Here is a 115,343-nt window from a genome sequence, read left to right as displayed (position 1 = left end):
ACCTGGAGGTCCGAGGCTTCGTGGTGAGCGAGTGGACGAACTACCCGCTCACCTGCGTCGTCGTCCCGGGCCGGGAGCTGGAGCTGAAGCTGCTGCATGACGTGGGCCGCTTTGCGCCGGAGTCCGCGGACGCGATGCTGCGGCACCTGGCCACGCTGCTGGAGTCCTTCGTGTCGCACGCGGAGGCGCGGCTGGACGCGCTGCCCATGCTGTCCGCCGCGGAGCGCCAGCAGGTGCTCGCCTGGGGCCAGCCCCGGGCCCCGGCGTTCGAGCACGCGCCGAACGTGCACCAGCGCTTCGAGTCCTGGGCCGCGAAGACCCCGGACGCCGTGGCGGTGACGTACGAGGGGGAGTCGCTGACATATGGCGAGCTGAACCGGCGGGCGAACCAGCTCGCGCACCACCTGCGCAAGCAGGGCGTGGGGCCCGAGGTTCGCGTGGGCCTGTGCGTGGAGCGCTCACTGGAGATGCTGGTGGGCCTGCTCGCCATCCTCAAAGCGGGTGGCACGTACGTCCCGCTGGATCCCTCCTATCCCCCGGAGCGCCTCGCCTTCCTGTTGGAGGACGCGGACGTGCCGCTGCTGCTCACGCAGGCGCGGCTGGTCCCGACGCTGCCGGCGGACCGTCCCGTGTTCCGGCTGGACTCGGACTGGGACCAGGTTGCCAGAGCGCCCACGCATGATCTGGCGCCCACGGCGACGCCAGAGCACGGCTGCTACGTCATCTACACCTCGGGCTCGACGGGCAGGCCCAAGGGCATGCAGATCGATCACGCCCGGGTGACGCGGCTCTTCACCGCGACAGCGCCGTGGTTCTCCTTCGGCCCGGACGAGGTGTGGACGCTGTTCCACTCGTACGCGTTCGACTTCTCCGTCTGGGAGATCTGGGGCGCGCTCATCCATGGCGCGCGGCTGGTCATCGTCCCGTACCTGGTGAGCCGGTCGCCGGAGTCCTTCCGCGCGCTGGTCCATGACGAAGGCGTGACGGTGCTCAACCAGACGCCGTCCGCGTTCCTCCAGTTCGTGCAGGCGGACGCGGCCCGGGCCTCGGGGGCGTCGAGCCTGCGGTGGATCATCTTCGGTGGCGAGACGCTGGAGTTCTCCAGCCTCCGGGCCTGGTTCGAGCGGCACGGCGACGCGCGGCCGAAGCTTGTGAACATGTACGGCATCACGGAGACGACGGTCCACGTGACCTACCGTCCGTTGACGGCCCAGGACGCTGCCGGCGCGCAGCCCAGCAGCGTGGGCGTGCCCATCCCGGACCTCCAGGTGTACGTGCTGGACGCGCGCGGCGAACTGGCGCCCGCGGGCGTCCCGGGCGAGCTGTTCGTGGGCGGTGAAGGTCCCGGCCGGGGCTACCTGAAGCGGCCCGCGCTGACCGCGGAGCGCTTCGTGCCGGATCCGTTCTCCGGCCGCTCCGGTGCGCGGCTGTACCGCACGGGCGACCTGGGCCGCTGGCGCTCCACGGGCGAGCTGGAGCACCTGGGCCGCATCGACCAGCAGGTGAAGCTGCGCGGCTTCCGCATCGAGCTGGGAGAGATCGAAGCCGCGCTGCGTGCCCAGCCGAGCGTGCGCGACGCGGTGGTGCTGGTGCGGACGGTGTCCGGCGACGCGCGGCTCGTGGGTTACGTGACGGCGCGGGAGGGAGCGCGCGTGGACCCGTGGGAGCTGCGGCGCGTGCTGCGCGACCGGCTGCCCGACTACATGGTGCCGCAGGCGATCGTTCCCCTGGCGTCGTTCCCCCTCACGTCTCACGGCAAGCTGGCGCGGGAGGCCCTGCCGCTGCCGGAGACGGTGGAGGCGGGCGAATCCTCGTCCACGGACACCGCGCCGAGGACGCCCACCGAGGAGCTGCTGGCGGGCATCTGGGCGTCGGTGCTCGGCGTGGCCCGGGTGGGCCGCGACGACGACTTCTTCGAGCTGGGAGGCCACTCGCTGCTGGCGACGCAGGTGGTGTCGCGGCTGCACACGGTGTTCCCGGTGAAGGTGCCGCTGCGGGAGCTCTTCGAGCACCCCACGGTGGCCATGCTGGGGCAGTGGCTGGACGCGGCGCTCGGCGCGCGGACGGGAGCCGAGGCCCTGGCCCGCATTCCGCCGCGTTCCCGCAGCGAAGGGGAGCCCCTGCCGCTGTCCTTCGCGCAGCAGCGTCTTTGGTTCCTGGACCGGCTCATGCCGGGAAGCGCCGCCTACAACATCCAGGCCGCGCTGCGGCTGAAGGGGCCGCTGGACGTGGTCGCGCTGGAGCAGGCGTTCACGTTCGCCGTCCAGCGACATGAAGCGCTCCGAACGACCTTCGGATCCGTGGACGGCCGTCCGTTCCAGCGCATCGCCACCGATGCATCCTTCGCGCTGCGGACGGTGGACGTGAGCGGGAGGGAAGACCGTGCGCGGGAGACCGCGCGGGTCGCGGAGGAGGAGGCGCAACGGCCGTTCGACCTGGAGAAGGGGCCGCTGCTGCGGGCGTTGGTGGTGAAGGAGGGGGAAGGGGAGCACGTGCTGGTGGTGGTGATGCACCACATCGTGTCGGACGGCTGGTCGATGGGCGTGATGGTGCGTGAGGTCGGGAGGGCGTACGAGGCGAAGGTGAAGGGGGCCGAGGGGCGAGAGGAAGCGCTGGAGGTGCAGTACGCGGACTGGGCGGCGTGGCAGCGGGAGTGGCTGGAAGGCGGAGCGCTGGAGGAGCAGTTGGGGTGGTGGAGAGAGCGGCTGGCGGGAGCGCCCGCGGCGCTGGAGCTACCCACCGACAAGCCCCGGCCCGTCGTGCCTTCTGCCGCGGGTGCGAGCCTGGACGTGCGTCTGCCGCGGCCGTTGTCGGAGGCAGTGAAGGCGCTGGCGCGCAAGGAAGGCGTGACGCCATTCATGGTGCTGCTGGCGGCGTGGCAGGTGGTGCTGTCGAGGCACGCGGGGCAGGACGACGTGAGCGTGGGAACGCCGATCGCGGGGAGGCAGCGAGCGGAGACGGAGGGGCTGATCGGCTTCTTCGTGAACACGCTGGTGCTGCGGACGAGGGTGGAGGGAGGAGGGAGCTTCCGGGAGCTGCTGGGGCAGGTGAGGGAGACGACGCTGGGAGCGTACGCGCACCAGGACGTGCCGTTCGAGAAGCTGGTGGAGGCGTTGCAGCCGGCGCGGGATCTCTCACGGCACCCGCTGTTCCAGGTCCTGTTCACGCTCCAGAACACGCCCGTGACGCCGTGGGCGGTGCCGGACCTTTCGGCGGAGCCGTATGCGCTGTCGCGTCAGGCGTCGAAGTTCGATCTCGCGCTTTCCCTCACGGATCAGGAGGACGGCTTCGCGGGCTCGGTGGAGTACAGCACGGACCTGTACGAGGAGCGGACGGTCCGCCGGTGGATGGAGAGCTACGAGCGAGTGGTGAAGGCGCTGGTGGAGAAGCCCGAGCAGCGGGTGGGGGAGGTGGAATGGATGGGGTTGGAGGAGCGCCGGCGTGTGGTGGAGGAGTGGAACCGGACGGAGAAGGCGTACGGCGGGAAGGAGCAGTGCGGGCACGAAGTCTTCGAGGCGGTGGTGGACGCGACGCCAGAAGCGGAGGCGGTGAGGACGAGGGAAGGAGGGGTGAGGTACCGGGAGGTGGAGGAGAGGGCGAACCAACTGGCGCACCAGCTGAGGGGGCTGGGAGTGGGGCCGGAGGTGAGGGTGGGGCTGCTGGTGGAGCGGTCGGTGGAGTGGGTGGTGGGGATGATGGCGGTGCTGAAGGCGGGAGGAGCCTTCGTGCCGGTGGACGTGACGCTGCCGGCGCTGCGGGTGGGCGAGCTACTGGAAGAGTCCGGCGTCGCGCTGGTGCTGACGTCGCAGCGCCACGCGGCGCTCATTCCCAATCCGCACACGCCCGTGGTCCTCATGGATACGGACGCGGTGCAGCTGGCGAAGCAGTCCAAGACACGCCCCACGAAGACCGTTTCGCCGCAGTCGCTGGCGTACGTGCTGTACACGTCGGGAAGCACGGGGAAGCCGAAGGGCGTGATGGTGCGGCACGGAGGCCTGGCGAACATGGCGCACGCGGTGGCCGAAGCGCATGGCGTGAAGCCGGAGGACCGGGTGCTGCAATTCGCCTCGCCGGGCTTCGACGCGTCGGTGGCGGAGGTCTTCTCGACGCTGGCGGCCGGGGCGAGCGTGTGCGTGGCGCCGCGCGAAGCGCTGATGCCGGGAGGGGCGCTGGAAGCGACGGTGAAGGAGTTGGGCGCGACGGTGGCGACGCTGACGCCCTCGGTGCTGGGGCAGGTGGAGGACGGAGGGCTGGAAGGGCTGCGCACGCTCATCTCCGCGGGGGAGGCGGTGTCGCCCGGGTTGGTGCGCAAGTGGAGCGAAGGGCGGCGGATGCTCAACGGGTATGGCCCGACGGAGGTGACGGTGTGCGCGAGCGTGGCGGCGTCACTGAAGGCGGAGCGGGTAACGGTGGGCAGGCCGCTGGGGAACGTGCGGCTGTACGTGCTGGACGAGGCGCAGCGGCCGGTGGGGGTGGGGGTGGTGGGAGAGTTGTACGTGGGAGGCGCGGGGCTGGCGCGGGGCTACCTGGGGCAGCCCGGGCTGACAGCGGAGCGCTTCGTCCCGGATGGCTTCAGCGGTGAGGCGGGAGGCCGGCTGTACCGGACGGGGGATTTGGTGCGGTGGGGCGAGGAGGGGGAGGTGGAGTACGTGGGCCGGCGAGACGGGCAGGTGAAGGTGCGGGGGATGAGGTTGGAGGTGGGGGAGGTGGAGGGAGTGCTGGGGACGCACCCCGGGGTGAAGCAGGTGGCGGTGGTGGCGAGGAAGGAGGCCGGGGGGACGAAGCTGTGGGCGTACGTGGTGGGGGAGGTGGAGGCGGGCGCGCTGAGAGAATGGCTGCGCGAGCGGGTGCCGGAGCACATGGTGCCGGTGGCGTACGGGAGGCTGGAGGCGCTGCCGCTGACGGCGAGCGGGAAGGTGGACCGGGCGAAGCTGCCCGCGCTGACGGCGGAGGCCACGCCGCGCGCGCAAGCCTTCGTACCTCCGACGACGGAGCTGGAGCGGAGCCTCACGGCCCTCTGGCAGGAAGTGCTCGGCGTCGAGCGTGTCGGCCTGGAGGACCGGTTCTTCGACCTCGGCGGCAACTCGCTGACGCTGGTGCAACTGCACAGCCGGATGCGCGGGCTCCTGAAGGTCGAGGTGCCGCTCGCGGAGCTGTTCCAGTACTCGAGCATCGCGGCGCTGGTGGCGCGTGTCCGGGATCGCTCGGAGCCAGCGGATGCGCCGGATGAGGCCGCCACGGTGGAGGAGTTCGCGCAGCGCCGGGCGCGCGCCGGTCAGCGCCGGCGGGTCCGGCAGCAGCTCGAAGTGATGACGCAGGAGGATGCCGATGAGTGAGCAGGCCGAAGCCTCGGAGGAAGCCGTCGCCATCGTCGGCATGAGTGGCCGTTTCCCTGGCGCGGCGAGCGTGGACGCGCTCTGGCGCAACGTGCGGGACGGCGTGGAGTCCTTCGTCGCGCTCGACGACAGCGACCTGGAGGCGGCTGGCGTGGACCCGGCGCTCTCCTCCCGGCAGGGCTACGTCCGCGCGGCCTATCCGCTGGAGGGCGTGGACACGTTTGACGCGGCCTTCTTCGGCATGAGTCCGCGCGCGGCGGAGCTCCTCGACCCGCAGCATCGGCTCTTCCTCGAGTGCGCCTGGGAGGCGCTGGAGCATGCGGGCTATGACGCCGAGTCCTGGCCCAAGGCGGTGGCCCTGTTCGCCGGCACCGGCGCGCCCGCGTACCTCTACTCGCAGCTGATCCCCCAGCGGGAGCTGCTCGGGGCGGTCGGCACGTACCAGGTGGGCATCAGCAACGAGAAGGACTTCCTTCCCACTCGCGTCGCGCACAAGCTGGGCCTGCGGGGGCCGTGTGTCGCCGTGCAGACCGCGTGCTCTTCGTCGCTCGTGGCCGTCCACCTGGCCTGCCAGTCCCTGCTGTCGGGCGAGTCCAGCCTGGCGCTCGCGGGCGGGGTGTCCCTCTCGCTTCCGCAGCGCGCCGGCTACCTGGCCCAGGAGGGAGACATCCTTTCCCCGGACGGGCACTGCCGCGCCTTCGACGCCCGGGCCCAGGGCACCGTGCGCGGCTCGGGCGCGGGCATCGTCGTCCTCAAGCGGCTGTCGGACGCCCTTGCGCAAGGGGACACCATCCACGCCGTCATCCGCGGCTCCGCGGTCAACAACGACGGCGCGGGGCGCGCGGGCTACACAGCGCCGAGCGCGGAGGGCCAGGCCGCCGTCATCTCCGAGGCGCTCGGTGTGGCCGGCGTGAAGCCCGGGGACATCCAGTACGTCGAGGCCCACGGGACGGCGACGCCGCTGGGCGACCCCATCGAGGTCTCCGCCCTCAACCAGGCCTTCCGCGCGCAGGCGAACGCGCCGGGCACCATCGCGTTGGGCTCGCTGAAGACGAACATCGGCCACCTGGACACCGCCGCGGGCGTCGCCGGGTTGATCAAGGTCGTGATGGCGCTGCGCCACCATCAGCTTCCCCCCAGCCTGCACTTCGAACGCCCCAACCCGGTCATCGACTTCGCGGCCGGCCCGTTCTTCGTCAACGCCGCGCTGCGCCCCTGGGAGTCGCGCGGCACGACGCGGCGGGCAGGCGTCAGCTCCTTTGGCATCGGCGGCACCAACGCGCACGTCATCCTGGAGGAGGCGCCCGCCAACGCGACCGCGCCCACCGCGCGGACGTCGCACCTGCTGCTGCTTTCGGCGCGCAGCGAAGCAGCGCTGGACGCGGCGACAGGACAGCTCGCGTCCCATCTGGAGCAGCATCCGGACCTGGAGCTGGCGGATGTGGCGCACACGCTGATGGTGGGCCGCCGCCGCTTCGAACACCGGCGTGCGCTGGTCTGCCGCGACGGTGAGGACGCGCGGCGGGTGCTCGCCTCGCGCGATGAGTCCCGGCTGCTCACCTGTCACGAGACCGCCGTGGAGCGTCAAGCGGCCTTCCTGTTCCCGGGACAGGGCGCCCAGTTCGCGGGCATGGCGCGCGGCCTCCACGAACAGCTCCCGGTGTTCCGCAAGCACCTGGACACGTGCTGTGACCTCCTGGCGCCAATGCTCAAGCTGGACCTGCGTCAGCTCCTGCTGGCTCGGACCGGGGACGTGGAGGCGGAGCGCCAGTTGCGCCGGACGGCGCTCACCCAGCCCGCGCTCTTCGTCGTGTCCCATGCGCTGGCCCGCACCTGGATGGCCTGGGGCGTGAAACCCCGGGCGATGCTGGGACACAGCGTGGGGGAGTACGTCGCGGCCTGCCTGGCGGGAGCGCTCCGGCTGGAGGACGCGTTGTCGCTCATCGCCGCTCGCGGAGCGCTCATCGAACAGCTCCCCCCGGGCGCCATGCTCTCCGTGTCGCTGCCGGAGGCCGACGTCCAGGACCTGCTGGCGCCAGACCTGTCGCTGGCGGCTGTCAACGCGCCTTCGATGTGCGTGGTATCGGGGCCACTGGAGTCCGTGGACCGCCTGGCCGCGCGCCTGGAACAGCGTGGCGTCGCGTGCCGGCGGCTGCACACGTCGCACGCCTTCCACTCGTCGATGATGGAGCCCATCCTGGGCGCCTTCGCGGAGCGCCTCCGCGCGGTGCGCTGGTCCGAGCCCACGCTCCCGTGGGTGTCCAACGTCACCGGATCGTGGATCACCCCCGCGCAGGCATGCAGCCCGGAGTACTGGGTGGAGCATCTGCGCCGTCCGGTGCGCTTCGCGCAAGGAATGCGGACGCTGTTGGAGGAGCCGTCGCGCGCGCTGCTGGAGGTCGGGCCGGGCAACACGCTCGCGACGCTGGCGCGGCGGGCCTCTCCGCCGCCGGAGGTGGTGGTCGCGTCCATGCGCCACGCCCACGAGTCCTGCTCGGACCTGGACGCCCTGCTGAGCGCCGCGGGGCGGCTGTGGTTGTCCGGGGTGCGTCTGGACGGGACGAAGCTGTATGCGTCCGAAGCCCGGCGGCGCGTGCCCCTGCCCACCTATCCTTTCGAGCGCCACCGCTACTGGGTGGAGGCGGTATCCGCGAAGGACGCGCCCGACGCGCGCGGCAGGGTGACCAAGCGGCCGGAGTCCGCGGGCTGGTTCCACACGCCTGCCTGGAAGCAGGCCCGGCGCCAGGAGCCCGCGAGCGCGAACGGCGGATGGTTGCTTTTCGTGGACGGGCCGGGAGCGGCGGTCGCGGAGCGGCTGCGCCGCGGCGGCGCCTCCGTGGTGGAGGTCGTGCCCGGGAGCGACTTCCTGCCGCTGGGGCCTGGCCGCTTCGCGCTGGATGGCACCCGGCCAGAGCACCACGCGTGGTTGCTGGAGGCGCTGGGAGAGACACGGCCGGAGCGCGTGGCGTTCCTGGATGGGTGGGCGCTCGCGGACCACGCCCCAGGGAGCGCGGCGCGCGTGGAGGCGGCGCTTGCTCGGGGCTTCTATCCGCCTCTGTATCTGGCGCGCGCGATGGAGGCCCGTTGGCCCGGAGCGGTCACGTCGCTGACCGTCGTGACCGCTGGCGCTCACGACGTCACTGGCGAGGAGTCGTTGGATCCGGCGCAGGCCCTGGCGTTGGGGCCGTGCCGCGTCCTGCCCCAGGAACTGGGGCCTGGCTGGCGCTGCCGCGCGGTGGACATCCCGGTGCCTCCGAAGGAGGGCGGACCCGGCGCGCGCCTGTGGCTGGACGCGCTGGTGGCGGAGCTGGAGTCGGACCCGCGCGACGCGGTGGTGGCGCTGCGAGGCCGTCATCGCTGGGTGGAGGACTTCGCGCCGGTGTCCCTGCCGGACGTGTCCACCCGCGGACTGCTGCGCGACGGCGGCGTCTACCTCATCACCGGAGGCCTGGGCCGCATGGGCCTGGCGCTCGCGTCGCGGCTGGTCACGCAGGCGCGGGCGCGGCTGGTGCTGGTGGGACGCACCCGGCTGCCGGCGCGTGACGCCTGGGCCGCGTGGCAGGCCGAGCACGGCCCCGACGACGCCACGTCGCGCAAGCTGTGCGCCCTGGAGGACCTGGAGCGGCAGGGGGCCGAGGTGCTGCTCGTGTCGGCGGACGTGACCCGCGACGAGGACTGCCAGCGCATGGTGGCCCAGGCTCGCGAGCGCTTCGGCGCCCTGCACGGCGTCATCCACGCCGCGGGTGTGGTCGGCACGCCGGCGAACGTGCTCGTCTCCGAGGTGGCGCCGTCGCGGTGCGGACTGTTGTTCGAGGCCAAGGTCCACGGCCTCCTCGCGCTGTCGCGCGCGCTCAAGTCCGAAGCGCTGGACTTCGTGATGCTCCAGTCGTCGCTGTCCACGGTGCTGGGGGGGCTGGGCTTCGCGGCCTATGCGTCCGCCAACCACTTCCTGGATGCCTTCGCCGCGGAGCAGGCGCGCCAGGGCGGCACGCCGTGGCTGGCGGTCGATTGGGACGGCTGGACCGAGGAGGCGGGGCGGCTGGGCCTCACGCTGGAGGAAGGGGCGCGCGCGTTCCAGCGCATCCTCGGGTTGGGAGAAGCCGGCCGCATCCTCGTCTCCACGGGAGACCTGTCGGCGCGAAGGTCGCGGGGCAACGTGCCCGCGGAGCCTGGAGCGGCGGCGGAGGGCACCGGCGGTACGTCGCGGGCCCGTCCCTCGTCGGCGCATGCGCGGCCCGCGCTGGGGACCCCGTACGTGGCTCCGGAGGATGCCATCCAGCGGCAGATCGCGGAGCTCTGGCAGGAGCTCCTGGGGGTGGACCGGGTGGGCATCCACGACGACTTCTTCGAACTGGGCGGCCACTCGCTGCTGGGCATGCAGGTGGTGTCGCGGCTGCGGGAGCTGTTCTCCGTGGAGGTGTCCATCCGGGGCCTGTTTGAAACGCCCACGGTGATGGGAGTGGTGAACGCGGTCCTCGAGGCCCAGGCATCCCAGGTGGACGCGGGCCGGCTCGAAGCACTGCTGGCGGAGATGGAGAAGGCACCATGAGCGGGCTGGTCCAGCGGTTTGGCAACCTCTCCCCGGAGAAGCGCGAAGAGCTGATGCGCCGGTTGAAGCAGGAGGCGGCGGGGGCATCCGCGCCCGACGCCATCCCCGCGCGCGACAGGTCCACGCCGCCGCCGCTGTCGTTCGCTCAGCAGCGGCTGTGGTTCATCGATCAGCTCCAGCCGGGCCTCGCGCTCTACAACCTGCCCATCGTCCTGCGCGCGAACGGGCCGCTGAACGTCGATGCCTTCCAGCGCGCCCTCCAGGCGCTGGTCGACCGCCACGAGGTGCTGCGCACGACGTTCGTGCAGGAGCGTGGACAGCCCGTGCAGCGCATCGCCCCGGCGCAGGAGTTGCGGGTGTCCGCGGTGGACCTGCGGGCCCTGCCCGGCGAGGAGCGGGACGCGGAGGCGTTGCGGCTGGCGAAGGCGGAGATGCTGCTCCCGTTCAATCTGGAGCTCGGGCCCCTCTTGCGTGCGACGTGGATCCGGCTGGATGCGAACGACCACGTGCTGGTGCTGATGCTGCACCACATCGTCTTCGACATCTGGTCCATGGGTGTGCTGGTGCGCGAGGTGATCGCGCTCTACGACGCCTTCAGCCACGGACGCCCGGCCGCGCTCCCGGCGCTGAAGCTCCAGTACGCCGATTGGGCGACCTGGCAGCGAGGGAGCGCGCAGCAGGCGGTGCTGGAGAAGCAGCTCGCGTACTGGCGGGAACGGCTCGAGGGACTGGAGATGCTGGATCTCCCGGCGGACCGTCCCCGGGGAGGGGCCGGCGTGCGAGGCGGGGCGCTCCCGTTCCGGATGCCGCAGGGCCCATGGGAGGGGCTGAAGGGCCTGGCGCGCAAGGAGGGTTTGACGCCCTTCATGGTGCTGCTGGCGGCGCTGGAGGTCGTGCTCGCGCGCGAGTCCGGACAGCATGACGTGGCGGTGGGAACGCCCGTCGCTGGCCGCAACCGCCGCGAGGTGGAAGGCCTGATCGGCTTCTTCGTCAACACGGTGGTGATGCGCACGGACTTGTCGGGCAACCCGACGCTGCGGGAGCTGCTCGCGCGCGTCCGCGAGACGTGCGTGGAAGCCTACGCGCGGCAGGACATTCCGTTGGAGCAGATCGTCGCGGCGCTCCAGCCGGGACGCGAGGCCGGGCAGACGCCGTTCTACCGGGTCTCGTTCAACTTCCAGAACGCGCCGCTGGCGGAGGTCCGCATCCCCGGGCTCGCGCTGCGTCCGATCATGATGGAGAGCGGGCTCGCGAAGCTCGACCTGAGCCTCCAACTCACGGAGGGAGCGGAAGGACTGACGGGCGTGTGGGAGTACAGCACGGACCTGTACGAGGAGCGGACGGTCCGCCGGTGGATGGAGAGCTACGAGCGAGTGGTGAAGGCGCTGGTGGAGAAGCCCGAGCAGCGGGTGGGGGAGGTGGAGTGGATGGGGTTGGAGGAGCGCCGGCGTGTGGTGGAGGAGTGGAACCGGACGGAGAAGGCGTACGGCGGGAAGGAGCAGTGCGGGCACGAAGTCTTCGAGGCGGTGGTGGACGCGACGCCGGAAGCGGAGGCGGTGAGGACGGGGGAAGGAGGGGTGAGGTACCGGGAGGTGGAGGAGAGGGCGAACCAACTGGCGCACCAGTTGAGGGGGCTGGGAGTGGGGCCGGAGGTGAGGGTGGGGCTGCTGGTGGAGCGGTCGGTGGAGTGGGTGGTGGGGATGATGGCGGTGCTGAAGGCGGGAGGAGCCTTCGTGCCGGTGGACGTGACGCTGCCGGCGCTGCGGGTGGGCGAGCTGCTGGAGGAGTCCGGCGCCGCCGTGGTGCTGACGCACGAAGCGATCGCGGACGAACTGCCCACCGGAAGCGCCGTGCTGGTCCTGTTGGATGGGGACCGTGAGCGAATTGCCCGTCAGCCGAAGACGCGGCCCGTGAAGCGAGTGGGTGCGGAGTCGCTGGCGTACGTGCTGTACACGTCGGGAAGCACGGGGAAGCCGAAGGGGGTGATGGTGCGGCACGGGGGCCTGGCGAACATGGCGCACGCGGTGGCCGAAGCGCACGGCGTGAAGCCGGAGGACCGGGTGCTGCAATTCGCCTCGCCGGGCTTCGACGCGTCGGTGGCGGAGGTCTTCTCGACGCTGGCGGCCGGGGCGAGCGTGTGCGTGGCGCCGCGCGAAGCGCTGATGCCGGGAGGGGCGCTGGAAGCGACGGTGAAGGAGTTGGGCGCGACGGTGGCGACGCTGACGCCCTCGGTGCTGGGGCAGGTGGAGGACGGAGGGCTGGAAGGGCTGCGCACGCTCATCTCCGCGGGGGAGGCGGTGTCGCCCGGGCTGGTGCGCAAGTGGAGCGAAGGGCGGCGGATGCTCAACGGGTACGGCCCGACGGAGGTGACGGTGTGCGCGAGCGTGGCGGCGTCACTGAAGGCGGAGCGGGTGACGGTGGGCAGGCCACTGGGGAACGTGCGGCTGTACGTGCTGGACGAGGCGCAGCGGCCGGTGGGGGTGGGGGTGGTGGGCGAGTTGTACGTGGGAGGCGCGGGGCTGGCGCGGGGTTACCTGGGGCAGCCCGGGCTGACAGCGGAGCGCTTCGTCCCGGACGGCTTCAGCGGTGAGGCGGGGAGCCGGCTGTACCGGACGGGGGATTTGGTGCGGTGGGGCGAGGAGGGGGAGGTGGAGTACGTGGGCCGGCGAGACGGGCAGGTGAAGGTGCGGGGGATGAGGTTGGAGGTGGGGGAGGTGGAGGGAGTGCTGGGGACGCATCCCGGGGTGAAGCAGGTGGCGGTGGTGGCGAGGAAGGAGGCCGGGGGGACGAAGCTGTGGGCGTACGTGGTGGGGGAGGTGGAGGCGGGCGCGCTGAGAGAATGGCTGCGCGAGCGGGTGCCGGAGCACATGGTGCCGGTGGTGTACGGGAGGCTGGAGGCGCTGCCGCTGACGGCGAGCGGGAAGGTGGACCGGGCGAAGCTGCCCGCGCTGACGGCGGAGGCCACGCCGCGCGCGCAAGCCTTCACCGCGCCGCGCACTCCCGTGGAGCAGCTCATCGCGGACCAGTGGGCGGAGCTGCTGAAGGTGGAGCGCGTCGGATTGACCGACAACTTCTTCGACCTTGGTGGCCACTCCCTCATTGGCACCCAGGTGGTCTCACGGCTGCGTGAACTCTTCGGCGTGGAGCTGCCGCTCCAGCAGGTCTTCGATGCGCCCACGGTCGAGCTGCTCGCGGCCCGAGTGGAGACGCTCCGTGCGCGAAGCGAAGGTGCGTCGGCGATGCCGCCGGTGGTTTCCGTCAGTCGAGCGGGAGAGCTGCCGCTGTCCTTCGCGCAGCAGCGCCTGTGGTTCCTGGATCGACTGGAGCCGGGCAGCCCGCTCTACAACGTGCCCGCAGCGGTGCGGATGTCGGGCGCTCTCGACGTAGGGGGACTGGAGCGGTGCTTCGCGGAGATCCTCCGCCGGCACGAAGTGCTGCGCACCACGTTCCCCGTGTCAGGGCAGACGCCCGTGCAGGAGATCCACGCCAAGGGACACCTTCCGTTGGAGGTGCGCGACCTGACCTCGCTGGATGAGTCACAGCGTCAACCGGAAGTGCTGCGTCTGGCCGAGGCGGAGGCCCGGAAGCCGTTCAATCTGTCGCAGGGGCCCCTGGTCCGCGCGGTGCTGTTGAGGCTCGGCGAAACGGAGCATGTGTTGCTCTTGACGATGCACCACATCATCTCCGACGCCTGGTCTACGGGGCTCCTTCTGCGGGAGCTGGGGGAACTCTATCCGGCGTATCTCACGGGTGAGCAGCCCTCGCTCCCGGAGCTGACGGTGCAGTACGCGGACTATGCCGCGTGGCAGCGGAGCTGGCTGAACGAGGAGCACCTGGCGTCGGAGCTGGGCTGGTGGAAGGCGCGGCTGGACGGGGCACCCGCGCTGCTGGAGCTGCCCGCGGATCACCCGCGTCCCGCGGTGAAGACGTACCGGGGTACGCACCGGGTCCAGCGCATGCCCGTGGAGCTCCAGGCGGGCGTCCGGCGTCTGGCCCGGAGCGAAGGCGCCACGCCGTTCATGGTGCTGCTGGCGGCCTTCAACGCCCTGCTGTCCCACCTGGCTGGCCGCGAAGACATCGTGATTGGCACGGACGTCGCGGGCCGCGATCACCGCGAGGTGGAGGGGCTGATCGGCTTCTTCATCAACCAGCTCGTGCTGCGCACCCGCGTGGAGCGGAGCGCGAGCTTCCGGGAACTGCTCGGCAGGGTGCGTGAGACGACGCTCTCGGCATACGCGCATCAACACGTGCCCTTCGAGAAGCTGGTGGAGGCGATCAACCCGGAGCGCAGCCTGGGCCACGCGCCACTCTTCCAGGTGAAGCTGTTGCTCCAGAACGCGCCGGTGCCGGAGCTGCGGCTGCCGGGGTTGAGCCTCCGGGGCGTCGACTTCGAGACCGGCACCGCGAAGCTGGACCTCATCGTCTCGTTCACGGAGGGAGCGGAAGGACTGACGGGCGTGTGGGAGTACAGCACGGACCTGTACGAGGAGCGGACGGTCCGCCGGTGGATGGAGGGCTATGAGCGGGTGGTGAAGGCGCTGGTGGAGAAGCCCGAGCAGCGGGTGGGGGAGGTGGAGTGGATGGGGTTGGAGGAGCGCCGGCGTGTGGTGGAGGAGTGGAACCGGACGGAGAAGGCGTACGGCGCGAAGGAGCAGTGTGGGCACGAAGTCTTCGAGGCGGTGGTGGACGCGACGCCGGAAGCGGAGGCGGTGAGGACGAGGGAAGGAGGGGTGAGGTACCGGGAGGTGGAGGAGAGGGCGAACCAACTGGCGCACCAGTTGAGGGGGCTGGGAGTGGGGCCGGAGGTGAGGGTGGGGCTGCTGGTGGAGCGGTCGGTGGAGTGGGTGGTGGGGATGATGGCGGTGCTGAAGGCGGGAGGAGCCTTCGTGCCGGTGGACGTGACGCTGCCGGCGCTGCGGGTGGGCGAGCTGCTGGAGGAGTCCGGCGTCGCCGTGGTGCTGACGCGTGAGGCATTGGCGGACGAACTGCCCACGGGCAACGCGGTGCTCGCGTTCGTGGATTCGGCGCGGGTCGCGAAGCAGCCGAAGACGCGGCTCGCGAAGCGAGTGGGTGCGGAGTCGCTGGCGTACGTGCTGTACACGTCGGGAAGCACGGGGAAGCCGAAGGGGGTGATGGTGCGGCACGGGGGCCTGGCGAACATGGCGCACGCGGTGGCCGAAGCGCACGGCGTGAAGCCGGAGGACCGGGTGCTGCAATTCGCCTCGCCGGGCTTCGACGCGTCGGTGGCGGAGGTCTTCTCGACGCTGGCGGCCGGGGCGAGCGTGTGCGTGGCGCCGCGCGAAGCGCTGATGCCGGGAGGGGCGCTGGAAGCGACGGTGAAGGAGTTGGGCGCGACGGTGGCGACGCTGACGCCCTCGGTGCTGGGGCAGGTGGAGGACGGAGGGCTGGAAGGACTGCGCACGCTCATCTCCGCGGGGGAAGCGGTGTCGCCCGGGCTGGTGCGCAAGTGGAGCGAAGGGCGGCGGATGCTCAACGGGTACGGCCCGACGGAGGTGACGGTGTGCGCGAGCGTGGCGGCGTCACTGAAGGCGGAGCGGGTGACGGTGGGCAGGCCGCTGGGGAACGTGCGGCTGTACGTGCTGGACGAGGCGCAGCGGCCGGTGGGGGTGGGGGTGGTGGGCGAGTTGTACGTGGGAGGCGCGGGGCTGGCGCGGGGTTACCTGGGGCAGCCCGGGCTGACGGCGGAGCGCTTCGTCCCGGATGGCTTCAGCGGTGAGGCGGGAGGCCGGCTGTACCGGACGGGGGATTTGGTGCGGTGGGGCGAGGAGGGGGAGGTGGAGTACGTGGGCCGGCGAGACGGGCAGGTGAAGGTGCGGGGGATGAGGTTGGAGGTGGGGGAGGTGGAGGGAGTGCTGGGGACGCACCCCGGGGTGAAGCAGGTGGCGGTGGTGGCGAGGAAGGAGGCCGGGGGGACGAAGCTGTGGGCGTACGTGGTGGGGGAGGTGGAGGCGGGCGCGCTGAGAGAATGGCTGCGCGAGCGGGTGCCGGAGCACATGGTGCCGGTGGCGTACGGGAGGCTGGAGGCGCTGCCGCTGACGGCGAGCGGGAAGGTGGACCGGGCGAAGCTGCCCGCGCTGACGGCGGAGGCCACGCCGCGCGCGCAAGCCTTCACCGCGCCGCGCACTCCCGTGGAGCAGCTCATCGCGGACCAGTGGGCGGAGCTGCTGAAGGTGGAGCGCGTCGGATTGACCGACAACTTCTTCGACCTTGGTGGCCACTCCCTCATCGCGACCCAGGTCGTGACGCGGATCGGTGCGCTCTTCGGCAGGGAGCTCGCGCTCGCGGATCTCTTCGAACGCCCAACGGTGTCCGCGCTGGCGGAGCTCCTCCAGGCATCCGGTACCAACCAGGGCGCGAAGCCGCTCCCGCCCGTCGAGCGCACGCCGCCCACCGACACGCTCCCGCTGTCGTTCAGCCAGGAGGTCTACTGGTCTCCGGAGCAGGGGGGCGCCGCGAGCGTGCACAACGCATCCCCGGTCGTGCTGGGCCTGGGCGGCATGCTGGACGCGGCCGCCCTGAAGCGCGGCGTCGAGGAGATCGTCCGCCGTCACGAGAGCCTGCGCACCGCGTTCCCCACCGTGGATGGAAAACCACGGCAGCACATCCTGCCGCCCGGTCCCGTCCCGTTCGAGGTGGAGGCGCTCGATGCACTGCCCGCGGCGGAGCGGGAAGCGGAGGCCCTGCGCCGCGCACGCGTGCAGATGGACCGCCCCTTCGATCTGGAGCGCGGCCCTCTGCTGCGGTGTCACCTGTACCGGCTCGACGCCGAACAGCACGTGCTGCTGGTCAACATGCACCACGCGGTGACCGACTTCGTGTCGTTCTCCGTCTTCGCGGGTGAGCTCGCGGTGCTCTACGCCGCCTTCCGGGAGGGCCGCGAGTCGCCCCTGCCGGAGCTGCCCATCCAGTACCAGGACTTCACCCGGTGGCAGCGCGCGTGGCTGAGGGACGGCGCGCTGGAGCACCTGCGGACGTACTGGGCCCGGACGCTGTCGGGGCCCCCCGAGGACGTGCGGCTCCCCCTGGACTTCCCTCGGCCGGAGAAGGCGTCGCTGCGCGGGGCGAGCCTCGACCTCGTCCTACCGCCGGAGCTGGTCGCCCGGCTGAAGCAGCTCTGCCGCGCTGAAGGCGTCACGCTCTTCATGGTGTTGCTGTCCGCGTTCCAGGTCCTGCTGTCGCGCCGCGCGAACCAGGAGGACATCCGCGTCGGCTTCGCGCACGCCCAGCGTCCGCGCCCGGAGCTGGAGCCGTTGATCGGCATGTTCGCCGGCTACCTCGTCATCCGCGCGCGGATGGAGCCAGGGCTCGCGCCGCGCGAGGCGCTGGCCCGCGTCCGCACGGCCTACCTGGAGGCATTCGCGCACCAGGGGCTGCCTCACTCGGAGCTGGTCAAGGTGCTGCCCGGGCTCTGCCGGATCGGCTTCACCTTCTCCGACCGCGAAGGGAACGCTCCCCAGGTGCCCGGCCTCGAAGTGCGGCCCCTGATGCGCAGCCGGGGCTGGACGCTCTACGACCTGAAGCTCGGCGTCTCCGACACGCCGGGCGGACTCATCGCCACGCTCGAATACAAGGTCGACCTGTTCCGTACGGACACCATCGCCGAGCTCCTGCACGCGTGGCGGCAGGTCCTCCAATCCTTCTGTGACGCCTTCCCCCCATCCACCTCGAGGAACCAGCCATGACGCAGCAGCGGGTCAACCTTTTCATGGAGTCCGAGCCGTTCCGAACCGCCGGCGGCGTCGTCAATGGCCTGATCCAGGAGGACCTCAAGGCGCAAGGGCACACGGTGACGGCCTACTTCAAGCACCGGCTGAGCAACACCGACACGCCCATGCCGGTCGCGACCGCGGACCGGCTGCGCCGCATCCTGGCGGAGCCCCCCGCGGACCTCGCTGTCTTCTGTGATCAGGGCCTGTGGATCCACCCTCCGGGCCCACGCATCGCGCGCCGCTCCGTCGTCCTCTTCCACGGGCTCGTGGGCGGACAGTCGCTCTGGCTGGGCAACCCCGCGGTGGACCTCTACACCACCTACTCCCCCTACATGCGCGAGGCGCTCATCAGCCTGCTGACACTGCCCGACGTGCAGCGTCGCACCTGCCTGGATCCATCCGGCTTCGACAAGGTCGTGGACTTCCACGCGGGGCTCCCCTGCGTCGCCAGCGCCTCCGGTGACGCCCGCATGCAGGGTTCGCAGCTCCCGTCCCAGGTCCAGGAGGCGCTCGACGCGGGTGACGTGCTGGGCCACGCGTTGCAGCCCCGCAAGCCGGACTGGTACGCCGTCCTCAACATCCTCGTGCACCTCAACCTGCAAACGCGGGAGGCGAACGGGCCGCGCTACCGGCTCATCGTCGACGCCGAGGACTTCGCGCTCATCGACTACTCGTACACGCACGGCTTCCCGTTCGACGTGAGCGCCGCCCGGTCCATGCTGGACGCGATGGGGTTCAAGCTCTCCGACCTCCTCATCCCGGTGCGCTTCCTCAACCAGGCCGCGCTCTTCAAGCTCTTCTCGCTCACGAAGTTCGGGCTGTCCTTCAACGTCTACCCGGAGCCCTTCGGCTTCTATCCGCTGGAGTCCGTGTACCAGGGGTGCCCGGTCTACACGAACGGCATTGGAAACAACCGCTTCAGCGTGCCGCCGGATCACGGCATCCGCGTCTTCGACAACGTGGACATGGCCTTCGGGGATCCGTTCTCCTTCCAGGAGGTCGCCAACGCCATCTTGGAGGACGTCCGCTCGCGCGGCCGCGTCACCCAGGAGTGCGCGCGGGGCCGCGACTTCATCGCGCGCAACTACGACCGGGACAGCTTCACGCGTACCTGGCGCAAGGCCCTGGCGCACCTGGACGCGCCGCGGCCGGCGCCCCGGCCCTTCGAGTCGCTGCGCGTGAAGATGAGCCCCATGGTGCGCCGCCTGGAGGAGGAGACAGGGCGCGTCGTCAGCGACTTCGAGCGGCAGACGCTCGAGCCCCGCGAGCTGGCCATCCTCAAGGCCTCGCGGGAGCGCTCCATGGGCCAGGTGCTCAGCGACATGAATGAGTCCGACCAGGCGCTGCTGCAAGGCCTGTTCTCCCGGGGCGTGTTGACGCTGCGTCCCGACGGCCACGTCTCCGGCTGACCCCAGGGCGAGTCACAGGGCGGCGGGCCCCGCCCATCCTCCCGGGGCCATGCCACGCCACCGTATGCCGAGCCAGAGTTGGGCGCGTACCGAGTCCGTCAAAGCGTGTCGGTGGCCCCCATGGGGCCCACCTGGCCACGGCCCGAGTCCGTGACAAGCCACCTCTTCTTGCGGTGCGTCAATGCCATGCGGCACTGCGCTTACACCGGGAGAATTGATTGGCAGGAAGTGCTGCTGATACTCCCAGTGTGCCTCCCTCGAACCGGAAAGGTACACTGCATGCCGCGTCGCTCCCGGATTGTCTCACGGTATTGGTTCTCACCCTGGCTCGCTGCCACGTCGCTCGCGCTGGCCTGCGGGCCCGTCACCGACGAGCCGCCCGCGCCCGTGGAGGCGGCGCCCGCGGAGGTGGCCCAGCCGCTCGCGGTGGGCGGCTTCGCGGAGATGCACCACCACATGTTCGCCGAGGAGGCGTTCGGCGGTGGGTGGTTCCATGGCAGCCACACCGGCACGCTCGTGAGCTGTGACGGCGGCATGCCGGAGAGTGACCACGCGCGTGTCCGCATGGACCTGCGCGACATGCTCAACCTCTGTCCCAACGCCGGCAGCGTGAACCTGAGCGGCATCCCCATCCTGTCGGACGTCTTCGGCGTGGGCGGCGCGGTGGCCTCGGAGGTCATCGGTCAGATCGAGGGCACGCAAGGGGACACCGGCCTGCACCTGGGCCGCAAGGAGACGCCCACCCAGTGGCCGCGCTGGGACACCATCGCGCATCAGCAGGCCTGGGAGGGCTGGCTCAACAAGGCCCATCAGGGCGGCATGTCCCTGGTCATGGTGTCGCTCGTCAGCAACGAGTTCCTCTGCAAGGCGCTGCCGTACCAGAACCTCAAGCGCCCCTGCGACGAGATGATGGACGTGGACGTCCAGCTCCAGATGGCCCGCGACTTCGACGCGCGCACGGACTGGGCGGAGATCGCCCTGACGCCCGCGGATGCGCGGCGGATCATCTCGCAGGGCAAGCTCGCCATGGTGCTCTCCATCGAGTCCAGCAAGCTCTTTGGCACCAAGGACTGGCGCGCGGAGTTGAACCGCGTCTATTCGCTGGGCGTGCGCTCGCTGCAGCCCGTGCACCAGCTGGACAACCGCTTTGGCGGCGCGGCCCCGCATAACGCCATCTTCCAGGTCGCCCAGTTCCTGGAGAACTGTCACATCGACACGGACTGCGGCATCACCGGCAACGGCTTCACGCTCGGCTTCGACGTGGACGCCAACTGCAAGAACACCAAGGGCCTCACCGCTGACGGCAAGGCGCTGGTCCAGGAGATGATGAACAAGGGGATGCTCATCGACATGGCCCACATGTCCGAGAAGAGCGTGCAGGACGCGTATGCCCTGTCCCAGGCCCGGACCTACTACCCGCTGTTCATCTCCCACGGCCACTTCCGCGAGGTGATGAACCCGGACCTCGCCGCCAACGAGAAGACGACCCCGTCGTGGGTCATCCGCTACGTGCGCCAGACGGGCGGCATGTTCGGCCTGCGCACCGCGCACGACGAGACGCGCGACTACACCCGCACGCCGGTGGCCAACACCTGCCAGGGCTCCACGCGCTCGCTCGCGCAGGCGTATGAGTTCGGCCGCCAGGGCCTCAAGGTCAACATGGGCTTCGGCGCGGACCTCAACGGCTTCATCCAGCAGACGCGCCCGCGCTTCGGCGACTTCGGCGCGTGCTCCGCGGGCTTCCATGCGGAGGCGGACGCGCAGGAGGAACAGCAGCGCGTCTCCGGTCCGCCGCCGCTGGGCACGGACTTCGACGTGTACGGCCTGGCCCACGTGGGCCTGCTGCCGGACGTGGTGAAGGACCTGAAGCAGCTGGGCGTCAACACCGCGGGCCTGGAGGGCTCCGCGGAGAAGTTCATCCAGATGTGGGAGCGCGCCAACAGCACCCGCACCGGCATGGCGGACGCGGCCAACGACATCGACACGGGCGGCGTGGCGGCCTACGTCCCCAAGGCCACCCGTGAGGCGGCGTACCCGAAGATCTGCGGCAAGGCCTACGCCCCCAGCACCAAGCTGGTGTCGGAGACGTGCCGCTTCGCCGCGGAGTGCAAGTCCAACCTGTGCAGCGCGATGGACGACTGCGGCAACATCCCGGGCGTCTGCACCTGCTCCACGGACTCGCACTGCGCCGCGAACCAGTTCTGCGGCTGGGGCACCAACGACGGCAAGTGCGTGAACAAGCGGGCCAAGGGTTCGCTGTGCTCGTCCGGCCGGGAGTGCCAGTCCGGCAAGTGCTCGTGGCTGATGTGCACGTAGGCCGCCCGCAATGAAACGGCCCCCGGCGTCCGCGAGGACGCCGGGGGCTGGAAGAGGTTCAACGCCGTCTCACTGGACGGCGCGGAGCGCGGGCTGATCTTCCGTCAGCGACGTCAGGAGCCGCTCACCCTCGTGCTCGTCGATGGGAACGAAGCGGCCGAGGTCGGACCGGTAGGCGTGCACCTGTGCCGCCCCGATGTCGAACCACCAGCCGTGCAGCCGCAGCGTTCCCGCCGCGAGCCGGTCCCGCACGATGGGGTAGGTCTTCAGATGCTCCAGCTGGGCGAGGACGTTCAGCTGGGAGAGGCGATCCGCCTCCGGCAGCCCCGCGCCCACCTGGGTGTCTTCCCGCAGCGACTTGAGCGACGGCGCTCCGTGCCCCAGCCACTGTCCGAGGTTCGGCGCGCCTTCAATGGCGCCTCCGGCCAGGAGCGCCTTCATCGCGCCGCAGCTGGAGTGTCCGCAGACCACGACGTCCTCGATGGGCAGGAAGCCCAGGGAGAACTCGATCGCCGCCGCCTCCGAGCGGTCCGCCGGGGTCTGTCCGTCGCGCGCGGCCGGCGGAACGAGGTTGCCCACGTTGCGCACGGTGAAGAGGTCACCGGGGTCCGTGGAGACGAGCAGGTTGGGCACCACGCGGCTGTCCGAGCAGCTGATGAAGAGGCAGTCCGGAGACTGGCCCTTCGCGAGCCTCGCGAAGGTCGCACGGTACGAGGGCAGGGTGTGACGCTGGAAGTCGAGCAGACCGCGGATGAGCTTCTTCACTGAACACCTCCGGAAGCGAGAGACGAAACGTGGACGGGGGATGAACGGGCCGGAGCTTCAACGGGCGCCGCGCGCGCACGGCGCCGGCTCCAGATGTCCTCGAGCGGCTCCATGGTCACGGTGCCGCCCGTCTTGCGGTGCGTGTCGGCCCAGCTCTCGAGCGCCTCGAAGCCGGAGTGGTCGAGCGTGTTCACCGCCACGTCCACCTCCACCCTGGAGCCCGAGGGAATCTTCGCGAGCGCCGTCGACAGCTTCGGCACTCCGACGAACGTCAACGCACCGCTGATGCAGACCTGGTGAACGCCATTGGCGGCGTGGGTCTCCACGCGCACCTGGCCGAGCTGCCACAGGAGCCGGAGGATGGCCGCGCCGAGTCCGAGGCCGATGCCCGCGAGCAGGTTGATGCCCACCACACCGGCAACGGTGATGAGGTAGACCGGCAGCTCGCCCCGGTGCCGCAGCTCGCGGATGTGGGCGAGGTTCACGAGCTTCAGGCCCACGTGCACGAGCAGGCCGGCGAGCACCGTCAGGGGCACGTAGGCCGCGAGGCTCCCCAGGAGGGTCACGAAGGCCAGCATCCACACCGCGTGCATCACCGCCGACCACCGCGTCTTCGCGCCGGCATTGATGTTCGCCGCGCTGCGCACGATGACGCCGGTGATGGGCAGACCGCCGAGCAGACCGGAGACGGTGTTCGCCACGCCCTGCGCGAGCAGCTCGCGATCGAGGTTCGCCCGCGGGCCCGTATGCAGCTTGTCGGTCGCCACCGCGCTCAAGAGCGACTCGGCGCTCGCCACGAGGGCGAGGGACAGCACGGCCACGAAGAAGGCGCCCCACATGGAGCCTTCGGGAAGGGACGGCAGCTTGATGGCGGAGAACGCATCCGCGGCCAGCTGCACCCGGGCCACCTTCGCGTTCAACACCGCCGCGACCGCGGTCCCGGCCACGACCGCCACCAGCGGGCCCGGGACCTTCTTCAGCCGCCCGTTCGGCAGGAGGTTCCACGCGATGAGGATCCCCAGCGTGAGGAGCCCCAGCAGCGTGGCCGGTCCATGCAGGTCGAGGATCTGCCCGGGCAGCTCCCGGATGTTGTTCCAGGCATTGCTCTGCGGCGAGCCGCCCAGGACGATGTGGATCTGTCCCAGCACGATGAGAATGCCGATGCCCGCGAGCATTCCGTGAATCACCGCCGGCGAGATGGCCAGCGCCGAACGCGCCACCTTCAGCCCGCCGAGCGCCACCTGCACGAGCCCCGCCGCGGCCACCGCCGCGCACGTCACGGCGAAGCCCAGCTCCTGGATGAAGCCGAAGACCATCACCGCGAGGCCCGCCGCGGGGCCGCTCACCAGCAGCGGCACACCCCCGATGAGGCCCACCACGAGGCCGCCGACGATGCCGGCGATGAGCCCCGCCATGATGGGCGCTCCAGAGGCGAGCGCGATGCCCATGCAGAGGGGCAGGGCCACCAGGAACACCACCAGCGAAGCCGGCAAATCCGAGGCGAGCACCTCCTTCAAGGAAGGCCTCGTCTCCGCAGCTTTTCCACCCAATGTCATTGCTTGCGCTCCCCTGTCACCTGCCGGGCCGCACAACGGCTCGACGTGACAGGGGGGCTCTACGCAAGCCTCGTGCCGGTCCGTCGCGGACCCTTCCCGTCAGGCGCGGGGCGGAGGCAGGACCGGGCGATTCAAGAAACTTGAATCGTGCGGCTCAGGCGATGAACGAAACTTGAATCGCCTCACTCCGAGGGAGGGGTCTCCTCCAGGCGGCGGAGGAAGGTCGGGTAGGACAGGCCCAGTGCGCGGGCCGCCTCCACCCGCCTGCCTCCGAGCTGCTCGAGCACGTGCCGGACATAGAGCCGCTCCACTTCATCGAGCGTTCGGGGCGGGCCTGACACGGAGAAGGCGTTGGGGTCGGCCCAGGCCGGCGTGCCGCCCCCCTTGGAGAGGGCTTGCAGCTCGAGCGCGGGCCCGCCCTCGAGGACGAGCGCTCGCTCGAGGACATTGCGCAGCTCCCGGACATTGCCGGGGAAGGGGTAGCTGAGCAGGCGCTCCTCCGCGGCGGGTGAGAAGGGGATTGGCCGCCGGCCAAGCTCGGAACAGAGCTCCTGCACGAGCGTCCGGGCGAGCGGCAGGACATCCTCGCGGCGCTCGCGCAAAGGGGGCACGTCCACCCGGAACACGCCGAGCCGGAAGAGGAGGTCCTCGCGAAAGCGCCCGGCGCTGACCTCTGCTTCAAGGTCCTTGTTGGTGGCCGCCACGATGCGCGCGGTGCTCGTGAGCTCCGTCATCCCACCGAGCCGACGGAAGGCCCCCCTGTCGAGGAACGTGAGCAGCTTCGCCTGGAGCGCGAGCGGCAGCTCACCCACCTCGTCGAGGAAGAGCAGCCCATCGCTCGCGAGCTCCACGAGCCCGCGCCGCGCCGTCTTCGCATCCGTGAAGGCGCCGCGCTCGTGCCCGAAGAGTTCGCTCTCCATCATCGTGTCCGGGAGCGCGGCGCAGTTGATCTGCACGAAGGCCCCCTGCTTCTGGCGCAAGGCATGGAGGTGGCGGGCGAGCACGGCCTTCCCCGTCCCGGTCTCCCCGAGCAGCAGGACGGGACTTCGCGGCGTGGTGGCGATCCGCTCCAGCATCTGGAGCGTTCGCTGCATCGCCGGCGAGCGGGACTCCACCAGCCGGTGCCGTCCTTCGAGGACGCTCTCGGCCTGGCGCAGCCGTTCCTGGAGCTGGAGGTCGCTCGCCGCGCGGCGTGCGCGCATCACCAGGTCGTCGATCTCGACCGGTTTGCTCAGGTAGTCGCGAGCCCCCGCCCGGATGGCCTCGACAGCGCTCTCGATGTCGCCGTGCGCGGTCACCATCAGCACGATGGTCGCCGGAAGCTGGGCCCGCAGCTCGGGCAGGAAGACGAGCCCATCTCCATCCGGCAGCCTGCGGTCCAGCACGACGAGGTCCGGTGCCTCGGCGGCGAGCGCAGCGCGGGTCTCATGCAGCGAGCGAGCAACCCGCACGCGAAAACCCTCCTGGCTCAGCATGGAGGCCGCGAGCGAGGAGAAGGTCCTGTCGTCATCGACGAGCAGCAGGGAGGTGCTCATGAAGCCATTTTCTCGAGCGGAAGGCGGACCGTGAAGCGGCTGCCTCCGGGGACGCGGGTGTAGGAGACGCTTCCTCCATCATGCGCACGGATGGCCGTGCGCACCATCGGAAGTCCGAGCCCGACCCCCCTCGAGCGGCCCACCGCGAAGGGCTCCCACAGCCGCGGCTCGAAGGCCAGGGGCACTCCTCCCGCGTTGTCCTCCACGATGAACACCACCTCCGCGCCGTCGCGCAGGAGCCGGACCTCGACGCGAGGCGTGGGCTGCTGGCCCGTGTCACGGGCCACGGCGCCGGCTTCGACGGCGTTGCGCATGAGGTTGTCGACAGCGGAGACCAGCAGCGTCGGATCCCCCTTCACGAAGAGCCCCTCCTGCAGCGTGGTCTCGATGGCGACATCCGCTGCTTCTGGCAGGAGCTTCACGGCTTGGAGCGCGTCCTGGACGAGCAGGTGCATCTCGCATTCGCGCCGCTGGGTGGACTGGGGAGAGGCAAAGCTCAGCAATGAGCGCGCAAGGTGGCCGAGCCGGTCCGCCTGGGAGCGCAGCGCCTGGACCGGCAGCGTCGTTTCCCCTGCCTTCGCGCGAATCATGCTGAGCGCGGCCTGCATGCTGTTGAGCGCGTTCTTCACCTCGTGGGCGATGAGCGAGGAGGCCGTGCCGAGCGCCGCCATCGTCTCCTGGCGCCGCAGTTGCTCTTCGGCCGCCATCAGCGAACGGTAGGAGCGGCGCAGGAGCACCGTGAAGAGGAGGAGCACTCCACCGAGCAGCGCGGTGTGAAGGCCGAACTGGCCGAGGTAGCGGCGCTTGAGCAGCTCACGGTCCCGCGCCTCGTCCTCGAGCACGGCGAGCAGCATGCCGGTTCCGGGAACGAGCGCCGCCGCGCCGAGGAACCGCGTGCCTCCGAGCGTGACGGCCCCGGGCTCGTCCACCAGGGGGCGAAGGCGAGCGGCGAGCTCCGGCTGGCGCAGGAGCGGCGGGGGCGTCGCTGGGAGGAGGAGCCTGCCGCGCTCGCCGAGCAGGGCGACCATGGACTCGTTCGTCCCGCGATGGAGCGGGAGCAGCTCGTTCGCCGTCGCGAGCTCGCCCATGAGGAGGCCCACGACACGATCGTCGCGCACGACGGGGACCGCGACCGCGACGAGCCCTCCGCCTTCCTCGTCCAGCAATCCGACCGAAGCGACCCGCTCTCGCACCATCCGCCGGAACCACGTGCGTGACGTGAGCGGCGCGCGCCCGAGCGGCATGTTCGCCGGGTCGCTCCAGATGCGCTCGCCGTTCGCTGACACCAGCGCGACTCCCCCCGAAAAGAGGGACGTGTGGCTGAAGGCATTCTCGAGGAGCGCGAGCTCGGGGCCCGCGGCTCCATCCTCGGGTCTGAGCGAAGGGTGCTCCGCGAGCCGTTGCAGCTCCGAACGCAGCAGTCCGAGATGTGCGCCAATCGCCTGGGCCTGGACGCCCACGCGGTCCGACAGGTGGGCGAGGAGCTGGCCCTCCGCCATCTTCACGTCCTCCTGGTAGACCAGGAAGGGGCTGACGAAGGCGGCGCCCCAGAGGAGCATCAGCCCGACCACGGCGGAGCGGCCCGCTTTTCTCTGCGTGCGAAGAAGGTCGCCCGGAGGGGGCACGAGCGAGGGAAGGGGAGACGGGGCCTGGGACGGCGGCATGCGCCCATCATCAACCCATTTCGGCTCTCGCGGCAGCCGCTCGTGACGGTCGCGTGAAAAATCGCGCGGAGGAGGGGCGGGGGATCGCTCCCTCGCCCCTCGGTTCGACACAACCGCCTGCTAGCGCACCTGGAGGAAGGAGAACGACAGGCCCTGGTGCGTCGCCACCAGCTTGCCGCTCAGGTCCGTCAGCTCGCGGTAGTTCGTGGTCTTGCCTTCGTTGGTGAACTCGCTGAACACCGTGCGTCCATCGGCCTGGTACAGGAACGAGCTGCCCGTGCTGGCCGGCAGCGTGTCCACCAGCGTCGCGTTGGTACCGGCGGCCGGGTCGATCTTCCACCACTTCCAGGCCACGGCGCTCGCCAGGGTGCGCGCGACCGTGTCCGGCTGGACCGCGTAAGCGGTCTCATCCAGCACGCGCAGGTAGCCCGTGCCGTTGGGGCCCGCGAGCAGCGAGCCGGTGGCGCCGCCGTTCGTCAGCGTGCCCAGCTCCTTGAAGAACGTCGGATCGTAGGTGTTCGTCGCCGGGTCGAACTTCAGCAGGCAGGGCGTGGGCACGCTCGAGTTGGAGCCGGACACGCGCTTCTCCGCGGCGCCGTACGCCTCCGTCGCCAGGTACACCTTGCCGTCCGTGCCCACGATGCCGTCGCGCACGTAGCCGCAGCGATCATCCGTCACCACGACCGCGCTGTCGTTCGCGGTGTCCACCACGATGATGCCCGCCTTCTTGGTGACGGCGGCGCCCGCGCGCCAGCCCAGCGGCATCAGCACCTTGGTGCCCACGCGCAGCGGGTTGGAGGCGAAGGTCGTCGTGCTCCCGGAGAGGGTCATGTCCGGCAGCGAGATGCTGTTCGTCAGCGTCATGTCCTTCGGGTTCCAGATGATGATCTGCGAGTTGCGGCCATCGAAGTAGTAGGCCTTCGTGTCGGAGACGAACTGGAACTGGTTCTGGTACTCGCCAATGGTGGTGACGGCCTTGCCCGTGAAGCTGACCTCGCCCGCCTTCTCCAGCGTGTTGCGGGCCGTCACGTTGTAGCGGGTGACGGTGCCGCCGGCGCTGCTGGAGACGAAGATGGCGCCCGACTTCGGGATGCCGGAGCCCAGCGCGCGGCCGTTGATCTCCGTGGCGTTCGTCAGCGACAGCGGCGTGTTGGGGTCCAGCTTGTCCGTCAGGACGACGTAGCTCGTGGACGCGGTGTCGGTGCTCACCTGCGCGACGAAGGCGTAGAGCGACGTCTGCGTGCCCGCGTCGGTGTTGGTGCCCGCGTCCGGGGTGTTGTTGCCGTCATCGTCGTCGCTGCAGGCCGCCGCGAAGGCGAGGGAGAGCGCCAGCAGCAGACGCGCGGAGGTGCGGGAGAAGGGTGAAGGCTTCAAGGACTTCCCTTTCAGTGGGGGTGGGATGTGCTGCGAAAAACGGAAGCGCGGTGCTCAGCGCTCCAGCGTGAACTTGGCGGCGATGATCCGTCCGGGGCGCTGGACCCCGTAGAAGTCGTAGGTCCGGGCGTCGGTGAGGTTCTGGAAGTCCAGCGTCCAGCTCAGCCGCGTCGTCATGTCGCGAATCACGTAGGTGAGCGCCAGCGCGTGCGTGAGCTGCGAGTCGATGCGCAGCTTGGAGTCCTGGCTCCCCAGGCCCTCCCAGGCGAGCAGGAAGTCATCCACGTAGCGCGTGCGCCAGGTGACGAGCAGCTCGTCCTGGAAGCGCAGCAGGTCGCTCAGGCGCCCCTGGGCGCTGGCATTGACGGTGAGGTAGGGACGGTTGGGGATGCGCTGCCCGTTGAACCCGGCGAAGCGGCCTTCGGTGGCCGTGTTGCGCAGGTCCTGCCAGGTGGCATTGCCGTCCAGGCTCAGGTAGCGGCCCTGAGACGTCCACCCCGCGGAGCCGAGCACGCCCAGCGAGCGGGCCGCGATGACGTTCTCGTAGGTGAAGTAGCTGCCCCGCGTGGTGAGGAAGATGAGCTGCTCCGTCAGCCGCGCGAACCCGCCCACGTTGAGGCGGAGGCTTCCGGCGCGGCCAGGCTCGGACGCGTAGCCCAGCCCCAGGTTGAAGTTGTGGCTGGTCTCCGGCCGGAGCTCCAGGTTGTCCTCGATGAGCAGCCCGTCACCGAAGAGCTCGTCCGGGCGAGGCATCCGCGTGGCCCACTCGTAGGAGGCCTTGGCGCTGAGCCCGTTCGTGATGCGGAAGCGCAGGCTGTCGCCCACGCCCAGTTCGTGCGCGGCGCGGCCCAGGTCCATGAACTCCGCGCTGGCCAGGAGCTTCTGCGCCCGCACGTCCTGGAGGTAGTCCTTCACGAAGGCGATGTTCTGCAGCCGCCCGTCGAAGGCATCGAGCTGGTACTCCAGGCCCGTCACCAGCGACGTCACGCCGCGGGGCGCGGTGAGCGGATCCGGGCGGTTGTTCGCCTGGAGCCGGCGGTCCTCGCCCGTTCGCGCCACCCACGTGGGTGAGACCGCGAGCCGCAGCGTGTGCGCGCCGCCGGGCACGGGCGTCCAGGCGGCGTTGAGCCGCGCGAACGCGGTGTGCTGGTTGACGTAGCGCTCGGTGCCGCCCTGGGAGATCTCCCCTGGCTGGGGCAGGGTGACGAAGCAGCGGCCATACCAGTCATAGGCGCACGAGCCGATGTCCAGGAACCGGTTGCGGCGGAGCGTGTATCCGCCCACCGCGTCCACGCTCACGCCCGGGTCATGGTTCTGGGAGTAGCGCAGCGTGGCGCCCGCGGAGCCCTCGGCGGTGGTCACCTCGCCGTACGCGGACTGCATTTCGACGTCGTTCTGGACGTCGCGGCCGGCAGCGTTGACGAAGCCGCGCACGAGCAGGCGCCGGGCCCAGGGCTTGTCCACGAAGCCCGCCTCGACGCTGGCTCCGCCCGCGCGGTAGCCGTCGTGGAAGCGCCGCACCTCCACGGGGGTGAGCTTGCCCAGGTCGTTGGCCACCTCCACGTTGACGGGGTAGTTGTTGCGCGCGTCGTCGTAGAAGCCGTGCGCGCGCACCAGCAGGCCGGTGGACTCCTGGAGGTGGCGGGCGCTCGCGGTGAAGCGGTGCGTGTCGAAGGAGGCCAGCTCATAGGAGCCCGCCACGGCCGAGCCGCGCACGTCCTGGTCGGTGACCAGCTCCACCGCGCCACCCAGCACGTCCGCGCCGAAGCGGATGGGCACCACGCCCTGGTAGACCTCCATCTGCTGCACCAGGTTCACCGGCACGTTCGCCAGGCCCGGGCCGTAGCCCGCGAACTCCAGCGGGACGCCGTCGATGAAGAAGCGCACCTGATCGTCCGAAAGGCCCGCGATGGAGATGCGCGCGGTGCTGCCCAGGCCGCCGGTGCGGCGCACGTCCACGCCCTCCGCGCGCGACAGCGCGGTGCCCAGGTCGGCGGACTCCATGCTGGCCTGCTCCAACTCGATGACCTGGACGGCTTCGGCGGACTTGCGGCGGCGCTCGGCGCGCGTCTCGCCCACGCCGGTGACCTCGACGTCCTCCTGGTATTCGGCCGGGGCCTCATCTTGGGATGGGGCCGCGGTGGCCTTCGGCGCGCTCGACAGGGCGGGCGGGGGCGTGGCGGCCACGGCCTTGGAGCGGCCGGGGAGCTGGAAGACGTAGGTGTACGTGACGCGCGCGGGGGCCACGACACCGTTGCGCTTTGCGGGCGTGAAGCGGAACTGGAGCGCGGCGGTGCGCGCGGCCTCGTCGAAGCCGTGGCCCACGGGCTCCAGCACCTCCGCCTCTGTCACCACGCCCTGCGTGTCCACGCGCAATCGCAGGCGGACGTTCGCCTCCAACCGCGCACGCTCAGCCTCCTCCGGGTATCGCGCTTCCACCGTGTGGAGCAGCTTGGGCAGCTCGATGACAGGCCCCGCCGGAGCTGCCGCGGGGGCGGGAGGCGTGGCAGCGGGTTCCTCCGTCCGCGCCGTGCCCGCGTGCGCGAGTCCACCGCCACAGAGGGAGGACAGCAGGGCTGCGCCCACCCGGGACCGCCACCTGCGTCGCGCCGCAATCATGATTATGAAAATGGTTATCATTTTCAGTTGCGCGACGTTTAGCCGCACGTCGTCCGAGCTGTCAATGCTGCACGGCAATTCAGGCTGCGCGGTCCTGGGGCGCCCTGACGGTGGTGTGCAGGCCATCCGCGACGCGGAACGCGAGCTGGAGCGATTGAGCCGCGTTGAGGCGTGGATCGCAGTGCGTGTGGTACCGGTCGGAGAGGTCATCCTCGGAGACGTCCAGCGGACCGCCCAGGCACTCGGTGACGTCCTGGCCGGTCATCTCCAGGTGGAGGCCTCCGGGGTGGACGCCCTCGGCGGCGGCGACCTGGAGGAAGCCCATCACCTCCGCGAGGATTCGCTCCAGCGAGCGCGTCTTGTAGCCGTTGCTGGCCTTGTGCGTGTTGCCGTGCATCGGGTCGATGGACCAGACGACGGGGCTGCCGTGGCGCCGGGTGGTCTCCATCAGCCGGGGCAGGCGCGCGGCGACCTGATCCGAGCCGAAGCGCCCGATGAGCGTGAGCTTCCCCGGGATGCCCTGGGGGTTGAGCGTGTCGATGAGGCGCACCAGTTCGTCCGGCTCCATCGTGGGGCCGCACTTGAGTCCGATGGGGTTCTGGATGCCGCGCATGAACTCCACGTGGCCGCCTTCCAGCTGACGGGTGCGCTCGCCAATCCAGAGCATGTGCGCGGACGTGTCGTACCAGTCGCCCGTGGCCTCATCGAAGCGCGTCATCGCCTGCTCGACGTTGAGGAGCAGGGCTTCATGGCTGGTGAAGAAATCCACGGGGCGCACCGCGCCCTCGGACTCTGGCTGGTGTCCCAGGAGCCGGGTCAGGTCCGTGTAGCCCTCGCGCGCGAAGGCCCGCACCAGCTGCATCGTCTCCGCGGACTGGTGGTAGGCGCGCAGCAGGCGCAGCGGATCCGGCGTGCGCTCGCGGGCATCGAACTCCATGCCGTTGATGATGTCGCCGCGGTAGCTGGGCAGGGTGACTCCGTTGATGGTCTCCGTGGCGTTGGAGCGCGGCTTGGCGAACTGGCCCGCGATGCGGCCCACCTTCACCACCGGGCAGCCGCCCGCGAACGTGAGCACCCCCGCCATCTGCAGCAGCAGTTGGAAGGTGCCGCGCACGTTCGCCGCGGAGAACTCCTTGAAGCTCTCCGCGCAGTCGCCGCCCTGGAGCAGGAAGGCCTTGCCCTCGGCCACCTGGCCCAGGGCCCCTCGCAGGCGGCGGGTCTCTTCGGCGTGCACCAGCGGCGGCAGCGTTGCCAGCTCCGCCTCCACTTGCGCGAGGGCCGCGAGGTCGGGGTAGTCGTCGGGGATGTAGCGGACCGGCTTCGCCCGCCAGGACGTGGGGGACCAGGGGGGATTCGTCACGGGAGCGCCGTCACTTTCGCGGGCAGGATTCCCTGCGCGACGCAGGAGTCGAGGTATCGGTGGAGGAGCGTCCGGTCCGTGGGCGGGCAGCGGACGCCCGTGCCCTCCAGCGCGGCCAGGAGCCGTTCACAGCGGATGGGGCCCAGGCCAAAGGCCGGGGTGGAGTCCCCGCTGCGCAAGTCGAAGAACGCGAGCGTGGCGTCGTGGCCGCCGGAGCCCTTCGCCACGCGGTCGCGCCATTCAGGGACAGTGCACAGGTCCAGCGGATAGCCGTAGTCGCGCACCCAGCCGAACAGCTCGGACAGGCGCACCTCCGCGGTCGGCGTCACGTTGAACACCGCTCCCGGATGTGAATCACGGGCGAGCTGGACGATGGCGCGAGCGACGAAGTCCACCGGCGTCCACACCTCGCCCACGTCCAGGAGGGGCAGGGCGCGGACCGGCAGTCCTGCGAGCACGATGCGCCACACCAGGTCCTGTGTGTTGACGAGCGCGGTGTCCGGCGCACCCACCACACGGCCCAGGCGGTACACCGTCGCGGGCAGGCCGCGGTCGGAGGCCAGTTGCACCAGGCGCTCCGCGATCCACTTGCTCTGCTGGTATCCGTCGCGCAGGCCGGGATGAGCGGGGACGAAGGACTCCGGCACGTCCGGGGACAGGTTCGCCTGCGGCGCCACCGCCAACGTGGACACGTAGTGGAAGGGCTTGGGGCGGACGGCTGCGGCCAGCTTGAGCAGCTCGCGCGTGCCGCGCACGTTGACGCCCTGGAGGCTGCCGTACTCGCGCACGACGCTGACCACCGCGGCGTTGTGGATGATGGCGTCGCACTCGGCGGCGAGCCCGTGGAAGCGCGCGGCGTCCAGGCCCAGCAGGGGCTGGGACAGGTCCGCGGGCAGCGCGAGCACTCGCGCCTCCAGGCCGTCCGTGGAGAGCTGCTGTCCGGTCAGTGAAGAGCGCAGCCGCTCCATCGCCTGGGCTTCGTCCTTCGCGCGCACGGGACAGATGACGCGCGCGCCCGTCCGGGTGAGGAGCTGGTGCAGCAGGTGCGCGCCGACGAAGCCGGTGGCGCCCGTGAGGAGGACCTGACGGAAGCCCTGGCCCCGGCGCGGCAGCTCGCGCGCCCAGGCCTCGCCCGTGGTGGAGGGGACGATGTCCTCGCCCAGCTCCGAGTCCGCGACCATCGCGGGAGTGAGGCCGCCGGCCTCCGCGCCGCCCGAGCTTCCGCCCTCGAGCGCCTGCGCGAGACCGGACACGGTGGGGTGCTTGAAGACGGTGGCCACGGGGACGTCGCGGCCCACGGCGATTCCCAGGCGGTTGGCCACCTGGATGCTCTGGAGGGACTGGCCGCCCAGCTCGAAGAAGTCGTCCTGGAGTGACGTGGCGGCGCGGCCCAGCACCTGCTCCCAGACCTCCAGCACCGTACGCTCCATGGGCGTCGCGGAGGCGAGCAGCGCGGCGCTCTCATCCGGAGGCAGCGCGTTCTGGAGGGCCTTGCGATCGATCTTCCCGGTGCTGGTACGGGGCAGCCGCTCCGCGAAGGCGAAGGCGCCGGGCACCATGGGGGCGGGGAGCGCCGTGAGCAGGTGCTTGCGCAGCTCCGCGGGAGAGGGCGCGGGCGACGCCACCAGGTGCGCGCACAGCCGACGCGATCCACCCGGCAGCACCTGACCGACGACAGCGGCCTCACGGATACCGGGGTACTTCAGCAAGACGGTTTCAACTTCGCCCGGGTCGATGCGGTGGCCGCTGATCTTGAACTCGTCGTCCACGCGGCCCACGAACACCAGCTGGCCGTCGTCGCGCACGCGCACCTTGTCGCCGGTGCGGTAGGCACGGGGCGCTCCCTCCACCGCGTCCAGACGGGTGAAGCGGGCGGCGTCCAGCTCCGGACGGCTGAGGTAGCCGCGTGCGAGTGCTCCGCCCATAAGGCACAGCTCGCCCTCCTCGCCAGGTGTTGCCAGCCGGCCCTGCGGCGTGACGACCGCGGCGACAACGCCGGGGAGCGGACGGCCGATGGGGACCTCGTCACCGGAGGGCAGGGACTCCGGCCCCGCGACCTCGGCGACAGTGGCGACGACGGTGGCCTCGGTGGGGCCGTAGGTGTTGAGCAGGTGGACGCGGTCGCCCGCGACGTCCTTCCAGCGGGCGATGCGCTCCGGCAGCGCTGCCTCGCCGCCGATGATGACGGTGCGAAGGATGTCTGGCAGGCGGGCGGCGCCGGTGGACAGGCTGTAGGCCAGCTCGTGCCAGAAGGCCGTGGGCAGGTCGAGCAGGGTGATACCGGCCTCCGCGCACGCCTCCATCAAGCGCGGCACCGACTGGAGCATCTCGTCCGTGCGCAGCACCAGCCGTGCGCCCGCACACAGCGTGACGAAGATCTCCTCCACGCTTGCATCGAAGTGGAGTGGGGCGAACTGGAGGACGCGGTCCTCGGGGCCAACGCGGTAGCGCTGCGTCGCTCCCGCGACGAAGTGGGCCAGGGCCCCGTGAGTGATCTGCACCCCGTTGGGCTGGCCGGTGGAGCCGGACGTGTAGATGACGTAGGCGAGCCGGGCCTCAAGGCTCGACGCGGGCTCCGCATCGCGAGTGACGGACTGGCGGGCAGCCAGTTCCACCGTGGTGGATTCAGCGGACGTCGCCCGCGGGCTGGCGCTCTCGGTAGAGCCAGGCGCGGGGGTGTCGCGCTGTTCCAGTTGCTGTACGACAAGCAAGCCCGGCGCGGTCGGATCCAGGTCGGGCGTGGGGCGCTCGGACACGACCATCACGGCGGGGCGCGCATCCTGGAGGATGGACGCGTTGCGAGTGGCCGGGCCGGTCGGATCGATGGGCAGGTATCCCGCGCCCGCGAACAGGATGCCCAGGCTGGACACGATGGCGTCGATGCCCCGGGGCACCTTGACCGCGACCGCCGTGTCGGGCCGCACACCCGCTTCGCTCAAGCGCGACGCCAGGGCCCGGGATGCCGTCACCAGCTCGCGGTAGGTCATCGTCCAGCGGCCATGCTCCAGCGCGACCGCCTCCGGCCGCGCGTCGGCCTGGGCGTTGATGAGGTCCAGCACCGGGTGCATCGGAGGCACCGGCCCGCCATCCAGCACGGGACCCATCGCGCCTGAAGTAGAGCGCCGCGCCGGCTGCTCAGGCCGGGCGAGCAACGACTCCAAAAGCTGGAGGAACCCGCGCTGATGCTCCTCGAGCGTGGCCTCCGTGTAGCAGGCGGGGTTCGCGTCCAGGTCCACACGCAGCGCCGTTCCGCCGGAGCGCGCATGAAAGCCGAACGACAGGTCCTCCACCGGACCCGCGGAGATGTTGTGCGCCGTGCCGGGCACGCCCGCGAAGTCCAGGGCGTAGTCGAACGGCATGATGTTGACGACGGGACCGAAGAGCTTGCGCTGGCCACCGATGAGCCGCAGGTCGCGCCGGAGCTGTTCGTAGCGGTAGCGCAGGTGCGGACGCGCGGCCTTCATCTCCGCGGCGACGTCGCGGGCCAGCGCATCCAGTCCCGCATCCGGCCGCACGGCGATGCGCAGCGGGACGATGTTCATGGCCATGCACGGCACGCGTAGCGACGCGGAGCCCAGGCGGCCCATCACCGGCAGGCCCAGCACGGCCTCCGGTGCGCCGGTGCGCTGGTGCAGGTAGATGGCCGTGACGGCCATCACCAGGTCGGACCAGCTCACGCCCGCACGCTTCGCGCCGGCCATCAGCGCCGCCATCAACTCCGGCCGCAGGTGCTCCGAGCGACGCACGAAGCGCGACGACATGGGCGCAGCCTCCGCGAGCAGTGGGGGCGCGGGCGCGTCCTCGAAGCGCCCCACCCAGAAGTCGCGGTCCTTCCGGAACTGGGGTCCGTTCCGGTACGCGAGATCCTCATCCACCACGGGCCCCCACCGGCTGAACCCCGCCTGCGCGGTCCTGCCCGACACCTCCGCTGTGTAGAGCTCCGCCACCCGCCGCGCGAGCAGCGAGAAGCCATAGCCATCCATGGCGATGTGGTGGATGCGCTGGAACCAGAAGGACCGCTCTGGCCCCACGGTGAGCAGCGCCTGACTGAACAGCGGACCCGTGGCCAGGTCCACCGTGCGGCCCAGGTCCTTCCACATCCACTCCTGCGCGGCGGCCCACGGGTCGGCCTCGCCGCTCAGGTCCACGCGCTGGAGCGTCCAGTCCGTCCCCACGTCGATGCGTTGGGCCGGCCCGCCCTCGCCCGCGATGAAGCGCGAGTGCAGTGCGTCCGCGTCCGCGACCACCTCGCGGAGCGCGGACTCGAAGCGCACCGGATCGATGGCGCCCCGGAACTCGATGCATTCACCTGCGTTGTAGACGGGGCTCCGCGGATCCAGCTGTTGCCCCACCCAGATGCCGTGCTGGGCCGCGGTGAGCGGGCGGTTGTCCTGGGATGGGCGCATGACGGGGGAACTCCGAGGGGGAAGGGGTGCCGCCCCGAGGGCGGGTCAGGAAGCGCGAGCGCCAGGGGCCATCGCGACAGGCTGCTTCGCGGCGAGCAGCGCGTACCAGTCGGTGAGCGTGGGCTTCTCCGCGAGTTCGACGAAGGACACCTCCGTTCCGCCCTGACGCCAGCGCTCCACCAGGCTCATCAGCCGGATGGAATCCATGCCGCGCTCCAGCAGGTTGTCATCCTCACCAATCGCCGAAGCGGACTCCATCAACAGTTCCGCGACAGCCGCGCGAAGCTGCTCTCGGTCCACCGCCGGAGCGGCGGCCTGCACCGGCATGGCGTCGATCATCTGTTGCGTGGTGGTGACGAACGCGACGAGCTGCGATGCGTAGTCCAGCGCCATCCGGTGCTTCTCCAGCGAGAAGTCCGCCACCGCGTCCGCGACGAGGAAGGGACGGATCTCGCTCATGGAGCCGTCGCTGGCCGTCTGGAGGCACCCGATGTGCGCATAGATGCCGCAGATGATGAGTTGGTCGCGGCCCAGGTCTCGCATCAGGTCCATCAGGCGCGTGTTGCGGAACGCGCTGTATCGCCACTTGGTGAGGACGGTGTCGCCCTCGGCCGGGGTGAGCGCTTCGATGATCTGCTGCTTCGGGCCGGCGCGGACGCCCGGGCCCCAGAACTCCAGCTGCAGGCCGCGCTGCTCCGGCGTCTGGTCGCCGGGCTGCGCCGAGTAGACGACCGGGATGCCCAGCTTCACCGCGTGCTCGCGCAGGCGCTGGATGTTGGCCACCAGGTCCGTCACCGGTGACTGGCCCTGCGTGAAGGCGTCCACGAAGTAGCGCTGCATGTCGTGGATGAGCAGGACGCAGCGCTTGGGTTCCGGCGTCCAGGCGAGCTTGTTGCGCGGCAGGTCCGCCGCGCCGGGCATGGAATAGGGGGCAATGGCAGGCAGTGCCATGGAGTGCTCCTGTTTCAGGGAGAAGGAGTGGAGAGGGACTGGCGCAGGCTGTCGCGCAGCGCCTTCTTGCTGACCTTGCCGACGCCCGTCTGGGGGAAGGACGCGACGAACTCGATGCGGTCCGGGATCTTGAAGGACGCGAGTCCCCGCGAGCGCAGGAATGCATTGAGCGCGGACGGCGCGGGTGCTTCACCCCGCGGGATGACGACGGCGCAGGTGCGCTCGCCCAGGAACTTGTCGGGGATGGCCACGACCGCCGCGTCGCTGACGGAGGGGTGCGCGAGCAGATGGTTCTCCACCTCCTCCGCCGCGACCTTGTCGCCGCCCCGGTTGATCTGATCCTTCGCGCGCCCCTCCACCACGAGGTCGCCCTCGGGCGTCAGGCGCACCAGGTCGCCCGTGCGGTAGAAGCCATCCGGGGTGAAGGCCTTGGCGTTGTGCGCGTCCGCCTTGTAGTAGCCGCGGATGGTGTACGGCCCGCGTGTGAGCAGGTGCCCCGTCTCACCGGGCGGCACCGGCACGTCGTCGTCATCCACGACGCGCAGTTCGTCCGCATCCGACATGGGGCGGCCCTGCGTGGTGCCGATGCGCGTCTCCGGGTCGTCCAGCCGCGTGTAGTTCACCAGGCCCTCGGCCATGCCGAAGACCTGCTGGAGTCCACAGCCCAGCGTGGGGCGCACGCGCGCGGCGGCCTCGTCGCTCAGCCGGGCGCCGCCCACCTGGAGGACCTTCAGGCTGGACAGGTCATGCTTCTTCGCCAGCGACGAGTCCAGCCACACCATGGTCAGGGGCGGCACCAGCGCCGTGACGGTGACGCGCTCGCGCTCGATGAGCGGGAAGGCCACATCCGGGCTGGGATTGAGCGCCATGACCGCCGTGCCTCCCGCGTAGAACGTGCCCAGCACGCCCGGGGAGGACATCGGGAAGTTGTGCGCCGCCGGCAGCGCGCACAGGTAGACCGTCTCCGGGGTGAACCGGCACACGTCCACGCTGGCGCGCAGGCTGTAGATGTAGTCGTCGTGCGTGCGCGGAATCAGCTTGGGCACGCCGGTGCTGCCACCGGAGAGCTGGAAGAACGCCACGTCCGAAGGCGACGGGCCCTCCAGCGCCATGCGCTCCGAGGGCACGGAGGTGAGCGCGGTGTGGTGCCCCGCGTCGCCCAGCACCAGCACGTGCTTCAGCGTGGGCGTCGCGGCCTTCACCTGGTCCGCGAGTCCCCGGTAGTCGAAGCCGCCAAAGCGGTCCGGGATGACGTACGCCACGGCCTCGGTGAACTCGCAGAAGTAGCCGATCTCCGACGCGCGGTGCGCCGGCAGCGCGAACACCGGCAGCGCGCCCAGGCGGAACAGCGCGAAGATGACCTCGTAGAAGTCCGGCACGTTGGGCAGCTGCACCACCACGCGGTCGCGCGAGCGGATGCCCAGCCCGTGAAAGCCCGCGGCCATGCGATCCACGCGTGCGTCCAGCTCCGCGTACGTCCAGCGGTGCGCGCCGCCCACCAGCGCGACGCGCGTCCCGAACTCGCGGGCGCGGTCGCGCAGCAGCTGTCCGAAGGTCTCCCCGCGCCAGTAGCCGGCCTCTCGATAGCGTCGGGCGAAGTCCTCCGGGTACGGGGGGCAGCCGGGCAGGTGTTCCCGTGCGGTGCTCACGGCTGCACCTCGAGGCCCAGGCCCATGGCCTGGAGCATGGTGCGGAACTTGGCCTCGGTCTCCGCGAGCTCCGCTTCCGGCGTGGAGCCCACCACGATGCCCGCGCCCGCGAACAGCCGCAGGGTGCGCTCGTCCGCCTCCGCGCAGCGGATCGTCACGGCCCACTGGCCGTCGCCGTTCGCGTCGCACCAGCCCACGGTGCCTGTGTAGTAGCCGCGGTGGAACGGCTCGATGTTCCCGATGGCCTCGTGCGCGAGCGCCGTCGGGTGGCCGCACACCGCCGGGGTGGGGTGCATGGCCAGCGCCAGCGTCAGCGACGTGATGGACGGGTCCTTCAGCTCGCCGGTGATGCGGCTGGACAGGTGCCACATCGTCTGGGTGCTCACGAGCGACGGCAGCTTGGGCACGTCCAGCGTCTTGCAGAAGGGCCGCAGCGCCTCCGCCACCGCGTCGATGACGACCGCGTGCTCGTGCAAATCCTTGGGGGACGCCATCAGGCGCGTGGCCCGGGCGTTGTCCTCCACCGGATCCGCGCTGCGCGCCGCGGAGCCCGCCAGCGGATTGGCCAGGACCTGGAGACCGGAGCGCGCCACCAGCAGCTCCGGGCTCGCGCCGATGAGCGTGCGCCGTCCCGCGCCCGGGGCCGCGTCCGCGTGCTGCGGCAGGTCCACCGCGAAGGTGTACCCATGCGGGTTGCGCCGGGCCAGGTTGTGCAGCAGCTGCCGCAGGTCCACGGGCGCCGCCGTGTCCACGTGCAGCGACCGCGACAGCACGACCTTCCGCAGCGGGCCCTCCCGCATGAGCTTCAGCGCGGCCGCCACGCCGTCCTTGTACTCGGAGGGCTCCGGCACGGGCCGCAGCGCGTACGGGCCGGCCAGGGGAGACCGCGCGGCGGAGGCACCGTCGAACACCACCGGCCCCGCGCGCTGAAGGGTCACTGGCACCACGAGGTGCGCGGCCACCTTGCCGTCGAACGGCACCGCGCCCACCGCCACGGGGATGTCATGCGCCGCGTCCCGCGAGGCATCGAGCACCGCGGCCACGCGCTCCGGCAGGCCGTCCAGCGAGCTCGCCCCGCCCGCGTCCGGCACCGTGGCGAACACGCCGCGCGCGAGCATGGTGCGCTTGGGGGACGCGAAGAAGAACGACCCCGCGTCGTAGTCGCCCAGCAGCCGCGCCGCGAGCGCCTCCTGCTCCGGCTCCCGCGCTATGGCTCCCGCGCCCACCGTCCGTGCGTCTGGCTGGCGCTCAATGATTTTGGTTTCAGGAATCATTCTCAACTCTGGGCGATGGGGGGACGGATGGGCATCCATCCCAGGAGGGAACTCAGTGGGGGGCTGACGTCGCGGGCGCGCTAGACGCCCAGCGTGGCGCCGCCGTCGATACGCAGGTCGTGCATCGTGATGTGCCGGGCCTGGTCGGAAGCGAGGAACACCACCGCGTCCGCGATGTCCTCCGGCGTGGCGATCCGGCGCAGCGGGATGCCGGTGCGGTAGCCGTCCAGCGAGCCCTGGATGACGCGCTCGCGGCCGGACTCATCCGTCCACATGCCCCGCTGCATGGCGGTGTCGGTGGAGCCGGGAGACACGATGTTGCAGCGGATGCCGTGCTGGGCCAGCTCCAATCCCAGACACTTGGTGAACATGGTGGAGGCGGCCTTGGAGGCCGCATAGGCAGCCATCTCCATGCGCGGCACGCCCGCCGCGTTGGAGCCCACCGTCACGATGGCGCCGGAGCGGCGCGGCACCATGTGCCTGGCCACCGCGCGTGAGACATGGAACACGCCGTGGGTGTTGACCGCGAAGGTGGACATCCAGTCCGCGTCGCTCTGCGTGAGCACGGAGCCCATGCGCAGGATGCCGGCCACGTTGGCCAGCACCTGGATGGGGCCCAGCTTCGCTTCGATGGACGCGATGGCATCCTCGATGCCGTCCTTGTCGCGCACGTCCACCGGGAACGCGGTGGCCTTCAGGCCCTGCTGGCGCAGCTCCGCCACCAGCAGCTCCAATCCCGAGGCGTTCTGGTCGAACGCCGCGACGGGCATGGTGCGCGCCAGCTTGCGCGCCACCGCCGCGCCAATGCCTTGCGCGGCGCCCGTCACCACCGCGTGTCCCGTCGTCGATGACATCCACCGCTCGCCTGGATTGTTTGAATGAAAATGAGAACCATTCTCATTTGCTGGCCGGGAAGTGCCATGGCCGTGAATTCCTGTCAAGGTGGCTGATGCATGGACCCGCCCGCTGTCTGGCTTCACGGACGGTGCTTGAGAGATTGTTTCAACTCAGGCGGCACTGGCCCTGGCGCGCGCGGCCGTCTCGCGGAGCACCTCGCCGGCGGCGGCGATGGTGTGATCGATCTGCTCCACGGTGTGCACCGCGCTGATGAAGTTCAGGTCACGGCGGAGGATGACGCCCCGGCGGGCCATGCCGGCCTGGAAGGGGATCATCTTCTCGATGTGCTCGGGGATGACCTTGCTGAAGCGGAAGAAGGGCACGGCGTCGTAGCCGACCACCTCCAGGGTGGAGCCCGTCTCGCGCGCGTGGGCGTTGACGCCGTCGCGCAGGCGGCGGCCCATGGCGGCGATGTGCTCGACGTGGTTGGTGCGGCGGTACTCGTTGATGACCGCCTCGCACACGGACAGGGAGAGCATCTCGCCGCCGAAGGTGGTGGACACCTGCAGCTCGCTCAGGCGGGAGAGGTACTTCTCCGGGCCCGCGATGGCGGACAGGGGCATGCCCGCGGCGATGCCTTTGGACAGGGTGACGAAGTCCGCGCGCACGTCGAAGAACTGCTGCGCGCCGCCCAGGGCCAGGCGGAAGCCGGTGACGACCTCATCCAGGACGAACATCACGCCGTGCTTCGCGCAGGTCTCCTTCACCTGGAGGAGGAACTCGCGGGTGACGGTGCGGTTGTACGGGATGGCCAGCAGCACGCAGGCCAGCTGGGCGCCGTGCTTCTCGATGTGCTCGATGAGCGCGGGCTCGTCCGGGGGCGTGAAGAGCGGCAGGCGGGTGGTGAGCTTCGCCACCGTCGGGGGCACGCCCGGGGTGTCGTACATGAAGTGGTCGTGCCAGCCGTTGTAGCCCACGGTGACGATGTGTTCGCGGCCGGTGAGGTGGCGCGACAGGCGCACGGCGGCGGAGGTGGCGTCCGCGCCCGTCTTGAAGAAGCGGGCCATCTCCGCTCCCGGGATCACCTCCACCAGCGCCTTCACGGAGGAGACCTCCACCGGCGTGGGCAGCGAGTGGATGATGCCTTCCGCCAGGTGCTTGCGGATGGTCTCCGCGACGGCCGGGTGGTTGTGGCCGAGCATGTTGGCGCCCAGCGCCTGGATGTAGTCGATGTACTCCTGACCGTCCGCGTCCTCCACCAGCGCGCCCTGTCCCCTGGTGAGGAACACAGGGAAGGCGCCGGGGGCGAAGTGGTCCGGCTTCTTCATCATCGTCTGGGTGACGCCGGGGACCCACTTGCGGGCCTCGGCGAGCAGCTCGTTGGAGCGCTCCAGCTTGAGTTCACCCACGATGGGGCGGGGCAGGGACGGGTGACGCGGTGCTGTCTGGGACATGGAAGGGTCCTGGTGAGGGTGAAGCGGAGGTCAGGGGGCAGGCGTGGCGTCCAGCCGCACGGCGCGGCCCACGTAGGTCCACAAGAGCCCGAGCGCGAGCGCGGAGATGGCCACCGCCGCCCAGCCCAATTGCGCGAAGCCGATGAGCGAGCCATCCGGCGCGGTGGTGAGCAGCAGGCCCCCCATCCACGCGGCGAGCCCGGAGGCGCCATCGCTGGCGGCCATGTTGACCGCGAGGTAGCGGCCCCGGAGGGCTGGCGGCACCTGCGACGCGACCAGGGCCATGGTGGGGATGGCGCGGCCGGAGGTGAGCGTCATGAAGAACACGAAGACGACGGCCACCACCGGCAGCGGAGATGGCGGCAGGTGGGTGAAGAGCAGGTGCGGCGCCATGGTGGCGAGGAGCAGCAAGGCCAGTGCCCGCGCGGGGCCCACGCGGTCCGCCACGCGGCCAATCCAGCGCGAGCTCACGAAGGTGGCCGCGCCGCCCGCCAGGTACACCCAAGGCAGGTCCGTGAGCGCAAGGCCCACGTTGCCCACCATGAAGGCGCCCAGGTAGGGGATAAGCAGGAAGCTGGCGAAGACCACCGTGAAGGTGAGGGCCCAGCCCAGCGCCAGCCGGGGCGTGAAGCCCGCAGCGGGTGAAGTGGCGCCGGACGCCTGGGCCAGGTGCCCGTCCACGCGATGCAGGAAGCGCAGGAGCAGCAGCCACACGATGCTCGCGAGTCCCGCGAGAACGATGAACGGCGAGCGCCACCCGCCAATGTTCGCGAGCCCCAGGCCCAGCGGCACGCCCGCCACCGCGGACAGTGCATAGGCCGTCATCACGGTGCCGATGGCCTGGCCCCGGCGCTCCGCGGGCACGGTGTCGCTGACGATGGCGATGACGACGGCGCCCATCAGCCCCGCGCAGCCGCCAGCGACGATGCGCGCGATGAGCAGGCCGGTGGTCCCGGTGGCCGCGCCGCACAGGAGCGTGGCGGCGATGAAGCCCGCGTAGAGCAGCAGCAGCGTCCGCTTGCGCTCCAGGCGATCCAGCCAGAACACCCCCATCACGCCCATGGCCGCGGACGCGAGCGTGTACGCGGACACCAGCGCTCCGAAGCGCGTCGCCGTCAGCGCCAGCCGCTGCATCAGCAGCGGCCCCAGCGGCATCAGCATCATGAAGTCGACGACGTGGGTGAACTGCACCGCCGCGAGGAGCCACAGCAGCGCGCGCTCGTGCGAGGCAGGGGATGGAGCACTCAAGACAGTCACCTGAATCCAGAGACACGACGACCCAGGCCCGGTCCGGCAACGCAAGACAAGGCTCCGCCGGGACCCGGCGCGTTTCACGCGGGGTCAGCGTCGTTTTGTTGTAACTTAGCGAATGATAATGAGAATCAACATCATAAAATTTCCGGAGTCAAATGGGAAATCGGGTTCTGTGACCCAAACGTCTCCCGGCGGGCTCGCGGCGTTCGTCCGGCTTGACGGGTTGCAGGTGGGACGAAAGGGTGGATGTCGAGCGCAGTCCATCCGCCGTTCGTTTCCATCCAAGGAGTCGCTGGTGAAGAAGCTCGTCAATGCGCCGCGCGCGGTGGTCCAGGAGATGTTGGAGGGGTTGGTGGCGCTGGCGCCGGGCCAGGCGTTGCTGGAGGGCGAGACGGTGGTGGTGCGCTCGGACGTGCCGGCGGCGCTGGGCGCGCGGAAGGTGGCGGTGTTGTCGGGTGGGGGCAGCGGGCACGAGCCGGCGCATGCGGGCTACGTGGGGACGGGGATGCTGCACGCGGCGGTGGCGGGGGATGTGTTCACGTCGCCCAGCACGGACGCGGTGCTGGCGGCGATCCGCGCGGTGGCGGGGACGGCGGGGGCGCTGCTCATCGTGAAGAACTACACGGGGGACCGGCTCAACTTCGGGCTCGCGGCGGAGCTGGCGCGGGCGGAGGGGATTCCCACGGAAGTGGTGGTGGTGGCGGACGACGTGGCGCTGCGCGACACGGTGGAGCCCGAGCGGCGCCGGGGCATCGCCGGCGTGGTGCTGGTGCACAAGGTCGCGGGCGCTGCTGCGGCGGCGGGCGCGTCGCTGGCGGAGGTGGCGCGCGAAGCCTCGGAGGCGGCGGCGGCGCTGGGCAGCATGGGCGTGGCGCTGGGGCCGTGCACGGTGCCGGCGGCGGGCAGGCCGGGCTTCACCTTGGGGGAGGGCGAGGTGGAGTTGGGGTTGGGCATCCACGGCGAGCAGGGCGTGCGCCGGGTGGCGTTGCAGCCCGCGGATGTGTTGGTGGACACGTTGCTGTCGGCCATCGTGGAGGACCGGAAGGTGGTCCGGGGTGACCGCGTGGCGTTGATGGTGAACGGGCTGGGAGGCACTCCGCCCATGGAGCTGGCCATCATGACGCGCCGGGCGCTGGCGTTCCTGGTGGAGAGGGGCGTGAAGGTGGAGCGTGCATGGCAGGGCACGTTCCTGTCGGCGCTGGAGATGCCGGGGTGTTCGCTGACGGTGTTGAAGGTGGATGACGCGCGGCTCGCGCGGTTGGACGCGCCGACGGAGGCGCCGGCATGGCCGGGACGTGGGCAGGTGGTGATGCAGCGGCGGGTGGTGTCCGCGCGCGGCGCGCTGCCGACAGTGGAGGGGCATCCGAAGCCGCAGCCGGTGATGGCGCAGGTGCGCGCGGCGGCGCTGGCGGTGGCGGATGCATGGGACGCGGCGGAGGCCCGGCTGACGGAGTTGGACAGCAAGGCGGGGGATGGAGATCTGGGCTTGAGCCTGGCGCGCGGCGCGGCGGCGATCCGCGCGTTGCCGGAGCAGGCGTGGGCGACGCCGTCCGGTGCGTTGACGGAGCTGGGGCAGGCGATGCGCCGGAGTATTGGTGGCAGCTCCGGTCCGTTCTACGCGACGGCGCTGCTGCGGGCAGCGCGATTCCTGGCGCACAAACCGGCGGACGCGCTGGCCTGGGCGAAGGCGTTCGAGGCGGGCGTGGAGGCAGTGTCTGAGCTGGGCGGGGCGAAGCCTGGGGACCGGACGATGGTGGATGCGCTGCACCCGGCGGCGACGGTGCTCGTGCGAGTCGTGCGTGAGGGAAGGACGCTGGGGGAGGCGTGGGCAGAGGCGACGCGTGCCGCGGAGCAGGGGGCGGAGGCGACCGCCAGTATGTCCCCGCGACTGGGCCGGGCCAGCTACCTGGGCGACCGCGCGAAGGGTGTTCCCGACGCGGGCGCAGTGGCGGTGGTCATCTGGATGAAGGCGCTGGCTGGGCGCGGGAGTTGACGCGGATCAGGCCTCGTCGTCTGGCAGGAGGGGCATTCCTGCTGGATGATGCATGGTCTCCCTCCCAGCCTACGCGGGAAGCCGGGCGTCCGGTTGCGGTGCAGGGACTGCCCGACGGGTGGGCCGGCGGGCCGGAAGAACGTCGATGAGGGATTGCGCTTCCTCCCAGCCCACACTGGGTAGGAGGACGTGCGAACCCGCCACGTCGATGCGCACGTGCCCGATACCGTAGCCCCGCTCCAGCGGGCCCTGTCTCGCGCGCACGGACTGGATGCGCGAGCGCTGCACCACCGTCGTGCGCCTGCGCCAGAACCCCTGGCGCACGACCACCAGCGTGTCCGTGACGGTCCATCCCTGGAAGCGCCAGTCGAACCATGCTCCCAGCAACTGCGCGGGCAGCAGGAGCCACGCCACCGCGCCCCAGGCTCCCAAGAACCAGGTCGTGGGCGCCGCCATCAGGACGCTCAGGCCCACCGCGCGGATCCGTGCTCGCAGGAGCGCCTTGGGATGTGCCCGCTGGAAGGGCAGGGTGGAGTGGGCGTCGGGCAGCTCCGGCACGAACTCCCGTAGCAGCTCCGGCATGCGCGCCGTGGGCACCACCGGCACCAGGAGCTCTGCCCGGTCCGATGCCTCCTTGCCCGTGCGCACTCCCGCTGTCTCCACCTCCACCGAACCAAAACCCAGCGTGCGGCGCAGGAGCGGTTCATCCAGCACCACCTGTTGGATGCGCGCCCTCCGCACCGTCACCTGTCGGCGTGTGATGAGCCCTCCCGCCGATCGCAGGTGCGTGCCCGTGTCCACCAGCCGGAAGCCGTGGAACTGCAACACCGCTCGCGCTCCGCTCACCAGCCACAGGCCGAACAGCCCCGCGAGCGCCGCCACCGTCGCGGCCAGCCAGCCCATGCCTGGCGCCGCCACCGCGTCCCAGTGTGCCTCCATCCACGGCAGCAACAGCTTGTGGAAGGTCTCGATGATTTCGTGCATCGCGCCCATCACGACCGCGATCACACCCACGCCCAGCGCGGTCGCGCCGTAGAGCAGCAGGCCTCCCAGACTTGCTTCGGAGAGGACGCGTTCCTCCGGGACCACTGCGCCGGGCAGGGCCGCCGGGCCTTCGCCTCGTAGCGCTTGGAGCGCCTGGATCAACGCCTGCGCATCCTCCGGTGTCAGGCCGCGCAGATGGCCGTCCGCCTTGCCCCCGGACGCCGTCTCCACCTTGACCTCCACCAACCCGAGCAGCTTCGACACGAAAGGCTGCAACACCTCTGTGTTCTGCACCCGCGCGGCTTCGATGAAGCGTGATGTCCGCGTGAAGACGCCGGAGCGGATCTCCAGCTGGGCATCCACCACGCGGTAGCTCGTCGTGGCGACCTCGTAGAGCCCGGCCGCGAGCAATGACAGGGCCATCCCTCCAACGATGATCCAGGCGCCCCATGGCAGGCCGTGCTCACCCGCGAAGTACGTGGGCAGGAGCGCGCCCAGGAACACTCGGGCGATCATCCCTGACAGGGGCACCAATGCCGCGAGCGGCGCCTTCGCGTTCAGCCGCCTCCAGGGCACTTCTTCCGGAGTGGCCATCGCCACCGGCTCAGACGACATCGTCGATCTCGCGCCGCACCAACCGCTCGCGCAGGGCATCCGCGGTTTCGCGCGTCAGGCCGGGAATCTCTCCGTCCGCGCCACTGCCCGCGGCCGTGTAGATCTGCAGGCGTGCCAGTCCCAGGGACCGTTCGATGGGCCCCTGATGAACGTCCACGTGCTGGATGCGCCCCGCTGGGATGGACACGACCTCCCGCAGAAGGACGCCGTGCGAGATGATCAGGTCGTGCTCACGCAGCGCCCAGCCCCAGCGCTCATGCGCTCGCTGCGGATACCACGCCGTCAACACGCTCAGCACCAACACCACCGCGCATGGCAGCAGGTACGGCCAGCGCTCGTTGCCCGCGAGGCTCAACCCTAGGGCCACAACAAACGCGAGCCCGCCGTAGATGCCCATTCGGAGGATCGCCCGGATGCGGAACAGCGTGAGCGCTCCGCGAGGAAGACGTTCCAGCGTCGGCAGAGGGGCAGTCATGAAGCCTCCGGGGAAGGCCCGAATCTACTCCATCCCATCCCTTTCGCTGGATCCGGGGCTCGAAAATGAACCGGGCTTCATGTTTCCGGGCTGCTAACGCGTTTGACGCAGGCCGAATGCGGCACGGTGCGGGTCCTCGCACACGGCGACGCGGGCCCCGTCCGGCATGACGTGCGTGCCGTTGGCCACGAGCCCTCCTCCTTCGGTGACCGCCGCGAGGGAGCGGTCGAGGTCGTCGACGGCGAAGTAGAAGAGCCAGTGCTGATGGATGTGTGGGCGGCGCGACGTCGATGTGGCCCAGCCAGTGACTCGGGGCGCCGCGCGCGGCGGCGGCTTCGGGCAGGTCAGAGAGCTCCTGCGTCACGTCCGTCCCCAGGACCTTCGCGTAGAAACGCCGTGCCTCCTCGGGCTTGGGGGACCGCAGCTCGTACCAGGAGAAGCCGTTCGTCATGGGTCCTGTCGTACGGGGGATGGCGCGTCCACGTCGATGCCGTCCCGGCGCAGCTCGTCCGCGTGGGCGAGCTGTGCCTGCGTTCCTGGCGGCGACGTGTACCATCCGGGATCGCCGTCTCCGTCCAGGTGGTCGCGCACCTTGAGGATCGTGAACATGCCTCCCATGGTGATCTCGTCGTGGGGGCCCTTGCCTCCCACCATGGCAATGGAGTTCGCGGGCATGGGCATGTGGTGCATGCCTCCCATGTCCCCCATGCCTGTCTGCCCCATGGTCATGTAGCCGGGCAGCAGCGGCCGCACCTTCGCGTCCAGGCCTCCGGGCTTCACTCCCAGCATGTTCGGCAGGTCGTGGCCCATCTGGTTCATCACGTGGTGGGTCATGTGGCAGTGCATCGCCCAGTCTCCGGGCTCGTCCGCCACGAACTCGATGGTGCGCGTGCTGCCCGTGGGCACCAGCACCGTCGTCTCCGGCCACTGAGCGCTCTCCGGGATGCGGCCTCCGTCCGTCTCCGTGATGCGGAACTGGAAGCCGTGCAGGTGGATGGGGTGGTGGTCCATCGCGCTCAGGTTGCCGAACCGGATCCGCACCCGCTCGCCCTTGCGCACCACCAGCGGCTCCGTGCCGGGGAACGCCTTGGCGTTCATCGTCAGGATGTTGAAGTCCGTCATCTCGTTGGGGTCCGGACGCTGTGTGCCCGGATCGATGCGCCACTCGTGCAGCATGATGGCGAAGTCCCGGTCCACGCGCGGGCCCACCGGCTTGCGCGGGTGGATGATGAACATCCCCACCATGCCCAGCGCCATCTGCGTCATCTCGTCGTGGTGCGAGTGATACATGCACGTCCCCGACTGGCGTACCGTGAACTCGTACCGGTACGTCTCTCCCGGCGCGATGGCCTTCTGGTTCAACCCACCCACGCCGTCCATGCCGCTCGGCGTGAGGACGCCGTGCCAGTGCACCGTGGTGGCCGCGGGCAGCCGGTTCGTCACATAGAAGCGCACGCGGTCGCCTTCCACCACCTCGATGGTGGGCCCGTGCACGTGGCCGTTGTAGCCCCAGCACGTCGCCTTGAGGCCGGGCGCGAACTCGTGCTCCACCTCCTCGGCCACCAGGTGGAACACCTTCACGCCGCCCACGAGCTTCCACGGCAGCTTCGCGCCATTGGGTACGACGACGGGACGGTAGCCGCGACCGGCCGGCACGGGCGCCGCCTTCGCTCCGGGCACGCTGGACTGCGCCTGGGCAACGCGGCTCTGCATCAGCAGGGCGCCCGTCGCCAGCGTGGCGCCCGTGCGCGCGAGCAGGCTCCGGCGCGTGAGCGCGGGGGATGAAGCAGACTGCGTGTCCTCGGAGGGGCCCTGGTTTTCGTCAGTGGGCATCGTGGTGCTCATGGGTGGGCTCGGGAGCAGGAGTAGGGGCGGGGGATGGGGCGGGCGCGGCGGCGGTGGAGGGCAGACGTCCTCCCACGAGGCGCTCCAGGTCGGCCCGCGCCATCCAGTAGTCGCGGACCGTCTCCAGGTAGGCCCTCCAGGCCTCCACCTGCTCGCGTCGCGCGAGGAGGAGCGCGGGAAGGCCGATCTGCATGGCGTTGTACTGGCGTTGCGACTCCTCGACGATGGTGGTGCGCAGCGGCAGCACGACCTTCTGGTAGCGCTCCGCCATGTTCCGCAGCGTCACCAGCTTCGCCCTCGTGGATCGCACCTCCGAGCGGGCGTTGACGGCAAGCTCCGTCAGCCGGTCCTCGCCCTGCCGGTGCTGCGCCTCCAGCTTCGCGATGAGCGCCTGGCGCTGATCAAAGACGGGCAGCTCCAGCGACAGCGTGGGACCGAACAGGCGCGGCCCGTTCGCGTCGCGGTGCGTGTGCACGCCCACGTCCACGCGGCCGAAGAACCGCGTGCTGCGCGCCAGCTCCAACGCGTTCCACAGGAGCGAGACCTGCGTGCGGGCCGCGTCGATGTCCAGGCGCTGCCGCATGGCGAGCGTCTCCAGGTGCTCCAGCGATGCTTCGGACGCGGGGACCTCCGGCAGCTTCTGCGTCAGCGTCCACTGCACCCTCGCGCCGTACAGGCCCATCAGGCGGTTGAGGTGCTCCCTCGCTTCGACCAGCGCCAGCTCATCCTGCGCCAGCTCCAACCGAGCCTGCTCCAACGCGGCCTGCTCGGTGGCCAGGGCCAGCACCGTGATGTTGCCCGCGGCGCGCAGCCGGTTGGACAGGTCCGCCGCCGCGTCCGCGGCCTGGAACACCTCGCGGCGCAGCGCGACCAGCTGTTGCCGGGCCTGCACCTCCGTGAACGTCTGACGGACCTCCGCCGTGGTGGCCAACGCCTCGTGCGCGACGCGCAGCGTGTCCGCCTGGAACTGCTCCTTCGCCACGCGCTTGCGCAGGGGCAGCGTGAAGAGGTCCACGAAGCTCTGGACGATGGAGAACTCATGTTCGGTGACGCCATCCGAGGACAGCGGGAAGCCGATGCTCCCGTCGAAGGACGGGTTGGTGAGCAACCCGGCCTGCACCATGTCCGCCTGGGACACGCCCAGCTCCTCGTACGTCCCCTGGAGCGCGGGGTTGTTCAGCAGGGCCACCTCCACCGCGCGATCCGACGTGAGGTCGCCGGCCAGCAGGGCGTCCAGGTGCTGTTGCACCTGCGCATCCTCGGGGGTCCCCTGATTCCAACGCGTCTTCAAACCTGTCCGCTCCTCGACGAGCGCCGCCACTTCCTGGTGGCCGCGCTCCTTCTGGACGGACGCGCAGCCACCAAGCAGCAGAACCGAGAGGAGCCAGGGGGATTTCCAATACACACGAGACCTCGAAAAAGGGCGCGTCCGTACGACAGCCAAGACACCAATGCTTCGCCTACAACACGCCGTGATGCGCGGCGCCCATGCCAGGCGACGCGAGCCGACCCACCCCAGGAACGAAGCGGCCTACACGCGCCGCGTAGTGCTGATAGGCGCCGCCGTGCAGGCGGAGCAGGTGGTCCTCCTCCAGCCGTACCTGGAGCGAGACCAACAGCACGTAATCGAGCCAGCCCATCGCCGTCCAGGCGCTTGGAGTGGCGAGCGCGATGCCTGTCACCACGACGAGCATCCCGCTGAAGATGGGATTGCGCACGACGCCGAAGAGCCCGCCCGTCACCAGCTCCGTCCGATCCGAGTCGATGCCGATGCGCCACGACGCGCCCATCTGCACCTGGGCCGTCACGGTGACGATGAACCCCACGGCGACCAGGGCCCAGCCGCTCCACCGGAGCGCCTCCGGCACGTTCCACACGCCCAGCGGTTGCTCGTCGGAGGCGAGGTACGCCGCGCTCCAGAGCACGATGGCTCCCATGAACAGCGCCATGCCCACGCCGATGACCCGTTGGAGCGGCGGCCCGGAGCGGTGCAGCACCAGCGCCGGGCGGCCTGTGCGACGACGCAGGCGCACCGAAGGCAACACCATGGCGAAGAGGAGGAAGGCGAGGGTGGCGGCGGGCAGGGCCGGCCGGGTGAAGGTGGCGACGTCCATGAGGACTCCTGTTGCGTTCTCCCACGCTGACGCTCGGCCCCGCCCGCTCTTACACCTGATCTCTTCGTGCGGGCGCGCAATCACAGTCCGTGCAGCCCTGGGCGCAGCAGTGACCACACAGCTCCACCAGCCGCTGGCCCAGCGCCTTCCGGGCGCGGTGCAGGCGCACGCCCGCGTTGCTGGCGGAGAGGCCTGCCTCCTGTGCATACGCGGCCACGGAGAGGCCTTCCAGGTCCACCCTGCGGACGGCCTCCGCGTACTCGGGCTTGAGCGTCCCCGCGAGCCCCGCCACGCAGCCGCACACCGTGGCCTCCAGGCCGGAGGCGTCCTCGGTGGACAGCGGCTGCTCGTGGGCCAGGGACTCGAGCGCCGTGGCTTCACGCCGGCCCCGGCGGTATCGGTCCACCAGCGCGTTGCGCAGGAGGCGGTAGAACCAGGCCACCGCGCTCTGGTCCTCGCGCAGGGAACCTCCCTGCTCCATGCCCTTCACGAACGCGGCCTGCAGCACCTCGCTCGCCGCTTCCGGGCTGCCCACGCGCGGCGTGAGGAACGCGAGGAACGCATGGCGATGGCGCAGCAGTGCGTCCAGCGCCTCCGGTGAAAGGCTCATGAGGCGGCCTTTCGGATGGCTCGGCGCGCCCTGAGTCGCTCCTGGAACCCGTGCACCAGCGCGTAGAACGTGGGCAGGGCCAGCAGCGTGAAGAGGGTGGATGTGACGAGCCCTCCCACCATCACCACCGCGAGCGGGCGCTCGATCTCCGTCCCATGCAGCGGCAGCACCAGCAGCGGCAGCAACCCGAGGATCGCCGTGCCCGCGGTCATCAGCTTGGGCCGCACGCGGCCGAGGCTGGCCTCTCGCACGGCTTCCGGGAAGGGCTTGCCCCGGCGCATCAGATCCTTGGTCTGCGCCACGAGCACCAGGCCGTTCTGCACCGCGATGCCGAACAGGCCGATGAGCCCCACCAGGCTGGACACGTTCCAGGTCTCTCCCGCGATGAGCAGCGCGAGGATGCCGCCCACGAACGCGTCCGGCAGGGTGGCCAGGATGACCAGCGCCTCCGCCACGGAGTCCAGCGCGAGATACAGCAGGACGAACACCGCCAGCAGCGCCAGGGTGATGGCCCCCGTCAACGCCTGCGCCGCGCGCTCCTGGCTCTCCACCTTGCCACCCACGTCCACGAAGTATCCCGTGGGCAGCTTCAGCTGCGTGGCCAGCACCTCGCGCACCTCCTTCGCCGTGCTGCCCAGGTCTCGGCCGGACACGCCCGCTTCCACGGCGATGCGCCGGCTGCCTGCTTCCCGGCGCACGCTTCCCGCGCCGGACGTCTCCTCGATGGTGGCCAGCTGGCTGAGCGGGATGCGCGTGCCGTCGTGCCCGTCCACCAGCAGGTTTCGGAGGGCGTTCACGTCGCCCCGGCGGTGATCCGCCAGCCGGAGCACCAGGTCGTAGCGGCGCTGGCCCCGCCAGATCTGCGCGAACTCCTCGCCCACGAGCCCCACGCGGATGGCCCGGATGACGTCTCCCGGCGTGAGTCCCACGCGCGCCACCGCCGCGCGGTTCACCGCGACGCGCAGCTGCGGCAGCCCGCTCAGCCGCTCCACCCGCAGGTCCTCCACGCCGTCCACCTTCGCCATCAACGCGCGCGTGCGCTCCGCGAGCTCCGCCAGCGTGTTCAGGTCCGGCCCGAAGATGCGCACGGAGAGGTCCGCGGGGCTGCCTCCCAGCCCTTCGTCGATGCGCATCCCCAGCGGCGTGGTGAAGAGCACCGACACGCCAGGGACCTTCTCCACCGCCTCGCGCATCCGCGACTCCAGCGACTCCCGGCCGGCGGCCGCGTCCTTCTTGAGGACCACCAGCACGTCGGACAGGGTGTGGGGCATCGGGTCCTCGGTGCGTTCGGCGCGGCCGGTGCGGCGCACCACGTCCTCCACCTCCGGGAACTCGCGCAGCACGTCCTCCACGCGGTGGTTGAGGCGGTCCACCTCGTCGAGTGACGCCTCCGGGGGCAGCACCGTCTGGAGCAGGAACGCGCCTTCGTCCAGCTTGGGCATGAAGTCGCTGCCCACCATGAAGGCCAGCCCCAACGCGGGCACGGTGATGGCCAGCGCCACCACGCGCACGAGGCCCGCATGGCGCATGCACTTCTCCAAAACCGGCGCGTACGCGGCCTTCACCTTGCGGATGAGCCACACGTCCTCCGGCGCATCCTCGCGCGGCGCGCGCAGCAGGAGCCCCGACACCACCGGCACCAGCGTGAGCGCCAGGGCCAGTGACGCCGCCAGGCACGCCACCACCGCCGCCGCGAGCGGCTGGTACATGCGGCCCTCGATGCCCGTCATCGCGAACAGCGGGATGAACACCGAGACCACGATGAGCGTGGCGAAGGCGATGGGGCGGCCCACCTCCAGCGCCGCCGCCAGCGCCTCGTCGCGCACCGGGCGGCGGCCCTTGCCCTCGCGCAGGTCGTGGATGACGTTCTCCACGACGATGATGGCCGCGTCCACGAGCAGGCCCACCGCGATGGCCAGGCCTCCCAGCGTCATCGTGTTGAGCCCGATGCCCGCCGCCTTGAGCAGCAGGCCCGCGAGCGCCAGCGACAAGGGCAGGGTGAGCGTGACGATGAGCGCGGCGCGCCAGTCCCCGAGCAGCAGGAAGAGCACCCCCACCACCAGCACCGCGCCCAGCAGGATGGCGCGGCCCACGCCTCCCAGCGCGGAGCCCACCAGCTCCGATTGATCATAGACGACGCGCAGCTGCACGCCCGGCGGCAGCGAGCGGCGCAGCTCGTCGATGGCCGCGCGCACGCCTGCGGCCACGCGCACGGTGTCCGCGCCGAACTGCTTGCTCACGCGGCAGCTCACCACCTCGCCCTGGAGCCGGTGCGCCAGCCCCCGGCGCACCGCGGGGGCTTCTCGCACGTCCGCCACGTCTCCCAGCAGCACCGGCGTTCCGTCCCGCAGCGCGACCACGGTGTTGTTCAGGTCCTCCACCGTCTCCGCGCGCCCTACCGCGCGCACGGTCCACTCCATGGGGCCCTGCGTGACGAAGCCTCCGGACGCGTTGACGCTGGCGCCCTCCAGGCCGTGTTGCACTTCGTCCAGGGTGATGCCTCGCGCCACCAGTTGATCCGGATCCAACAGCACCTGGAACTGGCGCAGGTAGCCGCCCAGCCGCTCCACGCCCGAGACGCCGGGCACCGCGAGCAGCCGGTTCTTGATGTCGAAGTCCGCCAGGTCGCGCAGCGCCATCAGGTCCGCGCTTCCGGGCTCCGCTTCCAGCGTGAATTCGAAGACCTCGTTGAGCCGGCCGGTGAGGCTGGACACGAGCGGCGCGTCGGTGCCGGGCGGCAGCTCGCCCTCCGCCTGCGCCACGCGCTCCGCGACGTACTGGCGGCTGCGGAAGTAGTCCGCGTCCGGTTCGAACTCCACCGTCACCTGCGTGACGCCCAGCTGCGAGGTGGAGCGGATGCGGCGCACCTCCGGCAGGCCCGCCAGCGCCACCTCCATGGGGATGGCCACCGCCGTCTCCAACTCCTCGGCGCCCATGGCCGGGTTCTGCACGATGACGTTGAAGATGGGCGCGGACAGGTCCGGGAACACGTCCTGGCGCAGGTTGCGCAGCGACACCGCGCCGAAGGCCGCCAGCGCGAGGACGACGAGCACCGTGAGGCCGGGCCGGGTGAACGATGCGCGGAGGATGCGCCCCGGCAGGGTGTCGCGCGGATCAGTGTCCATGTTCGTCGCCTCCGCCCCGGGACTTCTCCACCTCGGCCTTGAGCAGGAACGCGCCCTCGACCACCACCTCGTCACCCACCGCGAGCCCCGACAGGACCTCCACCTGTGTGCCCAGGCTGCGGCCCCGGCCCACCTCGCGCTGTTCGAAGACGCCAGCCTCGGGGGTGGGCAGGAACACCACCCAGCCGTTCTCCAGCCGCTGGAGTGCTGCCGCGGGCACGGCCGTGAGCGTGGCGCCCGGCTCTCCCAAGGGGATGGACGCGGACGCGGACATGCCCGGCCGCAAGAGCCCCTTGCTGTTGTCCAGCTCCAGGCGCACGGGGATGGTGCGGCTGCGCGGATCCACCTGCTGCCCCACGTGGCCCACCTTCGCGGCGAACTCCTGGCCGGGGAACGCGGCGAGCGTGACGCGCGCCTCCGCTCCGGGCTTCAGGCGCACGGCGTCCCGTTCGAATGCGTGCACGACGAGCCACAGCGATGACAGGTCTCCGATGCGGAAGAGCGGCTGCGCTGGATCCGCCATCTGCCCCAGCCGCGCGGTGCGCTCCACGATGGCGCCGTCGATGGGCGCCTTGAGCACGAAGCCCGAGGCTCCGTCTCCTCCGCTGCCCGCGCCCAACGCCGTGAGCGCGGCCTTCGCGGCGGCGACGTCCGCCTCCGCGGCGGCGGCGTCCGCTTCCGCCGCCTGCGCGTCCTTGCGCGCGACGATGCGCTCCTCGGCCAGCGCGCGCTTGCGGTCCGCGGCCTGCCGCGCGGCGGTGGCGCGGGCCTGGGCGGCCTGGAGGTTCGCTCGGGCGCGGCCCAGCTCCGGACTCTGGAGCTCCGCCAGCCGCTGTCCCTGCTTCACCGCCTGGCCCGTCGTCACGGCGACGGCGGCGACCCTCGCGGACACCGGCGTGGAGACCTCCGCGTATGCATCCTCGCTGAAGGTCAGCTCCCCCAGCGCGGTGACGCTCTCTCCGCCCGGGCGGGCCTCCACCCTGGCGGTGGTGACTCGCAGGTCGCGGAGCATCTCCTTCGGGACGTGCACGTGGATGACGTCCCCGGACTCGATGTGGAGCTTCTCCTCGGCCCCTTCGTCGCGGCCGTGTCCGTGAGCGTCGTCGTGCTCCGCCTTGGAGGACTTGCAGGCGGTGAGGCCCACGAGGGCCGCCATCAGCAGCAGGGTGGGCTTCATGGCAGGACTCCGTTTTCCACTTCGAGCTGTACCCGGGTGAGGGCCAATCGCAGCAGGCCTTCGAGCCACGCGGCCCGCGCCTCCAGCGTGTCGCGGCGCACGAGGAGGAAGGCCGCGAGGTCCATCTCCCCGGCGTCGTACGAGCGCTGCGCCAGCGCCTCGTTGTCGTCCAACAGCGGCAGCACCTGCTCCAGGGCTCCGAGCGCATCGCGACTCGCGCGGTAGCGGTACTCCGCGGCCTGGACCTGGGCGGGCACGACGGTGCGCGCGGCGCGGAGCTCCGCTTCGGCGCGGCTTGCGTCCGCTTCCCCCACGAGGCGCGCCTCCTGGCCTCGGGCGAAGAGGGGCAGGGGCACGCTGAGCGTCCCCAGGAACACCGTCTCGTCCGCCTCCTTCTGGTAGCGCAAGCCCACCGCCACGTCCGGCAGCACGAGCCGCCGGCCCAGCGTCGCGATGGCCTTCGCCTGGACCTGCTCCTGCTCCAGCGCCACCAGGTCCGCGCGCTTCTCCGCGCCGTCCGGCGAAGTGCGGACAGGTGCCAGCGCGAGGGTGCGCAGGTCATCCTCGTAGGGGACCTGGGGGCTCGCGCGGTAGCCCACGCATGCCTCCAGCTCCTCCCGCAGCGCGTGGACCTCGCCCGACGCGACCTGGACCTCCGCGCGGGCTCGGGCTTGCGCCACCTTCGCCACGTTGAGGTCCACCGCGGGCACGTCCCCGGCCGCGTAGCGTTTCTCCGTGGCCTGGACGGTGCGCGCCGCCGCCTCCTCCGCGGCGTTCACCAGCTTCTGCCGCTCCCGGGCCAGCAGCAGGCGCAGGTACGCGGCGGCCACGTCGCCCAGCACCCGACGTTCCGCGTCGCGCAGGCGGGCCTCTTCCATGGACAGGCCGGCGCGCGCGGCCTCCCGTCGCAGGCCCTGCTTGCCGCCCAGTTCGATGGGCTGCGCCAGGCCCACCGCGACATCGACTCCACGGTCGCCGTTGGTGAGCCGTCGCGGGCCCATCTGGAAGTCCAACTGCGGGTTCTCGCGCAGCAGCGGCGCGGCGCTCGCCAGCGGGCCCTGCGCGGCGCGCACGCGGGCCCGGGCCTCTATGAGCGCCGGGGCATGCTCGCGCGCCAGGGCAAAAGCGTCCTGGAGCGTAAGACGGGAAGGAGCCGCGCCACCCGGGCGCGGCCATAGCAGGGCGGCGGCCAGCCCGAGGGCGGCCGTCGCGGAACGGATGGACACGGTGGAAGACCTCTTCGGAAAGGCGGGCCACGCGCGCCAGCGCACCCGGGCAAGAGCCGGGCACACCGGTGGCGGGGCGCGTGCGGACGACGGACGACGCGGGCCTTACGCGAGAGGGAATCTGGGGACGTGCAGGATGTCATCCGCTTCGGCGGACGACGGCTCGGCGGCTTCGAGTGTGATGGGGGGCTCCCGGAACGGGGAGTCCCCGAGCCCCGGCAGCGGCGTGGCGACGGCCAGCGGCCTCACATGGGTGCAGCACGCGCAGTCCACACAGGTGGGAGCGCACTTGCCCTGCGCGTCGTCATCCGCGCAGCCCGTGAGGCACGTCTCCGCCTGCGCCGGCGCGAACGCGTGCGCGAGGCCGCCCCCCACGGGAGCGAGCAGCATCAGGCAGATGATGAGCCAGAGTCGGAGCACCGGGGCGGTCTTCTAGCACGCCCCGGATGAAGGTTGCACGCGGTGTGGAGTGAGGGCGAGCGGCGCAGGGAGCGCTGCTCAGCCGCCAATGCCCTTGCGCAGGCGGGCCCAGTCGAAGTTGGACGCCGGGTCGTCCTTGCGGCCCTTGGGCACGGCCACGTCCTTGTGCCCGAGGATGTTCTTCATGGGCACGTCGTACTCCTGCTTCAGGTAGCCCACGAGCTTCGTCAGCGACTTGTACTGCGCCTCCGTGAAGGCCGTCTTGCCGCTGCCGTCGTTGACCATCTCGATGCCGATGGAGCGCGCGTTCACGTCCGTGGGCACGCCGTGCAGCTCCGACTTGCCCGCGTGCCACGCGCGCTTGGTGTCACCCACGAGCTGGTAGATCTTCCCGTCGCGGTCCAGCATGTAGTGCGCGGACACCTTGCTGTCCGGGTTGCGCATCCACGCCAGGTCCCCGGCGCCGTTGTTGGAGCCGGTGTGGTGCAGCACGATGGTGTCGATGTCCGCGCCATCGCGCGAGTCGCTGTTGGGCGAAGGCGCGCTGATGACCGCCGGCTTGGTGAACTTCCCCGGCTGCGTGGGCGTCGTCGGCGTGGAGACCTTCGTCAGCGCCTTCTTCAGCGCCGCCGCCGTCTGATCCCCGTAGTAGCCGGTGGCGGGCACCTGGTGGTCGGTCTGGAACTTCTTCACCGCCGTCTCGGTCTGAGGCCCGAAGCTGCCGGCGCCCGTGTTCATCTGCGCCTGCGTCATGTAGCCGAGCTTCACCAGCCCCTGCTGCAGCTGCTTCACCTTCGCCCCGGAGTCCCCCTTGCCCAGGCCCGCCGGCGGCGCCGTGAGGGCCGTGGACGCGGCCGCCGTGCGCTTGGAAGCTGCGGCGGTGCGGGGAGCCGTGGCGGCGATGTTCGCAGTGGCGGTGGCGGTGGCGCGGGAGGGCTGGGCGCGGACGGTCATGGTGTAGAATTCCCGGAATAGTAGATAGATGTCTCTTTCGCGATTATCGACCGGGCGTCCTGGAAGTTGTGTGCCGCGACTGCAACGAAAGCGCCCTGATGGCCGGGATGAGGACCGGGCCTCAGGGCGGCGTCACTGCGTTCGGCGGCGGGTCGGTCAGGTGCCCGCGGCGCGGCGCGGCGACGTGGTGCGTGCAGGCCCTTCGCCGTGCACCTGGGAGTACGGATCCAACGGGTCGCCCCCCAGCGACTCCAGCTCCACCCGCATGCCCAGGCCCAGGCTCCGCGCGTGGTCCAGGAGCAGGCGCGTCACCACGTGGTCCTCCAGCGCGTGGCCGGTGGAGTCGAACACCGTGTTGCGCTCGCGCCAGCCCGCGAACTCCTCCGGCTGCTGCACCACGGTGGCCAGGTCCGGGCCAATCTGATCCGGATGGAGCTGCTGGCACTCGCCCTCCAGGCGCGCCTGGGCGGGGAAGTCCGGCACGACGAGGCTGCGCCGCAGGAGCGCCAGCGGCAGCTCCGCCTTGCCCGGCTGATCCGAGCCCACCGCGTTGACGTGCGCGTGCGGCTGGAGCGCGTGGCCGGAGATGACGGGCCCGGCGCCCGGAGACACGGTGGTCGCGGTGCAGAGGATGTCCGCGCGAGCCTCCAGGTCCGGCAGCAGCGTGGGGCGCACGTCCAGCCCCAGGAACGCCACGCGCCGCACGAAGGAGCGCGCCGCGTCCGGATCGACGTCGTGCACCAGCACTTGCTCCAGCCGGAACACGCGGCTGAGCGCATGCAGCTGCGAGACGGCCTGCGCGCCGCAGCCCACCAGCCCCAGCACCCGGCTGTTGGGAGACGCGAGGTAGCGGCTGGCCACCGCGGACGCCGCGCCGGTGCGCAGCGCCGTGGCGAACACGCCATCCATCACCGCCACCAGGTGCCCCGTCTTCACGTCATGAACGCTGTGGGACGCGACCAGCGTGGGCAGCCCCGCCTCCCCACGGTTGGTGGGCAGGGAGGCGGACACCCGCATGGTCAGGCTGTCCCCGCGCCGCAGGGCCGGCATCCAGCCGAGGGTCCCGGAGGGCCGGGGCTGGCCCACCACCTGGAAGCCCTCCCGCTTGGGCACCTGGAGGACGGATTCGTCGAGCTCCCGCAGCGCCACGGTGAGTGCGTGGATGAGCTCGTCCATCAGCACGTGCAGACCCACGCCCTCCACGAGCGCGCGCAAGTCAGAGGGACCAAGCAGGAGGGTGCTGGAATGCGAGTGCGTCATGCACGCGGAGTCTACGCCCCTGACAGGAATTGCAACGGGTCAGTTTTGATTACGAATTCCTGTCTCGCTGTGGCTTTTGAATGCAGGTGCAGGGAACAAGGTGGCAAGAGGACCGTGTTGGAACCGGGCGCTCGACTCCGGCGGATTCAGGTGGTCCCGGCCTCCTGTCCGCCCGCCGAGCCGCTCCACCTCAACGCCCGAGTGAACGCACCCTTGAAGCCCTCCGTTCCCAGGACGCCCGCACTGACCACCGTCTCCGAGCTGTCTCGCCGCCGCCCCGGTGTGGATTCACCAGGCGCACTCCGCGCGCGCATCCTGCTGGTGGATGACACGCCGTCGAACCTGCTCGCGCTGGAGGCCATCCTGGAGCCGCTCGGCCAGCAGCTGGTGTCGGTGCGCTCGGGTGACGAGGCGCTGAAGGCGCTGCTGCTGGACGAGTACGCGTGCGTGCTGATGGACGTGCAGATGCCGGGGCTGGACGGGCTGGAGACGGCGCGCCTGGTGCGCACCCGCGAGCGCACGAAGCACCTGCCCATCCTCTTCATCACCGCGCTCAGCCGCGAGGCGGCCTACGTCACGCGGGGCTACGAATACGGCGCGGTGGACTACCTGCTCAAGCCGGTGGACCCGGACATCCTGCGCGCCAAGGTGTCGGTGTTCGTGGAGCTGTACCTGCGCGGAGAGAAGCTGCGGGAGCAGGCGCTGGAGCTGGCGGAGCGCCGGCGCGTGGAGGAGGAGCTGCAGCGCGCGACGGAGCTCGAGCAGCAGCTGGTGGGAATCGTGGGGCACGACATCCGCACGCCGCTCGCGGCCATCCTCACCACCGCCAACGCCCAGCTGTCGCGCGAGGCGCTTCCGGAGGGCCAGCGCAAGGCCTTCGAGCGCGTGGCCCGGGGCGGCGAGCGCATCCAGCGCATCGTGGACCAGCTGCTGGACTTCACCCGCGCGCGCGTGGGCGGAGGCATCCCGGTGGTGCCGGGCGCGGGCGACCTCAATGAGCTGTGCCGCAAGCTGGTGGACGAGCTGCGCGCGGCGCGCCCGGAGCGCTCCATCCTCTGCGACTTCGCCCGGGACACCCTGCCGGGAGTGTGGGACCTGGACCGGCTGGCGCAGGTGGTGGCCAACCTCCTGGACAACGCGCTCAAGTACAGCCCGCTCGATGCCCCCGTGCGCCTGCGCACCTATGAGCAGGGCGCGGACACCGTCCACCTGGAGGTCCAGAACGCCGGGGCCCCCATCCCCGCGCACCTGTTGCCCACGCTCTTCGAGCCCTTCCGACGCGGCAATGGCCCGGGCCAGCGCGAGAGCCTGGGCCTGGGGCTCTACATCGCGCGCAGCATCGTGGAGGCGCACGGCGGGACCCTCCGGGTGGAATCGACCCCGGACGTTGGTACGATCTTCTCCATCTGCCTTCCGCGTCAGGCTTTGGCCGATACGCGCGCGGACTCCTCGTGTGCGGGCGTCGCCGCGCCCCTGACGGCCTGAAACAGAGTGAACGTCGCGTCACGGGCGAGGCATTGCAGTGCTGGCTGATAAGTCCAGATAAAAGCCATACAACAATCCATCCACATCAAACCTCTCAATACATGAGGCGGAGATGTGGAGGGTTTGCTACAATGCCAGACGTCCGGGAGGCGATCCGTCCGGACGCAAATAGTGTCCGCTTTGGGGAGGGTGCGCGACAAATGAACGACAACTCGACGTGGATTCCCGTGGATGGAAGCGACCCGATGCGTGCGTGGGTGCGACGCCCCGCCTCCGGGACGGGTCCCGGCCTGCTGCTTTTGATGGTGGAGGCGTTCGAGGGAAACGCCCACCTGAAGCTGATGGCCGAGCGCTTCAGTGAAGAGGGCTACGTGGTCGTGGTGCCGGACCTCGCCTCCAGGGGAGATCCGGAGGAGGTGGACCTGAAGCCGGTGGTCGCGTGGATGCGCGCGCTTCCAGAGGTGATGGGGCTCCGGGGCAGGAAGCAGGTGGGCGCGCTGGGCTACGGGCTGGGCGGGACGCTGGCCGCGCAGCTGGCGGCGCACGCGCACGTGGACTGCGCGGTGACCTACTGCGCGCCGGGCATGGAGGACGTGCTCGCGCAGGCGGGTGAGGGCGCGTCCCCCATGGTGCTGCACTACGCGGAGTGGGACGGCTTCGTGCCCCCGTCCGCGGTGGCGCGGGTGAGGCAGCACGTCAACGCGGACGTGGAGCTGTACTTGTACCAGGGCGTGCGCCACGGCTTCTTCCGCGAGGGCTCACCGGCCTGGCACCGGCCGTCGCAGATGACGGCGCACACGCGCACGCTCGCGCTGCTCAAGCGGGTGATGGGGCCTCGCTACGACCTGGCCGCGCTGTGGGACAAGCACACGGAGCTGGAGTTCGCCGCGCGGGACGCGGACGCGACCATGAAGACCATGGTGTCGCACCCGTACGTCAACAGCGTGCCGGTGATGACGGGCGGCGTGGGCGCGGAGTACCTGCACCGCTTCTACGCGAACCACTTCGTCCACGCGAACCCCAAGGACACGAAGATGACCCTGCTGTCGCGCACCGTGGGCGCCGACCGCGTGGTGGACGAGTTCATCTTCAGCTTCACCCACGACATCGAGATGGACTGGATGCTCCCGGGCATCCCGCCCACCGGGAAGTACGTGGAGGCGGCCTTCGTGGCGGTGGTGAACTTCCGCGGTGACAAGCTCTACCACGAGCACATCTATTGGGATCAGGCCTCCGTGCTGGTGCAGCTGGGCCTCATCGACCGCAAGGGCCTGCCCGTCACCGGCGCCGAGGCCGCGCGCAAGCTGCTGGACGAGACGCTCCCGTCCAACACCCTGATGGAGAAGTGGGACGAGAGCGCGCCCTCCAACCGCAAGGCCGGCTGAGGCCGGGATGACGTCCGCGCCCCGGGGTCGTGGCTACCCAGGGCGCGGTGTCTGACTTTCGAGCGGGAAGGATGCGCGGAGCCATTGCGCAGGCTCCTCTGGAATGTCCACAATGCGGCACCTCGCTGGATGGTCCAGGGGGGCTTCGTTTCCCAGACTTCCTCTGGATTTGGCGCCGCTCCCGGATGCGACTCTCCCTGTCCCAGAAGCTCACGCTCGCGCCGCTGCTGGTGGCGCTGTTCTTCATCGTCCTCTTCTTCGGCTACCTCATCCCCCGGGTCAGCTCCGCCTTCGAGGCGCAGGGCCGGGACGTGGGAGGCGCGCTGCCCGCGGCGCTGGCGGCCACGCTGCCCGCGGCGATGCCGGGCGGCCAGACGGAGGCGCTCCAGAACGTCTTGGATCAGGCGGTGCGCCACCACCAGGTGGCGTATATCGCCGTCTTCGACGGGACCGGGCAGCTGCGCGCGGTGGCGGGCGACTACGCCACCGAGATGCGTGAGCTGAGGGACCGGCTGGGCCGCGCGCAGGGGGAGGCGACGTTCTACGTGCGGGACGCGGAGCTGCTGGACGTGAGCGCGCGCTTCGCGAGCGGGGCGGGCAGCGTGCACGTGGGCTTCAACCGCACGGCGGCGCGCGCGCAGGTGACGGCCATCACCACCGGGGTGAGCGTGGTCCTCGTGCTGGCGCTCGCGCTGTTCGTGGTGGTGGGCATCCTGCTGGCGCGCCGGGTCGCGGCGCCCCTGGTGCAGCTGACGGAGGTGGCCCAGCGCATCGCGGAGCACGGCGACCTGCGCGAGACGGTGCGCGTGGGGGGCACGGACGAGGTGGGCCAGCTGGCGAAGGCCTTCTCCATGATGGTGTCCAAGGTGAAGGACCTGCTGCAGCAGCTGCAGGAGTCGTCGGACCTGCTGCGCGGGTCGGTGGACCACCTGAACGACTCCGCGGGCCGGCAGAACGAGATGGTGTCCCGCCACGCGGCCGCGCTCCAGGAGACGCAGGTGACGGCGCAGGAGATCCGCCAGACGTCCGTGGTGGCGTCGCGCGCGGCGGAGACGGTCATCGACGTGGCGGAGCGCGCGGAGGTGCTGGGCAAGACGGGCGAGATCGCCATCACCGACAGCATCGAGGGCATGGTGGCGCTGCGCGCCCAGGTGGAGCAGATCGCCGAGCGCATCATGGCCCTGGGCGAGCGCACCGAGCAGATCTCCGGCATCACGGAGACGGTGAAGGACCTGGCGGACCAGTCCCACCTCCTGGCGGTGAACGCGGCCATCGAGGCGGCGCGCTCCGGCGAGCACGGCAAGGGCTTCGCGGTGGTGGCCCGGGAGATCCGCGGCCTGGCGGACCAGTCCATCCGCGCGACGAACCAGGTGCGCAGCATCCTGGCGGACATCAGCACCGCCATCTTCGCCACGGTGGAGATCACGGCCGCGGGCACGCAGCGCATGGAGGCGGGCCTGGCCCAGGTGCGCACGTCCGGGGACACGCTGCGCCAGCTGTCCGCCATCGTGCGCGACAGCGTGGTGTCCGCGCGTCAGATTTCGCAGACGGTGAACCAGCAGGCCACCGGCATCGAGCAGATCTTCACCGCCGTGAACGAGCTCAACACGGTGATGGGCGACACGGTGAAGCGCATCTCCACCACCAGCGAGTCCGCCGTGTCGCTCAAGCTCCTGTCGGAGCGCGTGGCGGAGATGGTGCGCGACTACCGGCTGTAGCCGGGCGGGGGCGGAGCAGGAAGCGCTCCACCACCTGGGCCACGGTGCGCGTGGTGGCGGCTCCGGGTTCGTTCACCCGGGCCGCGAGGAAGGCGGCCCCCAGCCGGGCCACCGACGACACGACGAAGAGCACGTGCAGGTTCACCCAGAGGTGGCCGCCCAGCATGAACTGCTGGGGGACCGCCGCCGCCAGCGCCCCGCCCAGGGCCGCCGCCGCGGAGTAGGCCAGCCCGCCCGCGGTGGCGAAGGCCGCCAGGTAGAAGGGCCGCCCCTTGCGCGGCGCCACCGTGAGGGGCAGCGCGAAGATGGCCAGGCCGTGGCCGCTCCACAGCGAGCCCGCCAGCAACACGTCGAACAGGAGCGGCCAGAGCGTCCCCGCCGAGGGCAGCAGCCACAGCATGGGGATGGTGCTGATGCCCAGCGAGCACAGCATCAGCACGGGCTGCGCGCCCAGCCGGTCGATGGCGCGGCCCCACAGGGGCGCCGTCAGGACGCGCACGCCCGCCACCGCCGCCGCGTGCAGGGCCATGATGACGAAGGTCATCTTGAGGTTCTGGATGCTGTGCAGCGCGAAGAAGGGCGCGGACACGCCCACCGCCGCGTTCCACGCCACCTGGTACAGCAGCACCCGCGGGGCGCCGTCGTCCTTCCAGGGCAGGAGCGCCGCCTTGAGCTCCAGCTTCGGCGCGCTGCCCGGAGGCGCCGGATCATGCTGCGCCGCCATCATCAGCGTGGTGACGACGCCCATGACGCACGCGGCGAGCGCCAGCGTGGGGAGCGCCAGGCCCACCCCTTCAAACCCCTTCAGCCGGTCCATCACCAGGCCCGCGGTGAGCGACGCGGCGGTGCCCATGAGCGTGGTGAGCGCGGTGCGCTTGCCGAAGAAGCGCCCGCGCACGGCGCTGGGGACGAGCTCTCCCATCCACGCCACCCACGCGTTGTTGCCCACCACCGCCAGCACCGCGGACGCCCCCGCCACGGCGAGCAGCAGGTGCTGCTGGCCCTTGAGCGACAGCCCCAGCCACGGCAGGAGCGCCATGGGCAGCAGCGCGAGCCGCGAAAGGCACACCGCCGTCAGCGCCACCCGCCGGTGACCGAAGCCGAGCGTGAGCCACGCGGCGGGGAACTGCACGAACTGCGCGAAGAACGGCAGCGCCGTCATCACGCCCACCAGGAAGGGCCCCAGCTTCAGCGCGATGGCCCACGCCGTGAGCACCGTCGGCCCTGCGCACGCGGTGAACACCTCCGCGAACATCCCCTCCACCACGGAGATCTTCAGGGACGCGCGCAGGCGCCGGTGCAGCGGCGGGCCGCCTTTGCCGTCCGGCGGCGGAGGGGCCCCCAGCAGGGGCGCGGACGAGCCGGGCAGCGAGGCGCCAGGGCGGAAGAGGGGGACGCCGGTGGCGAGGGAAGCGAAGCTCTGGACGAGGCGGCGACGGAAGGCGGCGGACACTGGGATTAGTTTCCCACGGCGTCGCATTCCCTCTCAATCGGACCCCCAAGGACCCCCCTGCGCACGGCCGGACACCAACCAGCCTTATTCGTTGCTTTCAGCGCACTGTCCGACCGCTTGGTGGGCAGGAGGGAATCTGGTGCAGTTCACGTGGTCTTGAACTATATGAACGCGCCGAAGGAGACCGTGCACATGGATGTCGCACACGAGCTGACGGAGTTTCTGGGACAGGTGGAGCAGCGTCTGACCGAATTGCTCGCGGATGGCGACGTCGGGCCGGACGTGAAGGGCGACACGCTGATGGACGCGGCGCGCCACCTGTGCCTGGGCGCCGGGGGCAAGCGGGCACGGCCCATGCTCGTCCGCCTGTTCGGTGCCGTGGTGGGAGTGCCGGCCGCGCGGTTGGTGGATGTGGGTGTGGCGGCGGAGATGATCCACTCGGCCAGCCTGCTGCACGACGACGTGGTGGACGCGGGCATGTTCCGCCGGGGCCGCCCGACGGTGAACGCGCGCTGGGGCAACATCGTGGCGGTGATGAGCGGCGACCTCATCCTGTCCACCGCGCTGTCGCGGCTGTCCCTGCTGGACGCGCGCCTGGTGCAGAGCGGCCTGGCCATCGTCACGGAGATGACGCGCGCGGCCATCGCGGAGGTGGAGGCGCGCGGCGACCTGAACCTGCCGCTCACCCGGCTGCGCTATATCGCCGAGGGCAAGACGGGCTCGCTGTTCGGCTGGTGCGGCAAGGCGGCGGCGACGCTGGCGGAGCAGCCGGAGGCCGTGGCGCGCTTCGACGCCTTCGGCCGGCACCTGGGCGTGGCGTTCCAGATCGCCGACGACATCCGCGACATCCTGGGCACGGACGTGGGCAAGCCGCGGTACGCGGACGTGCACTCGCGCACGCCGTCCATGCCCATCCTGCTGGCGGTGTCCCGCGACGAGTCCCTGCGCCGCAAGCTCAAGGACGCGTGGGCGTTCTCCGTCGTCACCCCGGAGCGCACCCGGGAGATTGGCGCCGCCATCGAGGCCACCGGCGCGGTGGAGGCCTCCATGGAGAAGATGAACCAGGAGATCAACGCGGCGCTCGACAAGCTGGGGCCCTTCGCCAATGACGCCGCGGGCGCGGAGCTGATGAGCTGGGCGCACCGGCTGTCGGAGGGCATCGCGGAGCAGGTGAAAGGTCGCGCTGCATGAAGGGTTACCTGTGGACGGGGGGGGATCCCGGGAGCCAGAAGACCCTTGCGCCGCCAGTGCATGGACGGCTGGCGCCGTGGGAATCCATCGCCGTGGAGGCGGTGGGCAACGTCATCGAGTTCTGGGGCTTCAAGCGCAACCAGGGCCGCGTGTGGGGCCTGCTCTACCTGCGCGGCGAGCCGCTGACCGCAGGCGAGATCGAGCGCGAGCTCGACCTGTCGAAGGGCGGCGTGTCCATGCTGCTGCGAGACCTGGAGCACTGGGGCGTCATCCAGCGGGTGCGCGTGCCGCAGGACACGGTGTGGCGCTACGCGGCGGAGACGGATCTGGTGCGGATGGTGACGCACGTGGTGGCGGAGCGCGAGGCGGCCTTCGTCACCCGCATCCGCGCGGACCTGTCGGAGGCGCGCCGTCTGGCGGAGGGCGCCGGCGGCGTGCAGGCGGAGAAGCTGCGGCGGCTGGAGCGCATGGCCGTGCTGGCCGACCACGTGGAGCGCGCGCTCAAGCTGTTCATCAAGACGTCCCGCCTGGACGTGGGAGGGGTGCTCGGCGCGTTCCGCGACGGCGCCCTGTCACGCAAGGGCGAGCGGTAGGTACGACGAGGGCACACGCAAATGGATTCGCACTACGACCAGGTGATGAAGGCGCGCGAGCAGGCGGACGCGAACGCGCCCCGGCGCTACTTCGCGTACTCGACCATCCTGGACCGGGCCGCCTTCGACGAGTGGAAGCAGCAGCACAGCTACGGCTTCTTCGAGCTGCCGGAGGGGCAGCTCGCCGAGGCGCTGGACGTGGACCTCGTCTATGACTTCCCCTCGCGCTGGTGGGGCGGCCGGGTGGCGGGCCTGACGGACGCGCCGGGCGCGCGCGTGTACGGCCGGCTCTTCGAGATTCCCGGCAAGGACTGGCCCATCGTCCAGCACAAGGAGGGCTTCGTGACCCACATGTGCGTGGAGCGCACGGTGCGCGTGCGCGTGGGTGGCCAGGAAGTGGAGGCCACCGCGTTCGTGACGAACCCGCGCCGCGCGTCGTCGGACGGACCGGTGAGCCCGCGCTTCGTGGAGGCGCTGGTGCGCGGCGCGAGGAGCGCCGGGCTGCCCGCGGACTACGTGGAGAAGCTGGCGCGCGGCGAGTCGCGCTGACACATGCTCGCCGCGCTTGGGTCCGCCGTCCGGCTCAGGGCAGGGTGGTGGGCGCGATGCGGTAGAGCGCGCCGGCGAAGTCGTCACTGACGATGAAGCCGCCGCCCGGGGCCATGGCCACGTCCACCGGCCGGCCCCACACGCTCTGGCCCGGGCTCTCGAAGCCGGTGACGGCGTCCACCTCGCCCGTGGGCTGGTGGGTGTCCAGGTCCCAAGGGAAGACGGTGACCTTGTAGCCGCTGCGCTTCGTGCGGTTCCACGAGCCGTGGTAGGCGACGAGCGCGCCGCGCTTCCAGGCCGGGTTCAGCTCCCCGTTGTCGAAGAACGTCATGCCCAGGGGCGCCGAGTGCGCCTCGATGCCCTGATCCATCCTGTCCATCGCCGCGCAGTCCGCCCTGGCGCCGTCCCGGTTCGTGTCGTAGTCGCGGTCCAGGGGCATGTGCTTCAGGCCGCTGGGCGAGTCCGGGTTGGCGTTGCAGAACGGCCAGCCGTAGTCGCCGCCCTCGCGCACGGAGGTGAGGGCATCCGGCGGGTGGTCGTCCACGTACTCGGGAATCACCTTGCCGTACTTCCCGGTGCCGTCGTCGAACGGGTAGGGCGTGTTGTCGCGGTTGTTGACCGTCACCCACAGCGTGTCCGTGCCCGGCTCCCACGCCAGGCCCTCCGCGTTGCGCAGGCCCCGGGCGAACAGCTCGCGCGAGCCGCCGCTCCAGTCCCACCGGTAGATGGCGCCGCGCAGCGGGTCGCTGGTGGTGTCGCTCAGGCACACGTTGCAGGTGGACGCGATGGCCACGTACACGCGGTGCTGTGAGTCCACGGCCAGGTTCTTGAGCTCGTGGCCGTAGGCCCCGTGCAGCTCCGGCAGGGAGGCGTCCGGCAGCCCGGAGATGACGGTCTCCACCTGGCCGCGCGTCGTCTCCCCGGGCGTCCAGCGCGAGCGCGTGACGCGGTCCTTCTCCGACACGAAGACCCACGTCTGTCCGTCGCGCTCGTGGAAGACGATGTCGTGGGGCCGGCCCAGGCCGCCCGCCCACAGCGTCACCTCCGGGTCCTGGCCGGAACGCGGGCGCACCTGCATCACCTTGCCCTCCCCGGGGACGGAGACGAGCAGGGTGCCCTCCGGTGAGAACGCGACGAACCGTGCGCCCGGCACGCGAGCCCAGACGGACACGGACATGCCTGGTGGGATGTTCAGGGAGCGCGGAACGTTGAACGGTTCGCTCCGCATGCTCTCGGGGACCTGGACCTGGGCCTGTTGGAGGTTCCAGGGGGCGGGCTGCGGGTCGCCCGCGTCGGCGGTGCCCGCGTCCGCGATGCCTGCGTCGTGATCAGCGGGGGAGGGGCCGGGAGGGTTGGACTTGCAGCCTGGCTGCAGGCACGCGAGCCCGAGGAAGGTCGTCAGCACGAGTGTTCGCCGCATGGTCCACTTTTCCTAACCGGAGTTCCGGACGGCTGGCGACCGGATTTCCCCCGTCCTTTCCGGGATGCCCGGACCTGAATCCACTGAACGTCACCTGGACAAACATTCAGCCAGTTTTCAGGACGTCTCGAACACGCCCGAATGGGCCTGAACAAACATTCAGCCAGTGCCCGCATGGCCGCGAACCGCCATGCCTACATGAACAAAAAGCCAGATACCTGCTGTTGTGTGAAACATGAAACAAACAATATCAACCATTGAGATTGTTTTTTTGTATGTCTCTGTTCTGATGTTTCATGTCTGTGATTGGGGGTCGTCCACTGGCTCGGCGCTGAACTGCACGGACCGGGCTTGACGGCGGAAGGGTCTTGTGGCCTCATGAATTTGATTTCGATAATCAAAATCATCTGGAGATCGCGATGCTCGGTCAGGGATGCTGCAGGGCGGTGCTGGCGCGGGGTCCGTGCGCGGAGGTGACCCGGTGCAGCTGTGGGCATATCCACCTGGCGGTGGGGCCGGTGACGCTCCGCCTGGAGGAGGACGTGCTGCGCGCGTTGGGCCACACCTTGATGGAGGCCATCCACCAGTTGCAGGCGTCGCACGAAGCCGAGGCGCAGGAGCCGGCCCCCATCGTCGCCCACGCGGCGCCCACCGGCGGGTGGAAGCAGTGAGCGTCCGGGGGACGATCCGCTGGGGCGGCTTCGAGCGCTCCGCGAGGGACCGCCGCCTTCCCTCGGCCTCCACGGCGCTCGTGGGCCTTCCGTCCGCGCAGCGGCTGTCGCTGCGGCTGGAGGAGGGGACGGGGATGGCGCGGCGCCAGTCGGAGCAGACCACCTTCCTGGAGGCGCTCTTCCACGGCTCGTGGAACGGCGGTGTCTATGGACAGTTCGTGCGGGCGCGCCACTATGTGAACCACCTGCGCCAGCTGCACACCGTCTACGAGGCGCTGGAGTCCGTGCTGCCGGGACTGGAGGACAGCCCGGTCACGCGCGTGCTGCGACTGCCGGAGCTGCGGCGTGCCGCCGCGCTGCTGGCGGACCTGGACTGGTTCTGCGGCGACACGCGCACGAAGCCCTTCGCCTGCGCGGAGACGCGGCTGCACGCCGAGCGCATCCGCGAGGTGGCGGCGGAGGCTCCGCACCTGCTCATCGCCCATGCGTACGCGCGCTGCGTGCAGGACCTGTACACGGCGCCGCAGCGCTCGGAACAGGTCGCGCGCGCGTTCGAGCTGGAGAACGGCCGGGGCACGGCCTTCTACAACGCGGTGTCCGCGCGAGAGCTGCTCGCCTTCAAGGGCCGCCTGGTCTCTCGCCTGGACGAGGTGCCGCTGACGGAAGGCGAAGCGCAGGAGCTGGTCCAGGAGGCGCGGCTGGCCTTCCGCATCCAGGCGCTCATCTGCGACGAGCTGGCGCGGGATGCGCCGGAGCTCGACGGCCGGGGCGGTCATGCCAGGTAGGGTGGACGGCAACCCACGGAGGAGGTGGTCCGACCCCATGGCGCACCTCCTCGGCTTGGGGGGCAATGTGCCGTTTCGTGACAGCCACGCTAGGATGGCGGAACGTGACACTTCAGATGACCTCTCCCATTGATCGCCGCGCGTTCCCGCGCATCCACGCGCCCCTCTACTCGCGCCCCGCGCGGATGAAGCTAGGCGACAAGAAGCAGGTGCTCGACGTCAGCCTTGGGGGCGCGCGCATCTACTCCGACGACTTGCAGGACGTGGGCTCGCGCCTGGACCTGGAGCTGTTCCTCCCGGACGGCAGCTCGCTGGAGTGCACCGCGCGCATCGTCTGGGTCGTCACGTTGCCCAAGGGGGGCGTGGCCCGCTACGAGGTGGGCCTGTCCTTCATCGACATGCCGGAAGCCGTGCTGGAGCGGCTGAAGACCGTGCTCGTCGCGGATGAGAACTGAACCAGAAGGTCTGGGACTCCAGGCAAGAACACGCGCTGCTCAACGTTGAGGGCTCAAGCCGCCGACGCGCGGTCCAACTCGCGCAGGTCGTCCGCCTCCAGCTTCAGGGTGAAGGCCCCGAGCAGCTCCTTCAGCTGCGGCACGGACGTGGCGCTGGCGATGGGCGCCACCACCGTGGGCCGCGTCGTGAGCCACGCGAGCGCCACCTGCGAGGGCGTGGCCCCGCGGCGCTCCGCCACCTTCTTCAACGCGGCGACGACGCCCCAGCCCCGCGCGTTGCCGTGCTTCTTGAGCACGTTGCCCGCGCGCGGTGACGCCGGCGCCGGCTTCCCCTCCTGGTACTTGCCGGTGAGGAAGCCCGCGGCGAGCCCGAAGTAGGGCGCCACCGCCAACTGCTCCTGCTCCGCCACCTGCTGCAGCGCGCCCTCGAACTTCGCGCGCTCCACCAGGTTGTACTCCGGCTGGAGCACCTGGTACCGCGCGAGCCCCAGCTTCTTCTGCGTGTCCAGGGCCTCCCGCGCGCGCTCCGCCGTGTGGTTGCTCAGGCCCAGGGCCTTCACCTTGCCCGCCTTCACCAGCGCGTCGAAGGCGCGGAGCGTCTCCTCGAAGGGCGTGTTGGGGTCGTCGTAGTGCGCGTAGTACAGGTCGATGCGCTCCACGCCCAGGCGCCGCAGGGACGCATCCACGCTCTTCTCGATGTGCTCGCGCGTGAGGCCCTTGCCCAGCGCCGTCTCCGCGCCGACCTTCGTGGCCACCACCAGGCGGTCCTTCGCCTTGCGCGAGGCCAGCCACCTGCCCAGCACCGTCTCCGACTCGCCGCCCACGTGGCCGGGGATCCACCGCGAGTACACGTCCGCGGTGTCCACGAAGTTGCCGCCGCCCTCCACGAAGGCGTCGAGCACGGCGAACGAGGTGGCCTCGTCCGCCGTCCAGCCGAAGACGTTCCCGCCCAGACACAGGGGGAACACCTCCAGGCCCGTCGTTCCCAGCTTCCGCTTCGCTGCCGTCATGTCCCGGTTCCTTTCGGTGAGGCTGGGGGACTCCTACCCCGGCGTGAACCACACCACCGACAGCGGAGGCAGGGTGAGCACCGCGGAAGCGGGCTGTCCGTCCCAGCCCGTGGGCTCCGTGTGCACCTGTCCCCGGTTGCCCAGGCCGCTGCCGCCGTACTCCCCCGCGTCGGTGTTGACGAGCTCCACGTAACGGCCGTGGAGCGGGAAGCCCACGCGATAATCCTCGCGCGGCACCGGCGACAGGTTGGCCACGCACACCACGTGGCGGCCGGGCGTGCGCGAGCGGCGCACGAAGGCCAGCACGTTCGCCGCGGATGCGTCCGGCTGCAGCCACTGGAAGCCCCGGGGCTCGCTGTCGCAGTCGTAGAGCGCGGGCAGGTCGCGGTACACGCGGTTCAGGTCACCCACCAGCTTCTGGATGCCCTTGTGGCCCGGATCGTGGAGCAGGTGCCAGTCCAGGCTCTTGTCGTGGTTCCACTCGGCGGGCTGGCCGAACTCACCCCCCATGAAGAGCAGCTTCTTTCCCGGGTGGGCCCACATCCACGCGAACAGCGCGCGCAGGTTGGCGCGCTTCTGCCACGCGTCTCCCGGCATGCGCCCGTAGAGGCTGCCCTTGCCGTGCACCACCTCGTCGTGGCTCAAGGGCAACATGAAGTTCTCGCTGAACGCGTACAGCAGGCCGAAGGTGAGCTGGTTGTGGTGGTACTGCCGGTAGACCGCGTCCTTGGAGAAGTACGACAGCGTGTCGTGCATCCACCCCATGTTCCACTTGAACGTGAAGCCCAGGCCGCCCTCGCTGACGGGCTGGGACACCTTGGGCCACGCGGTGGACTCCTCCGCGATGACCACCACGCCCGGGTGCTTGCGGCGGATGGTCTCGTTGAGCTCACGCAGGAACTGGATGGCCTCTTCGTTCTCGCGGCCGCCCCAGCGGTTGGGGATCCACTCGCCCTGCTTGCGGCTGTAGTCCAGGTAGAGCATGGAGGCCACGGCGTCCACGCGCAGCCCGTCGATGTGGTACTCCTCCAGCCAGAACAGCGCGTTGGCGATGAGGAAGTTGCGCACCTCGTTGCGGCCGAAGTTGAAGACGAGCGTGCCCCAGTCCGGCTGCGAACCCTGGCGTGGATCCGCGTGCTCATAGAGCGCCGTGCCGTCGAACTGGCCCAGCGCATGGCTGTCGCGCGGGAAGTGGCCCGGCACCCAGTCCACGATGACGCCAATGCCCTCCTGGTGGAGGTAGTCCACCAGGTAGCGGAAGTCGTCCGGGTGGCCGAAGCGCGACGTGGGCGCGTAGTAGCCGCCCACCTGGTAGCCCCAGGAGCCGCCGTAGGGGTGCTCCGCCACGGGCAGGAACTCCACGTGCGTGAAGCCCAGCTCCTTCACGTACCGGGACAGCTCCGGCGCCAGCTCGCGGTACGTCATGGGCCGGTCGCCGTCCTCCACCACGCGGCGCCAGCTGCCCAGGTGCACCTCGTAGACGCTCCACGGCTGCTGGGCCGCCTCTCCGCGGCGGTCGCGCCCCTCCAGCCACGCGTCGTCGCCCCAGTTGTAGCGGCGCAGGTCATGCACCACCGACGCGGTGGCGGGCGGGGTCTCCGTGCGGAAGGCGAAGGGATCCGACTTGAGCAGCGGGCCACCGCCGTGGCCGGGACGGATCTCGAACTTGTAGCGGGTGCCCTCGCCGACCTCGGGGATGAACAGCTCCCAGATGCCGGAGGAGCCCATGCGCCGCATGGCGTGCAGGCGCCCGTCCCAGCCGTTGAAGTCGCCCACCACGGACACGCCCCGGGCGGTGGGCGCCCACACCGCGAAGGACGTGCCCTTCACGCCGTTGTGGTGGATGAGGTGCGCGCCCATGCGCTCCCAGAGCCGCTCGTGGCGGCCCTCGCCGGCGAAGTACAGGTCCATCTCCCCGATGGTGGGCAGGAAGCTGTACGGGTCGCGCAGCGTGAAGACCTTCTTGCCCGGGTACTCCACCTCCAGCAGGTAGCTGAAGGGCTCCGTGCGGCCGTTGATGCGCGCCTCGAAGACGCCGCCGGTGCGGTGCTGCATGGGCACCTTGCCCCCGAACTCCGGCAGCACGTGGATGGCCACGGCGTCCGGACGGTACGCGCGCACCACCACCGCGTCGCCGTCCGGGTGGACGCCCAGCACGGAGTGGGGCTCCGGATGGCGAAGCTCGACCACGCGCTGCAGCTCCGCGTCCACCTGTGCTCTGTCCACCGGCTTCCTCACTGGGCATCCTCCATGCGCAACAGGGCCTCGACGGGGATGCGCACCCAGTCCGGCCGGTTGGCGAGTTCGTAGCGCACTTCGTACAACAGCTTCTCCAGTTCGAAGGCGCGCAACATCACGTCAAAGGCTTCATCGCTGTCGGGCAGGAAGGGCGCGCCCCGCGTCGCCTGGCGGTAGCCCTCCAGGAACGCGTCGCGGGTGGGGCCCACGCGCCCGCGCGGCTGGCCGCCCTCCAGCGCCACGGTGGCCTCCGCGTAGTCGAACGAGCGGATCATCCCCGCCACGTCGCGGAGCGCGCTGTACTTCTCCCGGCGCGCGGTGAAGGAACGGGACGGCTCGCCCTCGAAGTCGAAGAACAGCCACTGGCCGTCCGAGCGAAGCACCTGGCCCAGGTGCAGGTCGCCGTGGATGCGGATCTTCTGCCCGGACGGGGCCACCTGCGCCAGCCGCTTCGCGTACGCGATGAGGCTGTCGCGGCGGACGTCCAGGTCCGCGTGCACCCGCCCGGCGTCCGCGAGCGTCACGCCCAGCTCGCCCACGATGGACGCGCTCCAGCGCTGCAGGTCCTCCTGGAGCAGCGGCTCCGGGGAGAACGCCAGGTCGTCCGGCCCCGCGGAGGCGAAGGCCTTGTGCAGGTCTCCCAGGCGCGTGCCCAGCTCTCGCATGTCCGCGAGGAAGCCATCGCCCAGCGCCTTCTCCTGGCGCAGCCGCTCCAGCGCGTACTTCCAGCCGTCCACGGCGGCCGGCACGAAGCGGTGCGCCAGCGCGAGCGTCGCGCCCGCAGGGCCCTCCAGGTTCAGCGCGCCCACCAGCTGCGGCGTCGCGCGGAAGTTCGTCTTCGTGGCGAGGAAGCGGCCCACCTCGTATTCGGGGTTCACCCCGGCCTCCAGCTTGCGGATGACCTTGACGATGACCCGCTCGCCCAGCACCAGCGAGGTGTTGCTCTGCTCCACGTTGAGCCGGCGCACGGTGAGCGGATCCGGCAGGGCCACGCCGCTGTCCGTGGAGGCGATCCACTCCCCCACCACGCGGCCGGAGCCGGAGGCCACCTGCTTCCCCTCGCGCGCGAGGTTGAAGAGGGCGCGCACGCAGTCATCGTCTTCCAGCGCGCTGACCAGTCCCTCCGGCGTCTGCCGGGCCATGATCTGGTAGCGCTCCGGATTTCCCAGCTCGTAGACGACCTCGATGATGGCCAGGGTGAAGGCGCACACGCCCAGCTCCAGGGTCACGTGGTCCACCACGCTGACGCTCTTGATGGGCCAGGCCTTGCCAGCGAACCAGCGCTGGGTCTTGAGGAAGTCGGGCAGCTTGGTCAGGTCCAGGGGCGTCACGCGGGGTTACTCCTTCGCCTGCAGCGGCTTGTCCAAGCGGAACCACAGGAACATGTAGGGCCCCATCGACAGCTGATAGGGCAGGTCGCTGATGCGGGGGAACGGCGTCTCTCCAATCAACTCCACCGGGATGCTCCCACTGAACTCGCGCAGGTCCAGCACGCCCGGCTGCGCGAAGCGCGACAGGTTGCAGACGACGAGCACCGTCTGGCCGTCCCACTCGCGCACGAAGGCCAGCACCTTGCGGTTCTCCGTGGTGAGGAAGCGCAGGCTGCCCATGGCGAAGACGGGGTAGCGCTGGCGGATGCCAATCATCCGCTTCACCCACTGCAGGAGGCTCGACTTCTGGCGCTCCTGCGCCTCCACGTTGATGGACTGGTAGCCGTAGACGGGGTCCGCGATGACGGGCGCGAAGAGGCGCGCATAGTCCGCGCGGCTGAAGCCCGCGTTGCGGTCGCCGGTCCACTGCATGGGCGTGCGCACGCCGTTGCGGTCGCCCAGGTAGATGTTGTCGCCCATGCCTATTTCGTCCCCGTAGTAGAGGACCGGCGTGCCGGGCAGGGTGAACAGCAGGCTGTGCATCAGCTCGATGCGGCGCCGGCCGTTGTCCATCAGCGGCGCCAGCCGGCGGCGGATGCCCAGGTTGATGCGCATGCGCGGGTCGGTGGCGTACTCCCGGTACATGTAGTCCCGGTCCTCGTCCGTCACCATCTCCAGCGTCAGCTCGTCGTGGTTGCGCAGGAAGATGGCCCACTGGCAGTTGTCCGGGATGTCCGGCGTCTGCTGCATGATTTCCACGATGGGCGTGCGGTCCTCGCGGCGCACCGCCATGAAGAGGCGGGGCATCACCGGGAAGTGGAAGCCCATGTGGAACTCATCGCCCTCGCCGAAGTACACGCGCACGTCGGCGGGCCACTGGTTGGCTTCCGCGAGCAGCACCTTGCCCTGGTATTCGGAGTCGATGGTCTTGCGCAGGCGCTTCAGGAACGCGTGCGTCTCCGGGAGGTTCTCGCAGTTGGTGCCCTCGCGCTCGAAGAGGTAGGGCACGGCGTCGCAGCGGAACCCGTCCACGCCCATGTTGAGCCAGAAGCGCATGACGTCCAGCATGGCCTCCTGCACTTCGGGGTTGTCGTAGTTGAGGTCCGGCTGGTGGCTGAAGAAGCGGTGCCAGAAGTACTGCTTGGCCACCGGATCCCACGTCCAGTTGGAGCGCTCCGTGTCGGTGAAGATGATGCGCGCGCCCTTGTAGGTCTCGTCGGTGTCGCTCCAGACGTACCAGTTGCGCTTGGGGCTCTTCGGGTCGCGCCGGGCCTCCTGGAACCAGGGGTGCTGGTCGCTGGTGTGGTTGACCACCAGCTCGATGAGGATTCGCAAGCCGCGCTTGTGCGCCTCTTCCACCAGGCGCTGGAAGTCCGCGAGCGTGCCGTAGTCCGGATGGATGCCGTAGTAGTCCGCGATGTCGTAGCCGTCGTCGCGCAGCGGGGACGGGTAGTGCGGCAGGAGCCACAGGCAGTCCACGCCCAGGTCCTGGAGGTACGGCAGCTTCTCGATCAGGCCCGGGATGTCCCCGTGGCCGTCTCCGTTGGAGTCATGGAATGCGCGGATGTGCAGCTCGTAGATGAGCGCTTTTTTGTACCAAAGCGGATCCTGGTCCATACGCCTCTCGGAGGGAGTCACTCGAAGTAGTCGAACGCGTGTTCGGTGCGGCGGTAGCGGTACACGGCCCAGATGGCCGCGGGCTGTTCGGGCGTCAGGCGCACCTGCACGTCCGGGCCCTGCCAGAGCGAGCGCTGATCAGCCATCAGCTCGTGCACCTGATAGGTCTCCTCCGCGTTGACGCCCAGCCACTCCATGGGCACGCGCAGCAGCGCCTCCTGCGGCGTGTACGGATCCAGGCTCACCGCCACCAGCACCGTGCTGAGGCCATCCGGCGAGCGCTTGCCGTAGAAGAGGACGCGGTCGTTGTCGGAGTCGAAGAAGCGCAGGCCCTGATACTGCTGGAGCGCGGGGTGCGCCTTGCGGACGGCGTTGAGCTTCGCGATCCACTCGGAGATGTTGCCCGGCCGGTCCCAGTCCCAGGCCACGAGCTGGTACTTCTCCGAGTCCAGGTACTCCTCCTTGCCCGGCACCGGCCGGCCCTCGCACAGCTCGTAGCCCGAGTACATGCCCCACACGGACGACAGCGTCGCGGCCAGCGCCACGCGCAGGCGGAAGGCGCCGGGGCCCGCGTTCTGGAGGTTCTCCGGGAGGATGTCCGGCGTGTTGGGCCAGAGGTTGCCGCGGAAGTAGTCCGCCACGGGCGGGGAGGTGATCTCCTCCAGGTAGTCCTGCAACTCCTGCTTGAAGAGGCGCCACGTGAAGTACGTGTACGACTGGGTGAAGCCGACCTTGGCCAGGGCTTTCATCACCTTCGGGCGCGTGAAGGCCTCCGACAGGAAGAGGACGTCCGGGTGCTGGTCCTGCACCTCGCGGATGAGCCAGTGCCAGAACTGGATGGGCTTGGTGTGCGGGTTGTCCACGCGGAAGGTCCGCACGCCGTTGTCCACCCAGTGCAGGACGACGGACTTGAGCTCCTTCCAGAGCGAGTCGCGCGCGGGCCCCATCCAGTCGAAGTTGACGATGTCCTCGTAGCGCTTGGGCGGGTTCTCCGCCGTCTTGATGGTGCCGTCCGGACGGTGCTGGAACCACTCCGGATGCTCCTTCACGTACGGGTGGTCCGGCGAGCACTGGAAGGCCAGGTCGAGCGCCACTTCAATGCCGTGGGCCTTCGCCGCGTCCACGAACGCGCGGAAGTCCTGCAGCGTGCCCAGCTCCGGGTGCACGGCCTTGTGTCCGCCCTCCGCGGCGCCAATGGCCCACGGGCTGCCCACGTCCCCTGCTTCCGCGCGAAGGCTGTTGTTCTTGCCCTTGCGAGCGGTGCGGCCAATGGGGTGGATGGGCGGGAGGTAGACGGTGTCGAAGCCGAGCCTCTGGATGTACGGCAGCCAGGCTTGCGCGTCCTTGAAGGTGCCATGCGTCTTGCCATCCCGCCTGGCGGAGCGCGGGAAGAATTCGTACCAGGCGGCGTTGCGCGCCTTCTCCCGGTCCACGAACACCTCCAGCACCTTGTCGTACGCGCGAGCGAGCGAGCGGTCCGGGTGCCGTGACGCGGCGTCCGCCAGCTCGGGGGACAGCGCGACCAGCAGGTGGTCCGGCGTGGGCGGCGTGCGCAGGCGGGCTCCGGCCTCGGCGAGCATCCGGTGGTCCTCCGCGGACCTGCCCCTGGCGCGCGCGGCGGCGCCCTCCAACAGCGCGGCGCCTTCCAACAGCTCGCTCTTCACGTCGCGGCCGGCGTCCACCTTGCGCTTGAGCTCATGGGCCCAGGTGCGGAAGAGGTCCGGCCAGGCTTCAATCGTGTATTCGTAGCGGCCGTTGCGCGCGAGCGGGATGGAGCCTTCCCACGCGTCGTTGTTCTTGAAGGTGAGGGGGACCTCCGCCCAGTCCGTCTTCTGGGAGGCGGGGGTGACCTGGCGCCAGCGGGCGACGGCCACGAGCACGTCATGGCCCTCCTTGAAGATATCCGCCCGGACGGTGAGGCTCTCACCGGCGACGCGTTTGATGGCGTAGCGGCCCGCGTCCAGCTCCGGCTGGACGTTCTCGATGAACACGCTTCCGAGTCGTTCGGTCATATCGGCTGGCGGCCCCTTATAGGACTGTGAGTCAGTGGCTCCAGGCGGCAATGTGCGGGTGTTGTTGATTGGAGAGGGCGACCACCTGAGCGCGTTGGCCTGTCAACGTTAGGAACGGAGGGAGCGGTCGCCCACCCCGAGGGGCTGGGTGGACGGGCTCCGATAGTTGAAGCTGGGATCCGCCCCTCCGGTTGCGGTATCCGGGACGAACATGGCGCCCAACGACTCCGCTGCTCAGCAAGCGAGTGACCTGTCGGCCGACCGCGACCTGCTGAGGCAGGTGGCGCTCGGCAGCGCGGCGGCCATGAGGGACGTCTACGCGCGCTGCTCCGCGAGGGTGTTCGCCATCGCGGTGCGGCTGTTGCCCACGCGGGCGGACGCGGAGGAGGTCCTGCAGGAGGCCTTCCTGGAGGTCTGGCGCCGGGCGCGCGAGTTCGACCCGCTGCGGGGCGGGTTGGAGACGTGGGTGACGACCATCGCGCGGACGCGGGCGATTGATCGGCTGCGTTCGTTGGGCACGGTGTCGCGGATGGTGGATGGGGTGGCCCAGCAGCCGCCGCCGGTGAGTGCGACGCCACTGTCGCCGGACGACTCCGCGGCTGCGGCGCAGGAACAGTCGCGGGTGCGCGTGGCGCTGGCGCGGCTGCCGCCGGAGCAGCGCGAGGTGGTGCTGCTCGCGTACTTCGACGGGCTGTCCCAGAGTGAGATTGCGCGGAAGACGGGCCAGCCGCTGGGCACGGTGAAGACGCGCGCGCGGCTGGCGTTGGAGAAGCTGGCGGTGCTGTTGGAGGCACGGGCGGAGAGCGCTTCCGGCTGAGTGCCGGACAGCGGCCCTGGTCCGCGGGGACGGGCGGTGGGGCAGGCCCCGCCCGTGTCCTCCTTGCCGTCACTGGGAGCGGCCCCACACCTTGCGACTGTTTGGTGAACCCGAGGCAGGGGGTGGACATGCGCAAGATGCGGCAAACGGGGACGGCGTTGATGAACGCGCGGGAGATGCGGTTGGTGCTGGCGAGTGCACCGCGCAACCTGATGGAGCTGTCCCGGCGAGAGCTGATCGGGATGGTGAGGGGCGCGCGAGGCCTGGTGACCCGGTACGAGAAGCTGACGCACAAACTGCGCCGTGAGGCCCGGCGCGTCCCCATGGGGAACCGCGTGATGGGCGGGCGCATGGACACGCGGCGCAAGGCCGCGCTGTTCCGCACGGCCCTGTCGCGCTTCGAGGCACAGCTGCGCAGGATGGAGAAGGCACCGGCGCGCAAGGCGAGGCCCGCGATGCGCAAGCGCCCCGTGGCGAAGAAAGCGATGCGGCCCGCCGCCCGCGCGACGGCTCCCCGCAAGAAGACGGTGTCGGCGAAGAAGGCAATACGGCCCGCGGGCTATGCGCGCCGGGGATCAGTGAAGGCGCGAGCGCACAAGGCGCGGCGCATTCCGGCGATGAAGGCGCAGGCGCACCGGGCCTCCAAGGGGCGCACGCCGGCGCGCCGCCGGGCCGCGACGCGGTAGCGAGCCTCAGGAGAGGGGAGCCGGGTCGCGTCCAGCTCGTGGCTCGGTGAAGGGAGGGGAGCTGGACCGTGTCCGCCCCACTTCGGGGCGGACACGGTGGGGCTCCGAGCTGAGTCCACCGCGTGAAGGCCGCTGGCCGTTGAAAGCGAAAGCACCGTACGGACAGAAGCGTCGCGGAAGGCAATTGGCGCAGGCACTCGAGCACGGCGCGGTGCGCGAGCCTTCAGGAAATCAGGCTCGGAGGGCCCTCGCCGGTCACGAAGACGCTGGTGGCTCTGAGCAATAGGCCATGGAAGCGCCAGCCGCGGTGAGCCCGTCGCCGAGGTGGCGAGGGGATTCCAGGTGCCCGGGACGCGTCCCATCGTCCATCTGAGCGCCTTCGCGGGAATGTTCAAGGAGGCCGCCGGGTGACGAGGGGGCTTTCGGGTCTTCCATCGCAGAAGGCTCGCTTCCCTCTATCGGCTGAACCATCAGCGCCGCGTCTTTGATGGGCACGAGGCAGCCATGGCCGCCGTCCTCCCCAGTGTCAGGGCGCGACTCCAACGCCTCATCGGGGCCGGTGATTTGCACAGGGTGGCCGAGGCCACGCTCATTCACGCAGGGGCATGCCTCCGTCGGCACATCTGGCTTGGGAATGGGCCCAAGCTGGCCAGCGACTTCCGTCGCCGCGCCCGGGCCTGACTCCTGCAAACCGCAAGGCTCGATGACTGTCGGGGGATTTCGCTGAGGGGGCTCTTGGACAGGTGGAGCCTCGGCGGTGAAAGGTTTCGGGACGCTGGGGGCGAAGGCGTTCAGCAAGCGCTCGTCGTAAGCCCTCATCAGCGTTGGCAGGTTCTGCTGGAGTGCCTGCGTGTCGCGCTCCCTCAGGGCATCCGACGCGCAAATGACCCACTCGCGCAGCGCCTCACCTCCCATGAAGGGCAGCAGTCGGGCCGCACCTCCCAGGAAGGCCCGATGCAGGGATTGAACGAGGAGCACATGCCCGGGCCGCTCCGCCACCCGGGCCGCCAGCCGAAGCAGCTCGAACTCTACCTGGGCGCAGCGTTCTCCCAATTCCCACTTCGCTATGTCCCAAAGCCTGAAGCAGAGGCTGCCCAGCGCGTCCAGGTCCCGCTCGGAGGCCTTCGCGCAGCAGTCGACCAGCAGCTCTATCAGCACCTGTCGCCGGAGGCTGAAGTAGCCGTCCAGGAGCCAGCGGGCCTCAGACGAGCGCGCGTCATGCAGCGCCAGCCCCAGGTTCTCCAGCGTCAGCGACTCATCCAGTGCCACCGCGCGCGTCTTGCGACCGGGGCGCTGCACCACCAGGCCCCGCGCCGCCAGCCGCCGCAGCGCCTCGCGCATGGTGCCCCGACACACCTTCATGCGACGCGCCAGCTCCACCTCCGACGCGAACTGCCCGGACGGGTGGATTTGCCCCAGCGCGATTTGGCGCTCGAGCTCTGCTTCCACGTACGCCACGAGTCCACCCCGTCCCATCCCCATCTCCCTTCCTCGTCCCAGTATCGCCATCCAACCACAGGGGGCTGACATGGCTGGGGCGTGGCCCCGGGGCCCGGGTTGCGAAAACTTGTCCGACTGTCGGACAGGTTTTGAAACAACGCGCCCGGCGGGCGGGCCCTGCCGTCGACTCTGCCTTGCCACTGTCCCAGTCCAGCGTGCCGTGGCGGGCCACTGCCGAGATCCGAGAGGTTCGCGTCCTCGCGGAGAACTCCGGGGCTCGGAATTTGCTACCGGGCCTCTGGTGCTCTGCTTGGAGCGACTCCCCTGCGGAGACGCTGGTCGTGTTGCCAGCGGAGCCAGATGCTCACGGATAGGGGTGCTCACTGCTTTCGGAAGAGCAGGTTGCCGCCCCTGTCGAACGATTCGAGGCGTCGCGTCCGAACGCGAAGGTCCGGGTCATTCCCATGCACAACATCGGCATTGACCGGCTCCAGCTCGGGTAGTGGCTCGTGGCGAGGCTGGAGCTATTGAGCCTGGAGTCGTGGACTTCGTGGTGAGTTGGTCGCGCTGAGGTAGCCGACACGTCCAGCGGGTAGGCTCGTGCCGATGCGTACCTTGGAGCGCGGGCCGCCTTCCTTTCCGCAGGTCCTGACTCTCAGCCTTGCCCTACTTCGCGCGGTGGGCACCGCAGGTTCGCGCTGTCTGACCTGGCCATTCTGGGCACTCCGAACTTCGAGGAGAAGGACGTGGAGGGCTATTACAAGGCGTACGGCCTGCCTCCCGGCTTCGGGCGGAGATGGTGGCTGTGGGCGCCATGTGGACCCGAGTTCGTCCTGGCCCAGGACTGGGCCTCCTCGAACAGTGCCGACACATGCAGGGGGAGTTCGTCGAGCCTCCGGAACCGCTGCCTCCTCTTCCAACCCGTGGCCAGGGTCCCAGGTGCCGCCTGTCACTCGGGAGGGGACATCAGCGGGCCCGTGAAGGCAACCTCCAGGCCTCCGTATTCCGACGGGGCCAGGTTCATCTTCCAGCCGTGCAGCTCCACCACGTTGTGCACGATGTGCAGTCCCAGGCCCTGACCTTGCGGCTCCCTCGTGCGGGCCGAGTTGCCTCGGAAGCGGCGCTCCAGGATCCTCGATCGCTCCTCCTCGGAGATGCCTGGCCCGTCGTCGATGACCCTCAGCTGGAACGTCTGCTGGCGCGTCGTCGCCAGCACCACCGCCACGTGGCCGTCCTCGCGCCCGTAACGGATGCCGTTGAGCACCACGTTGCTCACCGCCTGCTCCAGCAGCGTCTCGTCACCCATCACCCAGGTGGGCGTCGCCGGCACTCCGCTCTCCAACGAGATGCGCTGCGGCCTCGCGATGGGCTGGTGCCGGCCCAGCACTCGCGAAACCAACGCGTTCAGGTCTACCGGCGCGTGCAGCACCTGCGGGGATCCTGCCTCCAGCCTCGCCGCCGCTCCCAGGCTGTGCACCAGCGAGGCCATGTAGTGGGCTTCGCTCATCGCGGACAGCATCAGGCCCGACTCCAGCGGCTGACCCGCGCTCATCCGCTGCTGCATCGCGGCCAGGTGCCCCTGCAACACTGTGAGCGGGGTCATCACGTCGTGCGTGGTGTTCGCCAGGAAGTCGCGCAGCGTCTGCTCGCGCGCCTGCTGCTGCGCCATCCGTGCTTGAATCTCCGCTCGCGCCTGCTGGAAGGCCCTGGCCAGCTCCGCGATCTCGTCGCTGCCAGTCACCGTCACCGGCTGCTCGTAGCCGCTGCCTGACGACGCGCGTACCTCCTCCGTCAGGCGGCGCAAGCGCTGCACTACCGGCCCCAGCGCCACCACCATCGCGGACAGGAGGAGCAGTGTGGGCACGCCCCAGACGTACAGCGGCGGCAGCCCCACCTCCGGTGACCCCGGAGGCTCCACGCGACGCGCGAGCACGTACTCGCACGGCCCTCCATCCCAGGGCATGCGCAACAGCAGGTCCTGCACCAGCGCGCCGTCCGTCTTCGAGTAGCGGCGCACCCCCACGCCGTCGTCCTGCACGCCCTTGCGCAGCTCTTCGTCCACCGTGGGGGCCTGCGGGTTTCGCGAAACGAACTGCCCGTCGAAGGGATAGAGGCTCAACGGCGGTAGGCGGCGTCCCATCGGGCCCCGGGCTCCCAGCCGGAAGGGGCCCTCGTCCCCGAGGCTCGGTCCTCCCCTCCCGGGGCCGTTTCCCGGCGGCTCGTTTGGCGCGACGGCTCCCGAAGGCGGGCCGCTGTTGCCCTCGGGCGGGCCCTCGCGCTCCCAGGGAGGACGCTGCGAGCGGGGGCGGACCATCCAGGTCTCGGGCGCGGCCTCGCAGCGCTCGCGTCCTCCGGACTGCATCTGCGACAGCGTGGAAGCGATGATGACTTCGTCCGTGGTGCGGCGGCGCACCGAGTGCTCCACCTGCACCAGCGCGAACACCGCGGGCACCGTCACCGCTACCGCCGTGAGTGCCAGCCGCAACCGCAGCTTCACGCAGCCTCCCCGGGCACCAGCCGGTAGCCCACGCCCCACACCGTCTCCACGCACTTCACCGGCCCCAGCTTGCGCCGGAGCCGCGACACGTGGACGTCCAGCGTGCGCTCGGTGCCCTCACGCTCCGGATCCAACACGTGCTCCACCAGCCACTGCCGCGTCACCGCCTCCTGCTGCCTGCGCGCCAGCGCCGCGAGCAGCTCGAACTCCACCCGCGTGAGCTCCACAGGCCGCCCCTGCACCTGCACCATGTGCCCCTGCAGGTCGATGCGCAGGGGCCCCACCTCCACCACCGCCTGCTCCTTCTGCAGCGTGGGGCGGCGCAGGCGCGCGCGCACGCGCTCGACCAGCTCCTCCGGCCAGAAGGGCTTGGTCATGTAGTCGTCCGCGCCCAGCTTCAGCGCCCGGACCTTGTCCAGCGTGTCATTGCGCGCGCTCAGGATGAGCACCGGGACCTCCGAGAAGGTCCTCAGCGCCTTGAGCATGTCCAGGCCATAGGTGCCCGGGAGCATCAGGTCCAACACCACGAGGCTCACGTCCGGCAGTTCGCCGGACACGAGCATCCGGCCCTCGCGCCACCACACGGGCTCGAAGCCCGCGCCGCGCAGGTGCCCGACAATCTGGGACCCGAGCTGGTCGTCATCCTCCACCAGCAGGATGCGGTCGCCCATGCGCCATGCCTCCCTTCGGGCACTCCACCCCGGAGGACTCCGGAGGGCCGTCTCACCCTAGTTCAGGGCATGCCGCTGTCGAAGCCCGGCGGCGGAGGCCCCATGCCGCCATCCCAGCCAGGTGGGGGACCCATGCCACCATCCCCGCCCGGCGGGGGACCACCAGGGCCACCGCCACCGCCGCTGCCGCCCGGCATGGCGCAGTTCGCGCTGCCCAGGGAGGAGCGGATGACCAGCGTCTTGGACGCCAGCATCGCGCCGTCCGACATGCGCTGCGTGGCGAAGAGGTAGTCGCCCACTGCGTCCCCGGAGACCACCGTGTCGTTCTGGTTGGTCGTGTCGCGCGCGCCGCGGGTGTTGTAGAGCGGCTGGTTGTTGACGATGTCGTCGCTCGTCGAGTCGTCAAAGAACAGCTGGGACGTGACGAACTCCTGGCCGTTCACCCGCACCGTGAAGTGGATGTGAATGGTGCGGCTGCTGTACCAACCGGGGAAGCACGTGTCGAAGTCCACGCGCCCGTTGGCGTCCGTGGTCTGCACGCCGCGGAACCACCGCGCCGCGCGGGCCGTCGCGTCACCGGACGTGCAGAAGTCGATCGCGTCCTCGCCGGAGTACAGGCCCTCCGGCCCCGCGTGCCAGATGTCCACCGTGGCGCCCGGGATGGGCTTGCACGCCTCGTCCACGACGAGGAAGGCCAGGCGCACCGGCAGGCCGTCATGACCCTCACTGATGTCCTTGCGGTCCACCGTGGTCGCGTAGCAGGGCCCCAGCGTGGCCTCACAGGTGAGATTGCACACCGTGCCCAGGCCGGACGCGAACGGATCCGGATACGCGGCGGCGGCTGTCATCGCCGCGGTGCCGCCCGTGGCCCAGAAGCCCGGGGCCGCCACGCCGGAGTCCGCGCCCGTGCCCGCATCGGTGTTGCTGTTCGTGTCGCCGCCCGTCGTGTCGTCGTCGCCACCGCAGGCGACCAGCAGCTTCGCCATGGGGGCCGCGGCCAGCGACAGGCCAATGCCGCGCAGGATGCTCCGGCGCGTGATGATCTTGGGGGAGAGGTCCTGATGAGGGGATTCGCACTTCATGCGGGGTTCCTCCGGGAACTCGGGAGCCAGGGGCGGCGGAGATGCCGCCCGCGGGGCCGTCCGGGGCTGACCGGACGGCGAACCGGGTTATCTCGGGAGAACCTTAAGCAATCCTTGCGCGGCAGGACCGCGACTCAGGAATAGCGCACGCGGAAGGCGGCGAGCAGTGGACCCGCGGCCCGTCCGTCCGCCGGGGACCTTGGTCCGCCCTCGGGAAGCTTCGCGCCCAGCTCTTCCAGCGCGGGCTTCATGGACTCGAAGGCGTGGAGCGCGTCCGCCGCGTTGTCGAAGAAGCGCGGATGCACCAGCCACCCGGAGATGCCGCAGGTGACGACGTGGAAGGAGCGCGAGTCATCTGCTTCATAGGTCAGTCGCAAGAGGCCGTGGAGGCCCTCGTCCCGCACGATGGTGCCACCCTGACCGCCCATGCCCCCAAGCGTCACGCCGCCCTCGTAGTCGCTCCAGCCCGTGTCCGCGTCCATGCCTTCACGCATAGCACTCCGCGGGCGGATGTGGGCGGAGTGACAGGGCAGCGCCGCGCCGTCGTCCGTGAGCCCTGTCAGCCGCGGCGAGCGGTGCCTCGGGCGGGATTGCGCGCCGGTTGTCGCCTCCCTCGCACCGCCCAACGTTTGCGGTGTGGGGGACGTCGTCATGCCCGCGGAAACCATCCATGCGACTCGCTACTCCGAGGAGATTGTTCCCTTCCTCGCGGGGGACGGGCGTGCGCTGCACCTGGTGCACCTGAGCGGCCTCGATAGGGCGGACAAGGGGCCGGTGGTGCTGGTGCACGGGGCTGGCGTGCGCGGGAACATCTTCCGCGCGCCGGTGCGCCAGACCGTGGTGGATGCGCTGATAGATGACGGCTACGACGTGTGGCTGGAGAACTGGCGCGCCAGCATGGACGTGGAGCCGGCCGAGTGGACGTTGGACCAGGCCGCCGTCCTGGATCACCCGCCCGCCATCCGCACCGTGCGGGAGAGGACGGGCGCGGACACGGTCAAGGCCATCATCCACTGCCAGGGCTCCACCAGCTTCACCATGGCCGCGGTGGCGGGGCTGCTGCCGGAGGTGGACCTCATCCTCAGCAACGCGGTGTCGCTGCACCCGGTGGTGCCCGCGACCGCGAAGCTGAAGTTGCACCATGCCGCGCCGCTGGTCTCGCACCTGACGCCGTACCTGGATCCGCAGTGGGCCTACGGCGGCCCCACGCGCACGGCCCGGATGCTGACGCGCGTGGTCCAGGCCACGCATCACGAGTGCGAGAACCTGGTCTGCCGCTGGACCAGCTTCACCTACGGCACGGGCTTCCCGGTGCTGTGGCGCCACGAGAACCTCAACGCCCAGACGCACGACTGGCTCCAGCACGAGTTCGGCCCGGTGCCCTTCAGCTTCTTCCGCCAGATGGACGCGTGCGTGCGCGCCGGCCGCCTCGTGCCGGTGGAGGGCATGCGCGCGCTGCCGGAGGACCTGGGCGTGCGCGAGCCCCAGACGGACGCGCGCTTCGTCTTGTTCGCGGGCGAGGAGAACCGCTGCTTCCTCGCGGAGAGCCAGCGCCGCAGCTTCGAACACCTGGAGCACTTCCACCCGGGCCGGCACGCGCTGCACGTCCTGCCGGGCTACGGCCACCTGGACGTCTTCATGGGCAAGCGCGCGTCGCAGGACGTGTTCCCCCTCATCCTCGAAGAGCTGGATCGCCCCCGGGCAACCCACTGACGAAAGGCCTGCCATGTTCCTCCCTCGACGGATCCAGCAACAGTCCGGCCGCTACTCGCGGGTGGATGACATCCCCTACGTGCTGCCGGTGGACTCGAAGGGGGCCCCGGCGATGTGGGCCGCCTTCACCGTGGACGCCCGCCGCGCGGCGAGCCTGCTACCCGGCAACGAGCTGCACCCGCTGCGCGTGTCGCGCGACCGGAGCGTGCTGCTCCTCTCCGTCATCGACTACCTGCGGACGGACATCGGCGCATACATCGAGTTCAGCATCGCGCTCGCGTGCACGCACGGCCGAAGGCTGGCGCCACCCCTGTTGCCGCTGCTGTTCCAGAAGCGCTACGGCGCGGGGCAGTACGTGGTGGACCTGCCGGTGAACACGGAGGTCTCCGTGAAGGGCGGCAAAGGCATCTGGGGCATGCCCAAGCACCTGGCCCGGCTGGACTTCCGCATGGAGGACGGCTCCGTGAGCAGCCGCTACGAAGAGGGCGGCCAACTGGCGGTGCGCTTGCGCATCGAGCGCCCGCGATTCGCGTGGCTGCCGCTGCGGATGGCGGCGGTGAACTACTGCGCCTTCCGGGGCATGCTGATGAAGTCCACCCTCTACTTCCGCGGCCGGTTCGCCTTCCGCGTGGGGCGGCGGGCGCGGGGAACGCTGGAGCTGGGAGACCACCCTCGCGTGCAGGCGCTGCGCGCCCTGGGCATCTCCCCGCGCCCGTTCTTCACCGGCTTCTTCCCGGCGTCCAGCGGCGTGCTGGATGACCACTTCGAGTCGTGGTTCCTCACCCAGCCCTCACCGCCTCTGGACACGTACCCGGAAGGACTCCGGAGCGTGGTGGACCTGGGGCAGGACCCGACGCCCATGCCGCCGCCGGAGTCGGTTGGGGCACCGCTGAAGGTGCTCCAGACCGAGGGGCCGCTGCCGGACGCGCATCCGAGCGGGGACGCGCGGCCATGACGCGCGGCGGCCTCCTGGGGCTGGCGAAGGCGTGCCTGCTGTTTCCGCGCCGCGAGGCCCACGCATGAGCCCGGCCGCGTCGCGATGGCTGGAGCACCAGGCGCGCTTCAAGGGGCGGCCCTGGCGCTGGTCGCTCGCGGTCGTCGGGTGGGTGACCGTCTTGCTCGGCGTGGCGCAGTTGTTCATCCCGGGGCCGGAGCTGCGCCTGCTGCACGCGAATGCGTCCGCCGCGCCCGTGCACTTCTTCCGCTTCATGGGCATGTTCCTGGTGCTGTTCGGCTGCATGCTCCTGCATGGCCTGCACGAGCCCCGCGAGAACCAGGCCGCCTTCCTGTGGTCCGGCCTCCAGAAGGTGGGGTCGTGCGTGCTGGTGCTCATCGCCGTGGCGCGCGGCCTGATGTCGCCGCTGGGGCTGAGCCTGGCCGCGTTCGACGCGGTGGCCGCCGTGCTGGCGCTGGGCTTCTACGCTTCGCTGCGCCAGCGCGAGCAGATCATCACCGTGCTCAAGCCCCGGGCGGAGGTGGCGCCTCCAGAGTTGGCCGGCCCCTCCGTCAACGCGCTGCGCGTGGCGGAGGCGGCCCGGGGCGAGGTGCTCCCTCCGAGGCCGCCGCCCGCCGTCAGTGCGAGCGCGCCCGGGCAGACGTCTCCGGTGGAGGCGCCACGGCGTTCACTGGTGCTGTCGGGCGGCGGCATTCGCGTCGCGTGGCAGGCGGGGGTGGTGCGCGCGCTGACGGACGCGCGGCTGTCCTTCGCCCATGTGGACGGCACGTCCGGCGGCATCATCACCCTGGCGATGTGGCTGTCCGGCCTGTCCCCCGCGCAGATGTGCGAGCGGTGGCGGACGCTGGACGTGAAGGACTTCGTGTCGCTGATGCCGCTGGATGAATGCTCGCGGCCCTGGGGGCTCGCGGCGGTGGGGGACGCGGACGGCGTCACCCAGCGCGTCTTCCCGCACCTGGGCGTGGACGTGGAGGCCATCCGCGCGAATCGCGAGCGTTCAGGCACCTTCAACGTCTGCGACTTCACCCGGAAGACGAACGAGGCCATTCCGCACACGGACGTGGACCGCGACCTGCTGGTGGCCGGCCTCTCCCCGCCGCTCATCCTGCCCCCGGTGGCGAGGGACGGGCACCTGTTCCTCGACTCGGTGTGGATCCAGGACGCCAACGTGATGGAGGCCGTCCGCCGGGGCGCGGACGAAATCTGGGTGGCCTGGTGCATTGGCAACACGCCCCGGTACCACCACGGCTTCTTCCGCCAGTACGTCCACATGATCGAGCTGAGCGCGAACGGCGCGCTCTTCGCCCAACTGGAGCAGGTGCGCGAGCTCAACGCGCGCATCCTCGCGGGCGAGCAGGTGCCGGGACACGCGCGGCCCATCACCGTGCACCTCATCAAGCCCGAGCACCCGCTGCCCCTGGACCCGGAGGTCTACGCGGGCCGCGTCACGGCCGCGACGCTCGTCGACCAGGGCTACTCGGACGCCTGCCGCTACCTCGCGGTGGCGGACGCCCAGGGCCTGCCCCTCACCCCGGAGATCACGCAGATGACCGAACCCGCCAACGACCTGAGCTTCCGCGAGACGATGGCCGGCCCGCTCGCGATGGGCGCCACCGACCCCGAGGCGGGCGCCCACGACGGGCGCTCCACGCCCTTCACCATGCACTGCACCATCACCATCGACGACATGGAGGCGTTCATCCGCGACGCGAACCACGCGGCCCGGCTGGTGGCGCACGTGCAGTACAAGCCGCTGGGCTTCGACATCCCCGTGCGCGAGGGGAGCTTCAACCTCTTCCGTGCCACGGATGACCCGCGCACGAAGATCATGACCTACGGCCTGCGCTTCCAGGCGCACGGCCAGGACTACTACCTGGACGGCACGAAGACGCTGCGCGACGACCCGGGGCCGGACCTGTGGCGCGACACCACGCGCCTCTACAGCTACCTGCACCAGGGCGTGGACGCGCGAGGCCCCGTCGTGGGCGCGGGCGTCCTGGTGCTGGGCATGCGGGAGCTGATCCGCCTGGTCTCCAGCATGCGCTCGTCGCGCGGAGGCGTGGAGGGCGCCGAGGTGATGGCCCGCTTCGGCCACCTGTTCCTGGGCGCGCTCTGGGACCTCTACGCCGCCGAGGCGCCGATCCACGAGCGAGGAGGGGAGGCCGCGCATGAGCACGACCGCTGACCACTTCGATGTCGTCATCGTGGGCTCGGGCTTCGGCGGTTCGGTGATGGCGTGGCGGCTGGCGGACGCGGGCCTGCGGGTGTGCGTACTGGAGCGGGGCAAGGCGTATCCGCCGGGCTCCTTCGCGCGCAGCCCGTACGCCATGCGCCACAACTTCTGGGACCCGAGCCAGGGCATGCTCGGCCTGTTCAACGTCTGGTCGTTCGAGGGGCTGGGCGGCGTGGTGTCCGCGGGGCTGGGCGGAGGGTCGCTCATCTACGCCAACGTGCTCCTGCGCAAGGACGAGAAGACCTTCATCCACGAGGACCTGTGCAACGGAGGCTACGAGGACTGGCCCGTCACCCGCGCCGACCTGGAGGTGCACTACGACGCCGTGGAGCGGATGATGGGCGCTCAGCGCTACCCGCTGGAGCACGCGCCCTATGCGTCCACCGCGAAGACGCTGGCCATGCGGATCGCGGCGGAGCGCCTGGGCCGCGCGGACGACTGGCAGCTGCCGCCGCTGGCCGTGACCTTCGGCAACCCCGGCGACGTGCCCGTCCCGGGCGAGCCCATCCGCGAGGAGCATCCCAACCTCCACGGCCGCACGCGCACCACCTGTCACCTCTGCGGGGAGTGCGACATCGGGTGCAACACGGGCAGCAAGAACACGCTCGATTACACGTACCTGTCCGCGGCGAAGCGCGCGGGAGCGGAGCTGCGCACGCTCGCGGAGGTGACCGAGTTCTGGCCCGCGGAGGGTGGCGGCTACGTGATGCGTTACCTGGACCACACGCAGACGCCGGAGGACGTGCCGCGCGAAGGGCCGAAGTCGATGCTTCCTCGCAGCACGGTGACCGGGGACCGGCTGGTGCTGGCGGCGGGCACGTTCGCAACGCCGTTCCTGCTCTTGAAGAACCGGCGGAGCTTCCCCGGGCTGAGCCGGCAGCTGGGCACGCGCTTCTGCGGCAACGGGGACCTGCTGGGCTTCATGCGCCAGTGCCACGACTCGAGCACCGGCCGGAAACTGCCGCGCATGCTGGACGGCGGGCACGGGCCGGTCATCACCAGCGCGCTGCACTTCCGGAGTCAGGAGGAGGGCGGCACGGGCCGTGGCTACTACATCGAGGACGCGGGCTACCCGGAGTTCGTCAACTGGCTCTACGAGGGCGCGCGCCAGGTGCCGCTGCTGGAGCGCGGCCTCAAGCTGACGTGGCGCCTCATCCGCGGGTGGACGGGACACGCGCACGACTCCGACGTGAGCGACGAGATCGCCGAGCTGTTTGGCGACTGCCTGGGCTCCGCGACGTCGCTGCCGCTGCTGGGCATGGGGCGCGACCTCCCCAATGGCCACATGCGGCTGACGGACGACGGGATGCTGGACATCGACTGGCGGATGCGCGGTTCGCGCGAGTACTTCAACGAGGTGCGCCAGTCGATGGCGGACATCGCTCGGACACTGGAGGGGCGGTTGATGCAGAACCCGCTCAGCTACTTGAGCCGGGTCATCACCGTGCACCCGCTGGGCGGCTGTCCCATGGGGCGCGGGCCGGACGAGGGCGTGGTGGACTCGACGGGTGAGGCCTTCGGGCACCCGGGGCTGTACGTGGCCGACGGCTCGATGATGCCCGGCCCCACCGGGCCCAATCCGAGCCTCACCATCGCGGCGCTCGCGGACCGCTTCGCGGACGCGCTCATTGCGTCGAACCGCCGGACGCAGCCAGGGCAGGCGTGGCGGGCGGTAGAGGAGGGGACATGGCCGTTCGCACCTCCGATGTGAGCCGCCTTCCCGGCCGCCGCGCCGAGCCCGCGCCGCGGCCGGAGACGCCCCCGGGCCGGAAGATGGTGTCCTGGTACGACCCCGCCGTGCTCGTGAAGTCGGGAGTGAAGGCGCTCCTGTCGGGGACGTTCGGCCAGCAGGCGGACCGGCGGCTCCTGGACGCAGTGGCCCGGCCCCAGCCGCTGGCGTTCGATTACTCGGTGGATGACGAGGGCCATCCGCGCGACGAGCTGTGGCTGGACTACGTGGCGGACCTGGGCGACGGCTGGGACTCCACCTACGCGGTGGCGTCCGCGGTGATGGCGCCGGAGCTGACGCTGGCGGATGCAGCCGGCGCGACGCACGTCACGCGGGGAGGGGACGTGCTCGTGTTCGGCGGAGACGAGGTGTACCCGACCGCGAGCGTGGGCGAGTACCAGGCTCGCACGGTGGTGCCTTACGAGGATGCGCTGAACAAGCGGCGCCACCGGCCGCACCTGTTCGCGGTGGCGGGCAACCATGACTGGTACGACGGGCTGGTGTCCTTCACGCGCCTGTTCTGCCAGGGGCGGCGCTCCAACGCCTGGCGCACGCAGCAGCAGCGCAGCTACTTCGCGCTGCGGCTGCCCCACGGCTGGTGGCTCCTGGGCACGGACATGCAGCTGGAGTCCGACCTGGACGCGCCGCAGGTGGAGTTCTTCCAGAAGGTGGCGGCGCGGATGCATCCCGCGGATCGCATCATCCTCTGCAACGCGGAGCCGGAGTGGGTGAAGCAGCAGGTGACGCCTCGTGCGGGCCGCGGCTTCCTGGACCACAACATCGACTTTTTGGAGCAGAAGGTGCTGGGCAAGAAGGTGAGCGTCTTCCTGGCGGGGGACCTGCACCACTACCGCCGGCACGAGAACGCGGACGGGCGGCAGAAGATCATCGCGGGTGGGGGAGGGGCGTTCCTGCATCCCACGCACCTGCCCAAGGTGGATCAGCGTCCGGGCGGCTTCGTGCAGAAGGCGAGCTACCCGTCCCAGCGGACGTCCCAGTGGATCACCTGGCGAAACCTGCTGTTCACCGCGATCAACCCGTGGTTCGGCGTGTTCATGGGAGGCGTCTACGCGCTGCTGGGCTGGGGCGTGGCCACGCATCTCAGCGTGGGGACGGTGGGAGCGCCCTCGTTCCGGGAGCTGATCAACGCGGCGTTGCAGAGCACGGGGTCGATGGTGCTGGGGGCCGGGGTTTTGATGGGCACGGTCGCGTTCGCGGACGGCCGGCGGGGGCCCGGCTGGAAGAAGGCCGCCGGCGTCGTGCATGGGCTGGCGCACCTGGCCGTGGCGCTGCTGCTCACCTGGGCTGTGTCCGCCATCGCGTCGCCGCTGGCGACGGAGCTTCAGTGGAGCCTGCGGAGGGATCTCCTCAGCGGCGTGCTGCTCGTCTGCGGCGGAGCGCTGGTGGGGCCCCTGGCGGTGGGCGTGTACCTGCTGCTGTCGCTCAACGTGTTCTCCTGTCACCCCAACGAAGCGTTCTCCTCGCTGTCGATTCCGGACTGGAAGAACTTCCTCCGGCTCCACTTCGATGCAGAGGGGCAGCTCACGGTGTACCCGGTGGGTTTCCGGCGGGTCCCCCGGAGGTGGAAGCGGGGGCGATCTCCCGAGGACCCGGTGTGGGTGCCAGATCCCGCGGACACGCGAGCGACGCCGCCGCGGCTCATCGAGTCGCCCATCGTCATCCGCCGGACGAAGGCGCTTCCGATGCTGGATGATGGCACCAGTCCGGCCCGACCCCCGGATGTGATGGTGGACGAACACCCACCTCGCTGAGCCGTTTGAGTGGCGCGGGCCAACGTCCTACGCTGCGTCGCATATGAAGGCGATGCTCCTCTCCCTGCTCTTCCTCGGCGCCGCGCCGTCCGGCCCCGCGCCGTCGTCCCTGCCCCCCGAAGCGATGGGGGCGCCCCCGCTCGTGGATACGTCCCCCACCGCGTGGTCGTGCACCATCGACACGCTGCGGGCGGGGAAGGAGTGCGTGTTCGAGGCGGAGGTGCCGCCGTCCAAGGGCTCGAACACGGAGCAGGAGTCCGCCAACGTCAAGCTGCTGAAGGACGCGTCTCGCGCCCTCTGCTCGGAGGCCGTCAGCAACGCGCGGGACGGCACGCCGGACCCCAAGCTCGTCGCCGTCTGCGAGCGCAAGTACTCGGACGTCGTGGGCCGCTGCGGCATCGACGGTAACGCGCCCGTGGTGGACGCCAAGGGCCGCTTCTCTCCCGCGGCCCGCGCCTGCTACCGCGCGCTGTCCTCCGTGCTCCAGGACGTGCAGCTGATGGCCTCCGTGGCCTCCACCTGCTGCGAGTGCGCCGCGCGCAGCCAATGCCCCGGCACCGGCGACAGCTGCTACTCCGCCGTGTCGCGGCAGCAGGCCGGGCCCACCACGCTCGCGTGCATGGACGACCGCTGCCACGACGCCTGCTCCATGATGCTGCCCCCGTCCGCGTCCATTCCGCGCCAGGCGCCGTCGCACTCGAGCCAGCAGCACGCCGACTCCGCCGCGCTGTAGCCGCCCCCTTCAAGGAGCCCCGCGCCATGACCCGACTTCCATTGCTGACCTTCCTGGGGGCGCTCGCCACCGGCTGCGGCGCCGCCCACTCCCACGTCGCGCTGGAGGACCGCGCCCTCACGGACGCGCCGCCTCCCCAGACGCCGCCTCCCGCGCCCCGTCGCGCCGCCGCCTCCGAGGAGCAGCCCCCGTCGCCGCATGACGCCCGCGCGTTCCTCGCCCGCTATCCCACGCCGGCCGCCTGCGAGGCCGCCGCCCGCAAGCTCCAGGCGACCTCCCGCGACGACGCGTGGCTGGCCCTGAAGACGTGCGCGGAGGCCCCTGGCTTCACCCAGCTGGGCGCGGTGCTGGGCAGCGCGTGGACGGAGGACCTGCGCGTGCGTCCGGACGCCGCCGACCTCATCGCCCGCGTGGTGGCCCAACGCGGTGGCAGCGTGGACGGCGAGCTGCGCCTGCTCCACGCGCGCAAGGTGCCCATCTTCTCACTCGCGTCCGCCATCGCCCAGCCGGACACCTACCGCGGCCGCTACGTGCTCCTGCGCGCGCAGGTGGCCGACCAGCGCTCGGACGGCGAGCGCCCCACGCTGTGGCTGGTGGAGCAGGGCCTGCAGTCCGTGGCCTCCCGCCGCGAGGTCGGCATCGCCTACAACACCGACGCCGTGACGGAGACCTCCGGCAACCTGGGCGGACAGACGGCGCTCACCGGCGAGGGCCGCGTGGGCGGCTCCATCTACACCCGCGAGAGCACCACCCGGTCCGCCTCCGAGCGCAACTACGACAACCTCTCCGATGAGACGGGCCGCGAGGCCCTGGGCCGGCTGGCCGCGCCGGATCCCTTCCTGGAGACCCGCCGTGACTACGTCATCCTCGCGCGCTTCGACGGCCTGCGCGTCACCTCCGGGATGACCAACGACGACGAGGACGAGGGGCCGAAGATCCCCGTGCTCACCATCGTCAGCTATCACCTGCCGCAGGCGCTCGCCGTCTACTGACGGGCCGCTCCGCCCGTCAGCGCTTCACCGGCGCCGCCGTCGCCGTCGCGGTTGGATCTCGCGACGGCGTGCCGGAGTAGATCTCCACGTCGGCGGCCACCCACGTCCCCAGCCGCTCGCCGTAGGTCGTGTGCACCAGCGCGCCCGGTCTCAGGTCGTCGCGGGCCACGCGCTTGCCGTCGCGCAGGATGCGCGTGGACGGCGCCACCACGAACGGGCGCTCCACGCCGTCGTCGTCGCGCACCGTGAAGCCCCGCGAGCCCGCGATCGTCACCGTGCCGTAGAAGTCCGGCGCGCTCTCGACCACCGCTTCGCCCGCGCTCCCGCTGCCGCCGGTGCCTTCGTCCGTCGGCACCCCCGTGGGCGCCTGGAACACCGCGAGCCGCGGCACCAGGCCGTTCTCCGCGACGGCCGCCCCGTCCCGCGACTTGCACGCGCCCAGCACGAGCCCCCCGACGAACAGCCACCTCCTCCACCCCTGGCCCATGGCACCCACCTCGCGAGCGTTGGTGCTCCCAAGATGGGGCGGAAACCCGGTCCGACAACCACCCCCCACGGGGAGGTCCCCCCCAGTGTCACCCGGCCAAAGGCCTCCGTGACTCCGGGTGGGGGCAGGGGACCGCTGTCAGTCCGGACCGGACACCAGGCCGTGCTTGCGCAGGAGCTTTCGCAGGTAGACGCGGTCGATGCCCGCCTCGCGCGAGGCCTTGGACACGTTGCCGCCACACCGCTCCAGCAGCGTGCGCAGGTAGTCGCGCTCGAAGCCCTCGATGAGGCGCTCCTTTGCTTCCTTGAAGGGCAGCTCCAGCGCCAGGGACAGCGTGTCCTCCGGGTCCAGCTCCGACGATGGGGCCGGGCGAGCGCGAGGCGTGTCCGGCATCTCCGGCAGCGCGGACTCGCCCAGGCTCACCACCCGGTCCACCACGTTGCGCAGCTCGCGCACGTTGCCCGGCCACGGGTACTGGGCGAGCAGGGCGCGCGTCTGGTCCGACAGGGTGCTGGGCGGCTTGCCCATGCGCTCCAGCACGGTGTCGATGAGCAGCGGGATGTCCTCCGGCCGCTCGCGCAGGGGCGGCAGCGCCACGCGCAGCACCGCGAGCCGGTGGAACAGATCGCCCCGGAAGCGGCCCGCCTTCACCGCGCCCTCCAGGTCCTGGTGCGTGGCCGCCACCACCCGCACGTTCACCGAGCGGTAGTCATTGGCGCCCACCCGCTTCACCTGCCGGCGCTCCAGCGCGCGCAGCAGCCGGGGCTGGACCTCCAGGGGCAACTCGCCCACCTCGTCCAGGAAGAGGGTGCCGCCGTGCGCGCGCTCGAAGGCGCCCGCCCGGTCCGCCTGCGCGCCGGTGAAGGCGCCCTTCACGTGGCCGAACAGCTCCGACTCCAGCAGCTGCGGCGCCACGCCCGCCAGGTCCACGATGACGAAGGGCCCCTTGGCGCGGTTGCCGTGCGTGTGCAGCCCTTCCGCGCACAGCTCCTTGCCGGTGCCCGTCTCGCCCTGGATGAGCACGTCCGACTCGCCCTGGGCCACGCGCTCCAGCAGGGTGAACACCTCGCGCATCCGGCGGCTCTGGCCCACCAGGTTGCCGAACCGGTCCCGGGAGGACAGGGGCAGGGCGTGGGCCTTCTCTCCCTCCGGGACGAGCTTCAGCTCCGTGGTGCCCAGCGTGAGCACCGCGCCGGGGCGCACCTCCAGGGTGGTGAAGCGCATGCCCTCGCAGAACGAACCGTTGCGCGAGCCCACGTCCACCGCCTGGATGCCGTCCTCACGCACGTCCAGGAGCAGGTGGCTGCGAGACACGGCCCGGTCCGCGATGACCACGTCGGAGCTGGCGTCCGCGCCCACCCGGTAGCGCCCGGGAGACAGGGGATGGCTCTGGCCCGCGTCCGGGCCGGAGAGGATGAGCAGCCGCACCCGCACCTTCGCCGCGCGTATCGCCGGCAGGGCGTCCGTGCGCAGCTGCCGGTCCTCCTCCCCGCTGTCATCCCCGAAGCGCGCCACGGCGCGGACCATAACATACGGAAATGGAAAGGCCCGGCCTCCCCGCACGCACCGGAAGATGCGTGACCCGAAGAGGACGGGCCTGGAAGGCCAGGGACGACGCGGCGGTCAGGCCGGCGGCTTCGCCTGGCGGTAGAAGAGCACCAACGTGTAGCAGTGGAACTCGTTGTCGGACGACTGGCAGACGACCCGGTCCACGATCTCCAGGTCCGAGTTGCTCTTGATCCAACGGGTGACGTTCTCACCCAACTCTTCCCGCTCCTTGGCCTTCGTCGCGGAGAAGACCTTCACGCCCGTGAACATCGCCAGCCACTCCTTGTGCGGTGGTGAGAAAAGGCTTGACCGGGAGTTATCGCACACGCCTTTTCAAGGTGTCAAAAATGCTGCGACGCAAAAGTTGTGATCCGCGAGGGGGCGGGGGGACGAGGTGGGGTGGGGGTTTGCAGGTCTCATGGCATGCATAGGTTCACCCGGTCGCACCCGGTTCGTGGATTGGGGCGGAGGCCCGGGGCCATTTCCGGCTCCAGGGGCAAGGGCGGAAAGAGGGGGCAGGACCGTGGACATGAAGACGAAGAAGGACCTGGCGGTCGATTTCATCAACACCATCCGCACCATGGAGCCGAGTGCGCTCAACGCCCTCATCGTCAAGGAAGCGGGCGAGGAGCTGGCGCAGTTCTTCCTGAACTACAGCGCCAACCTCATCTCCAAGGATCCGTCCCGGGTGCTGGAGAACACGTCCTCGCTGATGCTGATGGGCTACCTCATCCGCACGTACGAGGAGAAGAACAGCCAGGCCCGGCAGGGCAACTTCCAGTCCTACGCGTACGCCTGATGCGCCGTGCACGCGGGCTCGACAGGCCCGGGGAGGCCTGTTAGGCACGCGTCGCCCATGCTCATCGACCTACACGCCCATTCCCATCTGTCCAAGGGATGCGAACTGGAGCCGCGCGCCGTGCTGGAGCGGGCGGCGATGTTCGGCCTGGACGCGGTGGCGTTCACGGAGACCAACACCCAGGACGGCTGCGACGAGCTCTTCGAGATCGGCGCGAAGTCCAAGGTGAAGGTGTTCGTGGGACTGGAGCTCGTCACGGACCGGGGCCAGTACCTGTGCTTCTTCCCGAAGCCGGAGCTGGCGCCGGAGCCCGTGCAGATGTGGGGCAGCAACCGGGAGAAGCCCTGGAGCGCGGCCGAGTGCCTGCCCAAGGTGAAGGCGCTGGGCGCGGCCATCGTCGCGGCCCGCCCCTTCGACCGGGACGTGCCCAACCCCGCCATGGACTACGTGCGCTCGCTGTCGGGCGTGCTGTGCGCCGTGGAGGGCTACAACGCCAAGGTGAAGCAGACGGCGAACGACCTGGCCGTGGAGGCCGCGGACGCCCTCAAGCTGCCCTGCGTGGGCGGCAGCGACGCGCGCGGCTCCCTGGATGAAATGGGCCGCGGCGCCACCTTCTTCAAGCGCGACGTGCTCACCCAGGCGCAGCTGGTGGAGGAGCTGCTCAAGGGCGACTACTGGCCGGTGATGGCCGGCGAGCTGCCCCGCCTCACCCGGCCGGGCGAGGCCCAGGCCCAGCGCAAGGGCGGCGGCGGTGGCAAGAAGCAGCACCGCCGCGGCGGCCGGCGCTAGACACCGCTACGGCAGGACGGACCTGCCCGCCTCCTCGGCGCGCACCAGCCGGCCATCGGTGAGGAAGGCCTTGCGGCGCTCGCCCGGGTAGCGCCACTCCTCGTTCTTCGCGGTGCCCTCCAGCGTGCGGCGCACCGACTCCGGCGGGCCCCACGCCATGCGCACCGCCTCCGCGGGCATGTCCGCGACCAGCGTCTTGGTGCGCACGGCCTCCTTCACCGCCGCGCTGAAGCCGTTGAGCTCGGCCGTGAGCGGGTGGGGCGACAGCGTCTTCTCCAGCTCCGCGCGGAACGCGTCCGGCCGGTCGAGGTTCGGCGGCAGCACCAGCACCACCTGATTGCCCGGCGGCGCGCCCTCCACCGTCACGTACACCCACGGCCAGGTGCGCGGGGAGTAGAGGACGCGCTCGGTGACGACCCACGCGGTGGGGAACTCCACCCGGGTGATCCGCACGCGCGTGCCGGCCGGGACGGTGGCCTGGATGGGGCCGGGGTTGATGGGCTTGCCCTGGGTGTCGTCCACCAGGCGCACGTCCTCCGGCGGGTAGGGCGTGAGCAGCCGCTTGGAGCCGTCCCCGAAGAAGGGCGTCAGGTAGGCGGAGACGCGCAGGTATTGCTCCGCGTCCGGGCCGGTGAGGGTCCGGTCCAGCGAGGCGCGGTCCTCGGGGGACATGCGGGTGGCGGAGGCGCAGCCGGCGGACACGGCGGCCAGCAGCGGCACCCAGAGGAGGGACGACAGCGAACGGAAGGAACGCGGCATGGCACCTGGACGCGCGAGGGATGGGACGCGCGCGTCCTTCAAGGTGCCTGCTTAACCTAGCGGATGGCCTGCGTCAGCGCCGGCGTGTCCGTCGCGGCGAGCTTGCCGTTGCGGCAGCCGCGCTGCGGAGGACACACGGGACCGCGGCCATGCGGGTCCGCGACCAGGAGGAACCGCCCCTGGCCCCGCGCATCCGTCAGCTCCGGATGGCCGCACAGCGCGCAGTGTCGGGGGGGACGCTTCGAGGGAGGAAAGGGCACGCCCCGAGTCTGGAGCCTCCCCGCGCCCCCAGCGAATTTTCAGCCGGGGGCAACGGGGCGCGCTCGGCGCTACGGCTTGTCGCTGGACGCGGTGCTCGGCGCGGCCGCGGCTGCGCTGGCCGGCGCGCTGCTGCTCGACGTCGATGATGAGGACGACGAGGAGGAAGACGACGAACCGCCGCCGTCCTTCTTCGTGGAACCGTACAGGTCGGAGTACCAGCCCCCACCCTTGAGGTGGAAGCTGGAGCGGCTGACCTGCTTGCTCAGCGTGCCCTGGGCCCCGCACGCGGTGCAGGCGGGGGGCGTCGGGTCGGACATCTTCTGCAGGACGTCGATGGTCTTTCCACAGGCCGAGCAGCCGTACTCGTAGATGGGCATGGGGTGGGTACCTCGTCGGTGAGTCAGTGCGAAGAAGGGGAGGAGGCCTGGGCGGCCAGCTGCTTGCGCAGGCCCTCCGCCAGGTTCAGGCGCTCGAAGGCGCGGGTGATCAGCTCCGCGGGCGCGCCGTGCTTGCGCCCCACGACATTGGCCAGCGAGTGGAGGTCCGTGGCGTCCGGCAGGACGTCCTTCGCCAGCCGCTCCAGGTCCTTGCGGAGCGCGTCGGCGAAGCGCTTCTGGATGCCCAGGTCCACCAGGTACTTTTCCCGGCCGAGCAGGTCCAGCCGGTGGGTGAGGTGGGAGGTGGCCAGCGCCTCGTTGCGGAAGCGCTCGCGCAGCGCCTCCACCTCTTCCTCCATGTGGAGCGCGTGCGTGAGCCGCTGCAACTCGCTGGGGGACAGGCCCAGCGCCCAGGCCACGCGGCCGGTGGCGCCGCGCTGGGACGCGAAGGCGGTGCGGAGGTTCTCGCGCTCGCGCGTCTCCAGCGTCTCCATGATGCCGTGCTGGCGCAGCACGTTCTCCATGTCCACCTGGGTCAGCTCGCCGCGCGGGCCGTTGTAGCGGTGCTCCAGTGTGCGCAGGAGCGAGTAGCGGTGCTCCGTGGCCGCGATGGCGGCCTCCAGCGTCTCCTTGCCCTCCGAGCGGGTCAGTTCAAAGAACGACAGTCGCTGGGCCTCCACGCGGGTGAAGCGGCCGCGGGGGCGGGGCAGCTCGCGCTTGAGGAAGCGCGGGGCCTCCTCTTCCTGCGGCTCCTGGGCGGGCGGGGCCGGGAGGGCGGTGACCCCGTCCTCCGCGTCCGTGGTGCGCTTCCTGGGCGCGATGCGCTCCTGGATGGCGGCGGCCTCCGCCTTGGCGCTCTTGCGCCGGCCCGTCTTGGGGTCCGTCTCCTCCGCGGGCGGCGCGGCGAGGCCGAACACGGGCGTGGTGGGAGCGGGCGCGGGGGGCGGCGTCTTCTCCTCGCGCACCTGGGCCAGCTCCTGCGCCACGTCGTAGTAGCCGCACTCCTGGCGCTGGGCCGCGAGTGCGGGCGTCACGCCGCGCAGGATGTCCACCACCGCGAAGGGCCCCAGGGGGGACGTCTCCGGTTCACCATCCGTGAGGGCCCGGACCCGGAAGTCCTCCTCCTCGGTGAGGAGCGCGAGCGCCTCGCGGACCTGCTGTGCGGGGGCCGGAGCCTTCGCGCGTCGGCAGAAGTCCGACACCGCCACCGCCACCGGGGTGGGCACATCATCGGGCTGCCGTCTTCTCTGCCAGGGACTGATCATGGAAAGGTTCGGAAAATTGCTCGTTTACGAGGGCGGATGCCTCTATCTTCGCGGCCAGACAGGTGTCAATGAGCCAGTCCGGCCTCAATGTAAACAGCCCACGCGCGGCGCAAGCCGAAGATGCCGAAGTCCGTGGTAGTCAGCGGGGGAGCGGGCGCCCGGTGAGGCCGGCTGGCGAAAATGTCTTGCGGGAGCAGGCATCCCCACCCCAACACATGGGGTGCTTCAGAGATTGCAGATGACGACCCATCACCACAGCCACTCCCACGCTCACGGCTCCTCGGACAAGGACAAGGACGAGGTCCTGGCGCGCTACATGGCCCAGCACGGGCTGAAGAGCACGCGCCAGCGCAGCCTCATCATCGACACCTTCTTCGAGGTGGGCGGCCACCTGTCGGTGGAGGAGCTGTGGAACAAGGTGCGCGAGCAGGACACCAAGGTGTCCGTGGCCACCGTGTACCGGACCATGAAGCTGCTCAACGAGTGCGGCCTGGCCCACGCGCGCAACTTCGGCGACGGGCAGACGCGCTACGAGGCGGCGGCGGGGCGCGAGCACCACGACCACCTCATCTGCACCAGCTGCGGCACCATCGTGGAGTTCGAGAACGACCGCATCGAGACGCTCCAGGACGCGGTGGCGCGCAAGCACGGCTTCACGGTGACGTCGCACAAGATGGAGCTGTACGGCCTGTGCCGCGAGTGTCAGCTCCGCGGTGGCCCGCTGGAGTCCGAGGCCTGAGCCCGTGAGGCCGGTGCGACGACGCGCGCTGGCGTGCGCGGTGCTGCTGGGGGCGCTGGCCCTGACGGGCGCGGTGTCCGGCTGCCGCCACGGGGGGCCGGTGGACGCCGGGCCCGCCTTCTACCGGGCGCTGTGGCTGCCGTCGGTGGGGCCCACGCGCTACGACCCCCGGCAGCTGCCGGGCAAGGTGGTGCTGGTGTCCTTCACGGCCACCTGGTGCTTCCCGTGCCTGGCGGACCAGCCCACGCTGACGCAGCTCCAGGAGACGTACGGCCCCCGGGGCTTCCAGGTCATCGCGGTGGGGATGGACATCGACGAGGGGCGGGTGCTGGGGCCGTTCGCGGATCACTACGCCTTTCCCTACCCGGTGCTGCTGTCCGACGAGCGCATGCGCGCGGGGCAGAGCGCCTTTGGCCGGATCCGCGCGCTGCCCAGCACGGTGCTCCTGGACAAGCACGGCCGCGCGGTGGCCGCGTGGCAGGGGATTGAAGGCCAGGCGGACGTGGCGAAGGCCATTGAAAAGCTGCTGAAGCAGGACTGATTCCGCCGCGTCTCTGGCGTGCCGCGGAGGTGCTACAGGGCTGGAGCGGAATTCTTGCGGGCAGGGGGGCCGCTGGTACCTTCGCCGGCGCTCATGACGTCCCGGCGAAAGCTCCTGATGGTGGCGGCGGTGGTGGCGGTGGCCCTGAGCCTCGCTTCGGTGGCGGACGCCAAGGGCTTCCGCCGTTACCTGCGCCTGCGGCAGGACGTGGAAGCGCTCAATGAGCGCAACCGCTCGCTGGCCGCGCAGAACGACGCGCTCCGCAAGGAGATCTCGGCGCTGCGCAAGGATCCGGCGGCGCTGGAGCAGTCGGTGCGTGAGGAGCTCGGCTACGTGAAGCCGGGCGAGATCGTCTTCCACCTGGAGTCGCCATGACCTCGCTGCCCGCGGTGCCCTCTCCGGCGAAGCTCGTGCGTGCGTTCTTCCGCGCCATCCCCGCGGCGGTGGCGCTGGCCACCTTCGTGCACCTGGCGCAAGGCGGCTTCCGGGGCCTGCACACGCTGGGGTGGACGGAGGCGGCCCTGGTGGTGGGGCTGCTCGTCGGCATTGGCATGGCGGCGTGGCGCCGGGCCATGCGCTCGTCGGTGGGCGCGGTCATCGACCTGCGCGACGACCTGGAGCTGGGCGGCGGGCTCATCTCCGCGGCCTTCATCGTGGTGGCCATTGGCGGCGGGGAGCTGTTCCCCATCGTCTATCTGTTGATGGCGTTCCTGGTGGCGTTCCTGCCGCGCAACGCGGGCATGACGCTCCTGGGCATCGCGCTGGTGTACGACGGGCTGGTGACGCTGGGCGGGCCGGTGGTGAACGTCACCGGGTTCCTGACGCACACGCTGTTCCTGGCGCTGTTCGCGGGGCTGTACCACCTGGTGCTGTCCGCGCGGATGGCGGTGGCGAAGCGGGCGGAGTCGGACGCGGTGCAGAAGCGCATCCGCGAGGTGGAGGAGCGCGCGCGCACCTTCCGGCTGGTGTCCTCCGGCACGCAGGACAGCTTCAGCGGGATGAACTCCGACGAGAAGTGGCTGGTCGCGTCGGTGAAGGAGATTGAAGGCGCGGTGCACGCGGCGCTGGAGATCGCGGAGACGGGCCTGCGCACGGACACCTGCGCGGCGTTCCTGCTCACGTCGGATGACCGGAGCCTGAAGCTGTACGACTGCCGGTCCGCGTCGGAGCGGGTGCAGCGCGAGAAGTTCAACGCGGGCGAGGGCATCATCGGCGGGGTGCTGAAGCGCCGCGCGCCGGTGCGGATGAACTCGCCGCAGGGGCTCAAGGGCGTCACGTACTACGAGGGTGGCGGCCCCACGGTGCAGGCGCTGCTGGCGGTGCCCATCCTGGAGGGCAGCGGTCTGGTGCGCGGCGTGCTGGTGGCGGACAAGCTGAAGAACGAGCCGTTCACGGACCAGGACGAGAAGATGCTCACCACCATCGCGGGAGAGGTGTTGCGCTCCATCGAGGTGGAGCGGGTGATGAGCTACATCCGCAAGACGCGCGACGAGAAGGACCGGTTCTTCCGGGCCATCGAGGAGCTCAACCGCGCGGGCAGTCCGGATCAGGTGTTCGTGGCGGTGCTCGAGGCGACGCGGCAGCTGGCGGGGCTGGACTTCTGCGCGGTGACGCTGGTGTCGGAGCAGGAGGGCAAGCGGGTGCACCGCGTGGCGCGGATGACGGGCGTCACGGCGCAGGGCAAGGCGCTGGAGGGGCGCACGTTCCAGGACAACAACGGCCTGGTGGCGAACGTGGTGCGCTACGGGGCGCCGTTGCCGGGGCGGGACATCAAGGCGATGGACCGTCAGGTCATCTTCGATGAGGAGACGCAGGTGCGCGGCCTGGGCGCGCTGAAGATCTTCCCGCTGGTGGCGGGGGACCGCATCCTGGGCACGCTGGTGGCGGGGTCGCGCAAGAAGACGGCGTTCGAGCAGGACGTGCTGCGGATGATCGAGGTCATCGCGATCCAGGCGGCGCAGGCGGTGTTGCGCGCGCAGCTCTACGAGCAGATGGAGCGGATGGCGACGACGGACGGCCTCACGGGCCTGCTCAACCACCGCACATTCCAGTCGCGCGCGGACGACATCCTGGCGCAGGCGCGGCGGTACAACCGCAAGTGCTCCATCATGTTGACGGACGTGGACCACTTCAAGAGCGTCAACGACACCTACGGTCACCCGACGGGCGACCAGGTGCTCAAGGGCGTAGCGCGCATCATCAAGACGCTGGCGCGGGACACGGACGTCGTCGCCCGCTACGGCGGCGAGGAGTTCGTGATGGTGATGCCGGAGACGGACGCGCAGGGCGCGAAGATCATCGCGGAGCGCATCCGCGAGGCGGTGATGGCGGAGGTGTTCCAGACGGAGATGGGCCCGCTGCGCATCACGATGTCGCTGGGCATCGCGACGTTCCCGGACAACGCGATGGAGAAGCAGCAGCTCATCGACCTGGCGGACCAGTGCCTCTACCACTCGAAGCGCAACGGCCGGAACCAGTCCGTGACGGTGGCGCAGATGCAGGGTGGCCGGAAGCTGGCGGCGGTCGCGGAGTAGGGCGGCGGTATCGATGCCGTCCGTTCCCCTCGCCGTCACCACCAGCACGAAGACGGACGCGGCCACGGTGCGCGAGGCGCGGGCCGTGGCGCAGCGGTGGAGTCTGCCGTTCCTTCCGCGCCGCTCCGGTGAGGGCATCGCGTCCTGGCTGGGCACCAAGGTCGACGCGCTGCTGGTCGTGGGCGGCGATGGCGTGACGCTGTGGGAGCCGCAGGGTTCATTCGGCTTCCACGCAGGCATGGCGCACCTGCGCCGCATGCGCCTTCGCCAGGGACAGCGCGACGACGCGTTCCTCAAGGTCGCGGAGATCGTCCCGGGCGATGCCGTGCTCGACTGCACCCTGGGGCTTGCCCAGGACGCGCTGGTCGCGTCGCTCGCCGTGGGCCCCACGGGCCGGGTCGTCGGCCTGGAGAAGAGCCTGCCCCTGTGCATCGTCGCCGCAGAGGGGCTCCAGCGCTACGACAGGGGCGAGGACTCGTGCGCCATCGAAGTGCTCCACGCGGATGCGCATGCGTACCTGAAGACGCTGCCCGCGAAGTCCTTTGACGTCGTCTTCTTCGACCCGATGTTCGCCCGGCCGAAGAAGGCCCAGCCCGCCTTCGACGTCCTGCGCCGCTTCGCGGAGCACGCCCCCCTCACTCCTGAAGCCGTGGAGGAGGGGAGGCGCGTCGCCCGCCGGTGGGTCGTCGTGAAGGGCGCCCGCCACACCGACGACCTGAAGAAGCTGGGCATCCAGCCGGAGCCCACCTCGCGCTTCAGCGACGTCATCTGGGGCCGGCTGCACGCGCTGCCCTGAGCTACTCCTTCTCCGACCCTCGCGGCGGACCTTCGCTGCCCATCGGTGACAGCTTGCTCGACAGCGCGCCCGCCTGTTCGTGCGCCATCAGGTCGCGCGGCGAGCGGTAGTACTGCATGGGCGAGTGGTGCAGGAAGTTCGACACGCGGCTCGTGTAGAGACACGCGTACTGCTCCACCTGGTAGCCGAAGCGGCTGTTCTCGTTGCCCTCCTTGAACAGCAGGCCCCAGTACGGGTTGAAGCCCTCCTCGACGTCGCGCTCCAGCGTGTCCGCGATGCCGTTGGTCTCCTTCAACGAGCGGCGCAGCTTCTCCAGCTCGGCCTTCGTCTTCTTGCGCAGCTCCTCCACCTCGTGGCGCTCGGACTCCGACAGTTGCTCACGCTCCAGCCTGCGCTCCAGGGCGTTCAACACCGTCTTTCGGTGGTTCACCTCGTCGTCCAGCCGCGCGCGCGTCAGCTCCACCTCGGACAGCGTGGTGATCTCCTCGCGCCGCGCGTCCGTGTACGTGATCTCGTCTTCGATCTCCTGGACGATCATGCACGTGCGCCACAGCGACGACTTCTTCGACTTCAGGATGTCGCCGTAGATGTGGTCGCCCACGTAGAGGATGTGCTCGCCCCGGTAGCCGGTGAACTCCTCGAACTGCGCCAGGTTGCCGCCCGAGTACACCGTGCCGCGCTCCAGCGACTTCGCTTCGCCCACGACCTTGCCCGCCTCCGTGGACGAATCCAGCTCCAGGAACGGCCGCGCTTCCGTGAAGAACGCCGGCTTGCCCGCCGCCGTCACCACGAAGTCGAAGTAGTTCCTCCAACTGGGGTACTCCGGCAGCTGCCCGTCCAGCAGGTAGCGCATCACCGCGTTCGTGTAGTCCCACGCGGAGTTCGTCAGCAGGAACAGCCGCTTCCCGCCCGAGCGCAGCTTGTGCAGCGCCGGCCCCAGCTCCGGATCCAGGAAGACGTAGCGCGCCAGGTCCTTGCGCACCTCGCGCTTGAGCGAGTTGTCCCGGTGCACCGTGTCGATGGCTTCCCGGATGTCGTCGTAGAGCTTGCCGTAGTTCACGGTGTGCCCCAGCGACTCCATCAGCTCGATGATGCCCGAATACAGACATGTCTCCGGCAGCGCGAAGAGCGTGTCGTTCCACGCGAACTGCGGGTTGCGCAGCCGCACCCGCTTGTTGCGGTACAGCTCCTTCCACGCGTCGCGCTTCAGCGGCCGCAGGCCGTGGTACGCGCGCCCCACGTGACCGAAGCGGTCCATCTTCAGGACGTTGCCGTTCACCCGGTCCACCGCCAGACCGCGCATCACGAAGTGGTGGTCGTAGAGCAGGCCCCCGATGAACGGCGGGTAGCCGTACTCGCTGATCAGCTTCGCGATCGTCATGTCGAACGACAGCTGCTCCAGCCGGCGCATGTGGTAGATGGCCAGCGTGTAGTCCATGTCGAACCCGATGAGCTCGACGTGGTCCATGCGCAGGTTGCGGTTGACGAACACCTCCCGCGAATGCGGCACCTGGTCCGCGGGCTCACGCGGGGTGGTGAGCAGCCGGCCGAGCACGTCGTCGGTGAGCAGGTCCCGGGCCCGGCGGGCCGCGTCCTCGGCGTGCTCGCGGCGGATGGAGGAACGGAAGCTCCCGTGCAGCGGATCCACGGAGGGTCCGCCCGGGATGGGCTGGGAAGGGGAGAGTAGAGGCGCCACGGGACCCCAACTCATAACACGCGCTGTTCGGCCTTCACCCGTGTCCTTGCGGGCTTCGCACGGGGCTGGCACGCTCTGTCCAACGATGCGCACCCCACGTCCATCCCCGGCCTCCGCCGAGGACCTCCACGCGCGCTTGTCCGCTCGCATCACCGCGCTGGAGGACCGGGTGCGCCGTCTGGAGGCCCGGCTCGCCCTCGAGGCGCGCAAGCCTGCCCCTGTCCGCACCCGCGCCACCGTCTCCGCCGCCACCGTCCGCGCCGCCCGTCCCCGTCCGCGCTGCCCCGGCTGCACCCTGGAGTTGCCTCGCGGACGGCGCGGTGAGTCGTGCGTGTGGTGCGGCTTCATGTTCGCCGCCGTGTCCCGCCGCCGCGCGGGCGGCCCCAAGACGCCTCGGAAGACGCGATGAGCGGGACGTACCGGCTCACAGGCCGCACCGAGGCAGGGGACCTGGCGGAGCTGTACGAAGCCCTGCTGCTGCCCACCATCCCCGTCGCGGTGAAGCTCTTCCTGCCGCGCACCTCCGACCCAGCCTATGCCCGCGCGCTGGCGGAGACGGTGCGGATGCTCCAGCCCGTGCGGCACCCGGGTCTCCTCCACGTGGTGGACGTGGGCTTCGTGCGCCAGCGGCTCGCCGTGGTGCGCGAGGACGCGGAGGGCTTCACGCTGGGCGTCGCGCTCCAGCGCCTCAACACCAAGGAAGTCCTCCTGCCGCCCGCGGTGGCGCTCTCCATCGTCATCCAACTGTTGGAGACCGTGCAGCTCGCGCACGACGCGGGCGTCGTCCACGGAGCCATCACGCCCGGCAACGTGCTCCTGGCCCGCGACGGCTTCCCGGCCATCTGCGACTTCGGCGCGCTCCAGGCGCTGTTGGCCGTGCCCCAGCTCAAGCGCACGTTCGCGCACCGGGGCCGCAGCGCATACCGCGCGCCGGAGGTCACCAAGGGGGAGGCTCCCACGGAGGCGTCCGACGTGTACTCGCTGGGCGCCATCGCCTACGAGCTGCTCACGCTGCGCGAGGCCGTGGTGCCCGGCAGCGGCGTGAGCACCCGCCGCGAGGCGCTGCCCCCGCCCAGCCGGTTGGACCGGCGGATCAACTCGCGCCTGGATCCGGCGATCATGCGCGCGCTGGATCCCGCGCCCCAGCGGCGCTTCCGCTCGTGCGGCGAGTTCGCCCAGGCCCTGCGCAACTTCCTCTCCGCGAGCGGCGGCCTGCCCGGCGCGGAGGAGGTGGCCCGCTTCGTCGCGGAGTTGTTCCCCAACGAGGTCAGCCTCGCCGCCCCCGGGCCCGTGCCGTTCGCGGAGCCTTTTGTGCTGGAGCCCATCTCCGGCGCGGAGATGGAGGACCTGCACGCCGAGGAGCACGAGGCCTCCATCGTCCAGCGCGCGCCGTACAGCCGCGCGCCCACGGAGCAGGAGGCATCCGCCGAGACGCAGGAGGCCGCCGCCCCCGCGTTCGAGGAGTTCCGCCCCGAGGACTACGCGCCGTCGGACGACGAACCCGAGTCGGAGTTCGATCCCGAGGGCGAGGTGCGGAGCACGGAACTGTCGCCCGCGGGCCCCCTGGAGCAGGGCTGGGATGCGCCCCCCGGCGTGCTCGCGCAGAAGCCCCGGAAGCCGGAGGGCCCCGCACCGCGCGCCGGGCGCAATCCCCGCGTGAAGGTCATCGAGGACTTCACCGGACCGCCGCTCGGGGACGACGAACCGCCCGTGCCCACCGGTCGCCGCGCCGCCATGCGCCCCGCGCCGCCCCTGGGCGGAGACGAGCCCGTGCCGCCCTCCGGCCGTCGCCCGGCCCTGCATCCCGGCCAGCCCGCGGTGCTGGAGCAAGAAGCGCCGTCCGCGGCGAAGCGCCCGGCCCTGCGCCCCGCTCGGGGGGCTGGCGGCAGGGGACCGGGGCAGGAGACGGCGGTCCTTGCCTCCATGGGAGCCCCCGAGGCCGCCGACGCGGGCGCGCCCGGCCAGGAGCGCCGGGGCCGCGCCGAGCCCACCGAGGCCCTCCCCCCGGAGCCGGGCTCGGGGCGCCGCATGTCCCCTCCGAAGGCGGAGGGCCGCGTGCGCCACGACATGGCGACCCCCGCGCCCTCGGACCGCCACCTGCCGGTGAACCAGCGCTTCGACACGGTGGAGACGCCACGCATGGACGCGGTGGACCGCGCGCTCCGCCGCAAGCGCCTGGTCTTCATCGCGGGCGGCATCGCCCTGGTGGGCGTGTTCATGTTCGCGGTCGCCGCGTGGCGGCTGGGCCTTGAGCCCGTGCACGAGCCGGAGCTGCCCCGCTACGATCCGGACGCGCCCGCGGCGAACAGCACCTCCTCGCGCGCCAACCCGTCCGCGCTCAAGCCCATCGCGCCCCCTCCGGCCGCGCCTCCGTCCGACCCCAGCGCGCGGGACATCGAGGACGAGGACGCCGAGCCGGGCGTGCCGCCGAGGAACCAGCGCGCGTTCCTCACGCTGCGCACCAACCTCCCCGCGAACGTCTTCATCGACGGGGCGAAGCTTCGCCGCGTGACGCCGCTGGTGAACTACCCGGTCCGCGTGGGCACGCGTGACATCCGCGTGGTGGCCATCTCCACCGGCGAGCAGAAGGACTTCCAGCTCCGCTTCTCGCGGGGCCAGCACCAGAAGCTGGACGAACAGTTCCAGCCTCCCCCCACCAGGCGGTGAGTTCCGTGGAGCGCACGCGCATCTTCGTCGTCGAGGACCAGCCGCAGCTCCTGCGCAACCTGGTCAAGGTGCTGGGCACCTTCCCGGAGCTGGAGGTGGTGGGCACCTCCCAGGACGGTGAAGAGGCCGTGGACGCCATCGTCCGCGAGCGCCCGCAGCTCGTCCTCCTGGACCTGGAGCTTCCCAGCCTCAATGGCATCCAGGTGACCCAGAAGGTGAAGCGCCGCGCCCCCGAGGTGGAGATCCTCATCCTCACGTCCTTCGAGGACGAGCAGAAGGTCTACGAGGCGATCCAAGCCGGCGCGTCCGGCTACCTGGTGAAGCGGGTGGGGCCGGAGAAGATCCGGTCCGGCATCCAGGAGGTCATGGACGGGGGCACCGTGCTGGAGCCCATCATCGCCCGGCGCTTCTGGAACTACTTCCAATCCATCCAGGCCAGGCCCGCGCAGAAGCCCGCCGAGCTGCCCTGGGGGCTGACGGCCGTGGAGCTGGACGTCCTCCGTTACGTGGCCAAGGGCCTGTCCAACGCGGAGGTGGGGCGGGTGATGACGCTGGAGCGGCGCACGGTGCGCACGCACCTGTCGCATATCTACCGGAAGATGGGCGTCAACTCTCATGTGGACGCGGTGGTGATGGCCCTGCGTCAAGGTGTCGTGGATCTCTAGCCGCGCCGTGGTTACGGTGTGGCACCTATGTCCAAGGCATCCCCGCGGTCCACCGCCGTGCGCGCGGTGGACCCCACGCTCGCAGCGCTCTTCGACGTTCACGAGGCAACCCTGCCCAACGGCCTCAAGGTCCGCCTGCTGGCGAACCATCAGGCCCCGGTGGTCAGCCTCTACACCTTCTTCCAGGTGGGCAGCCGCAACGAGCGGCCCGGCATCACCGGCATCAGCCACCTGTTCGAACACATGATGTTCAACGGGGCCAAGAAGTACGGCCCCAAGATGTTCGACAAGACGCTGGAGTCCAACGGCGGCCGCTCCAACGCGTACACGTCCAATGACATGACCGTGTACTACGACGACTTCAGCGCGGACGCGCTGGAGACGGTGCTGGACCTGGAGTCGGACCGGATGCGCTCCCTGCGCATCTCCCAGGAGACGCTGACCAGCGAGCGCCAGGTGGTCATGGAGGAGCGCCGCGTCCGCGTGGACAACGAGATCCCCGGGATGATGGACGAGGAGCTGGGCACGCTCGTCTACAAGGCGCACCCGTACCGCTGGCCCGTCATCGGGTGGATGGCGGACATCGAGAACATCACCCGCGAGGACTGCCAGCAGTACTTCCGCACCTACTACGCGCCCAACAACGCGGTGCTCTACATCGTCGGGGACATCGACCCGAAGAAGACGCTCGCGCTGGTGCGCAAGTACTACGGGAACATCCCGCGGGGCCCCGCGCCCGCGCCGGTGCTCAACGCGGAGCCGGAGCAGAAGGGCGAGCGCCGCGCCGTGGTGCGCCACCCCGCGCAGTCGCCGTCGGTGATGATCGGCTACCGCGGTCCGGCCGCCAGCAACGAGGACACGCTGGTGCTGGACGTGGTCCAGTACATCCTCACCAAGGGCGAGGGCAGCCGGCTGGTGAAGTCGCTCGTGTATGACCAGAAGGCCGCCGTGTCCGTGATGCTGGACTGGAGCTGGCGCATCGACCCGGGGACCGTCCTGTTCTACCTGGAGCTCAAGCCGGACTCGGATCCCGCGAAGGTGGAGGCCCTGCTGTACGCGGAGCTGGAGAAGCTGGCGCGCGAGGGCGTCACCGACAAGGAGCTGCAGAAGGCGAAGAACAACCTGCGCGCGGACCACCTGCGAGAGCTGTCCACCAACAGCGGCCGGGGCCACGCCCTGGGCCACTACGAGGCGCTCCTGGGCGACTGGCGCGAGGGCCTGTCACTGCCGACCTTCTACGCCTCCGTCACGGCGGAGCAGGTGAAGGCCGTGGCCGCGAAGTACTTCGCCCCCGAGCGCCGCTCGGTGGTCA

82 protein-coding genes (2 of these 82 only partly in view) are annotated in these 115,343 nt (G+C 70.5%); 35 read left to right on the top strand and 47 right to left on the bottom strand.

Annotation, left to right across the window (positions count from 1 at the left end):
• The 5 genes from KYK13_RS21695 to KYK13_RS21675 form a co-directional block, all read left to right on the top strand.
• Positions 1–5,336: the end of a non-ribosomal peptide synthase/polyketide synthase gene (locus KYK13_RS21695; protein WP_255653948.1), read on the top strand. The gene continues 10,870 nt to the left of window position 1, outside the view; only the last 5,336 of its 16,206 coding nucleotides appear in the window; its start codon lies off the left edge, out of view; its stop codon occupies positions 5,334–5,336.
• The gene (locus KYK13_RS21690) at positions 5,329–9,885 is read left to right on the top strand and encodes a type I polyketide synthase (RefSeq protein WP_223632378.1); all 4,557 of its coding nucleotides are present in this window, start codon (positions 5,329–5,331) and stop codon (positions 9,883–9,885) included. Before KYK13_RS21695 ends, KYK13_RS21690 begins: the two co-directional genes overlap by 8 nt.
• A complete protein-coding gene (locus KYK13_RS21685; protein WP_223632375.1) occupies positions 9,882–17,588 on the top strand; it encodes an amino acid adenylation domain-containing protein in 7,707 nt (2,568 codons plus the stop codon). Before KYK13_RS21690 ends, KYK13_RS21685 begins: the two co-directional genes overlap by 4 nt.
• Positions 17,585–19,024, top strand: coding sequence for a glycosyltransferase (locus KYK13_RS21680; protein WP_223632372.1), 1,440 nt, complete (start codon positions 17,585–17,587; stop codon positions 19,022–19,024). Before KYK13_RS21685 ends, KYK13_RS21680 begins: the two co-directional genes overlap by 4 nt.
• 279 nt (positions 19,025–19,303) lie before the next feature.
• Positions 19,304–21,340, top strand: coding sequence for a membrane dipeptidase (locus tag KYK13_RS21675; RefSeq protein WP_223632369.1), 2,037 nt, complete (start codon positions 19,304–19,306; stop codon positions 21,338–21,340).
• 69 nt (positions 21,341–21,409) lie between these two features.
• Here the strand turns inward: KYK13_RS21675 and KYK13_RS21670 are convergent, their stop codons facing one another.
• From KYK13_RS21670 to mxcK, 14 genes are all read right to left on the bottom strand, one after another.
• A complete protein-coding gene (locus tag KYK13_RS21670) occupies positions 21,410–22,105 on the bottom strand; it encodes a carbonic anhydrase (RefSeq protein ID WP_223632367.1) in 696 nt (231 codons plus the stop codon).
• Positions 22,102–23,661: a SulP family inorganic anion transporter gene (locus KYK13_RS21665; protein ID WP_223632365.1), complete on the bottom strand. Its 1,560-nt coding sequence runs from the start codon at positions 23,659–23,661 to the stop codon at positions 22,102–22,104. Before KYK13_RS21665 ends, KYK13_RS21670 begins: the two co-directional genes overlap by 4 nt.
• 182 nt (positions 23,662–23,843) lie before the next feature.
• Positions 23,844–25,196 (bottom strand): sigma-54 dependent transcriptional regulator, encoded by a 1,353-nt coding sequence (locus KYK13_RS21660; protein ID WP_223632363.1) that lies wholly within the window; start codon positions 25,194–25,196, stop codon positions 23,844–23,846.
• The gene (locus KYK13_RS21655) at positions 25,193–26,755 is read right to left on the bottom strand and encodes an ATP-binding protein (protein ID WP_370645137.1); all 1,563 of its coding nucleotides are present in this window, start codon (positions 26,753–26,755) and stop codon (positions 25,193–25,195) included. The genes KYK13_RS21660 and KYK13_RS21655 overlap by 4 nt, the downstream gene beginning before the upstream one ends.
• Before the next feature lie 225 nt (positions 26,756–26,980).
• Positions 26,981–28,234 carry a hypothetical protein gene (locus tag KYK13_RS21650; RefSeq protein ID WP_223632361.1) on the bottom strand — a complete coding sequence of 418 codons (1,254 nt, stop codon included), beginning with the start codon at positions 28,232–28,234 and terminating at the stop codon, positions 26,981–26,983.
• Positions 28,235–28,288: 54 nt separating this feature from the next.
• Positions 28,289–30,820 (bottom strand): TonB-dependent siderophore myxochelin receptor MxcH, encoded by a 2,532-nt coding sequence (gene mxcH / locus KYK13_RS21645; RefSeq protein ID WP_223632359.1) that lies wholly within the window; start codon positions 30,818–30,820, stop codon positions 28,289–28,291.
• Positions 30,821–30,932: 112 nt separating this feature from the next.
• Positions 30,933–32,213, bottom strand: coding sequence for a 3-deoxy-7-phosphoheptulonate synthase class II (locus tag KYK13_RS21640; RefSeq protein ID WP_223632357.1), 1,281 nt, complete (start codon positions 32,211–32,213; stop codon positions 30,933–30,935).
• A complete protein-coding gene (gene mxcG / locus KYK13_RS21635; protein WP_223632355.1) occupies positions 32,210–36,619 on the bottom strand; it encodes a myxochelin non-ribosomal peptide synthetase MxcG in 4,410 nt (1,469 codons plus the stop codon). Before mxcG ends, KYK13_RS21640 begins: the two co-directional genes overlap by 4 nt.
• Positions 36,620–36,664: 45 nt before the next feature.
• Positions 36,665–37,570, bottom strand: coding sequence for an isochorismatase family protein (locus tag KYK13_RS21630; protein WP_223632344.1), 906 nt, complete (start codon positions 37,568–37,570; stop codon positions 36,665–36,667).
• Positions 37,571–37,584: 14 nt separating this feature from the next.
• The gene (locus KYK13_RS21625) at positions 37,585–39,219 is read right to left on the bottom strand and encodes a (2,3-dihydroxybenzoyl)adenylate synthase (protein ID WP_223632342.1); all 1,635 of its coding nucleotides are present in this window, start codon (positions 39,217–39,219) and stop codon (positions 37,585–37,587) included.
• On the bottom strand, positions 39,216–40,493 hold the full coding sequence (gene dhbC, locus KYK13_RS21620) for an isochorismate synthase DhbC (RefSeq protein WP_223632340.1): 1,278 nt from the start codon (positions 40,491–40,493) through the stop codon (positions 39,216–39,218). Before dhbC ends, KYK13_RS21625 begins: the two co-directional genes overlap by 4 nt.
• A gap of 80 nt (positions 40,494–40,573) precedes the next feature.
• Positions 40,574–41,347 carry a 2,3-dihydro-2,3-dihydroxybenzoate dehydrogenase gene (locus KYK13_RS21615; RefSeq protein WP_223632337.1) on the bottom strand — a complete coding sequence of 258 codons (774 nt, stop codon included), beginning with the start codon at positions 41,345–41,347 and terminating at the stop codon, positions 40,574–40,576.
• 153 nt (positions 41,348–41,500) lie between these two features.
• Complete coding sequence (gene mxcL / locus KYK13_RS21610) at positions 41,501–42,784, bottom strand: myxochelin B biosynthesis transaminase MxcL (protein ID WP_223632334.1); 1,284 nt, start codon at positions 42,782–42,784, stop codon at positions 41,501–41,503.
• Between the two features lie 30 nt (positions 42,785–42,814).
• The gene (gene mxcK, locus KYK13_RS21605) at positions 42,815–44,041 is read right to left on the bottom strand and encodes a myxochelin export MFS transporter MxcK (RefSeq protein WP_223632325.1); all 1,227 of its coding nucleotides are present in this window, start codon (positions 44,039–44,041) and stop codon (positions 42,815–42,817) included.
• Positions 44,042–44,333: 292 nt separating this feature from the next.
• Between mxcK and KYK13_RS21600 the strand changes: the two genes are divergently transcribed.
• A complete protein-coding gene (locus tag KYK13_RS21600; RefSeq protein ID WP_223632323.1) occupies positions 44,334–46,031 on the top strand; it encodes a dihydroxyacetone kinase family protein in 1,698 nt (565 codons plus the stop codon).
• Between the two features lie 69 nt (positions 46,032–46,100).
• On the opposite strand, the gene KYK13_RS21595 is transcribed toward KYK13_RS21600, so the two are convergent.
• From KYK13_RS21595 to KYK13_RS21540, 13 genes are all read right to left on the bottom strand, one after another.
• A complete protein-coding gene (locus KYK13_RS21595) occupies positions 46,101–47,630 on the bottom strand; it encodes a PH domain-containing protein (protein ID WP_223632320.1) in 1,530 nt (509 codons plus the stop codon).
• Positions 47,620–48,105 (bottom strand): PH domain-containing protein, encoded by a 486-nt coding sequence (locus KYK13_RS21590; protein WP_223632318.1) that lies wholly within the window; start codon positions 48,103–48,105, stop codon positions 47,620–47,622. The genes KYK13_RS21595 and KYK13_RS21590 overlap by 11 nt, the downstream gene beginning before the upstream one ends.
• Before the next feature lie 93 nt (positions 48,106–48,198).
• The gene (locus KYK13_RS39350) at positions 48,199–48,453 is read right to left on the bottom strand and encodes a VOC family protein (RefSeq protein WP_370645436.1); all 255 of its coding nucleotides are present in this window, start codon (positions 48,451–48,453) and stop codon (positions 48,199–48,201) included.
• Between the two features lie 99 nt (positions 48,454–48,552).
• The gene (locus KYK13_RS21585; RefSeq protein WP_223632316.1) at positions 48,553–49,938 is read right to left on the bottom strand and encodes a multicopper oxidase family protein; all 1,386 of its coding nucleotides are present in this window, start codon (positions 49,936–49,938) and stop codon (positions 48,553–48,555) included.
• On the bottom strand, positions 49,928–51,199 hold the full coding sequence (locus KYK13_RS21580) for a TolC family protein (protein WP_223632314.1): 1,272 nt from the start codon (positions 51,197–51,199) through the stop codon (positions 49,928–49,930). Before KYK13_RS21580 ends, KYK13_RS21585 begins: the two co-directional genes overlap by 11 nt.
• A 211-nt stretch (positions 51,200–51,410) precedes the next feature.
• Positions 51,411–52,064 carry an isoprenylcysteine carboxylmethyltransferase family protein gene (locus tag KYK13_RS21575; RefSeq protein WP_223632311.1) on the bottom strand — a complete coding sequence of 218 codons (654 nt, stop codon included), beginning with the start codon at positions 52,062–52,064 and terminating at the stop codon, positions 51,411–51,413.
• Between the two features lie 49 nt (positions 52,065–52,113).
• Entirely contained in the window at positions 52,114–52,674 is a 561-nt protein-coding gene (locus KYK13_RS21570) for a sigma-70 family RNA polymerase sigma factor (protein ID WP_223632309.1), read from the bottom strand.
• Positions 52,671–55,799, bottom strand: a complete 3,129-nt coding sequence (locus KYK13_RS21565; protein ID WP_223632307.1) for an efflux RND transporter permease subunit — start codon at positions 55,797–55,799, stop codon at positions 52,671–52,673. Before KYK13_RS21565 ends, KYK13_RS21570 begins: the two co-directional genes overlap by 4 nt.
• Positions 55,789–56,976, bottom strand: a complete 1,188-nt coding sequence (locus tag KYK13_RS21560; RefSeq protein ID WP_223632305.1) for an efflux RND transporter periplasmic adaptor subunit — start codon at positions 56,974–56,976, stop codon at positions 55,789–55,791. Before KYK13_RS21560 ends, KYK13_RS21565 begins: the two co-directional genes overlap by 11 nt.
• The gene (locus tag KYK13_RS21555; RefSeq protein ID WP_223632303.1) at positions 56,973–58,202 is read right to left on the bottom strand and encodes a TolC family protein; all 1,230 of its coding nucleotides are present in this window, start codon (positions 58,200–58,202) and stop codon (positions 56,973–56,975) included. The genes KYK13_RS21560 and KYK13_RS21555 overlap by 4 nt, the downstream gene beginning before the upstream one ends.
• Positions 58,203–58,307: 105 nt before the next feature.
• The gene (locus KYK13_RS21550) at positions 58,308–58,622 is read right to left on the bottom strand and encodes a hypothetical protein (RefSeq protein WP_223632301.1); all 315 of its coding nucleotides are present in this window, start codon (positions 58,620–58,622) and stop codon (positions 58,308–58,310) included.
• A 78-nt stretch (positions 58,623–58,700) separates the two neighbouring features.
• Positions 58,701–59,576 (bottom strand): N-acetylmuramoyl-L-alanine amidase, encoded by an 876-nt coding sequence (locus KYK13_RS21545; RefSeq protein ID WP_223632299.1) that lies wholly within the window; start codon positions 59,574–59,576, stop codon positions 58,701–58,703.
• 156 nt (positions 59,577–59,732) lie between these two features.
• Positions 59,733–60,836, bottom strand: a complete 1,104-nt coding sequence (locus tag KYK13_RS21540; protein ID WP_223632297.1) for an ornithine cyclodeaminase family protein — start codon at positions 60,834–60,836, stop codon at positions 59,733–59,735.
• A gap of 213 nt (positions 60,837–61,049) precedes the next feature.
• Between KYK13_RS21540 and KYK13_RS21535 the strand changes: the two genes are divergently transcribed.
• The 3 genes from KYK13_RS21535 to KYK13_RS21525 all read left to right on the top strand — a co-directional run bounded on the left by KYK13_RS21535 (position 61,050) and on the right by KYK13_RS21525 (position 65,424).
• A complete protein-coding gene (locus KYK13_RS21535) occupies positions 61,050–62,321 on the top strand; it encodes an ATP-binding protein (RefSeq protein ID WP_223632295.1) in 1,272 nt (423 codons plus the stop codon).
• A 200-nt stretch (positions 62,322–62,521) separates the two neighbouring features.
• Positions 62,522–63,706, top strand: coding sequence for an alpha/beta fold hydrolase (locus KYK13_RS21530; protein WP_223632293.1), 1,185 nt, complete (start codon positions 62,522–62,524; stop codon positions 63,704–63,706).
• A 185-nt stretch (positions 63,707–63,891) separates the two neighbouring features.
• Positions 63,892–65,424, top strand: a complete 1,533-nt coding sequence (locus tag KYK13_RS21525) for a methyl-accepting chemotaxis protein (RefSeq protein WP_223632290.1) — start codon at positions 63,892–63,894, stop codon at positions 65,422–65,424.
• On the opposite strand, the gene KYK13_RS21520 is transcribed toward KYK13_RS21525, so the two are convergent.
• Positions 65,372–66,904 (bottom strand): MFS transporter, encoded by a 1,533-nt coding sequence (locus KYK13_RS21520; protein ID WP_223632289.1) that lies wholly within the window; start codon positions 66,902–66,904, stop codon positions 65,372–65,374. The two genes, KYK13_RS21525 and KYK13_RS21520, sit on opposite strands and share 53 nt — an antisense overlap.
• A gap of 165 nt (positions 66,905–67,069) precedes the next feature.
• On the opposite strand from KYK13_RS21520, the gene KYK13_RS21515 reads away from it, so the two are divergent.
• Genes KYK13_RS21515 through KYK13_RS21505 form a run of 3 tightly spaced genes read left to right on the top strand, consistent with a single transcriptional unit; the run spans position 67,070 to position 69,210 of the window.
• Positions 67,070–68,068 carry a polyprenyl synthetase family protein gene (locus tag KYK13_RS21515; protein WP_223632287.1) on the top strand — a complete coding sequence of 333 codons (999 nt, stop codon included), beginning with the start codon at positions 67,070–67,072 and terminating at the stop codon, positions 68,066–68,068.
• Positions 68,065–68,661, top strand: a complete 597-nt coding sequence (locus KYK13_RS21510) for a GbsR/MarR family transcriptional regulator (protein WP_223632284.1) — start codon at positions 68,065–68,067, stop codon at positions 68,659–68,661. Before KYK13_RS21515 ends, KYK13_RS21510 begins: the two co-directional genes overlap by 4 nt.
• A gap of 21 nt (positions 68,662–68,682) precedes the next feature.
• Positions 68,683–69,210: a gamma-glutamylcyclotransferase gene (locus KYK13_RS21505; protein WP_223632282.1), complete on the top strand. Its 528-nt coding sequence runs from the start codon at positions 68,683–68,685 to the stop codon at positions 69,208–69,210.
• A 34-nt stretch (positions 69,211–69,244) separates the two neighbouring features.
• Here KYK13_RS21505 and KYK13_RS21500 read toward each other — a convergent pair whose 3' ends face one another.
• A complete protein-coding gene (locus KYK13_RS21500; protein ID WP_223632279.1) occupies positions 69,245–70,630 on the bottom strand; it encodes a sorbosone dehydrogenase family protein in 1,386 nt (461 codons plus the stop codon).
• A gap of 419 nt (positions 70,631–71,049) precedes the next feature.
• On the opposite strand from KYK13_RS21500, the gene KYK13_RS21495 reads away from it, so the two are divergent.
• From KYK13_RS21495 to KYK13_RS21485, 3 genes are all read left to right on the top strand, one after another.
• Positions 71,050–71,301 (top strand): hypothetical protein, encoded by a 252-nt coding sequence (locus tag KYK13_RS21495; RefSeq protein WP_223632278.1) that lies wholly within the window; start codon positions 71,050–71,052, stop codon positions 71,299–71,301.
• Positions 71,298–72,086 carry a heme oxygenase (biliverdin-producing) gene (locus tag KYK13_RS21490; RefSeq protein WP_223632277.1) on the top strand — a complete coding sequence of 263 codons (789 nt, stop codon included), beginning with the start codon at positions 71,298–71,300 and terminating at the stop codon, positions 72,084–72,086. Before KYK13_RS21495 ends, KYK13_RS21490 begins: the two co-directional genes overlap by 4 nt.
• A gap of 104 nt (positions 72,087–72,190) precedes the next feature.
• The gene (locus tag KYK13_RS21485; RefSeq protein ID WP_223632276.1) at positions 72,191–72,541 is read left to right on the top strand and encodes a PilZ domain-containing protein; all 351 of its coding nucleotides are present in this window, start codon (positions 72,191–72,193) and stop codon (positions 72,539–72,541) included.
• 53 nt (positions 72,542–72,594) lie between these two features.
• On the opposite strand, the gene KYK13_RS21480 is transcribed toward KYK13_RS21485, so the two are convergent.
• The 5 genes from KYK13_RS21480 to KYK13_RS21460 are packed head-to-tail and all read right to left on the bottom strand — an operon-like array spanning position 72,595 to position 80,788.
• On the bottom strand, positions 72,595–73,551 hold the full coding sequence (locus KYK13_RS21480; protein WP_223632275.1) for an aldo/keto reductase: 957 nt from the start codon (positions 73,549–73,551) through the stop codon (positions 72,595–72,597).
• A gap of 33 nt (positions 73,552–73,584) precedes the next feature.
• Positions 73,585–75,789, bottom strand: a complete 2,205-nt coding sequence (gene glgB / locus KYK13_RS21475; RefSeq protein WP_223632274.1) for a 1,4-alpha-glucan branching protein GlgB — start codon at positions 75,787–75,789, stop codon at positions 73,585–73,587.
• Positions 75,786–77,120 carry a phosphotransferase gene (locus tag KYK13_RS21470; protein WP_223632272.1) on the bottom strand — a complete coding sequence of 445 codons (1,335 nt, stop codon included), beginning with the start codon at positions 77,118–77,120 and terminating at the stop codon, positions 75,786–75,788. The genes glgB and KYK13_RS21470 overlap by 4 nt, the downstream gene beginning before the upstream one ends.
• 6 nt (positions 77,121–77,126) lie before the next feature.
• Positions 77,127–78,776 (bottom strand): maltose alpha-D-glucosyltransferase, encoded by a 1,650-nt coding sequence (treS, locus tag KYK13_RS21465; protein ID WP_223632270.1) that lies wholly within the window; start codon positions 78,774–78,776, stop codon positions 77,127–77,129.
• Positions 78,777–78,793: 17 nt separating this feature from the next.
• Positions 78,794–80,788: an alpha-1,4-glucan--maltose-1-phosphate maltosyltransferase gene (locus KYK13_RS21460; protein ID WP_223632268.1), complete on the bottom strand. Its 1,995-nt coding sequence runs from the start codon at positions 80,786–80,788 to the stop codon at positions 78,794–78,796.
• 211 nt (positions 80,789–80,999) lie between these two features.
• Between KYK13_RS21460 and KYK13_RS21455 the strand changes: the two genes are divergently transcribed.
• Positions 81,000–81,605 (top strand): sigma-70 family RNA polymerase sigma factor, encoded by a 606-nt coding sequence (locus KYK13_RS21455; RefSeq protein ID WP_223632266.1) that lies wholly within the window; start codon positions 81,000–81,002, stop codon positions 81,603–81,605.
• Between the two features lie 128 nt (positions 81,606–81,733).
• Positions 81,734–82,291 (top strand): hypothetical protein, encoded by a 558-nt coding sequence (locus KYK13_RS21450; protein ID WP_223632264.1) that lies wholly within the window; start codon positions 81,734–81,736, stop codon positions 82,289–82,291.
• 255 nt (positions 82,292–82,546) lie between these two features.
• On the opposite strand, the gene KYK13_RS21445 is transcribed toward KYK13_RS21450, so the two are convergent.
• The 5 genes from KYK13_RS21445 to KYK13_RS21425 all read right to left on the bottom strand — a co-directional run bounded on the left by KYK13_RS21445 (position 82,547) and on the right by KYK13_RS21425 (position 88,475).
• Complete coding sequence (locus KYK13_RS21445) at positions 82,547–83,773, bottom strand: FadR/GntR family transcriptional regulator (RefSeq protein WP_223632258.1); 1,227 nt, start codon at positions 83,771–83,773, stop codon at positions 82,547–82,549.
• 907 nt (positions 83,774–84,680) lie between these two features.
• On the bottom strand, positions 84,681–86,228 hold the full coding sequence (locus tag KYK13_RS21440) for a cell wall metabolism sensor histidine kinase WalK (RefSeq protein WP_223632249.1): 1,548 nt from the start codon (positions 86,226–86,228) through the stop codon (positions 84,681–84,683).
• Positions 86,225–86,899 (bottom strand): response regulator transcription factor, encoded by a 675-nt coding sequence (locus KYK13_RS21435; RefSeq protein ID WP_223632247.1) that lies wholly within the window; start codon positions 86,897–86,899, stop codon positions 86,225–86,227. Before KYK13_RS21435 ends, KYK13_RS21440 begins: the two co-directional genes overlap by 4 nt.
• Before the next feature lie 62 nt (positions 86,900–86,961).
• Positions 86,962–87,981: a protocatechuate 3,4-dioxygenase gene (locus KYK13_RS21430; RefSeq protein WP_223632245.1), complete on the bottom strand. Its 1,020-nt coding sequence runs from the start codon at positions 87,979–87,981 to the stop codon at positions 86,962–86,964.
• Between the two features lie 134 nt (positions 87,982–88,115).
• Entirely contained in the window at positions 88,116–88,475 is a 360-nt protein-coding gene (locus KYK13_RS21425) for a hypothetical protein (RefSeq protein WP_223632243.1), read from the bottom strand.
• Between the two features lie 157 nt (positions 88,476–88,632).
• On the opposite strand from KYK13_RS21425, the gene KYK13_RS21420 reads away from it, so the two are divergent.
• The 7 genes from KYK13_RS21420 (at position 88,633) to KYK13_RS21390 (ending at position 98,108) form a co-directional block, all read left to right on the top strand.
• On the top strand, positions 88,633–89,694 hold the full coding sequence (locus KYK13_RS21420) for an alpha/beta hydrolase (protein WP_223632241.1): 1,062 nt from the start codon (positions 88,633–88,635) through the stop codon (positions 89,692–89,694).
• A 13-nt stretch (positions 89,695–89,707) separates the two neighbouring features.
• The gene (locus KYK13_RS21415) at positions 89,708–90,649 is read left to right on the top strand and encodes an acetoacetate decarboxylase family protein (protein ID WP_223632239.1); all 942 of its coding nucleotides are present in this window, start codon (positions 89,708–89,710) and stop codon (positions 90,647–90,649) included.
• Between the two features lie 64 nt (positions 90,650–90,713).
• Positions 90,714–92,834 carry a patatin-like phospholipase family protein gene (locus KYK13_RS21410; protein WP_223632237.1) on the top strand — a complete coding sequence of 707 codons (2,121 nt, stop codon included), beginning with the start codon at positions 90,714–90,716 and terminating at the stop codon, positions 92,832–92,834.
• A complete protein-coding gene (locus tag KYK13_RS21405; protein WP_223632235.1) occupies positions 92,818–94,593 on the top strand; it encodes a GMC oxidoreductase in 1,776 nt (591 codons plus the stop codon). Before KYK13_RS21410 ends, KYK13_RS21405 begins: the two co-directional genes overlap by 17 nt.
• Positions 94,569–96,383, top strand: coding sequence for a hypothetical protein (locus tag KYK13_RS21400; RefSeq protein ID WP_223632233.1), 1,815 nt, complete (start codon positions 94,569–94,571; stop codon positions 96,381–96,383). Before KYK13_RS21405 ends, KYK13_RS21400 begins: the two co-directional genes overlap by 25 nt.
• 52 nt (positions 96,384–96,435) lie before the next feature.
• The gene (locus tag KYK13_RS21395; protein WP_223632231.1) at positions 96,436–97,116 is read left to right on the top strand and encodes a hypothetical protein; all 681 of its coding nucleotides are present in this window, start codon (positions 96,436–96,438) and stop codon (positions 97,114–97,116) included.
• A 26-nt stretch (positions 97,117–97,142) separates the two neighbouring features.
• Complete coding sequence (locus tag KYK13_RS21390; RefSeq protein WP_223632229.1) at positions 97,143–98,108, top strand: hypothetical protein; 966 nt, start codon at positions 97,143–97,145, stop codon at positions 98,106–98,108.
• A gap of 16 nt (positions 98,109–98,124) precedes the next feature.
• On the opposite strand, the gene KYK13_RS21385 is transcribed toward KYK13_RS21390, so the two are convergent.
• The 3 genes from KYK13_RS21385 to KYK13_RS21375 form a co-directional block, all read right to left on the bottom strand.
• Positions 98,125–98,595 carry a hypothetical protein gene (locus KYK13_RS21385; RefSeq protein ID WP_223632227.1) on the bottom strand — a complete coding sequence of 157 codons (471 nt, stop codon included), beginning with the start codon at positions 98,593–98,595 and terminating at the stop codon, positions 98,125–98,127.
• 138 nt (positions 98,596–98,733) lie between these two features.
• The gene (locus tag KYK13_RS21380) at positions 98,734–100,122 is read right to left on the bottom strand and encodes a sigma 54-interacting transcriptional regulator (protein WP_223632225.1); all 1,389 of its coding nucleotides are present in this window, start codon (positions 100,120–100,122) and stop codon (positions 98,734–98,736) included.
• A 96-nt stretch (positions 100,123–100,218) separates the two neighbouring features.
• Positions 100,219–100,413, bottom strand: a complete 195-nt coding sequence (locus tag KYK13_RS21375) for a hypothetical protein (RefSeq protein ID WP_223632216.1) — start codon at positions 100,411–100,413, stop codon at positions 100,219–100,221.
• Positions 100,414–100,666: 253 nt separating this feature from the next.
• Between KYK13_RS21375 and KYK13_RS21370 the strand changes: the two genes are divergently transcribed.
• Entirely contained in the window at positions 100,667–100,942 is a 276-nt protein-coding gene (locus tag KYK13_RS21370) for a hypothetical protein (RefSeq protein WP_143904438.1), read from the top strand.
• Positions 100,943–100,999: 57 nt separating this feature from the next.
• Positions 101,000–101,731: a PHP domain-containing protein gene (locus tag KYK13_RS21365; RefSeq protein WP_223632214.1), complete on the top strand. Its 732-nt coding sequence runs from the start codon at positions 101,000–101,002 to the stop codon at positions 101,729–101,731.
• Positions 101,732–101,737: 6 nt separating this feature from the next.
• On the opposite strand, the gene KYK13_RS21360 is transcribed toward KYK13_RS21365, so the two are convergent.
• From KYK13_RS21360 to KYK13_RS21345, 4 genes are all read right to left on the bottom strand, one after another.
• Positions 101,738–102,490 (bottom strand): hypothetical protein, encoded by a 753-nt coding sequence (locus KYK13_RS21360; RefSeq protein WP_223632212.1) that lies wholly within the window; start codon positions 102,488–102,490, stop codon positions 101,738–101,740.
• A 56-nt stretch (positions 102,491–102,546) separates the two neighbouring features.
• Complete coding sequence (locus KYK13_RS21355) at positions 102,547–102,750, bottom strand: hypothetical protein (protein WP_120530714.1); 204 nt, start codon at positions 102,748–102,750, stop codon at positions 102,547–102,549.
• Positions 102,751–102,819: 69 nt separating this feature from the next.
• Complete coding sequence (locus KYK13_RS21350; protein ID WP_223632210.1) at positions 102,820–103,128, bottom strand: FmdB family zinc ribbon protein; 309 nt, start codon at positions 103,126–103,128, stop codon at positions 102,820–102,822.
• Positions 103,129–103,151: 23 nt separating this feature from the next.
• The gene (locus KYK13_RS21345; protein WP_223632208.1) at positions 103,152–104,393 is read right to left on the bottom strand and encodes a hypothetical protein; all 1,242 of its coding nucleotides are present in this window, start codon (positions 104,391–104,393) and stop codon (positions 103,152–103,154) included.
• Between the two features lie 238 nt (positions 104,394–104,631).
• Between KYK13_RS21345 and KYK13_RS21340 the strand changes: the two genes are divergently transcribed.
• From KYK13_RS21340 to KYK13_RS21320, 5 genes are all read left to right on the top strand, one after another.
• Entirely contained in the window at positions 104,632–105,132 is a 501-nt protein-coding gene (locus KYK13_RS21340) for a Fur family transcriptional regulator (RefSeq protein WP_223632206.1), read from the top strand.
• A 4-nt stretch (positions 105,133–105,136) separates the two neighbouring features.
• A complete protein-coding gene (locus KYK13_RS21335) occupies positions 105,137–105,673 on the top strand; it encodes a TlpA disulfide reductase family protein (protein ID WP_223632205.1) in 537 nt (178 codons plus the stop codon).
• 93 nt (positions 105,674–105,766) lie between these two features.
• A complete protein-coding gene (locus KYK13_RS21330) occupies positions 105,767–106,048 on the top strand; it encodes a septum formation initiator family protein (protein ID WP_223632203.1) in 282 nt (93 codons plus the stop codon).
• Positions 106,045–108,207 carry a diguanylate cyclase gene (locus KYK13_RS21325; protein ID WP_223632201.1) on the top strand — a complete coding sequence of 721 codons (2,163 nt, stop codon included), beginning with the start codon at positions 106,045–106,047 and terminating at the stop codon, positions 108,205–108,207. Before KYK13_RS21330 ends, KYK13_RS21325 begins: the two co-directional genes overlap by 4 nt.
• Before the next feature lie 13 nt (positions 108,208–108,220).
• The gene (locus KYK13_RS21320) at positions 108,221–109,003 is read left to right on the top strand and encodes a class I SAM-dependent methyltransferase (protein ID WP_223632199.1); all 783 of its coding nucleotides are present in this window, start codon (positions 108,221–108,223) and stop codon (positions 109,001–109,003) included.
• 1 nt (position 109,004) lies between these two features.
• Here the strand turns inward: KYK13_RS21320 and KYK13_RS21315 are convergent, their stop codons facing one another.
• Positions 109,005–110,714: an HAD-IG family 5'-nucleotidase gene (locus KYK13_RS21315; protein WP_223632197.1), complete on the bottom strand. Its 1,710-nt coding sequence runs from the start codon at positions 110,712–110,714 to the stop codon at positions 109,005–109,007.
• Between the two features lie 121 nt (positions 110,715–110,835).
• Here KYK13_RS21315 and KYK13_RS21310 point away from each other — a divergent pair, with 121 nt between their 5' ends.
• The 4 genes in view from KYK13_RS21310 to KYK13_RS21295 are tightly spaced (at most 27 nt apart) and all read left to right on the top strand, a layout consistent with a single transcriptional unit that may run on beyond the window.
• Entirely contained in the window at positions 110,836–111,108 is a 273-nt protein-coding gene (locus KYK13_RS21310) for a hypothetical protein (RefSeq protein ID WP_223632195.1), read from the top strand.
• Positions 111,105–113,366, top strand: a complete 2,262-nt coding sequence (locus tag KYK13_RS21305) for a serine/threonine-protein kinase (protein ID WP_223632193.1) — start codon at positions 111,105–111,107, stop codon at positions 113,364–113,366. Before KYK13_RS21310 ends, KYK13_RS21305 begins: the two co-directional genes overlap by 4 nt.
• Before the next feature lie 5 nt (positions 113,367–113,371).
• Complete coding sequence (locus KYK13_RS21300) at positions 113,372–114,031, top strand: response regulator transcription factor (RefSeq protein ID WP_223632177.1); 660 nt, start codon at positions 113,372–113,374, stop codon at positions 114,029–114,031.
• Between the two features lie 27 nt (positions 114,032–114,058).
• Positions 114,059–115,343 carry the 5' portion of a pitrilysin family protein gene (locus KYK13_RS21295; RefSeq protein ID WP_223632175.1) on the top strand. Its footprint extends 56 nt past the window's final position, so 1,285 of the gene's 1,341 nt are visible here — the first part of the coding sequence; the start codon lies at positions 114,059–114,061; its stop codon lies beyond the right edge, outside the window.

The sequence above is a fragment of the Corallococcus sp. EGB genome, assembly GCF_019968905.1.
Lineage (GTDB): Bacteria > Myxococcota > Myxococcia > Myxococcales > Myxococcaceae > Corallococcus.
The sequence above is the reverse complement of the archived record's forward strand: the minus strand, read 5'-3'. Positions and strand labels throughout refer to the sequence as shown.

Coding starts and splice junctions, on each gene's coding strand:
- KYK13_RS21330 (WP_223632203.1), top strand. CDS start 105,767: ATGACGTCCCGGCGAAAGCTCCTGATGGTGGCGGCGGTGGTGGCGGTG.
- KYK13_RS21495 (WP_223632278.1), top strand. CDS start 71,050: ATGCTCGGTCAGGGATGCTGCAGGGCGGTGCTGGCGCGGGGTCCGTGC.
- KYK13_RS21480 (WP_223632275.1), bottom strand. CDS start 73,551: ATGACGGCAGCGAAGCGGAAGCTGGGAACGACGGGCCTGGAGGTGTTC.
- KYK13_RS21665 (WP_223632365.1), bottom strand. CDS start 23,661: ATGACATTGGGTGGAAAAGCTGCGGAGACGAGGCCTTCCTTGAAGGAG.
- KYK13_RS21345 (WP_223632208.1), bottom strand. CDS start 104,393: ATGATCAGTCCCTGGCAGAGAAGACGGCAGCCCGATGATGTGCCCACC.
- KYK13_RS21500 (WP_223632279.1), bottom strand. CDS start 70,630: ATGCGGCGAACACTCGTGCTGACGACCTTCCTCGGGCTCGCGTGCCTG.
- KYK13_RS21415 (WP_223632239.1), top strand. CDS start 89,708: ATGTTCCTCCCTCGACGGATCCAGCAACAGTCCGGCCGCTACTCGCGG.
- KYK13_RS21570 (WP_223632309.1), bottom strand. CDS start 52,674: ATGAGCCTTTCACCGGAGGCGCTGGACGCACTGCTGCGCCATCGCCAT.
- KYK13_RS21590 (WP_223632318.1), bottom strand. CDS start 48,105: ATGACTGCCCCTCTGCCGACGCTGGAACGTCTTCCTCGCGGAGCGCTC.
- KYK13_RS21690 (WP_223632378.1), top strand. CDS start 5,329: ATGAGTGAGCAGGCCGAAGCCTCGGAGGAAGCCGTCGCCATCGTCGGC.
- treS (WP_223632270.1), bottom strand. CDS start 78,776: ATGGACCAGGATCCGCTTTGGTACAAAAAAGCGCTCATCTACGAGCTG.
- KYK13_RS21455 (WP_223632266.1), top strand. CDS start 81,000: ATGGCGCCCAACGACTCCGCTGCTCAGCAAGCGAGTGACCTGTCGGCC.
- KYK13_RS21525 (WP_223632290.1), top strand. CDS start 63,892: ATGCGACTCTCCCTGTCCCAGAAGCTCACGCTCGCGCCGCTGCTGGTG.
- KYK13_RS21460 (WP_223632268.1), bottom strand. CDS start 80,788: ATGACCGAACGACTCGGAAGCGTGTTCATCGAGAACGTCCAGCCGGAG.
- KYK13_RS21365 (WP_223632214.1), top strand. CDS start 101,000: ATGCTCATCGACCTACACGCCCATTCCCATCTGTCCAAGGGATGCGAA.
- KYK13_RS21615 (WP_223632337.1), bottom strand. CDS start 41,347: ATGTCATCGACGACGGGACACGCGGTGGTGACGGGCGCCGCGCAAGGC.
- KYK13_RS21430 (WP_223632245.1), bottom strand. CDS start 87,981: ATGAAGTGCGAATCCCCTCATCAGGACCTCTCCCCCAAGATCATCACG.
- KYK13_RS21315 (WP_223632197.1), bottom strand. CDS start 110,714: ATGAGTTGGGGTCCCGTGGCGCCTCTACTCTCCCCTTCCCAGCCCATC.
- KYK13_RS21510 (WP_223632284.1), top strand. CDS start 68,065: ATGAAGGGTTACCTGTGGACGGGGGGGGATCCCGGGAGCCAGAAGACC.
- KYK13_RS21375 (WP_223632216.1), bottom strand. CDS start 100,413: ATGTTCACGGGCGTGAAGGTCTTCTCCGCGACGAAGGCCAAGGAGCGG.
- KYK13_RS21575 (WP_223632311.1), bottom strand. CDS start 52,064: ATGGACGTCGCCACCTTCACCCGGCCGGCCCTGCCCGCCGCCACCCTC.
- KYK13_RS21545 (WP_223632299.1), bottom strand. CDS start 59,576: ATGACCGTCCGCGCCCAGCCCTCCCGCGCCACCGCCACCGCCACTGCG.
- KYK13_RS21385 (WP_223632227.1), bottom strand. CDS start 98,595: ATGGGCCAGGGGTGGAGGAGGTGGCTGTTCGTCGGGGGGCTCGTGCTG.
- KYK13_RS21530 (WP_223632293.1), top strand. CDS start 62,522: ATGAACGACAACTCGACGTGGATTCCCGTGGATGGAAGCGACCCGATG.
- KYK13_RS21445 (WP_223632258.1), bottom strand. CDS start 83,773: ATGGGGATGGGACGGGGTGGACTCGTGGCGTACGTGGAAGCAGAGCTC.
- KYK13_RS21685 (WP_223632375.1), top strand. CDS start 9,882: ATGAGCGGGCTGGTCCAGCGGTTTGGCAACCTCTCCCCGGAGAAGCGC.
- KYK13_RS21395 (WP_223632231.1), top strand. CDS start 96,436: ATGCTCCTCTCCCTGCTCTTCCTCGGCGCCGCGCCGTCCGGCCCCGCG.
- KYK13_RS21630 (WP_223632344.1), bottom strand. CDS start 37,570: ATGGCACTGCCTGCCATTGCCCCCTATTCCATGCCCGGCGCGGCGGAC.
- mxcG (WP_223632355.1), bottom strand. CDS start 36,619: ATGCGCCCATCCCAGGACAACCGCCCGCTCACCGCGGCCCAGCACGGC.
- KYK13_RS21350 (WP_223632210.1), bottom strand. CDS start 103,128: ATGCCCATCTACGAGTACGGCTGCTCGGCCTGTGGAAAGACCATCGAC.
- KYK13_RS21540 (WP_223632297.1), bottom strand. CDS start 60,836: ATGACGCACTCGCATTCCAGCACCCTCCTGCTTGGTCCCTCTGACTTG.
- KYK13_RS21405 (WP_223632235.1), top strand. CDS start 92,818: ATGAGCACGACCGCTGACCACTTCGATGTCGTCATCGTGGGCTCGGGC.
- KYK13_RS21305 (WP_223632193.1), top strand. CDS start 111,105: ATGAGCGGGACGTACCGGCTCACAGGCCGCACCGAGGCAGGGGACCTG.
- KYK13_RS21680 (WP_223632372.1), top strand. CDS start 17,585: ATGACGCAGCAGCGGGTCAACCTTTTCATGGAGTCCGAGCCGTTCCGA.
- KYK13_RS21515 (WP_223632287.1), top strand. CDS start 67,070: ATGGATGTCGCACACGAGCTGACGGAGTTTCTGGGACAGGTGGAGCAG.
- KYK13_RS21675 (WP_223632369.1), top strand. CDS start 19,304: ATGCCGCGTCGCTCCCGGATTGTCTCACGGTATTGGTTCTCACCCTGG.
- KYK13_RS21655 (WP_370645137.1), bottom strand. CDS start 26,755: ATGCTCCTCTGGGGCGCCGCCTTCGTCAGCCCCTTCCTGGTCTACCAG.
- KYK13_RS21360 (WP_223632212.1), bottom strand. CDS start 102,490: ATGCCGCGTTCCTTCCGTTCGCTGTCGTCCCTCCTCTGGGTGCCGCTG.
- KYK13_RS21410 (WP_223632237.1), top strand. CDS start 90,714: ATGAGCCCGGCCGCGTCGCGATGGCTGGAGCACCAGGCGCGCTTCAAG.
- KYK13_RS21560 (WP_223632305.1), bottom strand. CDS start 56,976: ATGAAGCCCACCCTGCTGCTGATGGCGGCCCTCGTGGGCCTCACCGCC.
- KYK13_RS21595 (WP_223632320.1), bottom strand. CDS start 47,630: ATGTCGTCTGAGCCGGTGGCGATGGCCACTCCGGAAGAAGTGCCCTGG.
- KYK13_RS21520 (WP_223632289.1), bottom strand. CDS start 66,904: ATGCGACGCCGTGGGAAACTAATCCCAGTGTCCGCCGCCTTCCGTCGC.
- KYK13_RS21390 (WP_223632229.1), top strand. CDS start 97,143: ATGACCCGACTTCCATTGCTGACCTTCCTGGGGGCGCTCGCCACCGGC.
- KYK13_RS21425 (WP_223632243.1), bottom strand. CDS start 88,475: ATGCGTGAAGGCATGGACGCGGACACGGGCTGGAGCGACTACGAGGGC.
- mxcL (WP_223632334.1), bottom strand. CDS start 42,784: ATGTCCCAGACAGCACCGCGTCACCCGTCCCTGCCCCGCCCCATCGTG.
- KYK13_RS21400 (WP_223632233.1), top strand. CDS start 94,569: ATGGCCGTTCGCACCTCCGATGTGAGCCGCCTTCCCGGCCGCCGCGCC.
- KYK13_RS21585 (WP_223632316.1), bottom strand. CDS start 49,938: ATGCCCACTGACGAAAACCAGGGCCCCTCCGAGGACACGCAGTCTGCT.
- KYK13_RS21320 (WP_223632199.1), top strand. CDS start 108,221: ATGCCGTCCGTTCCCCTCGCCGTCACCACCAGCACGAAGACGGACGCG.
- KYK13_RS21505 (WP_223632282.1), top strand. CDS start 68,683: ATGGATTCGCACTACGACCAGGTGATGAAGGCGCGCGAGCAGGCGGAC.
- KYK13_RS21325 (WP_223632201.1), top strand. CDS start 106,045: ATGACCTCGCTGCCCGCGGTGCCCTCTCCGGCGAAGCTCGTGCGTGCG.
- dhbC (WP_223632340.1), bottom strand. CDS start 40,493: ATGATTCCTGAAACCAAAATCATTGAGCGCCAGCCAGACGCACGGACG.
- KYK13_RS21340 (WP_223632206.1), top strand. CDS start 104,632: ATGACGACCCATCACCACAGCCACTCCCACGCTCACGGCTCCTCGGAC.
- KYK13_RS21660 (WP_223632363.1), bottom strand. CDS start 25,196: ATGAGCACCTCCCTGCTGCTCGTCGATGACGACAGGACCTTCTCCTCG.
- KYK13_RS21380 (WP_223632225.1), bottom strand. CDS start 100,122: ATGGTCCGCGCCGTGGCGCGCTTCGGGGATGACAGCGGGGAGGAGGAC.
- KYK13_RS21435 (WP_223632247.1), bottom strand. CDS start 86,899: ATGGGCGACCGCATCCTGCTGGTGGAGGATGACGACCAGCTCGGGTCC.
- KYK13_RS21565 (WP_223632307.1), bottom strand. CDS start 55,799: ATGGACACTGATCCGCGCGACACCCTGCCGGGGCGCATCCTCCGCGCA.
- KYK13_RS21420 (WP_223632241.1), top strand. CDS start 88,633: ATGCCCGCGGAAACCATCCATGCGACTCGCTACTCCGAGGAGATTGTT.
- KYK13_RS21450 (WP_223632264.1), top strand. CDS start 81,734: ATGCGCAAGATGCGGCAAACGGGGACGGCGTTGATGAACGCGCGGGAG.